This is a genomic window from Candidatus Nitrospira nitrificans (assembly GCF_001458775.1).
Classification (GTDB): domain Bacteria; phylum Nitrospirota; class Nitrospiria; order Nitrospirales; family Nitrospiraceae; genus Nitrospira_D; species Nitrospira_D nitrificans.
Genome location: NZ_CZPZ01000036.1, coordinates 1 through 114688 on the forward strand (window position 1 = coordinate 1; position 114688 = coordinate 114688).

At 56.2% G+C, this 114688-nt stretch carries 119 protein-coding genes (1 of these 119 cut by a window edge); 97 read left to right on the forward strand and 22 right to left on the reverse strand.

All coding sequences use genetic code 11. The annotated features are described in order from the left end of the window. From urtA to COMA2_RS18900, 12 genes are all read left to right on the forward strand, one after another. Positions 1-1305: urea ABC transporter substrate-binding protein (gene urtA / locus COMA2_RS18845; RefSeq protein WP_217490830.1), on the forward strand; the 1305-nt coding region annotated here is incomplete at its 5' end. Positions 1306-1382: 77 nt separating this feature from the next. Beyond that, positions 1383-1586, forward strand: a complete 204-nt coding sequence (locus tag COMA2_RS20580; protein WP_217490831.1) for a hypothetical protein — start codon at positions 1383-1385, stop codon at positions 1584-1586. Positions 1587-1984: 398 nt separating this feature from the next. Beyond that, positions 1985-3547 carry an urea ABC transporter permease subunit UrtB gene (gene urtB, locus COMA2_RS18855; RefSeq protein ID WP_090902198.1) on the forward strand — a complete coding sequence of 521 codons (1563 nt, stop codon included), beginning with the start codon at positions 1985-1987 and terminating at the stop codon, positions 3545-3547. Then, positions 3540-4673, forward strand: a complete 1134-nt coding sequence (urtC, locus tag COMA2_RS18860) for an urea ABC transporter permease subunit UrtC (protein ID WP_217490832.1) — start codon at positions 3540-3542, stop codon at positions 4671-4673. The genes urtB and urtC overlap by 8 nt, the downstream gene beginning before the upstream one ends. Further along, positions 4670-5434, forward strand: coding sequence for an urea ABC transporter ATP-binding protein UrtD (gene urtD / locus COMA2_RS18865; RefSeq protein WP_217490833.1), 765 nt, complete (start codon positions 4670-4672; stop codon positions 5432-5434). Before urtC ends, urtD begins: the two co-directional genes overlap by 4 nt. Before the next feature lie 24 nt (positions 5435-5458). Next, entirely contained in the window at positions 5459-6193 is a 735-nt protein-coding gene (urtE, locus tag COMA2_RS18870; protein ID WP_090902200.1) for an urea ABC transporter ATP-binding subunit UrtE, read from the forward strand. 372 nt (positions 6194-6565) lie between these two features. Beyond that, positions 6566-6868: an urease subunit gamma gene (locus COMA2_RS18875; protein ID WP_090902203.1), complete on the forward strand. Its 303-nt coding sequence runs from the start codon at positions 6566-6568 to the stop codon at positions 6866-6868. A gap of 194 nt (positions 6869-7062) precedes the next feature. Then, a complete protein-coding gene (locus COMA2_RS20965; RefSeq protein WP_281176471.1) occupies positions 7063-7734 on the forward strand; it encodes an urease subunit beta in 672 nt (223 codons plus the stop codon). Further along, entirely contained in the window at positions 7731-9455 is a 1725-nt protein-coding gene (ureC, locus tag COMA2_RS18885; RefSeq protein WP_090902206.1) for an urease subunit alpha, read from the forward strand. Before COMA2_RS20965 ends, ureC begins: the two co-directional genes overlap by 4 nt. Positions 9456-9539: 84 nt before the next feature. Continuing rightward, positions 9540-10226 (forward strand): urease accessory protein UreF, encoded by a 687-nt coding sequence (locus COMA2_RS18890; protein ID WP_139077509.1) that lies wholly within the window; start codon positions 9540-9542, stop codon positions 10224-10226. Positions 10227-10326: 100 nt separating this feature from the next. Continuing rightward, entirely contained in the window at positions 10327-10998 is a 672-nt protein-coding gene (ureG, locus tag COMA2_RS18895; protein ID WP_090902612.1) for an urease accessory protein UreG, read from the forward strand. Next, entirely contained in the window at positions 10995-11960 is a 966-nt protein-coding gene (locus tag COMA2_RS18900) for an urease accessory protein UreD (RefSeq protein WP_090902212.1), read from the forward strand. Before ureG ends, COMA2_RS18900 begins: the two co-directional genes overlap by 4 nt. Before the next feature lie 52 nt (positions 11961-12012). Here COMA2_RS18900 and COMA2_RS18905 read toward each other — a convergent pair whose 3' ends face one another. Next, positions 12013-12891, reverse strand: coding sequence for an acyl-CoA desaturase (locus COMA2_RS18905; RefSeq protein WP_090902215.1), 879 nt, complete (start codon positions 12889-12891; stop codon positions 12013-12015). Between the two features lie 349 nt (positions 12892-13240). Between COMA2_RS18905 and COMA2_RS18910 the strand changes: the two genes are divergently transcribed. The 27 genes from COMA2_RS18910 (at position 13241) to COMA2_RS19035 (ending at position 44403) form a co-directional block, all read left to right on the forward strand. After that, entirely contained in the window at positions 13241-14035 is a 795-nt protein-coding gene (locus tag COMA2_RS18910) for a hypothetical protein (protein ID WP_090902218.1), read from the forward strand. 89 nt (positions 14036-14124) lie between these two features. Then, positions 14125-14877 (forward strand): septal ring lytic transglycosylase RlpA family protein, encoded by a 753-nt coding sequence (locus tag COMA2_RS20970; RefSeq protein ID WP_217490834.1) that lies wholly within the window; start codon positions 14125-14127, stop codon positions 14875-14877. Positions 14878-15043: 166 nt separating this feature from the next. Further along, positions 15044-16024 carry a methyltransferase gene (locus COMA2_RS18920; protein WP_090902221.1) on the forward strand — a complete coding sequence of 327 codons (981 nt, stop codon included), beginning with the start codon at positions 15044-15046 and terminating at the stop codon, positions 16022-16024. Between the two features lie 78 nt (positions 16025-16102). Continuing rightward, entirely contained in the window at positions 16103-16819 is a 717-nt protein-coding gene (locus tag COMA2_RS18925; protein WP_090902224.1) for a DUF420 domain-containing protein, read from the forward strand. A 42-nt stretch (positions 16820-16861) separates the two neighbouring features. Further along, positions 16862-17407 (forward strand): PCP reductase family protein, encoded by a 546-nt coding sequence (locus tag COMA2_RS18930; RefSeq protein ID WP_090902227.1) that lies wholly within the window; start codon positions 16862-16864, stop codon positions 17405-17407. Between the two features lie 48 nt (positions 17408-17455). Then, a complete protein-coding gene (locus COMA2_RS18935) occupies positions 17456-18565 on the forward strand; it encodes a hypothetical protein (RefSeq protein ID WP_139077511.1) in 1110 nt (369 codons plus the stop codon). A gap of 19 nt (positions 18566-18584) precedes the next feature. Then, a complete protein-coding gene (locus tag COMA2_RS18940; RefSeq protein WP_245631112.1) occupies positions 18585-20447 on the forward strand; it encodes a cytochrome ubiquinol oxidase subunit I in 1863 nt (620 codons plus the stop codon). A 16-nt stretch (positions 20448-20463) separates the two neighbouring features. After that, complete coding sequence (locus COMA2_RS18945; RefSeq protein WP_175304732.1) at positions 20464-21117, forward strand: DUF3047 domain-containing protein; 654 nt, start codon at positions 20464-20466, stop codon at positions 21115-21117. 34 nt (positions 21118-21151) lie between these two features. After that, on the forward strand, positions 21152-21514 hold the full coding sequence (locus COMA2_RS18950; protein WP_090902239.1) for a hypothetical protein: 363 nt from the start codon (positions 21152-21154) through the stop codon (positions 21512-21514). 24 nt (positions 21515-21538) lie between these two features. Beyond that, positions 21539-22456, forward strand: coding sequence for a formylglycine-generating enzyme family protein (locus COMA2_RS18955; protein ID WP_090902242.1), 918 nt, complete (start codon positions 21539-21541; stop codon positions 22454-22456). Between the two features lie 6 nt (positions 22457-22462). Continuing rightward, positions 22463-23362: a formylglycine-generating enzyme family protein gene (locus COMA2_RS18960; protein ID WP_090902246.1), complete on the forward strand. Its 900-nt coding sequence runs from the start codon at positions 22463-22465 to the stop codon at positions 23360-23362. Positions 23363-23673: 311 nt separating this feature from the next. Beyond that, on the forward strand, positions 23674-23928 hold the full coding sequence (locus COMA2_RS19930) for a hypothetical protein (RefSeq protein WP_139077513.1): 255 nt from the start codon (positions 23674-23676) through the stop codon (positions 23926-23928). A 72-nt stretch (positions 23929-24000) separates the two neighbouring features. After that, the gene (locus COMA2_RS18965; protein WP_090902249.1) at positions 24001-25917 is read left to right on the forward strand and encodes a cytochrome ubiquinol oxidase subunit I; all 1917 of its coding nucleotides are present in this window, start codon (positions 24001-24003) and stop codon (positions 25915-25917) included. A gap of 75 nt (positions 25918-25992) precedes the next feature. Further along, positions 25993-27297, forward strand: coding sequence for a c-type cytochrome (locus tag COMA2_RS18970; protein WP_090902251.1), 1305 nt, complete (start codon positions 25993-25995; stop codon positions 27295-27297). A gap of 43 nt (positions 27298-27340) precedes the next feature. Continuing rightward, positions 27341-28378 (forward strand): c-type cytochrome, encoded by a 1038-nt coding sequence (locus tag COMA2_RS18975; protein WP_090902254.1) that lies wholly within the window; start codon positions 27341-27343, stop codon positions 28376-28378. 55 nt (positions 28379-28433) lie between these two features. Further along, the gene (locus tag COMA2_RS18980; RefSeq protein WP_090902257.1) at positions 28434-30206 is read left to right on the forward strand and encodes a c-type cytochrome; all 1773 of its coding nucleotides are present in this window, start codon (positions 28434-28436) and stop codon (positions 30204-30206) included. Positions 30207-30293: 87 nt separating this feature from the next. Then, entirely contained in the window at positions 30294-30911 is a 618-nt protein-coding gene (mobA, locus tag COMA2_RS18985; RefSeq protein ID WP_139077515.1) for a molybdenum cofactor guanylyltransferase, read from the forward strand. Positions 30912-31219: 308 nt separating this feature from the next. After that, entirely contained in the window at positions 31220-31945 is a 726-nt protein-coding gene (locus COMA2_RS21450) for a glycosyltransferase family 9 protein (RefSeq protein ID WP_407919024.1), read from the forward strand. An 81-nt stretch (positions 31946-32026) separates the two neighbouring features. Further along, positions 32027-33751, forward strand: coding sequence for an arginine--tRNA ligase (argS, locus tag COMA2_RS18995; RefSeq protein ID WP_090902265.1), 1725 nt, complete (start codon positions 32027-32029; stop codon positions 33749-33751). A 20-nt stretch (positions 33752-33771) separates the two neighbouring features. After that, entirely contained in the window at positions 33772-34947 is a 1176-nt protein-coding gene (gene tgt / locus COMA2_RS19000) for a tRNA guanosine(34) transglycosylase Tgt (RefSeq protein ID WP_217490835.1), read from the forward strand. 9 nt (positions 34948-34956) lie between these two features. Further along, entirely contained in the window at positions 34957-35349 is a 393-nt protein-coding gene (yajC, locus tag COMA2_RS19005; RefSeq protein ID WP_245631113.1) for a preprotein translocase subunit YajC, read from the forward strand. Between the two features lie 29 nt (positions 35350-35378). Next, entirely contained in the window at positions 35379-37016 is a 1638-nt protein-coding gene (gene secD, locus COMA2_RS19010; protein WP_090902268.1) for a protein translocase subunit SecD, read from the forward strand. A gap of 62 nt (positions 37017-37078) precedes the next feature. Further along, the gene (gene secF, locus COMA2_RS19015; RefSeq protein ID WP_090902619.1) at positions 37079-37996 is read left to right on the forward strand and encodes a protein translocase subunit SecF; all 918 of its coding nucleotides are present in this window, start codon (positions 37079-37081) and stop codon (positions 37994-37996) included. Positions 37997-38199: 203 nt separating this feature from the next. Continuing rightward, on the forward strand, positions 38200-41379 hold the full coding sequence (locus COMA2_RS19020) for a PAS domain S-box protein (RefSeq protein ID WP_090902271.1): 3180 nt from the start codon (positions 38200-38202) through the stop codon (positions 41377-41379). Continuing rightward, positions 41376-42821, forward strand: a complete 1446-nt coding sequence (locus COMA2_RS19025) for a sigma-54-dependent transcriptional regulator (RefSeq protein ID WP_090902274.1) — start codon at positions 41376-41378, stop codon at positions 42819-42821. The genes COMA2_RS19020 and COMA2_RS19025 overlap by 4 nt, the downstream gene beginning before the upstream one ends. Positions 42822-42926: 105 nt before the next feature. Next, the gene (locus COMA2_RS19030; protein WP_090902277.1) at positions 42927-43334 is read left to right on the forward strand and encodes a hypothetical protein; all 408 of its coding nucleotides are present in this window, start codon (positions 42927-42929) and stop codon (positions 43332-43334) included. Positions 43335-43431: 97 nt separating this feature from the next. Next, positions 43432-44403, forward strand: coding sequence for an aldo/keto reductase (locus COMA2_RS19035; RefSeq protein ID WP_090902280.1), 972 nt, complete (start codon positions 43432-43434; stop codon positions 44401-44403). Between the two features lie 183 nt (positions 44404-44586). Here the strand turns inward: COMA2_RS19035 and COMA2_RS19040 are convergent, their stop codons facing one another. The 5 genes from COMA2_RS19040 to erpA form a co-directional block, all read right to left on the reverse strand. Continuing rightward, on the reverse strand, positions 44587-45003 hold the full coding sequence (locus tag COMA2_RS19040) for a hypothetical protein (RefSeq protein WP_090902283.1): 417 nt from the start codon (positions 45001-45003) through the stop codon (positions 44587-44589). A gap of 77 nt (positions 45004-45080) precedes the next feature. Continuing rightward, complete coding sequence (locus COMA2_RS19045) at positions 45081-45317, reverse strand: hypothetical protein (RefSeq protein ID WP_090902285.1); 237 nt, start codon at positions 45315-45317, stop codon at positions 45081-45083. A gap of 96 nt (positions 45318-45413) precedes the next feature. Then, positions 45414-46304, reverse strand: coding sequence for a thiamine pyrophosphate-dependent enzyme (locus COMA2_RS19050; RefSeq protein WP_090902287.1), 891 nt, complete (start codon positions 46302-46304; stop codon positions 45414-45416). A 97-nt stretch (positions 46305-46401) separates the two neighbouring features. Continuing rightward, complete coding sequence (locus COMA2_RS19055) at positions 46402-47610, reverse strand: transketolase C-terminal domain-containing protein (RefSeq protein WP_090902290.1); 1209 nt, start codon at positions 47608-47610, stop codon at positions 46402-46404. Between the two features lie 59 nt (positions 47611-47669). Further along, positions 47670-48011 carry an iron-sulfur cluster insertion protein ErpA gene (erpA, locus tag COMA2_RS19060; RefSeq protein WP_090902293.1) on the reverse strand — a complete coding sequence of 114 codons (342 nt, stop codon included), beginning with the start codon at positions 48009-48011 and terminating at the stop codon, positions 47670-47672. A gap of 86 nt (positions 48012-48097) precedes the next feature. On the opposite strand from erpA, the gene COMA2_RS20390 reads away from it, so the two are divergent. The 5 genes from COMA2_RS20390 (at position 48098) to COMA2_RS19075 (ending at position 50116) form a co-directional block, all read left to right on the forward strand. Further along, positions 48098-48256 carry a hypothetical protein gene (locus COMA2_RS20390; protein WP_175304734.1) on the forward strand — a complete coding sequence of 53 codons (159 nt, stop codon included), beginning with the start codon at positions 48098-48100 and terminating at the stop codon, positions 48254-48256. A 525-nt stretch (positions 48257-48781) separates the two neighbouring features. Then, on the forward strand, positions 48782-48952 hold the full coding sequence (locus tag COMA2_RS19935) for a DUF1328 family protein (RefSeq protein WP_139077518.1): 171 nt from the start codon (positions 48782-48784) through the stop codon (positions 48950-48952). Positions 48953-49040: 88 nt separating this feature from the next. Next, on the forward strand, positions 49041-49268 hold the full coding sequence (locus tag COMA2_RS19065; RefSeq protein ID WP_090902296.1) for a CsbD family protein: 228 nt from the start codon (positions 49041-49043) through the stop codon (positions 49266-49268). Between the two features lie 74 nt (positions 49269-49342). Next, a complete protein-coding gene (locus tag COMA2_RS19070) occupies positions 49343-49585 on the forward strand; it encodes a DUF2934 domain-containing protein (protein ID WP_090902299.1) in 243 nt (80 codons plus the stop codon). Positions 49586-49639: 54 nt separating this feature from the next. Beyond that, complete coding sequence (locus COMA2_RS19075) at positions 49640-50116, forward strand: Hsp20/alpha crystallin family protein (protein WP_245631117.1); 477 nt, start codon at positions 49640-49642, stop codon at positions 50114-50116. A gap of 941 nt (positions 50117-51057) precedes the next feature. Here COMA2_RS19075 and COMA2_RS19080 read toward each other — a convergent pair. Beyond that, a complete protein-coding gene (locus tag COMA2_RS19080; RefSeq protein WP_090902302.1) occupies positions 51058-51633 on the reverse strand; it encodes a thioredoxin family protein in 576 nt (191 codons plus the stop codon). Between the two features lie 184 nt (positions 51634-51817). On the opposite strand from COMA2_RS19080, the gene COMA2_RS19085 reads away from it, so the two are divergent. From COMA2_RS19085 to COMA2_RS19120, 8 genes are all read left to right on the forward strand, one after another. Further along, positions 51818-52546 carry an SIMPL domain-containing protein gene (locus tag COMA2_RS19085; RefSeq protein WP_175304735.1) on the forward strand — a complete coding sequence of 243 codons (729 nt, stop codon included), beginning with the start codon at positions 51818-51820 and terminating at the stop codon, positions 52544-52546. A 120-nt stretch (positions 52547-52666) separates the two neighbouring features. Then, complete coding sequence (locus COMA2_RS19090) at positions 52667-52903, forward strand: FitA-like ribbon-helix-helix domain-containing protein (protein ID WP_090902308.1); 237 nt, start codon at positions 52667-52669, stop codon at positions 52901-52903. Further along, positions 52900-53343: a type II toxin-antitoxin system VapC family toxin gene (locus COMA2_RS19095; protein WP_090902311.1), complete on the forward strand. Its 444-nt coding sequence runs from the start codon at positions 52900-52902 to the stop codon at positions 53341-53343. Before COMA2_RS19090 ends, COMA2_RS19095 begins: the two co-directional genes overlap by 4 nt. Before the next feature lie 565 nt (positions 53344-53908). Further along, positions 53909-54037: an HNH endonuclease gene (locus COMA2_RS21205; RefSeq protein ID WP_342672633.1), complete on the forward strand. Its 129-nt coding sequence runs from the start codon at positions 53909-53911 to the stop codon at positions 54035-54037. Beyond that, entirely contained in the window at positions 54027-54371 is a 345-nt protein-coding gene (locus COMA2_RS19105) for a nucleotide pyrophosphohydrolase (protein WP_090902317.1), read from the forward strand. The genes COMA2_RS21205 and COMA2_RS19105 overlap by 11 nt, the downstream gene beginning before the upstream one ends. A gap of 104 nt (positions 54372-54475) precedes the next feature. Beyond that, positions 54476-54658 carry a DUF2281 domain-containing protein gene (locus COMA2_RS21210; RefSeq protein WP_217490836.1) on the forward strand — a complete coding sequence of 61 codons (183 nt, stop codon included), beginning with the start codon at positions 54476-54478 and terminating at the stop codon, positions 54656-54658. Between the two features lie 373 nt (positions 54659-55031). After that, positions 55032-55325 carry a nucleotidyltransferase domain-containing protein gene (locus COMA2_RS19115; RefSeq protein WP_090902622.1) on the forward strand — a complete coding sequence of 98 codons (294 nt, stop codon included), beginning with the start codon at positions 55032-55034 and terminating at the stop codon, positions 55323-55325. Next, on the forward strand, positions 55309-55719 hold the full coding sequence (locus COMA2_RS19120; protein ID WP_090902318.1) for a HEPN domain-containing protein: 411 nt from the start codon (positions 55309-55311) through the stop codon (positions 55717-55719). Before COMA2_RS19115 ends, COMA2_RS19120 begins: the two co-directional genes overlap by 17 nt. Positions 55720-55781: 62 nt before the next feature. Here the strand turns inward: COMA2_RS19120 and COMA2_RS19125 are convergent, their stop codons facing one another. Next, the gene (locus COMA2_RS19125) at positions 55782-56876 is read right to left on the reverse strand and encodes a WD40 repeat domain-containing protein (RefSeq protein WP_090902320.1); all 1095 of its coding nucleotides are present in this window, start codon (positions 56874-56876) and stop codon (positions 55782-55784) included. Between the two features lie 189 nt (positions 56877-57065). Here COMA2_RS19125 and COMA2_RS19130 point away from each other — a divergent pair, with 189 nt between their 5' ends. From COMA2_RS19130 to COMA2_RS21215, 15 genes are all read left to right on the forward strand, one after another. Next, positions 57066-58064, forward strand: a complete 999-nt coding sequence (locus COMA2_RS19130; RefSeq protein ID WP_090902323.1) for an inorganic diphosphatase — start codon at positions 57066-57068, stop codon at positions 58062-58064. 188 nt (positions 58065-58252) lie between these two features. Continuing rightward, on the forward strand, positions 58253-58801 hold the full coding sequence (locus COMA2_RS19135) for a 4Fe-4S dicluster domain-containing protein (protein ID WP_175304736.1): 549 nt from the start codon (positions 58253-58255) through the stop codon (positions 58799-58801). Positions 58802-59085: 284 nt separating this feature from the next. Further along, the gene (locus tag COMA2_RS19145; RefSeq protein ID WP_090902332.1) at positions 59086-60057 is read left to right on the forward strand and encodes a TorD/DmsD family molecular chaperone; all 972 of its coding nucleotides are present in this window, start codon (positions 59086-59088) and stop codon (positions 60055-60057) included. A 66-nt stretch (positions 60058-60123) separates the two neighbouring features. After that, complete coding sequence (locus COMA2_RS19150; protein WP_090902336.1) at positions 60124-61074, forward strand: ethylbenzene dehydrogenase-related protein; 951 nt, start codon at positions 60124-60126, stop codon at positions 61072-61074. A 224-nt stretch (positions 61075-61298) separates the two neighbouring features. Further along, on the forward strand, positions 61299-63077 hold the full coding sequence (locus tag COMA2_RS19155; protein ID WP_090902340.1) for a B12-binding domain-containing radical SAM protein: 1779 nt from the start codon (positions 61299-61301) through the stop codon (positions 63075-63077). A 48-nt stretch (positions 63078-63125) separates the two neighbouring features. Further along, entirely contained in the window at positions 63126-64250 is a 1125-nt protein-coding gene (locus COMA2_RS19160) for a hypothetical protein (RefSeq protein ID WP_139077520.1), read from the forward strand. A gap of 18 nt (positions 64251-64268) precedes the next feature. Next, a complete protein-coding gene (locus COMA2_RS19165) occupies positions 64269-65075 on the forward strand; it encodes a tetratricopeptide repeat protein (protein WP_175304737.1) in 807 nt (268 codons plus the stop codon). 24 nt (positions 65076-65099) lie between these two features. Further along, entirely contained in the window at positions 65100-65375 is a 276-nt protein-coding gene (gene tatA / locus COMA2_RS20975; RefSeq protein ID WP_090902349.1) for a twin-arginine translocase TatA/TatE family subunit, read from the forward strand. A gap of 241 nt (positions 65376-65616) precedes the next feature. Further along, positions 65617-66870 carry an NHL domain-containing protein gene (locus COMA2_RS19175; RefSeq protein ID WP_090902352.1) on the forward strand — a complete coding sequence of 418 codons (1254 nt, stop codon included), beginning with the start codon at positions 65617-65619 and terminating at the stop codon, positions 66868-66870. 87 nt (positions 66871-66957) lie between these two features. Beyond that, the gene (locus COMA2_RS19180; protein ID WP_090902355.1) at positions 66958-67782 is read left to right on the forward strand and encodes an ethylbenzene dehydrogenase-related protein; all 825 of its coding nucleotides are present in this window, start codon (positions 66958-66960) and stop codon (positions 67780-67782) included. 63 nt (positions 67783-67845) lie between these two features. Beyond that, complete coding sequence (locus COMA2_RS19185; protein ID WP_090902358.1) at positions 67846-68292, forward strand: PDZ domain-containing protein; 447 nt, start codon at positions 67846-67848, stop codon at positions 68290-68292. Between the two features lie 98 nt (positions 68293-68390). Next, the gene (locus COMA2_RS19190) at positions 68391-69650 is read left to right on the forward strand and encodes a multiheme c-type cytochrome (RefSeq protein ID WP_175304738.1); all 1260 of its coding nucleotides are present in this window, start codon (positions 68391-68393) and stop codon (positions 69648-69650) included. 60 nt (positions 69651-69710) lie between these two features. Continuing rightward, positions 69711-70952 (forward strand): multiheme c-type cytochrome, encoded by a 1242-nt coding sequence (locus COMA2_RS19195; RefSeq protein WP_090902364.1) that lies wholly within the window; start codon positions 69711-69713, stop codon positions 70950-70952. Positions 70953-71046: 94 nt separating this feature from the next. Then, positions 71047-71265 carry an addiction module protein gene (locus COMA2_RS19200; RefSeq protein WP_090902367.1) on the forward strand — a complete coding sequence of 73 codons (219 nt, stop codon included), beginning with the start codon at positions 71047-71049 and terminating at the stop codon, positions 71263-71265. Positions 71266-71301: 36 nt separating this feature from the next. Further along, positions 71302-71562, forward strand: coding sequence for a hypothetical protein (locus COMA2_RS21215; RefSeq protein WP_090902370.1), 261 nt, complete (start codon positions 71302-71304; stop codon positions 71560-71562). Positions 71563-71838: 276 nt separating this feature from the next. On the opposite strand, the gene COMA2_RS19210 is transcribed toward COMA2_RS21215, so the two are convergent. Then, on the reverse strand, positions 71839-72924 hold the full coding sequence (locus COMA2_RS19210; protein WP_090902373.1) for an IS630 family transposase: 1086 nt from the start codon (positions 72922-72924) through the stop codon (positions 71839-71841). 603 nt (positions 72925-73527) lie between these two features. Here COMA2_RS19210 and COMA2_RS19220 point away from each other — a divergent pair. Beyond that, the gene (locus COMA2_RS19220; RefSeq protein WP_090902380.1) at positions 73528-74874 is read left to right on the forward strand and encodes a flavin monoamine oxidase family protein; all 1347 of its coding nucleotides are present in this window, start codon (positions 73528-73530) and stop codon (positions 74872-74874) included. A gap of 130 nt (positions 74875-75004) precedes the next feature. On the opposite strand, the gene COMA2_RS19225 is transcribed toward COMA2_RS19220, so the two are convergent. Together COMA2_RS19225 and COMA2_RS19230 are read right to left on the reverse strand one after the other, a co-directional pair. Then, positions 75005-75691: a class I SAM-dependent methyltransferase gene (locus tag COMA2_RS19225; RefSeq protein ID WP_090902382.1), complete on the reverse strand. Its 687-nt coding sequence runs from the start codon at positions 75689-75691 to the stop codon at positions 75005-75007. Between the two features lie 9 nt (positions 75692-75700). Further along, a complete protein-coding gene (locus COMA2_RS19230; protein ID WP_090902385.1) occupies positions 75701-75955 on the reverse strand; it encodes a hypothetical protein in 255 nt (84 codons plus the stop codon). A gap of 275 nt (positions 75956-76230) precedes the next feature. Between COMA2_RS19230 and COMA2_RS19235 the strand changes: the two genes are divergently transcribed. Further along, positions 76231-76863 (forward strand): hypothetical protein, encoded by a 633-nt coding sequence (locus tag COMA2_RS19235; RefSeq protein ID WP_090902389.1) that lies wholly within the window; start codon positions 76231-76233, stop codon positions 76861-76863. A 105-nt stretch (positions 76864-76968) separates the two neighbouring features. Here the strand turns inward: COMA2_RS19235 and COMA2_RS19240 are convergent, their stop codons facing one another. Beyond that, positions 76969-78138 (reverse strand): PQQ-dependent sugar dehydrogenase, encoded by a 1170-nt coding sequence (locus COMA2_RS19240; protein ID WP_090902392.1) that lies wholly within the window; start codon positions 78136-78138, stop codon positions 76969-76971. Positions 78139-78462: 324 nt separating this feature from the next. On the opposite strand from COMA2_RS19240, the gene COMA2_RS19245 reads away from it, so the two are divergent. From COMA2_RS19245 to COMA2_RS19260, 4 genes are all read left to right on the forward strand, one after another. Next, positions 78463-80517 carry a sodium-translocating pyrophosphatase gene (locus COMA2_RS19245; protein ID WP_090902395.1) on the forward strand — a complete coding sequence of 685 codons (2055 nt, stop codon included), beginning with the start codon at positions 78463-78465 and terminating at the stop codon, positions 80515-80517. A gap of 191 nt (positions 80518-80708) precedes the next feature. Continuing rightward, complete coding sequence (locus COMA2_RS19250) at positions 80709-80906, forward strand: ubiquitin-like protein Pup (protein WP_090902398.1); 198 nt, start codon at positions 80709-80711, stop codon at positions 80904-80906. Between the two features lie 143 nt (positions 80907-81049). Further along, a complete protein-coding gene (gene recJ / locus COMA2_RS19255; RefSeq protein ID WP_090902401.1) occupies positions 81050-82747 on the forward strand; it encodes a single-stranded-DNA-specific exonuclease RecJ in 1698 nt (565 codons plus the stop codon). A gap of 3 nt (positions 82748-82750) precedes the next feature. Further along, positions 82751-84931 carry a RelA/SpoT family protein gene (locus tag COMA2_RS19260; protein ID WP_090902405.1) on the forward strand — a complete coding sequence of 727 codons (2181 nt, stop codon included), beginning with the start codon at positions 82751-82753 and terminating at the stop codon, positions 84929-84931. A 24-nt stretch (positions 84932-84955) separates the two neighbouring features. On the opposite strand, the gene COMA2_RS19265 is transcribed toward COMA2_RS19260, so the two are convergent. Next, positions 84956-85432 carry a DUF192 domain-containing protein gene (locus tag COMA2_RS19265; RefSeq protein WP_175304739.1) on the reverse strand — a complete coding sequence of 159 codons (477 nt, stop codon included), beginning with the start codon at positions 85430-85432 and terminating at the stop codon, positions 84956-84958. Between the two features lie 142 nt (positions 85433-85574). On the opposite strand from COMA2_RS19265, the gene COMA2_RS19270 reads away from it, so the two are divergent. From COMA2_RS19270 to COMA2_RS19280, 3 genes are all read left to right on the forward strand, one after another. Further along, positions 85575-85760: a hypothetical protein gene (locus tag COMA2_RS19270; protein ID WP_090902410.1), complete on the forward strand. Its 186-nt coding sequence runs from the start codon at positions 85575-85577 to the stop codon at positions 85758-85760. 59 nt (positions 85761-85819) lie between these two features. After that, the gene (locus tag COMA2_RS19275; protein WP_090902413.1) at positions 85820-86446 is read left to right on the forward strand and encodes a flavodoxin family protein; all 627 of its coding nucleotides are present in this window, start codon (positions 85820-85822) and stop codon (positions 86444-86446) included. Positions 86447-86796: 350 nt separating this feature from the next. Beyond that, positions 86797-87378 carry a pseudouridine synthase gene (locus COMA2_RS19280; RefSeq protein ID WP_090902624.1) on the forward strand — a complete coding sequence of 194 codons (582 nt, stop codon included), beginning with the start codon at positions 86797-86799 and terminating at the stop codon, positions 87376-87378. A 220-nt stretch (positions 87379-87598) separates the two neighbouring features. Here COMA2_RS19280 and COMA2_RS19285 read toward each other — a convergent pair whose 3' ends face one another. Beyond that, positions 87599-89395 carry a M3 family oligoendopeptidase gene (locus tag COMA2_RS19285; protein ID WP_090902416.1) on the reverse strand — a complete coding sequence of 599 codons (1797 nt, stop codon included), beginning with the start codon at positions 89393-89395 and terminating at the stop codon, positions 87599-87601. Between the two features lie 153 nt (positions 89396-89548). Between COMA2_RS19285 and COMA2_RS19290 the strand changes: the two genes are divergently transcribed. Continuing rightward, entirely contained in the window at positions 89549-89878 is a 330-nt protein-coding gene (locus tag COMA2_RS19290) for a hypothetical protein (protein ID WP_090902419.1), read from the forward strand. Positions 89879-89881: 3 nt separating this feature from the next. After that, positions 89882-90727 carry a hypothetical protein gene (locus COMA2_RS19295; protein ID WP_139077525.1) on the forward strand — a complete coding sequence of 282 codons (846 nt, stop codon included), beginning with the start codon at positions 89882-89884 and terminating at the stop codon, positions 90725-90727. A gap of 594 nt (positions 90728-91321) precedes the next feature. Here the strand turns inward: COMA2_RS19295 and COMA2_RS19300 are convergent. Further along, the gene (locus COMA2_RS19300; RefSeq protein WP_090902626.1) at positions 91322-91813 is read right to left on the reverse strand and encodes a nucleoside deaminase; all 492 of its coding nucleotides are present in this window, start codon (positions 91811-91813) and stop codon (positions 91322-91324) included. A 98-nt stretch (positions 91814-91911) separates the two neighbouring features. Further along, on the reverse strand, positions 91912-92229 hold the full coding sequence (locus COMA2_RS19305) for a tetratricopeptide repeat protein (protein ID WP_090902425.1): 318 nt from the start codon (positions 92227-92229) through the stop codon (positions 91912-91914). Positions 92230-92457: 228 nt separating this feature from the next. Between COMA2_RS19305 and COMA2_RS19310 the strand changes: the two genes are divergently transcribed. The 6 genes from COMA2_RS19310 to COMA2_RS19335 all read left to right on the forward strand — a co-directional run bounded on the left by COMA2_RS19310 (position 92458) and on the right by COMA2_RS19335 (position 97912). Continuing rightward, positions 92458-93402, forward strand: coding sequence for a histone deacetylase family protein (locus COMA2_RS19310; protein WP_090902428.1), 945 nt, complete (start codon positions 92458-92460; stop codon positions 93400-93402). A 94-nt stretch (positions 93403-93496) separates the two neighbouring features. Beyond that, on the forward strand, positions 93497-94375 hold the full coding sequence (locus tag COMA2_RS19315; RefSeq protein ID WP_090902433.1) for a sulfurtransferase: 879 nt from the start codon (positions 93497-93499) through the stop codon (positions 94373-94375). An 82-nt stretch (positions 94376-94457) separates the two neighbouring features. Further along, positions 94458-94808 (forward strand): small metal-binding protein SmbP, encoded by a 351-nt coding sequence (smbP, locus tag COMA2_RS19320; RefSeq protein WP_245631119.1) that lies wholly within the window; start codon positions 94458-94460, stop codon positions 94806-94808. Between the two features lie 85 nt (positions 94809-94893). Continuing rightward, on the forward strand, positions 94894-95685 hold the full coding sequence (locus tag COMA2_RS19325) for a nitrilase-related carbon-nitrogen hydrolase (RefSeq protein ID WP_090902436.1): 792 nt from the start codon (positions 94894-94896) through the stop codon (positions 95683-95685). A gap of 78 nt (positions 95686-95763) precedes the next feature. Beyond that, entirely contained in the window at positions 95764-96324 is a 561-nt protein-coding gene (locus COMA2_RS19330; RefSeq protein WP_090902439.1) for a YqgE/AlgH family protein, read from the forward strand. A gap of 208 nt (positions 96325-96532) precedes the next feature. Further along, positions 96533-97912, forward strand: coding sequence for a DUF3422 family protein (locus COMA2_RS19335; protein ID WP_090902441.1), 1380 nt, complete (start codon positions 96533-96535; stop codon positions 97910-97912). A 29-nt stretch (positions 97913-97941) separates the two neighbouring features. Here COMA2_RS19335 and uvrA read toward each other — a convergent pair whose 3' ends face one another. Further along, positions 97942-100728 carry an excinuclease ABC subunit UvrA gene (gene uvrA / locus COMA2_RS19340; protein ID WP_217490837.1) on the reverse strand — a complete coding sequence of 929 codons (2787 nt, stop codon included), beginning with the start codon at positions 100726-100728 and terminating at the stop codon, positions 97942-97944. A 128-nt stretch (positions 100729-100856) separates the two neighbouring features. On the opposite strand from uvrA, the gene COMA2_RS19345 reads away from it, so the two are divergent. Next, a complete protein-coding gene (locus COMA2_RS19345) occupies positions 100857-101177 on the forward strand; it encodes a heavy metal-binding domain-containing protein (RefSeq protein WP_090902446.1) in 321 nt (106 codons plus the stop codon). Positions 101178-101186: 9 nt separating this feature from the next. Further along, complete coding sequence (locus COMA2_RS19350; protein ID WP_090902450.1) at positions 101187-101762, forward strand: hypothetical protein; 576 nt, start codon at positions 101187-101189, stop codon at positions 101760-101762. Between the two features lie 6 nt (positions 101763-101768). On the opposite strand, the gene COMA2_RS19355 is transcribed toward COMA2_RS19350, so the two are convergent. The 3 genes from COMA2_RS19355 to COMA2_RS19365 form a co-directional block, all read right to left on the reverse strand. Beyond that, the gene (locus tag COMA2_RS19355; RefSeq protein ID WP_090902453.1) at positions 101769-102107 is read right to left on the reverse strand and encodes a DUF3147 domain-containing protein; all 339 of its coding nucleotides are present in this window, start codon (positions 102105-102107) and stop codon (positions 101769-101771) included. A gap of 237 nt (positions 102108-102344) precedes the next feature. Then, entirely contained in the window at positions 102345-103073 is a 729-nt protein-coding gene (locus COMA2_RS19360; RefSeq protein ID WP_139077527.1) for a CPBP family intramembrane glutamic endopeptidase, read from the reverse strand. Continuing rightward, entirely contained in the window at positions 103060-104625 is a 1566-nt protein-coding gene (locus tag COMA2_RS19365) for a TolC family protein (protein WP_175304740.1), read from the reverse strand. Before COMA2_RS19365 ends, COMA2_RS19360 begins: the two co-directional genes overlap by 14 nt. 63 nt (positions 104626-104688) lie before the next feature. Between COMA2_RS19365 and COMA2_RS19370 the strand changes: the two genes are divergently transcribed. Continuing rightward, a complete protein-coding gene (locus tag COMA2_RS19370; RefSeq protein WP_175304741.1) occupies positions 104689-105114 on the forward strand; it encodes a hypothetical protein in 426 nt (141 codons plus the stop codon). A 58-nt stretch (positions 105115-105172) separates the two neighbouring features. Here COMA2_RS19370 and COMA2_RS19375 read toward each other — a convergent pair whose 3' ends face one another. Next, the gene (locus COMA2_RS19375) at positions 105173-106732 is read right to left on the reverse strand and encodes a M28 family peptidase (protein ID WP_090902465.1); all 1560 of its coding nucleotides are present in this window, start codon (positions 106730-106732) and stop codon (positions 105173-105175) included. A 152-nt stretch (positions 106733-106884) separates the two neighbouring features. Between COMA2_RS19375 and COMA2_RS19380 the strand changes: the two genes are divergently transcribed. The 4 genes from COMA2_RS19380 (at position 106885) to uvrB (ending at position 110642) form a co-directional block, all read left to right on the forward strand. Beyond that, positions 106885-107139: a hypothetical protein gene (locus tag COMA2_RS19380; protein WP_090902468.1), complete on the forward strand. Its 255-nt coding sequence runs from the start codon at positions 106885-106887 to the stop codon at positions 107137-107139. A gap of 104 nt (positions 107140-107243) precedes the next feature. Further along, on the forward strand, positions 107244-107948 hold the full coding sequence (locus COMA2_RS19385) for a hypothetical protein (protein WP_139077529.1): 705 nt from the start codon (positions 107244-107246) through the stop codon (positions 107946-107948). Between the two features lie 264 nt (positions 107949-108212). Further along, positions 108213-108512: an RNA recognition motif domain-containing protein gene (locus COMA2_RS19390; RefSeq protein ID WP_090902473.1), complete on the forward strand. Its 300-nt coding sequence runs from the start codon at positions 108213-108215 to the stop codon at positions 108510-108512. Between the two features lie 132 nt (positions 108513-108644). Next, the gene (gene uvrB, locus COMA2_RS19395) at positions 108645-110642 is read left to right on the forward strand and encodes an excinuclease ABC subunit UvrB (protein ID WP_090902476.1); all 1998 of its coding nucleotides are present in this window, start codon (positions 108645-108647) and stop codon (positions 110640-110642) included. Here the strand turns inward: uvrB and COMA2_RS19400 are convergent. Beyond that, the gene (locus COMA2_RS19400) at positions 110639-110899 is read right to left on the reverse strand and encodes a DUF4321 domain-containing protein (protein WP_090902479.1); all 261 of its coding nucleotides are present in this window, start codon (positions 110897-110899) and stop codon (positions 110639-110641) included. The genes uvrB and COMA2_RS19400 overlap by 4 nt on opposite strands. 229 nt (positions 110900-111128) lie before the next feature. Between COMA2_RS19400 and ffh the strand changes: the two genes are divergently transcribed. The 6 genes from ffh to COMA2_RS19430 all read left to right on the forward strand — a co-directional run. Next, the gene (gene ffh, locus COMA2_RS19405; RefSeq protein ID WP_090902482.1) at positions 111129-112475 is read left to right on the forward strand and encodes a signal recognition particle protein; all 1347 of its coding nucleotides are present in this window, start codon (positions 111129-111131) and stop codon (positions 112473-112475) included. Positions 112476-112583: 108 nt separating this feature from the next. Next, positions 112584-112877: a 30S ribosomal protein S16 gene (rpsP, locus tag COMA2_RS19410; RefSeq protein WP_090902485.1), complete on the forward strand. Its 294-nt coding sequence runs from the start codon at positions 112584-112586 to the stop codon at positions 112875-112877. Between the two features lie 7 nt (positions 112878-112884). After that, complete coding sequence (rimM, locus tag COMA2_RS19415; RefSeq protein WP_090902488.1) at positions 112885-113403, forward strand: ribosome maturation factor RimM; 519 nt, start codon at positions 112885-112887, stop codon at positions 113401-113403. Position 113404: 1 nt separating this feature from the next. After that, a complete protein-coding gene (gene trmD, locus COMA2_RS19420) occupies positions 113405-114190 on the forward strand; it encodes a tRNA (guanosine(37)-N1)-methyltransferase TrmD (RefSeq protein WP_175304742.1) in 786 nt (261 codons plus the stop codon). Between the two features lie 4 nt (positions 114191-114194). Then, positions 114195-114602 carry a 50S ribosomal protein L19 gene (gene rplS / locus COMA2_RS19425; protein ID WP_090902491.1) on the forward strand — a complete coding sequence of 136 codons (408 nt, stop codon included), beginning with the start codon at positions 114195-114197 and terminating at the stop codon, positions 114600-114602. 70 nt (positions 114603-114672) lie between these two features. After that, on the forward strand, positions 114673-114688 hold the start of the coding sequence (locus COMA2_RS19430; RefSeq protein ID WP_090902494.1) for a ribonuclease HII. 644 nt of this gene lie beyond the right edge of the window; 16 of the gene's 660 nt are visible here — the first part of the coding sequence; its start codon is at positions 114673-114675; its stop codon lies beyond the right edge, outside the window.

The following is a 114688-nucleotide window of genomic DNA, read 5'->3' on the forward strand; positions in this document are numbered from 1 at the left end:
GGGTCCTCACGGCCGCAGTCTCTTGCGCGGAGCGGGCGTGTAGCGGCAGGCGTCGGCGTGGCGGCGCTCGTGGGCAATTTGGGCCAGTACGCCCTGTCGTATGCGGCGGGCGGCCCGCCGATCAAGATCGGCGTGTTGCATTCGTTGAGCGGGACCATGGCGATCAGCGAAGTGTCGTTGCGGGATGTGGTGCTGATGGCCGTGGAGGAGATCAACAAGGCGGGCGGGGTGATGGGCCGACCGGTGGAGGCGAAAGTCGTCGATCCCGCGTCGAACTGGGACCTCTTCGCCGAAAAAGCCAAGCAGCTGCTGTTGGAAGACAAAGTGTCGGTGGTGTTCGGCTGCTGGACGTCGGTCAGCCGCAAATCCGTGTTGCCGGTGTTTGAAAAGAACAACGGGTTGCTCTTCTATCCCGTCCAGTACGAAGGCGAAGAGTGCTCGCGCAACGTGTTCTATACCGGCGCGGCGGTCAATCAGCAGGCGGCCCCGGCGGTGGAATACTTGATGAGCCCCGAGGGCGGGGGCTACAAGAAGTTTTATCTGCTCGGGACCGACTACGTTTATCCGCGCACGACCAACAAGATCTTGCGGGCCATGTTATTGGCGAAGGGCGTGCCGGCGGCCAACATCGGGGAAGAATACACGCCGTTTCATCACCAGGACTATCAAACCATTTGCGGCACGATCAAGAAGTTCGCCGCCGGGGGGGGCGCGGCCGTCATCAGCACCATCAACGGGGACAGCAACGTGCCGTTCTATAAAGAGTTCGGCAATCAAGGGTTGCGCGCCGAAGACGCGCCGATCATGGCGTTCAGCGTGGCGGAGGATGAGTTGCGCGGCATGGACACGAGCGCGCTGGTCGGGCACTTGGCGGCCTGGAATTATTACCAAAGCGTGGACACGCCGCAAAACAAGAAGTTCGTGGCGAACTTCAAGGCGTATTGCAAGAAGAACAACCTGCCCGATGGGGAGAATCGGGTCACCGACGACCCCATCGAAGCCGCGTACTTCGGCGTCTACGTGTGGAAGCAAGCCGTGGAAAAAGCGGGATCGATCGAGGTGGACAAGGTGCGCAAGGCGGTCTACGGGCAAAAGTTCCTGGCGCCGGGCGGGCAGATCATGATGGATGAGGCCAATCAGCATACGCACAAGCCGGTGCTGATCGGCGAAATTCTGAAGAACGGTCAGTTCAAGACGATTTGGCGGTCCAAGGGCTTGGTGAAACCCGAGCCCTGGAGCGAGTACACCAATCCCGAGAAGGGCTGCGATTGGATCAATCATCAAGGGACCTATCAGAAGAAATAGGCGCGGGCCGCGAGACGGTTTCACGGGCCGCGCTGACAATGGGTCCATCGTCTGTCAGGGGGGTGCTGGAATCTTTCTTGACGAAGATTCCAGCCCTCGTGTTGGGACTGTCAGTTGCCAAAGTTCATGCACGGAGGTTTGTTTGTGATGAGCTTGGCCCGCTCCCGATGCATGTGTGCACGCTTGTGTGGGATTCGCTGGTCGCTCCGATCGAACCTGCGCGTATCAAGCTCAAGAGCGAGGACGCGGCTCTCCAGAGTGCGGCGGCGCTCTTGCAGTAAACTCGACGGTTCCGCTTCCCTAGGGGATCTCCCGCCAATCTTTCAGGATTTCCCCGATAGAACTACGCCGTCTTTTATGAGATATCTAACGCCGCAACATGGATAGAATGATTACTGCATCAATTAGTGTGGATACACCACTTCAAGGGCATGCACCGGTTTTAAGGCTTGGTGAAACCTGAACCGTGGAGTGATTAGGCGAACCCAGAGAAGGAGTGCAATTGGGTGAATCATCACGAGACCTATCAGAAGTAGCGATAGGGCGGGTTCGATCACGAATGTGGACTGCGTGTCAGGCTTTGTCCGGTGGTCCATGTCCGATCCATGTATTCGATGAAGAGCGGCGCGGACGGGCCTGACCGATATTGGGCCGGACGCTATCACCAAAATGGAGATCCATGCGTAGAGGATTAGTTCCATTCTCCAAAATCGTTATTGTTCTTTTCCTCCTGATCGTTTCACAAGGAACGACAGTGGCAGGGCAACCGTTGGCTACGGAGGCTGCCGCAGTAGCCGCCTCTCCGATCGAACAAGCACTTCTCGACATCAAAAGCGAGGATGCGGCGGTTCGGAGCGCGGCGGCGGCGCTCCTCATCGAAAAGGGAGATGCCAGTCTTCTATCGGCACTCGATGCAATTCGTGCCGAGGCGGATCGGGCGACCCGGCAAGCCATCAAGCCCGTGATCGATCTACTGAAGAACCATGCCAATCTCACCAGTGACCAGTCGGATACCCGACGGTCAGCCGCCGCCGATCTGGTCGGCACCGGCCGACCGGAAGCCATTGCCTGGCTGGAGCAGGCGGCGGTGAAGGAGCCCGTCTGGTGGGTCAAGTACACGATGGAGGAATCCGCACAGCTGCTTCGGCTTCGTGCTGACAATCACGCTGTCCGAGTGGTTGCTGTCAAGAAGCTCGGAGAGCTCCGCAGTCAGAACGGTGTGCCGGTGCTCAAAGAATTCGTGGACGTCGGCGCCCAGAGCGGGGCTACGGACGAGCAGCGCGCGTTGGCGGACGCGGCCCACGCGTCGATCCGACAGATTGAGTCGTGGAGTTGGTGGGCGGGCGCCATCGAGACCTTCTTCCGGGGCATCAGTCTCAGTTCGATTCTGTTGATCATGTCCCTGGGCCTGGCGATCGTCTTCGGCTTGATGGGCGTCATCAATATGGCGCACGGCGAGTTGATGATGATCGGCGCCTATGCCACGTTCGTCACGCAACAAGCGTTTATCGCCTGGGTGTCTCCCGAGATGTTTGACTGGTACTTCCCTGTGGCGTTACCCGTCGCCTTTCTTGCGGCCGCGGCATTCGGGTGGCTGCTCGAGGCCACCGTCGTGCGCTTTCTCTACGGCCGCCTGCTGGAAACCCTGTTGGCGACGTGGGGCGTGAGTTTGATCCTCATGCAGGCGGCTCGGGTGTATTTCGGCGATCTGACGGCGGTCATTGCGCCGCAGGCGCTGCGAGGTGGGGCGCAGGTGATGGTCGGGGTCTACCTTCCGTACAATAGGATTTTCATCATCATCTTGTCGATTGCCTGTGTCCTGGGGATTTACTTTTTGCTCTTCCGATCAAATCTTGGGATTCGGGTCCGGTCGGTCACGCAAAACCGCAATATGAGCGCCTGTCTTGGGATCCCGACCCGCAAAGTGGACTCCTATACCTTTGCCTTTGCCTCCGGGTTGGCTGGAATCGCAGGTTGGGCCCTCACGATGGTGGGGAATGTCGATCCCGGACTCGGGCAGAACTATATCGTCGATGCCTTCATGGTCGTGGTGACCGGAGGCGTGGGGAAACTCGCCGGCACGATCTGGGCTTCGTTAGGGATCGGCGGGCTGAACAAACTGATTGAACCGGTCAGTGGAGCCGTCTATGGAAAGGTCTTTATCCTGGTCGGTGTGATTTTATTCTTGCAATGGCGGCCGCAGGGTTTGTTTGCCGCAAAAGGACGCAGCGCCGATGCCTGAACAAATGGTCGCTCGCCAGGACAGCCGAGAAACATTGTCCTTCTATGTGACAGGGCTCATTTTGTTGCTGGTCCTGCCGTTATTGAATGTGCTGACTCCTGAGGACTCCTGGCTCCACCTCTCAGATTTTCGCTTGAATCAATTCGGCAAGTTCTTGTGTTTTGCCATTCTCGCGCTTGGACTCGACCTGATCTGGGGTTATTGCGGTGTGCTCAGCATGGGGCAGGGGGTCTTTTTCGGGTTCGGCGCCTATTGCATGGGGATGTATCTGGCCCTGCAGATCGGGAAGGAAAGTGTGTATGGAAGCGAGCTCCCGGACTTTATGGTCTGGACGCAGGTCAAAGAATTGCCGTTCTTTTGGTATCCATTCAAGAGTTTTGCAGGTGCATTCTTGGGGGCTATTCTTGTTCCTGTGCTCTTCGCGACGATATTCGGGTTTCTGGCGTTTCGCAGCCGCATCAAGGGCGTCTATTTTGCCATTATCACCCAGGCCTTGGCCTTTGCCGCCTGGCTGGTATTCAATCGGAACGAGACGCGGCTGGGTGGCACGAATGGGTTGACGGATTTTAAGCAATTGCTCGGGTACCGTCTCTCGGACCCGTCGACCCAACGAGGATTGTATATCATCACGGTTCTCGCGCTCGGGGCGGCGTATCTCTTCTGTCGGTGGATTGTGGCCTCACGCGCGGGCAAGGTCCTCATTGCGATCCGCGACAGTGAATCCCGCGTCACGTTTTCGGGCTACACTCCCTGGATGTACAAGCTCTTTGTCTTCGTGGTCTCCGCGGGACTGGCTGGATTGGCGGGTATGCTGTATGTGCCGCAGGTGGGCATCATTACCCCTGCCCAGATTGGGGTGTTGCCGTCGCTGGAGGTGGTTATCTGGGTGGCGGTCGGCGGGCGGGGCACGTTAATCGGCGCTGTCTTGGGAGCGGTGGCTGTGAATTATGGCCGCAGCGTGTTGACCAACTACTTCCCGGAGGCCTGGCCGTTTATCCTCGGCGGACTCTTTGTGGTCGTGGTGACGATGTTCCCGGACGGACTGCTGGGGATGATTCGGAAGGTGACCGAGCGCAAGCAAGCCCAGGCGCCGATGATCAAGGCGGAAGGGAGGACCGCGGCGTGACCGACGGAGACCTGATTCTCAACTGCGAAAACGTCGTCATGGACTACGACGGATTCAAGGCGCTGAACAACTGTAACTTTAGTGTCCATTATAATGAGTTGCGTGTCGTGATCGGTCCGAACGGAGCCGGCAAGACAACGCTCTTGGATGTGATCTGTGGCAAAACCAAACCCACCTCTGGGAAGATCATGTTCGGCAAGGGGACCAATTTAGTTGGCAAGAACGCCGAAGACATCACGAAGCTCGGAGTTGGTCGGAAGTTTCAGGCGCCGTCGGTCTATGGCAACTTATCGGTCTGGCAGAACCTGGATCTGTCGGTCAAGCGCCCGAGTAAGGGCGTCTTCCCGACCTTGATAGGCCGGTCGTCGCCGGCCGAGCGCGCGCGCATTGAGGAGACGTTGGAGACCATCGGCTTATCACCCCATGCCCATGATCGTGCCGGGTCCTTGTCGCATGGCCAAAAGCAATGGTTGGAGATCGGCATGGTCATTTTGCAAGACCCCTCGCTGCTCTTGGTCGATGAGCCGGTCGCCGGCATGAGCGATAAGGAAACGGAGCAGACCGGGCGCTTACTGATGGAACTGTCTGAAAAACACGCGATCGTCGTGATCGAGCATGACATGGATTTTGTGAAGCAGATCGCGAAGATCGTCACGGTGTTGGCGGAAGGCACGGTCATTTGCGAAGGCACGGTCGAAACGGTGCAAGCGGACGATCATGTCCGCGAAATCTACCTCGGACGGGCCAAGGTCGCGCATTAGCTTCAGAACGGAAACGATCAGCGTATGGCACAAGAGACAACACGAGTCACGTTGGCACTGGAAAACATCAACGCGTACTACGGCGAAAGTCATATTCTGCGGGATGTCTCCTTCACCATTGAGCCGGGGGAGGTGGTGTGCCTGATGGGCCGAAACGGGATGGGCAAGACGACCACGTTGAAGACCCTGACGGGGTTGCTGCCGGCTCGGTCAGGCACCATTACGTTTGATGGGCGAGACATCACGCAGGATCGCACGGATCTCCGGGCCAAACGCGGGCTGGCGTATGTGCCGCAAGGGCGCGAGATTATCCCGCACCTGACGGTGCATCAGAATCTGCTGCTCGGGTACTGGAACCGCCCTGCCATCACGGGCGATGTTTCCGAAAAGGACGCCTTTAACGAGGTCTACCACCTCTTTCCGAAGTTGACGCAGATTCTCCATCGCCCGGGCGGGGTCTTGAGCGGGGGGGAGCAACAGCAGCTGGCGATCGGACGAGCCATCCTCTCCAGTCCCAAGCTCCTGCTGCTGGATGAACCGACGGAAGGCATTCAACCCTCGATCGTCGATCAGATCGAGGACGTCATTCTTGGCTTTAAGCAGTCGCGCCGGTTCGCGATCCTGTTGGTGGAACAGGGCCTCCATTTTGCCGCTCGGCTGGCGGAAAAGTACGTGGTCATGGCCAAAGGGGCCGTGATGGCTCAGGGCAAAAGCACCGAGTTGAATGCCGATATGGTCCGGCACCATTTGACGGTATAAAGGCTTGTCCGCTTTGCGATCAGCGTCGGGTTGATGTCGTCATAATCCTGACTTCGCAAACTTCCATCTATTTTCCATACCTTTCGGTAAATTTTACGAATCTCCTCAGTGATGTCCCCCTCTGTTTTCAGGGGATTCCCGATAGGCCTATGTTGTTTCTTCCAATATGCTACAGGTCAAAGTACAACATGGTGAGGCAACTCCTGATCGTATAAGGTATAAGGATGGAAACATATTCTGGACAGGCGACTCTTTTCCGTAGTAAAAGGTCTCGTTTTCCTCATGAAGATTTCAAGAACCCATATAGATAGCCTCACGACATCGGTTTGATTAAGAGAAGCAGTAGAACTACAGTCTTAGAGAGGAGGAGCTATGCGTTTAAGTCCGAGAGAGCAAGACAAGCTGATGATTTACGTGGCGGGGCAGCTCGCGACCGACCGAAAAAAACGCGGTCTCAAGCTCAATCACCCGGAGGCGGTCGCCTACCTGACCGCGGCGGTATTGGAAGGAATCCGAGATGGAAAATCTGTGGCGGAGCTCATGACCTACGGGACTCAGTTGTTGTCGCGTAAGGACGTGATGCCTGGTGTGCCGGAAATGATCCGTGAATTCCAGGTTGAGGGGACGTTCCCCGATGGAACCAAACTCGTGACGGTTCACAATCCGATCCCGTAAGCGGTAGACATCTCACGTGAACGATAGACAATGAGAGAAGCCGGTCCCTCCAAGTGTCTTTCGAGTTCAACTGGCAGCGGAGATGAGTTCAGTTTGAAGTCTGACACGAGTTGGTGCTCACACGTCCTGTCTGGAGTGGAAGCCTCAATGAAGGGTCGCACATCAATACGCGTATGAACAAGGAGAGATGGTACATGAAAACGAAAGCACCACAAGGTTCTGGAGAGGGCAATGAAGGGCAAACGGCTTCCGAACAAACAGGAACTTCGCGGCGGCAGTTTCTTGCGCGGAGCGGGCGTGTAGCGGCAGGGGTCGGTGCCGCCTCGCTCTTGAGCAACCCCGGTCAAGCCGGACTGTCGTTTGCTGCGACTGAATCACTGATCACAAAGGTCAGCGGAACAGGAGGAGTCAAGATGAAAAAAGTGGACGCGCCGCAGAGATCGAAGGAGGCGTTAGCCGCAGCGGTCAGGGCTGAGTTGAACGCCCCGATCATCCCTGGTGAGATCATGACGGTGGCGGGCGATATCGAGATGTTGAAAGGACGCGAGACCAAGGAAGTAACGGTCAAGAACTTAGGTGATCGTCCGATTCAGGTCGGTTCGCACTGTCATTTCTTCGAGTCCAATCGTGCGCTCAAGTTCGATCGTGAGCAGGCGTTCGGCTTTCGGCTGGCTGTTCCGGCCGGCACGGCAGTCCGCTTTGAGCCGGGTGAAGAAAAGAAAGTGACGCTCGTGGCACTGGCTGGGAATCGACTGATGCAGGGTGTCAACGGATTGACTGAAGGGCTGTTGGATGATCCGAAAGTCAAAGCCAAGGCCGTGGGACTCGCCGCTGATCGCGGATTTGGAAAAGGAGGCGCACGGTGAAAATTTCACGCAAGCAATATGCATCTCTGTATGGACCTACGACCGGCGATCGTGTCCGACTGGCCGACACGGACTTGATCATCGAAGTCGAGGAAGATCGGACTGTCCCCGGTGAAGAAGCCGTCTTCGGCGGCGGGAAAACCATTCGTGACGGCATGGGGCAGTCCGCGCGCGCGACCAGCACCAGCGGGCAGCTCGACTGCGTGATCACGAACGCGCTCATCCTTGACTACACCGGTGTCATCAAGGCCGACATCGGCATCAAGGACGGCCGGATCGTCGGGATCGGCAAGGCGGGCAACTCTGATCTCATGGCGGGTGTGACGCCAGGCATGGAAATCGGCCCAGGGACGGAAGCGATTTCCGGCGAAGGCAAGATCGTCACGGCCGGTGGCATTGATACGCACATTCACTTCATTTGCCCGCAGCAATGTTGGGAGGCGTTGTCGGCCGGGTTGACCACGATGATCGGTGGTGGGACTGGTCCTTCAAGCGGAACCAGTGCGACCACCTGTACGCCTGGTCCATGGAACATCCATCGGATGTTGGAAGCGTCGGAAGGTATCCCGATCAATCTCGGTTTCATGGGGAAGGGAAATGCGTCAAGACCTGAAGGGTTAAATGAGCAAATCGAAGCGGGGGCTCTTGGCTTGAAGCTGCATGAAGATTGGGGCACCACACCGAAGGCCATCGATACTTGCTTGAGCGTGGCTGATCGGTATGATGTGCAGGTGGCCATCCACACCGATACGCTCAATGAAGCCGGTTATATCGAGGATACGATCAAGGCGATCAAGGGAAGAACCATCCATAGCTTCCATACGGAAGGTGCAGGCGGTGGTCACGCACCGGACATCATCAAGATTTGTGGTGAGCCGAACGTGTTGCCGTCTTCAACCAACCCCACGATGCCTTTTACGGTCAATACGATGGATGAGCATCTGGACATGTTGATCGTGTGTCACAATTTGAATCCACGGATTCCCGAAGACGTTGCGTTTGCAGAGTCCCGTATCCGACGTGAAACCATTGCGGCAGAAGATATCTTGCATGATTTGGGCGCAATCAGCATCATGTCTTCAGACTCACAGGCCATGGGTCGAATCGGAGAGGTCATCACCAGGACCTGGCAAACGGCTCATAAAATGAAGGCCCAGCGGGGACACCTCACACCGGTCGGTGGGAGGGACTCCGGCCAGAACGACAACTTTCGGGCCAGGCGTTACATTGCCAAGTACACGATCAATCCAGCGATCACGCATGGCATCGCCCATGAGGTCGGGTCTATTGAGGTTGGAAAGATCGCTGACTTGGTCGTCTGGAAGCCGGAGTTTTTCGGTGTAAAGCCGGAAATGGTATTAAAAAGCGGCTTTATCGCTCAAGCGCAGATGGGCGATCCCAATGCCTCGATCCCGACACCGGAGCCAACCATCAGCCGGCCGATGTTCGGCGCATTTGGGCGTGCGTTGTCCAGCACCAGCTTTACCTTCATATCGCAGGCGGCCATGGATCATGAGATTCCCAAACGCCTTGGTCTGCAGCGGAGGGTGGCGGCAGTCAAGAACTGTCGGAATATCGGGAAGCGCGATCTCAAGCTGAATGATGCGCTTCCAAAAGTAGAAGTTCATCCGGAGACCTATATTGTGACCGCGGACGGTGTGCCGCTCACGTGTGAGCCGGCCATTGTGTTGCCGTTGGCACAACGGTATCAATTGTTCTAACCAACAAGACAGTCGGCTCGACTATCCATGTGGAGTCATCGGCCACGGTAGTCGGCCGGCTGTTGTTGTTTGTCTATTCGTAACATGAATACCCCCGCATTACTCGAAGGGTTACGGTTCGTCGATACGTTTTTCCCCTCCGGAGGCTACGCCTTTTCATCAGGGTTGGAAGCAGCGGTACAGGCCGGAGCTGTGAAGACGTCCGATCAGCTGGCCAAGTACGTCGAAGATTTGTTGCGTGGGGGTATGAGTCGCCGGGAGGTGCTTGCCGTCAAGCAGGCAAATCACGCGGCCTCGAAAGGATTGCTGGAGCTAGCGGTCCAGATCGATCGAGTGCTCGAAGCAACCAAGCTTGGGCGAGAATCGCGCATGGCCAGCCGCCAGATGGGGCGACAAGTGATCAGGGTCGCGGCGGATCAGATTCGAGCCAAGTCGATCCTGAATGAATATCGTGATGAAATGGAGGCTGATCGTGCACCGGGACATCTTGCAGTGACGTTCGGACTGACTATGGGTAGCTGCGGTTGGAGTCCAGAGGAAACTGCCGGCGCCTTCTTGTATCAAACGGCCGTGGGGTTTATCTCATCGGCGATGCGGCTGAGTCCCATCGGTCAACATGAGGGACAGCGCATCCTGGGCGAATGGCTTCCATTGATTGAACGGATCAGTCGGGAGGTTGATCTCGATACGGCCATGAGCTCATGGTCACCTATCCAAGATATTTATGCGATGCGTCATGGCTCCCTGGAATGGAGACTGTTTCGATCGTAAGGAGAAAAGAGCAGATAGCTGATGGCATATAGCGTATAACGGGAGGAAGGAGAAGAGGCTCGTGGCTATCAGCCATTGGCCATTCGCTCCTTGTATTATCATGCATGATCTTAATCGTGAGCATAGCCACAATTGGACTCCGACTCAGGCCAGAAAACAAGGCATTCCGGTCCTCGGTATCGGAGGTCCCGTCGGTTCGGGGAAGACCGCGCTGGTGGAAGCGCTGTGTCAGCGGTTGCGCGATCGCTTCAGCCTCGCTGCCGTGACCAACGATATTTTCACGAAAATCGACGCCGAAATTCTGACCAAACGTGCCGCACTTCCGGTCGATCGGATTCTTGGCGTGGAAACCGGAGGCTGTCCCCATACGGCGATCCGTGAGGACGCGTCACATAACCAGGAAGCCATTGATGATCTGCTGCGCCGGCATCCGGATGTGGAGTTGATCTTCTTGGAAAGCGGCGGGGATAACCTTGCGGCCACGTTCAGCCCGGAACTGGTGGACCATGTCATCTATGTGATTGATGTGTCGGGCGGTGACAAGATTCCACGGAAGGGTGGACCGGGGATCACGCGATCTGATTTCCTCGTCATCAACAAGATGGATTTGGCTCCGCATGTGCGTGCCGATCTCTCCGTCATGGATCGAGATACCCGCAAGATGCGCGGTGAACTTCCCTTTGTCTTCACCAATATCCTGTCCGGGGAAGGAATGGATGCGGTCGTGGCGTGGGTTGAACAGCGTATCCCGCAACGAGTCAAGCGTCCATGACCACGCCGACGCGGCAGGGACAACGGAAGAGCACGGCTCGGAAAACGGGCACGTCTCAACCAAGGACATCATCTCGGGCAAGCTCATCCACCAGGACGAAAAAATCTCCTGGACGGTTTGCGACAGAGTTAGTCGGGCGGGTCGGAGAACTGACGCTCGACTACGCGAAACGCGATCACCGAACCATTATTTCGCACTCCTATTTCACAACGCCGTGGAAATTGCTTCCTCCCATCTATCTTGATGACACGGGAGCCGCCTACACGCTGCTGGTCAATCCCTCCGGCGGTCTTGTCGGCGGTGATCATCTGTCCATCGACATGAACGTGGGGCAGGACGCGCATGTCCTGATTTCTGCCCCTTCTGCCAACCGTGTCTATAGGACAGAAGGAAAGGTGTCCGAACAGCACGTCACTATCACGGTCGGGTCCGGCGCGGTGCTCGAGTGGTTCCCTGAACATACGATCCCTTTTGCCGGTTCTCGATTTCGACAGGTACTCCAAGCCACTCTGGCGCCTGGCGCAACACTCTTATTATGGGATGCTGTCGCCTCCGGCCGTATCGCCAGAGGGGAGCGGTGGGCATTTACGGACCTGGGAAACGACATCCGAATCACGACGGCGTCCGGCAGTACGCTGCTTGAGCGCTATCTTCTTGATCCATCCACGGACTTAGGCCGTGTCGGGTTGGCGGAAGAATGGAACTATGTGGCGTCGCTCTATGTGGTGAACGACGCGACGCCCCCGGAGGTATGGACCGCACTGGAATCGACAATCGCCACGATCTTGGACACTCGTCCAGGAGAAGTCTTGGGAGGTGTGTCTGCCGGCCCTGTCCCGGGGCTTGCCGTCAAGATACTGGCTCGAGCGGCCCCTGACCTTACTGCCATCCTTGATGCGCTATGGGCAGCCGTGCGTGAAGGGTTGTGGAATCTCCCGCCGGTGTCTCTACGGAAATACTAAGCACGCCGCTCGTTTGTCTGCCGCGAATTGTAGTGCTGAGGATTGGTAACGGTTAGGAGTTTGAAGCTTTGCTCTCGGCGGAGGAGGCGGTGCGGAGCGACCAGGCCAATCCGAACAGTGACAGCGTGAAAATCAGCCATTTCGATGGGTCGAAATTATACCAGCGGGGACCGTTTCGGTAATCGCTTTGGTAGGTGTGGTGGTAATTGTGATATCCCTCGCCGAACGTCAGAAGCGAGACCAACCAGCTGTCGCGGCTTGAATCCGCTTGGCCATGGGGTTGGCTCCCCCACAGATGGCACACTGAATTGATACAAAAGGTCGAATTCAGCACGGCAAATGTCCGGCCGACGCCGGCGAGCATGAAACAGCCGAAGCCGCCGACCCAACCGCCATAGAGAAAGCCCACCACGAACGGGAGTGCCAATCCTGAGAGAAAGATAAGCCCATAATGCCGGTGTTGCCACATGACAATCGGATCTTGCTTGAGCCGTGTGGCATATTTTTCATCCGAGTATCGCCCGTCGGAGAAGAGCCATCCGCAATGGCTATGCCAGAATCCTCGTTGAGCATTGTAAGGATCGGCATCTTGGTCACAGGCGGCATGGTGGCGGATGTGATCAGCTCCCCACTTCAAGGCTGAGTTTTGCAGTGCCCATCCGCCCGCGATGAGTAATCCGGCCTTGACCCAATCGGGACACAGGAAACTTCTGTGCGAAATCAGCCGATGGTAGCCAACCGTAATGCCGAGCCCGGTAATCATGTACAGGAGCCCAAACATGGTCCAGTCCAACCAGGTATACCCATAGATGAAGGCGAAGGCGGGCACCCCGATGAGCGCGCTCCCCACCACAAGAGTGAACAGTAACACTGTCACGTAGATTGGATAGGTACGCCTGAGCGTGACGGCGGATTGTTCGGGTGTTACCATAAACGCACTACTGAGGGAAGGCGCATATCTTCATATGGAGCAGAGCTGTTGTAGATAGTCAGGCCTGAGGAGTCAGGCAACCACTCTTGCAACTTTACCAGGAGTAAGGGCAAAAAATCTACTGGAGCAAGGCAGAGAATAGCCTTTACCAGCCCCTTGTTTCACGTTGACAGCAGGCTGTAAGATTTCATATACATACTCAGTCTGAGTCAAGCTCGCCAGCGATGGTGTGGATGTGTCCACTGTAACGGACGTTGGTTTCGGAACTTTCTTCGCGACCGATGTGAAAATAGAGTGGAGTGAGAAGGTTAGGAACAGGCAGGTTGGTCTATCACAAGGAGGCAGTCCAATGAAGAGTGCGTTATCAATGATGTTTGGTGTGGCAGCCGTCGCGATAGTCGCGGCGCCTCTCACCTCGTATGCGGGCGGAACGATCAGCGGGAAGGTCACGTATGCCGGGAAGGCAGAGCAGAAGGAATTTCTCTTTTCAAAGTTCCCGAATCCAAAGTTTTGTCCTCAGATTCCCGACAAGAGCAAGGTGGACGGCGACAAGCGGTTCTTGAAGCAGATCGAAGTCGCGAAGGATGGTGGTCTCAAAGGCGCGGTCGTTGCGGTTGCGGATATTGAAGATAAGGCGTGGATGGATGGCTATGCCGGCACGGAAGTCGTGGCGGCGTTTTGTGACTTCCAGCCGTTCAGCGGCATCGTCGTCAATACCCGGCCCTTCAAGGTCGAAAACACCGATGCAGATCCTGATGATCCCAAGTCGGTGGCCGGTGTGCTCCACAATCCCCACAGCTTCACCGTGAAGGGCGTATCTTCAGCAACCGGTTTCAATATTGGTCTTGCGAAGAAGGGCGACAAGTTGGATAAGCCCGTGACCTTCCGAGGCGGCGCGGAGAAGGAAGGATACTTCCGTTTACAGTGCGACCAGCATGAGTTCATGCAGTCGTTCTTCCTTCCGGTGTCGAGCCCGCATTTCGCGGTTGTGAAGGATGACGGATCGTTCGAGCTCAAGGACGTTCCTGCCGGGAAGCATAAAGTCATTGCGTGGCATCCGTTCGCCGGCAAAGCCAAGAAGATCGAGTTCGAGGTAGATGTGGCCGATGGCGGCACCGCCAACCTCAAGGCTGAAATCAAGTAAGCCTCGTTTTGTCGATGTGATGTTGAAGGGCAGCGGAGTACCCGCTGCCCTTCGTGTTTTGGTCCTGTTGTTACGATAAGTTCGTCGCCGTGCCTTTATATTTCCGCCGCAAGAAATCAAAGATCAGCCCCCTGCTTCTACTTCCCCTCCTGCTGACGCTTGCATCCTGTTCGGTGATCGAAGGGACCTTCTCAGCGATCAAGAGCACCTTCTCGGTCCTCAAGACCGGCTATCGTGTCGCCAAAAAGACGGTCAAAGGCACGATCTGGGTCGTGCGTGGGACTTATGAATTGACAAAGGAGACCACCACTCTGGTCTATCATATCGGGAAGTTTACCTTTGAGGTGGTCCGGGCTCCCTTGGCGTATCCCTTGATCCGAGACGATATTCAGACCATGGATGGGCTTCCGGTCAAAGAGGCGATCCGGCTTGGACGAGTCAAAGCTGCTCCCTACACCGTCAAGGGTCGGCATTATGCGCCGATGAGTCTGGTCAGCGCACAGACGTATGAGGAGACGGGCTTGGCCTCGTGGTATGGCGAGGAAACCAGACGCCTGCCGGGAGGCCACATGACGGCCAACGGCGAACTGTTCAATCCCAGCGCGTTGACGGCGGCGCACAAGTATCTGCCGCTGCCGATCCATGTCCAGGTGACGAATCTCGAAAATGGAAAGTCGATCATTGTTCGTGTGAATGACCGCGGCCCCTTCCCCAGCCGGCACAACGCCGAGTCAGGGAACCGGATTATCGACCTCAGCCGGGGGGCAGCCGAGCAACTGGGATTTGTCGAACAGGGCGTTGCCAGGGTCCATGTGGAAACCATCCAGTTGGAAGAAGCCTGAACGGAAATCTGACCTCGTCGCATAAGAAATACGAAGTAAGAGTCAGTTCCTCGGCACCTTCAAGGCGGTCTTCGTTGTCCCTCAAGAGGGCATTCCCTGCCTTGTCTTTTCGTTTCCGATCTAGGTAAGATCTGATGTTTGTGGACTATTTGTAGAAGGGCGTGGTGTGTCACGAGAGCTCTCACTCGCGGAAGTTTTCCAGCTGGGCTACTACTGGGAGACTAAGATCCTCTTGACGGCCGTGAAGCTGGACGTCTTTTCCGCCGTCGGTGAGCAACCGAAGGCCGCTCAGGACATTGCCGGTCGACTTCAAGCTGATCCCAACACCTTGAGCCTCCTCTTGAACGCTCTCGTCGCCATGAAGTTGTTGACGAAGGAAGGCGACTGGTATGGCAACTCGTCGACGTCGCTGAAGCACCTTGCCCGGCATTCGGCCCAGTACGTCGGCCATCTGCTGCTCCTGCACGATGCGGAATGGAACAACTGGGGCAAGTTAGAAGAGACGATTCGAACGGGGCGACGGGCGGTGGATCGACATGTCTTCGAGACCGATCCTGAATCGGGAAGCAACGTGCTTGCGGTGCTCAATCGGATCGGCCGGCAAAGCGGCCCCGATTTGGCTAAACGGCTGAAGCTGAGCGGCCGCGAGCGGCTGCTGGATCTGGGCGGCGGCGCCGGGACCAACGCGATTGCCTTCTGCCAGGTGTATCCGGAATTGCCCGCGACGGTCTTTGATCTTCCGGCGACGCTGAAATTAACGGAAAAAACGGTGAAGGACGCGGGGCTTGAGTCACGAATCACCTTGCACGCCGGGGATTTCAATCGAGATCCACTCGGGGGGCCGTACGATGTGGTCTTGATGTCGGATATCCTGCACTATCAAACGTTCCAGATGAATCAGGATTTGGTCAAGAAAGTCTTTGCCTCGCTGGCCCCTGGCGGGCGGTTGGTGATTAAAGATCGGTTCTTGGATGCAGCCGGGACCGGCCCGGCGTGGACGACCGCGTTTGCGGTCCACATCCTTGTTAACACTCAGAAAGGCAGCTGTTTCCAAGCCGGTGAAGCCATGCAATGGCTGAGCGCGGCCGGGTTTGGCTCTGTCATGGAGTTGGAGAAAACCGCTGTTGTGCAAGGGCTGAAGCCATGATGGTCATCAGTCGTTTGGGTCATTGGTCATTAAGAGAGGCCAATGGCGAATGACGATTGACCAGTGACATGTACCGAGATGATGGATTGGTTGCGGGAACCAGGGTTCTTTGGAACGCATGCGACGACGGGAGCGGATCTCAGTCAGTTGATGGCGACGCTTTTCACCGGGCTCTTCATCGTGGGATGGTTCCAAGCTCGTCGGCGAAAGGCCGATGCGCATCATTGGTTGATGTTGGGCGGCATGATCGCCATGCTCAGCTTCTTTATCGCCTATTATCTGTTCCGTCAGCTGGGGGTCCTGGCGTTTGAGGGCAAGGAAGGGTTCGGCGGCTCGCAGTCGCTCTATGATTATGTCTTCATCCCCGTCCTGACGCTCCATATCATTCTCGTCATCATCGGGCTGATTATGGCGGTGTATATGATCGTGTTGGGCTTTCGCTCTCAGCAGTTCCTCGACGGAGTCCGATCCTTACGGGAATCGCGGCTGCTGACGACCTGGAAAAAGATCGGCCTCATCTTTGGTGGAATTGCCGTGGTCGTGCTCGGGCTGTTTTTCTCGCGTGTCGCCACCGCCGGGTTTTCGATGCGGAAGCTGGAAGTGTATGTGATCTTTCTCGCCATCGTGGCCTGTGTGTTTGCGATCGAGATGACGATTCAGCGGATCTGGCCAGACGGCGCGCGGCGGCATCGCGCGCTCGGCCGATTTACGATGGTCATTTACTGTGTCCTCTTCGTGACCGGCAGCTTCACCTACACGATGCTCTATATCCTGTATCCGGGAAAGATTGGTTAGGACGATGCGAAGGCATTCCGAAACGTTTCACGGTGCGTTGTCATGCTGACCTGCGGTTGCGGTCGCTGGATGCATGCGGAAGGAATTGAAGAACGTGCCGTCGAAAGCGGTGTTCCGCAGTGGTTCATTCGTTCAGAATGCAGAGGCTGTGGTCTGAAAGTCGGTGTCGATGTGCCGGAGGAACAGGACCAGGGCCTCGTCGATCGATTGCTCTGGACCGATGAGGCGCTGCACCGATTGGATCGCATGCTGCCGTTTGTGGCAGGGCTTGTGCGGGAGGAAGTGGAGCAGACTATTCGTCGCCAAGGCCGGCGCGTGGTGACGTACGAGACGCTGCTCCGTCCCCGCACCGGGGAGCGCATCGAATGGGACCCGGAGGCGGAACAGCGGTTGGGTCGAGTGCCCGCGCCGGTTCGTGCCATGGCCAAGATCGAGCTCGAGCGCACCGCGGCAGATCGTGGATTGGCTCGTATCACCGTGTCGCTGATGGAAGAGATTAAAGCCAAGTATTTTGGGATGGGTAGCGGGAAGCCCGCTTCCCCCGCTCAGCCCGCGTCGACAAGTCTGCGAGGCGAGCGTGAAGCGTGAAGCGTCAAAAAGACGCCGGGCTTTTCATGCGAAGCGGCGTGACCGGGCATGGCGCTTCAGGCACGGCGTTTTACGAGCGACGGGGTACTGATGCTGCATCGAATGGCCTTGCGCGTGATTCCCAGCTTGAGCCTGGCGGTGACGGAAGATGCCGTCCGCCGAAAGAAGCGGATCGTCATGTTTGTGCCGGGATTGATCGCGTTCGGGGTGTATCGTCTCGCGAAGCATGTCGTTCCGATTGCAGATCCCCTGGTGCTGTTGATGGTCAGTAGTCTGGTGGCGATGGTCACTTCGCTGGTGGCCTATCGAGTTGGTCGGTCGGCCTCGTGGCCTGTCATCGTCCGACAAGATGGAGCTCGCCTTCTCAGCTGGCTGGCCGGGTGGATCGGTGCCGTCTATGGCATTCAGCTTTCGTTGTTGGTCCTGACCCTGTTATGGATCATGAATTATGATTATCTCCAACATCCCGAGGGGCCGGCCATGATGGCGATCATCATCTCCTGCACGGCCGTCGCGCGCGATGCGTTTGAAATCGGTCATGTGCGCAAACTCTCGGTGCTGGGGCGGCCGTTTCTCACGTTTCCCGATGGCGCACAGTTTCGTGTACTGGTGCAGCGCAGAGGGTGGCAATTGGGACCCTGGGCCGCGGTGGGCCTTGGTATGGGTGCGCTGGCGTCCTTATCGGGGGTGGCCATCACGGATGCTCAAGGATCCGCGTTGGCGCAATTGTTGAGCGTGACGGTTCTGGGCGGCGGGCTGGCCCTATGTGCCTATTTCGGCGGACTCTATCCTACTGTGCCATGGGTTCGGACGCTCCGTCAGACCGCTCCAGGAGAGTTGCTGAAGTATTGGTGGTGGCCGGGGATGGCATTTGCCTCGACCTATTATCTGGTGGCGATGGGGCTGCTCTTGTTTGTGGCGAGACAGCCGACGATGACGCCGGGCGCGGCGGCCCTAATGGGAGCGCTGGTCACGGCGATGATGGCGGTGTACGGATATTATCTCGGTGATCGCCGCCATGTCGAAGATGAGCAGGCGCCGCAACTGTCCAGTGGCATGTTACGGTGCCCGTTTGTGATGGGAATTCTCGGGAAGCCGGTCGGTCCTGACGGGGCAGTCGGGGAGTTGACGCTCGGCAAGACCGAAACGAAGGGGTAGAAGCATGGGCCGAGGATGCATGATGATGACACGTTCTGCGATCAGCGTTATAGCCTGCGTGGTGATGGTAGCCGTCGCCATCGGATGCGCGTGGAATGGACCCGATCTGTCGTTTGCGGAATCATCGACGGATGTGTACTTCGGCACGGAAGGGACTCCGCAGGGTCCGGCGGCTCCCGCTCCTCACGAAACGGTCTATCCGCGAGTCGGTTCGTTAGACAGTCGGTTGCTGGTGTGGTTCGTGACACAGCAACATACCTATTTCGGAGGATTCGTTCTCGCCCTGCCCTTGTTTTGCGCGTTGCTCGAGTTCCTTGGGTTGATCACCAAGAAGCCGGCCCTCGCCCTTCGCTATGATGGTCTGGCGCGGGATCTCGCCAAGGTGGCGGTTTTGGCTCTGTCGGTGACGTCGCTCATCGGCAGCCTGATGCTGACGATGTTCATCACGCTCTATCCCAGTTTCATGAAGTATATGGGCGGCACGTTCAAAGGGTTCATGCCCGCCTACGCGGCTGTGTTTGTGGGAGAATCGCTGCTCCTGATCGTCTATTACTATGGGTGGAATCGGATGACGGATCGGGGCATGAAGTGGATCCACGCCGCGATCGGGATTCTGACCAACATCGTGGGAACCGTCTTATTGATGATGGCGAATGCCTGGTCTGCCTTCATGATGTCACCCGCCGGGGTGGATGCACAGGGGCGGTTCTTGGGAAATGCCTGGCATCTGCTTCATTCCGCGCTCTGGAACCCTCTGAATGTCCATCGCTTTCTGGCGGACATCATGTCCGGTGGAGCGGTGGTATTGGCCTATGCCTGTTACCGGTTCTTTACCAGCAAGACCGACGAAGAGCGAGCCTATTTCGATTGGGTCGGTTATGTTTTCCTGTTTGTCACAGTCTGTGCGCTGATCCCCATGCCGATTGCCGGCTATTGGCTGATGAAATCGGTGTTCGTATTTCGCCAGACCATGGGTGTCACCATGATGGGTGGATTGCTGACATGGTTGTTTGTGGTTCAGGCGCTCTTGATCGGCGTCCTGTTTCTAGGGATCAACTATTATCTGTGGCAGAGCATGGCACGGATCAAAGGGGGCGAGCGCTATCAGCCCTATTACCAGCTCTTGCTGGGCGTGTTGATGCTGGCGCTCTTCGTCTGGCTGACCCCTCACACGTTGCTCACATCTGCCAGTGAAGTCAAGGCGATGGGCGGCGCTCAGCATCCCGTGATCGGCAACTACGGAGTCATGTCGGCCAAGAACGGAGCGGTCAACATCCTGATCCTCGTCACCGCTCTCAGTTTTCTGTACTACCGTCGAGCGAATCGAACCATGACGATCTCGTGGGTCAAGACCGGGAATATGATTCTCGCCATTCTCTATATCATCGGGGCGCTGAATATCGCCTGGTTATCGATCTATGGGTTTTATTTGCCGGCGAAGGTTCGTGTCGGCCTTTCTGCGCCCCAGGCCTTCACGACGTTCACGGTGATCGTCATCAGTGTGGTGGTGAACCGGCTCATGCTTCGAGGGGCGGTGGTGCATGGCCCGATTCAGTGGGGGAAAATTCCGTTGCGCGGCATGGTGGGATTGTTTGGGTTGGCGGCGTCCTTCAGCTGGGTGATGGGGTTGATGGGGTACATTCGTTCATCGGGACGGTTGTCATGGCACATCAGTGAATTGATGGCCGACGTCTCGCCCTGGGCCTTCACCCCAGACCTTCAATATGCGACGAAAATGGTGACGCTGAACATGGTGGTATTTTGGGCAGCCGTCCTCGTATTGTTCTGGATGTGTGAGCGGGGGCAGCAGCCCGTGATGGGAGAGGAATTTCCGGAGGAACAGGTGCCGTTGCTTTCGCCGGTTCCGTCGCAAGAAACCTAAAAAGGGAATGATGCCTATGGAGTGCCGATCGCCCAAGTATATGACGGTGGTTCTCTGCCTTTTGATCGGCGTTTGTATGTGGCGGACTCCTCCGACGGCTCAAGGCCAGACACTGGTGCTGGAAGATTTTCAAGCGAAGGAAGCGGACGGGTTCCCTTCTCTGTGGGATCACGAAAATCAGCGGAGTCAATCGAAAGGCCGTGACGCCTATAAAGTGCGATCAGAGAATGGCGCGAATTTTCTGTCGGCGAAAGATGCCGGACAGCGCATCAAGAAAAAGAAAATTGATTGGGATCCCAAGGCCTATCCTATTCTGACCTGGCGGTGGCGTCTCAATAAGGCAACGACTGGAAACGAGCCACTGGCCGCAGTCTATGCGTCACTCGATACCGATCTCCTCTTTATTCCGGTGTTCACGAAATATGTGTGGAGCGAGTCGAAACCGGACGGCACCGTGACGGAAGGGGGCATGTTCAGCGGCTCCGAGATCGTCGTCCAGACTGGAACAAAAGAGATTGGGCAATGGTTTGAGGAGCGGGTGAACGTGTACGAGGATTTCAAGCGGATTCATAAACATGAGCCGGCGGAGAAGGCCTGGGGGATCTCCATCATCGCGGCGCCGGGAGTTGAAATCGATTTCGGCCCGTTGATTGCCGCTCCGGCTAAGTAAGGGGCTGCTTCTCGATCTATGAAAGACCGGGGTGATGGCGAAAAGGAAAGTATTTGATATTGCGCTTGGGGTAGTCGTGATGGGTACCGTCGGGACTCTGATCGGTATGACCATGGGCGGCGGGCTGATGCCGGTCGCCATCGCTATTGGAATTGTCCTTGGTGCCGTGATCGGCTTTCTCGGCGGCCGCCGATTTCTCGTCAGTATCCTTATCGGGACGGTGTTGGGCGGAGTCTTGGCCTGGGTGATGGCCGGTGTCGAGCGGATCTGGGTCGGCGCCGGAGCAGGAGCTGCGATGGGTGGATTTCTCGGTGTCCAGATTTCAATGCTGCTCGACATGCGTGCCGCGAAGAAGGCGGCGTCGGAACAAGCTGAAACTTCGCCATCCTATCGGTAGATATTTTCGATTAAAGAGGTGCTCGTGGAAAACAAGGGTGTCTTAGTCGGGTCCATCATCTTTGTGTTTGCATCGTTCTTTCTCATGATCGGCCTGCTGACCTATGAGTCTTACAAGGCAAAGCAGATGAAACAGCTTGCCGCATCCGTGAGGTCGGAAGTCCGACCGACGGTGAGCAGCCTACCGGCTCAGGATTACTCGATGTACAAGACAAAAATCGGAGATGAAGGTCGGGAAATGGTGCAGATTCCCGAGGGGCCTTTTACCATGGGAAGCAATGAAGGGGATCCGGATGAGGCTCCTGAGCATCAGGTCTATCTAAAGGGATTCTACCTCGACCGAAAAGAAGTCACGCAGGAAGAATATATGCGGTTCGCGAAAATGACTAAGCGAGCGATGCCGAGAATCGAGGTGTTCGACGACGATCAGTCGAAGATTTTAAAACCTGAATTTGCGGCCATGAGTGTCTCTTGGGACGAAGCGGCAGCCTACTGTAAGTGGGCCGGGAAGCGCCTTCCAACGGAAGCGGAGTGGGAAAAGGCCGGTCGTGGCGAGAGCAAGAGGAAATATCCGTGGGGAAATAAATTTGTCACGAACGCCGCCAATGTCGACGGCAATGAGGACGGGTATAAATATCTGGCGCCGCCTGGATCGTTTGAGGCGGGACGAAGTCCCTATGGCCTCTATGACATGACGGGCAACGTGGCGGAATGGGTTGAGGACTCCTACAGCGAGCACTATTACAAGAAATCTCCATTTCGCGACCCTAAGGGACCGGAGAGCGCCGATCTCAAAGTCGTGCGCGGCGGCTCATGGCGGGAAACCGAACATCATGCGAGGCTGTCCAAGCGATTTGCGGCCAAGCATTGGCGGACAGACGTGACGATCGGCATTCGCTGTGCAAATGACCTGGATCAAGCCGGTAGTGCTCCTGAGTCTTAGGTCGATATGCTGGAAACCAAGTTCAAAGTTGTTTTCTTGCTCGTCTTGCTGGCTTGTGCTGCGATGCCGATTATCGCGATTTTACGAGGAACCACCGTAACGCCGTACGAAAAGCCTGTGCCTGGAACCGGCGCCGAAGTTGAGGCGGTGGCAGATCGCGATCCTGGAGAGGAACCTATTCCGGATGAGATGGTGACGATTCCGGCGGGGCCATTCGTTCGTGGCACAGAGAGCGGGGGATTCGACGAGCGGCCGCAGCGAACCATCCACTTGGATACGTTTTCTATCGATCGGTACGAAGTGACGAATCATCACTATCAGCAGTTTGTCCTGGCAACAGGCCATCGGAAGCCCGGGCTGCCCGCGCGTTACGCCAAGAGCGGTGGAAAGCTGAAAGGAACAAATCAGCCGGTCGTATATGTATCGTGGGATGATGCGAAGGAGTACTGCCGCTGGAAGGGGAAGCGACTTCCGACGGAAGCGGAATGGGAAAAGGCGATGCGGGGCAACGACGGAAGACTCTGGCCGTGGGGGAACAAAGAGCAGACCAATGGCGCCAACTGGGCCCGAGTACAGGACGGGTATGAGGTATCTGCGCCGGTGGGAAGTTTCCAGGAGGATATGAGTCCTTACGGAGTGATGGATGGAGCGGGTAACGCCATTGAGTGGGTGGACGATTGGTATGATGAAACATACTACAATCGCTCGCCGGAACAGAACCCACCAAGTCCTGAGTATGGCACCTATCGGGTGCTCCGCGGTGGAGGTTATACGACGACCGGAGGTGATGTTCGAATTACCAGTCGAAGCAAGATGATGCCGGATTTTCGAGATGAGATGATCGGGTTTCGCTGCGCAGTGTCGAAGGCAGAAATGAAACAAGAGAGGGAGAAAAAAGCAGGATGAATTTACAGGAAATCAAAGTAGTAGAGGATCAAAAACACGGCCAAAATGATGTTGACAACCATTCCGACCAAAACTATAATGTCAAACACTTTTGAGTTTTTCGTCACGGTTTCTCCTGTTTTTTTGTACGCGAGCGACGAAATTTTGATAACACAGGGTCTTGTGCCTGTCAAGTAATGCGCCAATTCTGATTTTCCATCAAAAACTATCTTAATCGGGAGTACGGTAACAATGGCAACGGCGACCCCTGACAGCGAAATTAAAGTAAAAATCGGGAAGATGATTTTCTACATCACCTGTGCTGTTGGACTATGGTTTTTCTACTGGTTTGCCGGTATCCAGTGCCCCTGTTGAGTGAAGGCCTTCGTGGTTCAGGGGCTTGTCAGCACAGTTTCATCAACGGCTGGACTTGGTCGGCAGAGGAGAAAGAAAAAATGAGTGCGCTGAATAATCCTGTTGTCGCGGTAATTGTCTCTCTTATTATCACGGTTGGCTACTTTGTCTTTGTCGATCACTACCTTATGGATATGCAGGGGCTGGATTTCTGGTACCTCTTCCGGAATTAGGCCCGCAAAAAGTGGTCTGACATTATCAAGTCATTTGTAAATTTTAACGTGAGTGTATCAAGGAGGTAATCCATGGGCCTTTTAGCCGGCAAGCGCGTCTTATCCATTATGGCGCTCTGCATGATGGTGGGCCTCCTTCTGCTTCCGATCGTCGTAGCTCTGCCTTCACTGGCAATCGGTGAAGATGCTCCTGCCGGCGATGCGGCCAAGAAGGATGGCGACAAAGTTGAAAAGGGTCGAGATGTCTATTACAAGACCGAAGGCATTGTCGTGGGTGCTCCCGCCCCTAAAACGGTGGATGGTCCCAGGGACTATCCGCGATACAACTTCGAAAGCCGTGTATTACTCTGGTTTGCCAACCAGCAGCATCTTTATTACGGCAGCTTCGTGTTGGCTGTGCCGATCTTCTGCATGATTATTGAGTTCATGGGTGTCGTGACGAAGGATAAGGCGCTCGCCAAGCGTTACGATCAGTTGGCCTATGACTTTATTAAGATCAGCCTGACGGCCTACTCTCTCACCGCTATTCTCGGCGGTATTCTGATCTTTACCTTTCTAACCTTGTACCCGGCATTTTTCTCCTATCTGTCAGGTATTTTCCGTCCTGTCATGCACATCTACGCATTGATGTTTGTGGCTGAGAGCGGGACTCTCTACATCTACTATTACGGCTGGGACAAGATGAGAGAGGGGTTCTTAAAATGGATTCATTTGAGCATGTCGGTGATCCTAAACATCATTGGGACGCTGCTCATGTTCCTCGCAAATTCCTGGATCGGTTTCATGATGTCACCGGCCGGCGTTGATGAGCAGGGTAGATACCTGGGAAACATCTGGCACGTGATCCACACTGCTTTATGGAACCCTCTCAACCTGCATCGAATCCTTGGCAATATGGCCTTCGGAGGTGGCGTTGTTGCCGCCTACGCCGCCTACAAGTTTTTGGCGGCAAAAACAGAAGAAGATCGCGCTCATTACGATTGGATGGGCTACATCGCTATGGCGCTCGGTGTGGCATTCTTGATCCCGCTGCCATTTGCAGGATATTGGCTCATGCGGGAAGTGTATGCCTATCGTCAGCAGATGGGGATCACGCTGATGGGTGGACTCCTTGCTTGGCTGTTTATCATCCAGGCCACGATGATCGGCATTCTTTTCTTAAGCACCAACTATTATCTCTGGCAGGCGATGGGTCGCATGCGCGGCGCTGAAAAGTATCAACGATACATCAAGTATCTTGTATTTCTGCTCGCTTGCGGCTTCCTGGTTTTTATCACCCCCCACACGATGGTCATGTCACCGGCTGAACTGAAGGCCATGGGAGGTCAGCAGCACCCGGTCTTGGGTAACTACGGAGTCATGTCAGCGAAAAACGGTGGGATCAACGTCATTATTACGACCACCGTGTTGAGTTTCGTTTGGTACATGAGGGGGAATAAAGTCTCAACCGTATCGTGGGCGAAGTTCGGTAATATATTTATGGGTGTATTTTTCGCCTGCGCCTACTTTAATATTATTTTCCTTGCCGTATATGGGTATTACATTCCGGCAAACGTCCGCGTCGGTTTGTCTGTTCCTCAGGTCGCGACAACCTTATCATGCCTATTCTTCATGTTTGCCCTCAATAGCGTCATGATGAAGGGGGCCAAACAATTAGGACCGATTGAGTGGGGAAAGATTTCAGCCCGCTCTCAGTATGCGCTCATTATGTTGGCAACTGCATTTACCTGGATGATGGGTTTGATGGGCTATATTCGCTCCTCGGTCCGTCTATTCTGGCATGTGAACGAAATCATGCGCGATAATTCACCCTGGGCCTACACGCATACGGTTGGATTTGCGGCCAACATGATTTCATTCAACGTATTGTTTTTCTGGATCACGATTCTGTTTGTTTTCTGGCTTGGCAGCTTGACTGCGAAGAAGGTACCAGTGGAATCCAAAGCGGGAGTCCCTGGTAGCGTCCCGCAACCGGCTGTCAGTCATTAATTGACGTTGGTTATTGTTGGTCGGCTCAATGGTGGAGGCTCAGTCCACACGTTGTAGCTGTAGGAGGTCAAGACCTTGAGTAATTTAATTGCAGAGGCACTCTCCATGGGCTGGATGGCGTTGGCTATCCTGGTCGGGCTATTAGTTTATTTTCAGGTATCTATCAGCGACCCTGCAGCAAAGAAGCGCGCGGTTTTCAAAACATTCATCGGTATTGTTGCGACGTTTTTGCTGTTTGTGGCCATCGCGAACTATGCAAATAATTTCTACGGGGAAAATCGGCTTTTGCCGGTGTCTCTGGTGATGATCACTGTAACCACGTTTATGATGGCACTGTACTTCACCAATCTTAGCGCGCTGCTGAAGATAGGTGGGATGATGTTCTTTGTCGCCGCGTTTCTGTCTGGCTATGGAAACTGGCTTCCGCAAGTCGAAGGTGGCTTCCCGCCTGTAGAGGAAAAGAAGACCTGGGATTCGATGACCCCGCAGCAACTGGCTGATGAAGGTGAGAAGATTATCTTTGGAGGCGTCGGAAAAAATAAGGAGCAAGGTGCGATCGGTAAGGGGCAATGTCCCCTCTGTCATGCGTTTCATGCCGGCATGCTGGGCGAACGAGCACCAAACCTCGCAGGACTTCCAGGACGAGGGAATGAGCGATTGGGGGACCCTAAGTATTCTAAGGGTAATCCATCCAAGCGTGAATATGAAGTCAAGGAAGCCTTTCCAGGTTCAGGGACAGCAGAAAATGCGCAAGAGTACATTGCGGAATCGCACGCTTGTCCTAGTTGCTATGTCGTGAGTGGGTATGGGGTGAAGGGAACGAATGACAAGCAGAGCCCGATGCCGGCGATTCATAAGCCACCCATCTCGCTTAGCCTTCCAGAGCTTGCAGCTGTGGATACTTGGATGTATCTACGCGAGGGAATAGACGCTCCCTCGTTCGAAGAGATCGTGAAGTCGTACGAGAAGTTTATCCCGGAAGCTGATCGTCCCAAGCAGGCTGACGAAAAGCCTGCGGGGGCCACATCTCTAATGGCTGATGGATCGGAGCCGGTGGATCAAATTTTCGCTAAGGGTCAATGTATTTCCTGTCATACGATCCCCGGGATCCCGGGAGCTGTGGGAACTATTGGACCGAAGTTGGAAGAGGGAACAACGGCAGCGCAGCGTATCAAGGATCCGACCTACAAGGGAACAGCCAAATCACCCACTGAATACATTATGGAGTCTATCGTGGACCCCAGTGCTTTTGTGGTGAAGCCGTTCCCTGATAACACCATGCCCAAAGTCTTTGGACAAAAGCTAAGTGCTGGTGCGTTAAAAAAGATTGTCGATTATTTGTCGCAGGTGAAAACGGGAGCGCCGCCGCCTAAAATTTAATCGACCCGTTGCCTGTCATACGGAGAGTAAAGGGAGTTTGCCGATGAAAGCATTGATGTCACTCGGTGCCTTGATTGGAGTAGCGGGGCTTCTCCTTCTGGGAGGGATGATTTTCGACATTGTTCCGTCAACAACCGTACGCTTGGTCGAAGGCTATATGCCTATGCAAATGCTTTTTGAGATTGCCTGCTTCGTCGCCGGATTTGCAGGACTGAGCTACATGATGAGCGCTATAGGTGCGCCATTTCCTCGTTTTTGGCAGGGAATCGGGTTTTGGGTATTCGTCCTGCTTTATCTGAAATACCGTGTCTATCCACCGATTCCCTTCAGCGTCCGCGCAATGTATGGCACTGTGTCGCTCGTCGCAGTGTTCATGTGGGTTTCTGCCAATGAAGAAGATTGGCAGAAATTCAAACAGCCCATCATGAACGTGCTTGATGCGAAGACGGGTGGGAATAGGCTCCTACGGTATCTTTATCTCGTGCTCCTGCCGATCCTCATCGGTGGATTTTCCTTTAACGCCATGATGCCGAAATCCGAAGAGCCGATCGAGTTACGAACGGTTCATCCGGCACCACCGGCAAGTACAAAAGTCCATGGTAAAACCTATACCTTGCAGACTTCGCAGAATCCTTATCGCGTGAATCCTGAAGGGAAATACGATCAGGAGTTCACGAACGCCAATATCGTTGAGCAGGGTATGGGGCGGTTGATGAAGCCCAATGCCAACCCCTGGGACGATAAAAATCAGGGCTACCTCAAGTACGTGCGAGAGGGTGGTGAGATATTCTTTCAGAACTGTCATTTCTGCCATGGCGATAATTTGAATGGTCGAGGGCTCCACGCCTTTGCCTTTAATCCAATCCCGGCCAATTTTACCGATCCAGGCACAATTGCCCAGCTACAAGAAACCTTTATCTTCTGGCGGGTTGCGAAGGGCGGAATTGGGCTACCTAACGAAGGGTTCCCCTGGGCATCAGTCATGCCCCCCTGGGAGCAACACCTGACGGTGGATGAAATTTGGAAAGTCGTTTTGTTTGAATATTGGCACACCGGCTACTATCCACGAACGTGGGATTAGTCGCCCTATTTCTTAGAATGCCAAACCAGACATAATGAAGATTATGAGGCCAAACATGATGGACAGTATGACTCAGAAGGCCGGGATCATCGCGGCTGCTGCCTTCGGAGTGGTTTTAGTGCTTAGCGCGGGGTATTCGTCTGTTTCAGCTCAAGGGCTTCCCGAAGGCTTTAAAAAGGGCGATCTCGCGCCTGAGCCGTCGGCAGAAATGATTGAAGCAGGGAAACGAGTCTATTTTACCAAGTGCGTGTGGTGTCATGGAGTGGATGGCGCCGGTGATGGGCCGGGAGCCGATCGTCTATGGCCACGCCCTCGGAACTTCAATCAAGGGACGTTTAAAATTCGCCATACTGCAAGCGGCGAGCTCCCGCTCTTCGATGCCAAGAAGCCCATCCCTGGACAAAACGATCTCTTCGAAACGGTAACGCATGGGCTCCCCGGTTCTGCGATGCCTCCGTGGGAAGGTATCCTGAGTGAAGAACAGCGCCAACAAGTCCTCTCTTTTGTTACTACTCAACTGGTCAAGGATCGAAAATTTACCGACAAGCAGTCCGAGACGCAGACGATTTTACAGCTGGCGGATCTTAAACCTAAACCCGCAACTGACGAGAGTAAGAAGCGGGGCGGTGAATTGATCGTAGAGAAAAAGTGTGTCGAATGTCATGGGATGGAAGGGCGTGGCGATGGAAACGCCTTTAATCTAAAGGATGACTGGGGTTTCTCAATCCAGCCGGCCAATTGGCACAAGTGCTGGAACTTCCGCGGTAGCCGGCAGGACCCCTATAACGTCAGCAACATCTTTAGAACTTTTTCGACGGGTGTGAACGGCACTCCAATGCCTTCGTTCGCAGATAACACGAGCGTCGATGAACGGTGGGATATCGCCAACTTTGTCAGTTCGCTGTGTGAACGAGATACGCTGGGGAATCCACTGCCCATTGATCCATTAACGGATAAGCCGAAAATCAACTTTGTCGTCCCCTCTGACCTCGTTGAGGGGGAAATTCCGGCTGACATCGAACATGAAGCCTGGCAAAAGGCTTCAAAACGGTATGTGGCAATGGGTGGGCAGATCACCCATAAGCCAAGAAACTTTGTGAATCGAATCGACGATATCTGGGTTCGATCGCTCTACAATGATAAGTACATTGTCTATCTTTTGGAATGGGATGACCGAACGAAAAGTATAGCTGAAGGCAAGCTTCCGTGGGCTCCCACTCAGGTGAATATCGATGTTAAAGAGCAGGACCCCAAGACCGGCGAGGAGGGGTCGATCGCCGCGAAGCAAAATAATTACACGGTCTACAACGATGCAATTGCCATTGAGACAGCGGTGAAGTGGAAAGAGTTACCGGCTCCGATCAAGCCGCGCTATTTATTCGGGACGAATGAGCAATTCCCCGTTGATATCGTCAAGTGGGAAGCAGACGGTTCCCTCCGTGCGTTCAAAGGCACGGGATGGGATAAGGATTTCGAAGAACGGGATAACTACGAAGAGGCCATGAAGCTCTTAAAGAGCGAATGGAAGAATGGTCGTTGGTATGTCATGATTCAGCGACCCGTAGGAAATAAGAAAGACCAGGATTACGACGAGGATACGTTTTTTGAAGTGGGTCAATATATTCCCACTGTCTTCTTTGCATGGGATGGGCACAATGGAGATGCAGGCCGAAAGATGGCTGTCTCCGCGTTTTTCTACACATTCATGAACCCGCCTGTTCCTCAGGAAACATACATCTATCCGGTTGTTATCGCTGTCGGTGTCGTACTGCTGGAGGGTTGGATTCTGACCCGTCGCGCAAACAGGAAAAAGGGAAAGACACTGTAGTCCTCATACGACGCGCTTCAGCGCAGTAGGAAGATAGAGGGGGTGGGGAAACCTACCCCCTCTTTTTTTTAAACTGGGTAGGTGCTTATGATCACCGATGTGACGGGTGTCCTGTTGGCTGGCGGAAAAAGTAAGAGGATGGGAGAAGACAAGCGATTCGTCCTTGTCGGCCAGCAGACTCTCTTTGACCGGAGCTGTGCGGTTCTCCGTGAACTGTTTTCTCAGGTATGCGTCGTCATCGCTCAAGATAGTCCGTCTCTGCAAGCGGACGTGTCGGTGGTCCGTGATCTTATACCGGACTATGGAAGCCTTGGTGGTTTGTATACGGGGCTTCGACTGGCCAAGACTCAGCATATCTTCCTTGCGGCCTGTGACATGCCGTTTCTCAATTCGGATGTCATACGGCATATGGTTCAACTGAAAGATCCGGCTGATATTGTCATCAGCCGGTGGGCGACTCGTCTCCAGCCGACCCATGCGGTCTACAGCCGAAACTGCCTTCCGGTTATCGAAGAAATGATGACCCTCCATAATCGGAAGATTCACAGTATGGTTGAGCACCCTGCCCTTCGCGTATGGCTGGTGCCTGAAGCGGAGATCAGACAAATCGACCAGGATGGGCATTCCCTGTTCAACATCAATACGCCGCCCGATTTAGAACAGGCTCGATCAGTGTGTGATGCTGATACGCGGCCTGGGTCGTAGTGTGTAAGGATGACAGGTTGAAGCGGACCGTCCTTATCATCCATCCCGGTGCACTTGGGGATGTTCTACTGGCTGTCCCGGCGATAAAGAATCTGAGTGTGAAGTTCCCCCAGCATGAAATTGTGCTCATAGCTTCTACTGCCGTGAGTCGGCTCCTCTTGGAGTGTGGGGTGATTAGCGATAGCCTTCCATTGGAAGGGCAAGTATGCCTAAGGCTGTTTTCAGGGACCGTAGCGATCTCCAGGGAACTGTATTCCTGCGTGAGCCGTTGTGATTTCGCTGTGGCCTGGATGGAAGATAAAGAAGATATGCTTGGTTCTTTCTTCCAGGAGTTTGGTGTGGCGAGGGTTCAGATTCAGTCGCCATTCTCCACGGGATTACGTGCAAGGCACCAGAGTGACCGTTTTCTTGAAACGGTGGGTGAGGCGGAGGGAGACCTTGTGTCGGAAAGAACGATAGAGGTTCCCCCGCATCTTTTGGAACGAGGGAAGGGCTATCTTGACGCCCTGAGGATTCCCTTCGAGCAATCGTTGGTCCTTGTGCACCCAGGGAGTGGAAGCGTTCATAAGCGACTTGAGCCCAGAAGGATGGCCTCGCTGATTGAACGGTTGTGGGAGACGGGGATATATCCCCTCATCTTGGAGGGTCCGGCTGATCAGGATGCCGTAGCCCATACTCTGCACTTTCTCAGCAGGCCACCCCTTGTGCTCAGAGATCTTGATCTGTCTCAGTTGGCAGGAGTATTTCCACAGGTCGCCTTATATATCGGTCATGATTCGGGTGTGACTCACTTGTCTGCTCTATTGGGTGTGCCGACAATCGCCTTATTTGGTCCCACGGACCACGATCGCTGGGCACCTCATGGTCATCATGTGACGACCCTTCGAGGTTCTCCCTGTATCTGTGAATCCTGGACTACCGTTAAAATGTGTGAGGAGAAGCCCTGCCTTCAAGTGCCGATCGAAAAGATTCTAATAGTATCGGGACTTGCGATACGGAGAGTGTGTCGCGCAAACCCTCGTTATTCCACGTGAACCGCCTTGTCTCTTTCTGATCCCATGTGATAGATTAGCGAGCTAATTTCCTTTTTTTGGTAATGACTTAGAGGAATTATTGTGTCTCAAGGATTTGTGCAAGAGAGGGTGACAACGGCCCTCCTTGGCGCCCTCAACGGCGCGAGGGAAAAGGGGCAGTTGAAGACGACGGCTTGGCCCACGCTGAGTCTTGATGCCCCCAAACGGCCGGAGTGGGGCGACCTTGCTTCCACGGTCGCTATGTCATTAGCCTCCTCTGAGCACAAGGCGCCTCATGATATAGCCCAGATCATTGTAGAAAATATTCCTCAGCGAGAGCAGCTGTTTGAGCGTGTCGAAATCGTTCGTCCCGGTTTCTTGAATTTGACGGTTAAACCGGCTCTCTGGCAGGAGGTGCTTCGTGAAATCGAGTCGCACGGGGCTCATTATGGCCGGACAGCGGTCGGAGCCGGCCGTCGCGTGTTGGTTGAATATGTGAGCGCGAATCCGACCGGGCCGTTGCATGTCGGCCATGGCAGGGGGGCGGCGGTCGGGCAGGCAGTCGTCCGGCTACTCGATGCGATCGGATACGATGCCGTGGGCGAGTACTATATCAACGACGCAGGCCGACAGATGAAATTATTGGGCGCGTCCGTATATGCGCGCTACCAAGAGTTGTCAGGCCACACGGTTGAGTTTCCCGAGGATGGCTATCATGGGTCGTATATCACCTCTGTGGCGCGGCAGCTCAAGGAGCAACTCGATCCCATAGCTGGCGAACTGACTCCCGCCGATCTTGAGACTCGCTGCCGATCCTTTGCCTATCAGAAACTGCTGGGACTTATCCGTGCCGATCTTATGTCTTTTGGGATCGAGATCCAATCCTGGTTCAGCGAAACGTCGCTTCTAGAGTCCAAAGCTATCGAGGTGGCTCTGGAGGAATTGAAAACCCGCGATCTCCTGTTCCAACAGGACGGGGCATGGTGGTTTCGGGCGTCCATGTATGGCGACGAAAAAGACCGTGTCGTCAAGAAACAGGACGGTGAGTATACGTACTTGGCTTCCGATATCGCCTACCATCACGACAAGCTGAGGCGTGGCTACGATCTGCTGGTCGATGTCTTCGGTGCCGACCACCATGGGTATATCCCGCGCATGCAAGCCGTCATGCAGGCCTATGGGCATCCCAAAGATCGTCTCCATGTCGTGCTGGTCCAGTTGGTGAAGTTATTGCGGGACGGAGTCGAAGTGAAGATGTCCAAGCGGACCGGGGAATTCATCACGATGCGGGAAGTCCTCGATGAGGTCGGAGCGGACGCCGCGAAGTTCTATTTTCTCATGCGCGACTCCAACACGCATTTGGAGTTCGATCTGGAGTTGGCAAAGCAACGGTCCGCCGACAATCCGGTGTACTACGTTCAATATGCCCACGCGAGAATCTGCAGCCTGTGGCGTGTCGCGTCCGCCAGAGGGATTGCCCGTCCATCTGCGGAGGGGACGGACCTGACGGTGTTGGCGGATCCCGATGAATTGGGGTTGATGAAGAAACTGTCCTCGTACCCTGAGGTCGTTCAGGCGAGCGCGCTGGCTTTTGAACCGCACCGTGTGACCTATTACCTTCAACAGTTGGCGGCGCTTCTCCATACGTTTTATAACAAACATCGGGTGTTGCCTCCGGAGCCGGATCACGAGAACAAGGAGTCAGTCCCTGCTGAAGCGCTCATGCCCAACCGGACTGCCGCGCGACTGGTTTTGATGAGCGCGGTCCAACAGGTTCTTCGAAATGGGCTCAATGTGCTCGGTATCTCCGCTCCGGAGCACATGTAACGGGTCAGACCCCGCAGAAGATGATGCAGTACCACGTTCAACAATCCGATCAGCACTCCAAGGGCCGCATCGGTCTGCTCACGACCGGTCATGCAGAGGTTCGAACGCCGGCGTTCATGCCGGTCGGCTCGTTGGGCCCTGTCAAGGGGCTCGAACCGGAGGACCTGCAACGCCTCGGATTTGGACTCATCCTCAACAATGCATATCACCTGTACCTGCGTCCTGGTCACAAGATCGTGGCCGACATGGGGGGGCTTCATGCCTTCACCGGCTGGCCGGGAGCGATCCTCACCGACAGCGGGGGATTTCAGATTTTCAGTTTAGCCAAGTTGTGCGAGATCACCGACGAGGGCGTCACGTTTCAATCGCACATCGATGGGTCGACGCATTTCCTGACGCCGGAAAAGGCGATGGAAATCGAAGAGGCGTTGGGCGCCGATATCATCATGGCGCTCGATCAGTGTGTGGCCTTGCCTGCCGATCGAGAGACCATCCAGGATGGTGTGCGCCGAACGAAGCTGTGGGCTGAGCGCTGTCAGGCCAGCAGGCGACGAACGGACCAGGCCTTGTTCGGCATTGTTCAGGGTGGATTGGAACCGGACTTGCGCGTAGCCTCGGCAAGGGAGCTTGTGCGATTGGGGTTCGAGGGCTACGCCATCGGCGGGTTGTCGGTCGGAGAAGGTAAATCCGACATGTATGCGATGCTCGATGTGACGGTTCCTGAGTTGCCGGAAAACAAGCCCCGGTATCTTATGGGGGTCGGACATCCGGAAGATCTGCTTGAAGGGGTGGCTCGGGGTGTCGATCTTTTCGATTGCGTCGTCCCCTCGCGCCATGGCAGAACAGGCTCTCTCTTTACCTCCGCCGGTCGGGTCGTCATCAAACAAGCACGGTATGCCGAGGACGAACGACCGATCGATCCTGATTGCGCGTGTCCGGTATGCCGGCGATACTCACGGGCTTATTTGCACCACTTGTTTATGGTCAAGGAAATGCTGGGAGCGCGGCTCAACACGATTCATAACTTATGGTATTTCTCTGAATTGATGCGCCGAATACGAGAGGCGTTGACAGAGGGAACCTTTCCCGAATTTCGGGAAACATTTTATCGGAACTCCAACCGCCAGGCGGTGATGGCCGGTCTAGCGGCGTGTGAAGAACCGTGTGGAGATTTGCATGGGAACGGTCATATATAGAAGAAGGGGATGAGCTCGATGTTGATGGAATCGATTGCCTGGGCTGAGGGGACGAGCGGCGGCGCATCCGCCAGTGGAGGGGCGAGCGGGATATTATCGTTGCTCCCCTTCCTCTTGATCTTTGTCATTTTTTATTTTCTTCTGATCCGGCCTCAACAGAAGAAGCAAAAGCAGCAGCAGGCCCTGTTGGATGCCTTGAAGAAGGGCGACAAAGTGATCACGACGTCAGGAATCTGGGGCACCATCACCAACATCGGGAAAGAAACGGTGACGTTGCAGATCGCCGATAATACCAAGGTCAAAATGCAGCGCGAGAATGTTGCGCGCGTGCGCGGCGAAGAGGAAGATAAGGACAAAGACAAGGATAAAGATAAGGATAAAGATAAGGACAAGGACGCATAGTTCAAACGGGATAAGGGGTCACGGACGACATGAAAAAGGTAAGTGGGCGGCTCTGGTTATTAACCCTGGTCATCTTGGTATCGGTGGTGGCCTTTCTCCCGTCCTATCAGCCGGTGTATCAAGCCTTGCCTGGCTGGGTGAAGGGAGTTCTCCCCAACAAGGGAATTACGTTGGGGCTGGATTTGCAGGGCGGCATCCATATGGTCCTGGAGGTGGACGAGGACCGTGCCGTGGAGATCGCGGTCGATCGTTCCGTCACCGCGCTGCAGGATCTCTTGACCGAGAAGAAGCTCGCGGTCGACTCGGTCAAGCGAACCGGGCATGATCAGATCGCGGTCCAGCTGCAGAATGCCGAGACGAAGGCCTCCGCCCAGAAACTGATCGATAATTTTCCGATTTTCGTCGAGAAGGAATCGGCGGGGTCGGCGAACGGCATGGTGTGGGAGCTTCGTGAGCCGGAAACCAAGCGCATCAAGGATTCCGCCATCAACCAGGCGTTGGAAACCATCCGGAACCGCATCGATCAGTTCGGCGTCGCGGAGCCGATCGTTCAGCGCCAAGGGTTGAAGCAAATCGTCGTGCAGCTGCCTGGTGTCAAGGATCCGAAACGCGCCAAGGATCTGATCAAGGAGACGGCGCTGCTCGAATTCAAAATGTTGGACGAAGACATCCACCTTGACCTGCCTGCGCGCGTGACGAAAGACAAAGAAGCCGAGGTGGTCCAGCAGTTTGCCGGAAAACTCCCGGAGAGCGACCAGATTTTATTCGAGCGAATGGTCGACAAGGACACGGGTGTCGAGTTTCGCATGCCCTATGTCGTCAAGAAGCGGGTCATGTTGACCGGTGATGTGCTGAGTGATGCCCGTGTCGCCATCGGTCAATTCAACGATTCGTATGTGTCCATCACGTTCGACTCCAAGGGAGGGCAGGAATTCGAGCGGATTACGGGGGAGAACGTCAAGAAACGCATGGCCGTGGTCCTCGATAACACCATCTACTCGGCGCCGGTCATTCAGGAACGTATTTCAGGGGGGCGCGCGCAGATTACGGGGACGTTCACCACGCAGGAAGCCAATGATTTGGCGATTGTTCTACGGGCCGGCGCGCTCCCGGCGCCGTTGAAGATCGTGCAGGATCTGACGGTCGGCCCGTCTCTCGGTCAAGATTCTATTGATAAGGGGATCAGGGCGACGCTCATCGCCGGGGCGATGGTGGTGATCTTCATGATCGTCTATTACCGTCTGTCCGGACTGATCGCGGATTTTGCCTTAGTGCTGAATTTGGTGTGTCTGATGGGCGCGCTGTCCGCCGTGACCGCCACGTTGACCCTGCCGGGAATCGCCGGCATTGTGCTGACGATCGGAATGGGCGTCGACTCGAATGTCTTGATCTTTGAGCGGATTCGCGAAGAGCTGCGTGGCGGAAAGGCGCCACGATCCGCCATCGATGCGGGTTACGACAAAGCGCTGTTGACGATTATCGATTCGCACGTGACGACGCTGATCACCGGAGTCGCCCTGTTTCTCTTTGGGACCGGGCCTATCAAGGGCTTTGCCGTGACGCTGTGCCTGGGGATCGCCATCAACCTCTTCACGGCATTGGTCGGGACAAAAGTCATTTTTGATCTGTTGTATCATCGACGAAAAGTCGAGGCGTTGAGCATCTGACCATGAAGCCATCAGCGATGACTCTTCAGGAAGAGGCTCAGGGTTATCACAAGGGAGTGCGCATGTTAGAGATTCTTGGGAAGACCAACATTGACTTCATGGGCAAGCGCACGTTCGCGTTTCTCTTTTCCGGCGTGATGGTTTTGCTCGGGCTCATCGCCCTGGTCCAGATTGCGCGCGGCGCCGCCAATCTCGGCATCGACTTTGCCGGGGGAACGGCCGTCCAGCTCAAGTTCGAGCAGCCGGTCCGGATTGATGAGGCCCGCAAGGCGTTGGAGGCCAACGGCATGAGCAATGTGGAGCTGCAGGAGTTCGGACAAGATAACAAGCTCCTCATTCGGGTGAAGGCGTCCACGACGATCGAAGAGAAGGTCGCGGAACGTGTGGTGGGAATCTTCGCCAAAGATTTTCCCGCCAACAAGTTCGTCATCGACTCCACCACCGAGATCGGGCCGACTATCGGGAAGAAGCTTCAAGAAGATGCGCTCGTCGCGATCGTCGTCTCATTTGTGGGCATTATCTTGTACATTGCGGCCCGATTTGAGCTTCGGTTCGGCGTAGCCGCCGCATTGGCGACATTTCACGACGTCTTGGCCGTGGTCGGGGCCTTCTATATCCTCGACAAGGAAATTACCCTGCTGATCGTCACCGCGCTCTTGACGTTGGCCGGCTATTCCTTGACCGACACGGTGGTGGTGTTCGATCGGATCAGAGAGAATCTCAAGTCGCGCCGTCGGGAAAGCGAAGAAGGGACGATCAACACCGCCGTCAATCAGGTGTTGAGCCGCACGATCGTCACCAGTTTGACGGTCGTCATTGTCCTCATTCCCCTGGCCGCGGCCGGTGGAGAAGTTCTGCACGATTTCTCACTGGCCCTGCTCTGGGGCGTGATTTTCGGCACCTATTCCTCGATCTTCGTGGCCAGCCCACTACTGCTCTTGTGGCCGGGAGCGTCGGGTCGCCTCTTGAAACGCAGCTGAGCGAATGATGGGATAGAACGGCGTCGCTCGTGAAGCGCGACGGCCAACTGTTTCGAGTTTCATGTTTGAGGTTTCAAGTTTTGGTTTCCGTACGACTGGAAACTTGGAACTCATGATCGAAAAGACGAGATACGCTCGCCTCGCAGACTTGTCGACGCGGGCTTCACCCTTCACAGGATCCGCATTCTTGGCAGAGCATCCTTATGGCACTCTGGAGCCGGTCTTCTAGTCTCCAGCAGAAGATCATCGCAGCGATTGTGATGGTCGGTCTCCTGCCGCTGACCCTTCTGCTCGCCCTCATCTATATCGAAGAGCGACGCGCCTTGCGGGAGTCGACGGGGGCGAATTTCAAGGAAGTGGCTGTCGAAGCCGCCCGTCGGATCGAAATGCAGGTCACTCGAGGCATAAACGAAGCCCAACAACTTGCGACCGCCCCCTTCCTGCGCACTGCCGTCTCGGAAGCCAACCGAACGTACGAGGGCAAAGACGCTCAGCGCATTTCGGAAATCATCAAGGATTGGCAACAACGGTGGAGGCAGCGCGACAAGCGAAGCGAATTTCCCCTCTTCGTCAACCGGATCGTGACCAACTACTTGATTCGATGGCATGAGATTCGAAAGTCGGACTATGTCGGCATTTTAGTCACCGACGCACAGGGAGCCCTGGTCGTCAGTTCGATTCCCCAAGTGGAGTATTCCTATGCCAAGACCGCTTGGTGGCAGGCTGTGGTACAAGGCGGCAGTCACCAGCCTTACGTGAGCGAAATTGCCTTCGATCCGGCATTCGGAACCCACGTCGTCGTCGTGGCCGCGCCGATCCTGGACGATCAACGTCGGACCGTGATCGGAACCGTGACGATTCTGCTTCGGCGTGACACGTTATTTCAGTCCATCGCCGAGGGTTCGTTCGGCATGACGGGCCATGCCATGCTGTTCGCCTCGGACGGGACCGTCGTGATTTGCCCTGTCCTTGCGCCCGAAGCCCACTCGATCGATGCCGAATTGGTCGGCACGCTGGGGGCGTTGAAACCAGGATGGGCGGAGGCCGCCGACGATTCGCACGGAAATAAGGGCGCGCTGATCGGATTTGCGCCGGTGCGGTTTGCCGATCAGCTCGCGGCGGGCAGTATCGGCGGGAAACGCTGGATTACGGTGGCGCGCCAAGATCCATCGGAAATCTTTGCCCCGCTGGGTGAGTTGATGGCCAAAGTCTTGTTATTCGGCATGATCGTGCTGGTCGTGCTTTCAGGAATCGGCATGATCGTAGCCCGCCGAATCGCCCGGCCGATTCAGGTATTGCATGACGGCGTGCAACAGATCGGGAGTGGGCGATTGGAGCAGCGGTTGGAGATCGCGACGGGGGACGAAATCGAAGGGCTGGCTCAGGCCTTCAATCAGATGGCGAGCAATCTGCAACGTTCATTCGGGCAGATTGAACAGCGAATGGCGGATGTGCGGCGGGTGGAGGAGAAATATCGGGATCTGATCGAACATGCTCCGGAAATGATCTGTCAACTCGATCGGGGAGGTCGGCTTGTTCACGTCAATAAGACCGGCCTCGACAAACTGGGGTATACCCCCGACGAGATGTTGGGCATGAAACTCTGGGATTGTGTCCATGGCGGGCAGGAATCGCACGTATTGCACTTTCTGGAACGGCTCGTGTCGCACGGGCAAAGCTCGATGGAAACCGTGCTGGTGGCCAAAGACGGCCGGTTGATGGATGTGGAGGTTCATGGGACGGCCCTGTTCGATCAAGAGCGAGGCGGACTGATTCACTCGCGCGCCTTCGTCCGAGATGTGACGGCACAGCGTCGGTTGGAGCAGGAGATTCAGCGGTACACCGTTGGATTGGAGCAGGTGGTGTCGGAGCGGACGCAGCAGCTGACGATATCGCAAGCCCGCTACAAGGCGTTGTTCGATTTCGTGGCTGACTCTGTGTTCATGGTGAGCGCGACGGGGTTCGTCGTGGCCGTCAATGAACGGGAACAACAAGTACTGGGCTATGCCGAATCGGAGATCGTGGGGAAGAACGTTCTCGATATCGTGCCGGACGCCCACCACCGAGCCTTCACCGGCTGGTTGCGTGATGTCAGCACGGAACAACGGCAGGTCGCCACTCAGGAAATGACCGTGTACCATGCCGATCGCCATGAGATCCCGGTGGAAATGGACTTGATTCGAGTGAGCGGGACCGAGCAATTGCTGGTCATGGTGCAGCTTCGTGATATTACCGATCGGAAAAAGCTCGAGCGCCAACTGCACTCATACCGAGAAGATCTCGAGTTGAAAGTCAAAGAGCGCACGAGAGAAATCGAAGAGACCAAGCAGTACTTGGAAAATTTGCTCGAGAATGCCAACGACGTCATTTATACGCTCGATCTGGATCAGCAGTTCACCTATGTCAACAGCAAGATCAATGCCTGGGGATATCGCAAAGATGATTTGATCGGCCGGCCCTACCTCTCGCTTCTGTCACGGCGCCATCGGGGACGGCGACTCAAGAACACGTTGGATATCGGCGCGAAGCAGGTGTACGAGGTTGAAGTCGTGACTCGGTCGGGTGAAGTGCGCGCCGTCATGGTCAGTGTTTCTCCCCTTCAAGGGGCCGACGGGGAGATCCTTGGGGTGCTCGGCATCGCGCGCGATATGACGGAGACCAAGAAGCTGGAGCGCCAGATTCGTCATGCGGAAAAACTGGCCTCCATCGGTCAACTGGCGGCGGGCGTGGCGCATGAAATCAACAATCCTCTCGGAGGGATTCTCAATTGTCTCTACAACCTTCGAAAGGGGACCCCCTCGCCGGCGCGTCAAGAGGAATATTGGGCCTCGATGGAACATGGCGTCCGACGTGTTCAGAAGATCGTTCGGCAATTGCTCGATTTTTCACAGCAGCACGAACCGGCATTCAGTCCGGCCGATATCAATCGCATCGTCGACCAGGTGTTGGGGCTGACCACCCATCTCTTTATGCCCAATCGGATTCGTTTGGAAACATTCCCGACCTATGACGTGCCTCCTGTGATGGTCGATCGGCATATGATCGAACAAGTCTTGATGAATTTGATCTTGAACGCCGTGCAGGCCATGAAAAACGGCGGCGTGCTGACGATCAGGACTTCCGTGGCGGAGGGTATCTGCCGGGTCGACGTGACGGATACGGGGTCCGGCATCCCCGCATCAGTCCTCCCACGGGTCTTTGATCCCTTCTTCACGACCAAAGGGGAAGGGGAGGGAACGGGACTGGGTCTCTCGGTCAACCTGGGCATCGTGGAACGTCATGGCGGAAAAATTTTGGTCGAGAGTGAAGTCGGAAAAGGAACGACGTTCACCCTGTGCCTGCCCGTCTCACGAGAACGTTCTTTTGCGGAGAAGGAAGCATGAAAGGGTTGACGGTTCTGTTGGTGGACGATGAGCCCTTGATGCGTCTTTCCATGATGGATGCATTGGAGGCCGTCGGTTGCGAGGTGCAGGCGGCGGCGACCGGCACGGAAGGGATCGAAGCGATTCGAGCGAAGACCTATGATGTGGTGATCACCGACCTTCGGTTGCCGGGTATCGATGGACTGACCGTGCTTCAGGCGGCCAAAAGCAAGGAGTCCCAGACCGAGGTGCTGATGATTACGGCACATGGATCGGTCGAAACGGCTGTTGAAGCCATGAAACTGGGGGCGTTCGATTATATTACGAAGCCATTCCAGATGGATGAGTTGCTGCTGATCATCGAGCGAGTCAGCGGCATGATCGCGCTCCGGCGGGAGAATCAGGATCTCAAACACCAGCTCGAAGATAAGTTCTGCTTCAACGGCATTTTGGGGGCGAACAGTCAGATGCGCGCCGTGCTGGACAAGATCAAGCTCGTGGCTGAGACCGATTCCACCGTTCTGATCGTCGGAGAGAGCGGAACAGGCAAGGAACTTGTCGCCAACGCGCTGCATCAGAATAGCCCGCGGAAAGGATATCCGTTGATCAAAGTCAGTTGCGCCGCGTTGCCGGAGCTGCTGCTGGAAGCGGAACTCTTCGGCCACGAGAAAGGCGCGTTTACGGGTGCCTTGCGCCAGCGCCTGGGGCGATTCGAAATGGCGCATCGAGGGACGTTGTTCCTCGATGAAATCGGCGAAATTTCGCCCGTCGTGCAGGTGAAACTCTTGCGCGTCCTGCAGGAGCGTACCTTCGAGCGGGTCGGGAGCAATGAGCCGATCGAAACGGATGTTCGACTCGTCTGCGCCACACAGAAAGACTTGCGCAAAGAGGTGGCGCAGGGCCGGTTCCGCGAAGACCTCTTCTACCGGCTCAACGTCGTCCCGATCGTTGTTCCGCCGCTTCGACAACGCCAAGAAGACATCATGGTCATCGCCGAACATGTGCTGGACCGATGTGCGTGTAAACTGAACAAACAGCTGAGGGGATTTTCTCAACACGCGCGTGAATTGTTGCTCCGCTATTCGTATCCGGGGAACGTGCGGGAGTTGGAAAACATGGTCGAGCGGGCGGTGGCGCTCGGGCGGGATCGGGACGCGGTCCAACCGGCCGATCTGTGCGGATTTCAATCCTGCCCCTATCTGGGGGGCGTTCCACAGGAATCCTGCGGTTTCTGCAGTGAAGGTTTGACCGGAGGGAAAAAGAAGAAAGATACGACCCTGACCTCGCTGGCTGCTGCGCGGGAAGGCTTTGAGAAAGACTATATCGTCTCCGTGTTGGAGCGTGTCGAGGGAAGTCGCACGACCGCATCGAAGATCTTGGGATTGTCCCGAAAGGCTCTTTGGGAAAAGTGCAAACGCTACGGTATTCCGTCCGCGCAGAGCAACAGCGACGATGAAGGCTGATGCGTCGTTCTCTACCAGTCAGAGTCCGAGTCATTGTAAGATCCGGAGGGGACGCATCGTCGGAGGATGTGTTACGGGTAACTTACGAGGGAAGGAATCTAGACCATGAATCTTGGGTGCCGGGCCATCACTATCTTGTTGGGCCTGTTGTTATTCGCGGGAATGGCGTGTGCCGCAGAGCCGGCTGAAGTGGAAAAGTTCGTCAATGCCCGAATCGAGATCGGGGAGATGATGACGAACTACTTCAAAGGTGGTGCGGGCTATGGTGAAGGACAGCGCCCCTCACAAGAACACATGCAAAAAATGGGTGCGGATATCAATGCCAAGCTCACGGCGCTCCTGGCGAAACACGATCTGACCCTCGACGAATATCGCGCACGCAGCTCTGACGTGTTTGCGGATGACGCGGCGGTCAAGCGCTATCTCGGCGAGCATCCGGACCTCAAGCAACGGTACGAGGCTCTCCCGCTCGATCGGATGGGGCGTGGTGGGAGCACGGGGCGGGGGTATTAGATCCCCGGTTAGAGATTGCGGAAACTCGCTTGATACCGACAGCATCGCTGACAGTGGCAAGACCAGAATAACTTCAGTTTCCTGAAGAAGACCCCATATGGAATACAGACATCTTGGCCGGTCAGGAGTGAAAGTCAGTCGGCTCTGTCTCGGGACGATGAACTTCGGCCCGCAGACAAGCGAACAGGATAGCTTCGCTCTGATGGATCGAGCCGTGGAGCTCGGCATCAATTTTTTTGATACGGCGAATGTGTACGGCTGGAAGCTCGGTGAGGGCTGGACAGAGCAGATCATCGGCCGTTGGTTCGCGCAAGGCGGAGGCCGTCGGGATAAGGTGGTGCTGGCTACGAAGGTGTACGGTCGCATGGGGGACGGGCCGAATCAGTCGCGGCTCTCGGCCGTCCATATCAAGCGAGCGTGCGAGGACAGTCTTCGACGGTTGCAGACAGACCGGATCGATGTGTATCAAATGCACCATGTCGATCGGGAAACACCGTGGGAAGAAATCTGGCAAGCGATGGAGCAGTTGGTCAGAGAGGGGAAAGTCGTCTACGTGGGCAGCAGCAATTTCGCCGGGTGGCACTTGGCTCAGGCTCAAGAAACCGCGCGCAGCCGAAAGTTCTTGGGGCTTATATCGGAGCAGAGCCTCTATCATCTCAATGCGCGTACGATCGAACTGGAAGTCATCCCCGCCTGCGAGGCCTACGGCATCGGGCTGATCCCCTGGAGTCCGTTGGGACGTGGGCTCTTGGCCGGGGCTCTGAAATCGGCCAGCGTGGGGCGTCGAGCGGACGCGGAGTTGAAAAAGCAGGTGGACGACGCTCGTCCGAGGCTGGAGGCGTATGAGGCGTTGTGCGGACGAATCGGCGAACGACCGGCGGATGTCGCGCTGGCCTGGTTGTTACACCACAAGGCCGTCACGGCGCCGATTATTGGGCCACGCACCATGGAACAGCTGGAGGGGGCGATGCGGGCGCTCGATCTTGTCCTTAATCAGGAAACCCTGAAGCAGCTGGACGACATTTTCCCCGGCCCGGGCGGCGCCGCACCGGAAGCCTACGCGTGGTAACAGCGGATCAACCGACGTCCTGTCGCAAGCATATACACCTCGAAACTACATCCCTTCACGTGGCCGTCTGGTGAAAGCTTCGCGCGGCAGCCGCACTGAAGCCGCTCCAACGATGTACCCACCATGTTGCCCCATGCAGTCGAGTTGCGAGACGACGCGAGAGATTGGGCAAGTCGCAGGCTATCAGCGCGGGAGAGGGTCGGCTACAGGACCGCTGTCGGTTCCCTCGGGCCGCTGAGGATACAGTTGCGCGATTCGTTCGATCAGGGGTTTGGCTGCTGGGGTGCTGGTGTGTGTCGGTTCGCTGGGAGCATGTTCCCAGGCTAAGATTTGAATCCCTGCCTCCATGAGCGCCACGCGTATGGTCTCTACCATCGCCTCGACGGTGAGCTCAGTCCAGGGTCTGAGGTCCAGGACCCGTTCCTCCGGTCTGCCGGGAGGAGGGCTTTCATGAATGAGCGTCCAGCACCGGTTGAAAATCGTGGCACGGAGGGGATAGGGAATATTGATTGCGGTGAGATGAGACGTGCAGAGTGCCGCCACGAACAGGACGAACTGTAGATTTGGCATCTCTGGGCGATGGATATCGAGTGTTTGCATGAGCGATGGCCTCCCCCTAAGGCGTCGAAAAGGCTTTTGGCGATGATGACGCCTCGGTTGCGGATGGTTGAGAAGACTTACGCGTCGGTGTAAATGTCGAAGAACGCGTCGATGCTGTCGAGTAGCTGCGACTTGATTTCATCCGCTGTGCCGTTCATGACGTGCAGGGTCATGGTGCCGACCGAGCCATCCGGTAGGAAAATGGGCACATGCGGGTGGGTGAGCTCGGTTGCCGTGCCTTGATCCAGCCGCAAGCCGTAGCTCAGTGCATAGCGGGGCTTCGCGTTGATATCAGTTGGCTGCATGTCCGTCATGATTCCCCTCCTGTTCGATCGTCGACAGGGCTTTTCAGCTGACGGGTGGAAGATTCGAGCGGTCGTATGGGCCTCTGGAATCTTCCACCCATGTGATTACACTGTTGTGACTGCCGCCACCGGCTTCTGCATGAACTCCTTGTAGCCATAGCGCTCGGCCAGATAGGCCTTGGCGTCCTCGCTGACGTACTCGGCAAACTTGTACCGGTCATCCTCGACGGTCTTGGCGTCTGCCATCACCTGGTCGGTCGGGATCGCGTACTCGATATTGCAGGACGTATAGGCCTGAATATAGGTCGGACCGACCTCGCGAGCGATCAGCACGGCCTTCTTGATGCAGCTTTCCACCCGACGCGGATTATTCGGCACGACGGTGGCGATGTAGGCGCAGCCGGCGATCTTCGCCATGGCGACCATGTCCATTTTCTCGAACTTCTTGCCGAGGGGCGCCATCTTCAGCACCGCCCCTCTCGTCGTCATCCCGCTCTCTTGTCCGCCCGTATTCCCGTACACTTCATTGTCCAGCATGATCGTCGTGAACCGTTCCTTTCTGAACCAGGAATGGAGGACTTGCTGGAATCCGATGTCGGCGGTGCCGCCGTCACCGGCTATCACGACGACATCCTTATGTTTGTCGCCGAAACGAATCCGCAATCCGCGCGATAGTCCACTGGCGACGCCGTTCTGGTCCCCATAGTTGCCGTAGACGAACGGAATCGCCGCCTGTGAAATCGCCAGCCGGCCGCAGCCTGCCGTTCCGACGGTAATCGTGTCTTCGGGATTTGGGAAGGCGATGATCGCGAGCCGGATGAACAGGGTCATCGCACAGCCGGCGCACATGGGATGCTCTTCGAGGATTTCTTTGAAGCTGCCCATCTGCGACACGGTCGTTTTCTTCCCGAATGGCCCGTGCTCCACCATGTCCCGATATTCTTTCGGCATGAATGTGTCGAATCCCGGGGTGAACTTCACATAATCAAGACTCATCGGATACCTCGCTCTTTCTGTTGTCCGCAAATGCGGTAGTGTGTACATCTGGGCCCGCAACCAACTGCTGTGCCGCCGTTCCGCACCTGTGGCCGGTTCATCCGCCGCGTCCCGCCAGCACGCCGGATCTCATGCCGATCGCCTTCTTGACTTCCTCCACAATCACTTCTGGTGGCAAGGTCATGCCGCCGCAGACGCGCGGTCCGGCGACGACTCGCTTGCTGTTCGGGATCGTGGCTTTGATTTCTTTGGCCATCCATCCGATGACATTGAACTCGGGCACGATGATATGTGAGGCATGTTTGGTCGCCTCGAGAAGTTCTTCCTCCGGCCATGGTCGTAGGGTTTTGATTTTTACCAGTCCGACGCGAATCCCTTCATCGGCCAGCAGGCGGATGGCTTCTCGCCCCTGGGAGACGGCGGTTCCTGAGGAGATGATAAGGATGTCGGCATCGCCGTCTTCGACATCGATCAAGCCATCCAACCACGCGATGGTGTGCTTGCGCGAGCGTTCCGCGGCAGCCCAGACTTCCTGTTGCCAGCTCGCGTGCGTGGCGTAGCTGATGTAGTTGCTCTTCATCACGAAGGGATCGCGCATCATCCGAACCGGGGGACATTCCATATCCATGCAGGGGACGGGTGAGCGATAGGGATCATAGGGTGGCAGGCACATGTCGACGGGCGTCAAGTCGACGACGTCTTTCGTATGGGTCACGAAGAAGCCATCGCAACAGAGGGCCAACGGCAAATGCACGTCCGGCTCTTCCGACACCATGTAGCCCTTGAGAATCCAGTCGTAAAAATCCTGTGCGGTTTCCGCATGCCAGACGAGCATGCCCGTATTCATGAGGTAGGCGATCTCGATCGTGTCCGGTTGGATCGACAAGGGGGAATTGATGCCCCGGCAGGTGACGATACATTGGATCGGCAATCGGGATCCGGCCCACATCGGAAAGTTTTCCATGGCCCGCATGGTGCCAGGTCCGGCGGTCGTCGTGAAGACACGGGCCCCGCCGAAGGCGGCGCCGGCGCACTGCGACATGACCGCAAATTCGCTTTCCCCGCGGAAATAGTCGCCGATATAGCCCTCGGCAAAGAGCTCGCCGCACAGGGCGGCTGCCTCGCTCTGAGGTGTGATGGGATAGGCCACCATCACATCGACGTTCGCGCGCCTGACGGCCTCCTTAATGACCTCGCTGCCGGTAAAAAACGACGGCGTGCGAGGCGCGTCGTTCATCATCACGCGTGGATCGGTGATGACTTGCCCCTTCTTATTCGTGGTTCCGATGATGGCTGTGCTGTCCATGGCTAGTCCCTTTCTATCGAACGGGGGTGGCCGGCGATCCGGCGCACCCTGTGATGACGTTATGCGCTGAATGAACTGCCGCACCCACAGGTCGTTTTGGCTTGTGGGTTCTTGATCTCAAAGCCGGAGCCTTGCACCGTGTCTCGAAAATCGACTTCGCAGCCGGCCAGCAACGGGGCGCTCTGGGAGTCCATGATGACCTTGACGTCGCCTTTCTCGATGACGGTGTCGTCTTCGCTCATGACGGACTCGAAGGCCATGCCGTACTGATAGCCATGGCACCCACCGCCCTTCACGTAGACGCGCAGGCCGACCGTGTCTTTCTCTTCCTGCATCAGTTCTCGGATCTTTCCTTCTGCCGTCGGTGTGATCGTTATCATGGCGTTGCTCCTTTTCTGCATTGACTGATGTGGTCGATAGACCTCAGCTCAACTCCCGTGCGGAGGCACCTCTGCCACCCTAAGCGACGATGGCGCTTGGACAAAGGATGTCCACACAGGTATTTCGAGGAACATTCGGCGCAAAAGCGGCGGAGACCAGGGAATCGGTCGCGCAAACAAGGGAGGGAGAGAAAGTGACGCGCGAGGATGGGACGGTCGGCGTGGCTCAATACGTCATAGTTTCACCCTGGGCGCATTGGGCATGAGAGTCAAGCGCTATTAAGGGGAAGGAGCAGAAAACACGGTGCCGGCGACAGTCACCCTTCTACCATCCATCTTGCCATCGCAGCATGCAGAATCGTTGAACTATTCCGGCCTGTATTACTCATACTCCGCTCCGCCATGACGCGAGACGGACGGACAACGTCAGGGGGTATAGTCCAATGCACCTCAATCAAATTTCTGCTATGGGTCAGGGCTTTCCGGTCGCTTCCGACAGAATTTGTCCGATCAAGTCTAAGTTTCCACACAATTTATATTGCTTGACTCCTGTCCTCATTGCGCCCAGGGTGATGGTGTCAGGTGTGAAGCCCCGCTGGCTGTCCTATCTCTCGCGCTTCCTGACCATTCTCAGCGTGACCGATTCCCCAGTCTCCGCCGCGTTTACATCACAGTCTCTCTGACTCTTTGCTGGTTTGGCGTGATGGCCTGCTGATGGAGGCGGCCAGTGCGCTGGCCATGCCGCAGAGGACTATCAACTCACATCCGCATTCCATCAGAGAGGAGCAACCATGCTCTATTACGCACTGATGTTCCTGGTCGTCGGCTTGATCGCCGGCGCGCTGAACCTCGCCGGGATCTCGACCGTCGTGGTTCAAATTTCATGGATTCTGGTCTTAGCCGGGATCCTGGTGATGGGGGCGATTCATTTAATCATGGGACGCACCAGCCGAACGGGGTGACCGAGGGGTGTCGGGTTGTCTGATGGTTTCCTGCATGACGACCCGACCCTCATGTCACTCTCAATTAATAAGTAAGGAGGGCAATGCCATGAATGCTGCGCAACTCAAAGGAAAATGGATGCAGTTCAAAGGTGAACTGAAAGAGAAGTGGGTCAAGTTTACGGACAATGATCTCCAGGAGATCGGGGGGAACTACGACAGATTTGTCGGCAAAGCCCAGGAACGGTACGGCGATAAAAAGCGTGAGCTGATGAAGTGGGCGGATCAGTGGTACCACAAGGCTCCGCCGGACAAGGCGGGGAAAAAGGTCCAGTGATCGGAGTCGATCGATGGGAGACGTCTTACTCAACAACTCACAGTTATGAACGCGGCAATGAGAGGAGGTGTGCGATGAGCAAGGAAAGAGGTTCACAGCAAGCAACGTCGACCATGTCGGTAGGCACGCCAATGAGCAGTCCAATTGGTGAGAAGGCTGATCTTCCCAGGCAGACATTGGAGGGAGCTTTGACGCACGACCGCATTGCGCAGCTGGCCTACGACTTATATGAACAACGGGGCCGGCAAGAAGGCTTGGCCTTGGAGGACTGGCTGAATGCGGAGCTGCAACTGGTTGGCGTATTAGGTCAATCATGACAGATACCCGTGAGCATGAAACGTTCACTGCTATGACGACAAGGAGATGAGGCCATGAATACAATCTTACGCTGGGATCCGATGAGCAGAACTCGATGGAATCCTTTCAAGGATCGGGATGAACTGGAAAGCCGTTTGGCGACGCTGTTTACCGGTCGGGAGGCAACGAGCAACGGCGGGAAGGAAGCCCTGACGGTGACCCAATGGTCGCCGCTGGTGGACATTACGGAGGATGAGAAGGAATACCTCATCAAGGCCGAATTGTCGGACATGAAGAAGGAGGACGTGCGCCTCACGGTAGAGGATAATGTCCTGACGATTTCAGGCGAGCGGAAATTCGAGAAAGAAGAAAAGAGCAAAAAATATCACCGAGTCGAACGCGCCTACGGGAGTTTCGTGCGCAGTTTCTCACTTCCGGAGGATGCGGATGGGAGCAAGGTGACCGCGGACTTCAAGGACGGGATGCTGCACGTGCATCTTCCGAAATCCGTACAGGCGAAGCCGAAAGCCATCGAGATCCAGGTTGGCTAGGATTGCGTTGATCAAAAGGTGGAGCATCAGGGAAGGCGTTCTTTACGCCTGCGCGATGATGGAGCCTTCCTGATGCTCCGCCTACGCCTTGTCCTCCCGTGTTCATGACCAGCCTCTCCCGCCGTCGTATACTGTTGGGTCGCGTCTATCCTCGACTGCCCCTGTGAATCCGTTTGGACTCTCGTCCATGGGTGTTCTCAGCGGATACGAGCGTTGTCCTGACTTCTCAATTGTCGAGCTGTTGCTCGAACGGCTAGGAAACGACACAATCATGAACAATATCGAGATACTCGTCGAGGACACGTTGTCGATGATCACAATGGATCTCAGGCGATGATTTCGAATCACGTGATTCGGCCTTCCGTTTGGCCCTGATCTTGTGAGTTTGGTCCCTAGATTTTTCCCCTCTCGATGGAGCCATCTTTTCTGCGTCGCCCCCTTGACAGATACGAAACCTCGCTTCTGTTGCTGAGAGCGGTCATCCCCAGAAATGTGTTGAACCTGTGGATAGCCATGGGATTAGTGAGAAGAGTGCCGGCCTCGGTAAGAACTGATTGGCTCCTGTCAAGACAAGTTCCTACGAATATGCAAGAAAGTAAGGAACATAGACTTGGACCACTATTAGTTGTGGTTCGGGCGCGATGGGGCGGATGCCTAAAATATAGGCGATTTGCTGAATACACACGCCATTTGTACCGTCTTTTGCGGAATACCGTGACTTATTCACAGGGTTATCAACAGAAGATGGGGAATGAAAATTCTTATGCCACGCTCATGCTGGAAGGCATGGTTTTTGGGCGATGTGCCGACCGTACTCGAGCGAGCGTTTTTGATGGCTGGATGTCTGATGGATAGATGCGTTCTAGATGGGGTAGGCCACTGCGAGATCGAACGGATTGTCTGGATTTGACACGACGCGGGTGGGTGCCTGCAATGGCTTTTCAAGCGTAGGGTGGGGCATTGCCCTGCTTCCACTTGATGCTGCAACCGATACTGGGTCGTTGATTACTGTCAACCGGTTTCCCGGCGAGCACTGCCCGGATGGCGGAGCGGAGATCGCGGCCGGTTATCGGTTTGTTGTTGCCGGGCCGGCTCTCATCGAGTTGTCCATGGTAGGCCAGTCGACGATCGCCATCAAAAAGATAGAATTCTGGAGTGCAGGCAGCGCGATAGGCCTTCGCGACCTCCTGTGTCTCATCGTGACAGAATGGAAAGGTAAAGCCCAGGCGTACGGCCATTTTTTTGAGCTGCGGCGGTGCATCATCGGGATAGCTGATGGGATCATTGCTGCTGATGGCAATGATCCCTAAGCTCGTGTCGCGATAGTCACGTCCGAGTCGGGCAAGCTCCTGCTCGACATGTACGACATAGGGACAGTGCTTGCAGATAAACATGACGAGCAGCCCTGTTTGGGTGGCGAACGAGTCGAGCGAATAATGTTGCCCGCTCACCAGATCGTGCAAGGCGAACGGCGGCGCTGTGGTTCCAAGCTGGAGCATGGTCGACGTCATAGCCATGAGGCCCTGTCTCATCAAGCCTGTCAGAGACAAGATGCCGCATGCCGTTGGCTGGGTCAAGTAGCGGGGAGGCGGTCGCGGTTTCTTGCGTCATCGTTGCAGGGCCGCTATGCTGCCACCCACCTCGTGGGTGTGTGGGCCATGACCGAGGCGAGATATTCCTTTTGATGCAAGGAGGATGAGCATGCGGATTGTCTGGTTGTTGGTGCTGCTGCTGGGGATTCCGCTTGCGGCGCCGGCGCATGATGAGACGAAGCCCGAGACGCCGACCCTCACGGTCAGCGAAACCGGGATGACGACGCACGCGCCGGATACGGCTTATGTGACGTTCGGCCTGGACACGCCCGGCAAATCACTCGTCGAGACGCAGAGGCGGAACAGTGCCGTCATGAGCAAAGTCTTGGACCGACTGCGCGATTTACAGATCGACAAGGAGCTGATCCAAACCTCGTCTTTTACGGTCTCCCCGCAATATCGACCGCCGTCTAACCGTCCCGCCGATGCGCCGCCTGCTTCTCCGGAAATCGTCGGCTATATCGTCGGCAATATGGTGACCGTGGAAATCCGTGCCCTCGACAGAGTGGGCACGGTGATCGAAGAAGTCTTGAAGGCCGGCGCGAATAGCTTTCAGGGGTTGCACTGGGGGTTGCGCGATGAGCAATCGGTGCGTCTGAGCGCATTGAAACAGGCGGCGGTCAAGGCGCGCGAAAAAGCGGCGGCGCTGAGCGAGTCGCTGCAGGTAAAACTCGTGCGGGTCGTATCAGTCCATGAAGGGGGCCGCCCTATGATCAGGCCCGCTGCTTCCATGGCGCGCATGGCGATGGACGCGGGCACCGGCGAGGTGCCGATCTCGCCCGGGGAGCTAAAGGTCGAGGCAACGGTGACGCTCGTTTATGAGATTGCCCCGAACTGAAAGGCGGCTCTTTTTTGCGTCAGTCAAGTTGTGGGAGATGCCGGAATAGTCATTGCAGTACAGGGGGAGTGGTGCTAGCATTATGCTAGCTCAACCTATAGGACCGAAGGAGGTTTGCACATGGCACAGGTTCTTGTTCGAAACCTCCAAGATAAAGTCGTCGCACGGCTCAAAAAAAGAGCCAAGACTCGAGGACGGTCACTTCAAGCTGAAGTAAAGACAATTCTTGAAGAGGCGGCCAAAGAAGAGTCGGGCGATTTCTGGAAGGAAGCCGAGCGCATCCGTGAACGGCTCAAACGGTCAGGAAAGAAATTTAGTGACAGCGCCGAGCTGATCCGCGAGGACCGCGATCGGTGAGGGCGTACATCATTGATGCGAGTGTCGTTCTCAAATGGTTCATTCCGGAGGAGCACTGCGAGCAGGCGTTGCGCCTCAAAGATTCCGACGCGCGCCTTCATGCTCCCGCCTTTCTCACGCTGGAAGTCGGGAATGTTCTCTCCAAAAAACGCCGCCGTGACGAACTGACCGCGCAAGATACTGAAGACATTTGGCGGGCATTTCGACGAGCTCCTATCCGTCGCCACGCCGATGAGACGCTGGTACTAGCCGCCTTCGACCTCGCCCGCCATACGAAGCAGAGTTTGTACGATTGCTTGTACTTGGCCCTGGCCATGCAACTGAACATGTCATTTTTGACGTCCGATCGAAAATTCTACCAAGCGCTACAGCATGACGAGTACCGCAGCCGGGTGCTCTGGATCGAGGACCTGCCATGCACGTTGGGGCGTGGAGCATGAAGCGCTACAAAGAGGAACGATGGCTATACGGTTTTGACCGCACCACGCCTCCTAAGGATGCCGGCATGATGATTTCTGCTCAGTAAAAGAGTATCCTGCGGCGCAGTTTCGTTAGTGTTCCCCAGGGAAGATGCATGGGCAAGAAAGCCAAGTCTTCAGCAAAATCCAATCAAACCGCTCCGTACAAGCATCCTGAGGCGAAGAGCCTCATGCGGCCTCTAGAGTAATTATGTTTGAGGATCGAAAAATTTAGAGCCAAGAAGCCGCGAGAGCATGACCCGGTCATTGGCTGTACCATCTTGGCGAATCCGTTTTTCCTTGAGAGAAAAGACTGGATTCCTTCTCCTCCTGATTGGTCGTCAAACATCGTTCAAGGCAAGACGTATGACACCAATGAAGAAGTTGGGAAACACGTATGGATTCAGGTCCAGGAGCGACTTCGGGTCCAGCATCTGCTGCAGATGACTGCGACGAGCGCCATGCCCGTTGCAGCTGAGGATGTCACAAGGTATGGAGCTGAATTTTTGACAAGGGCAAGATTAGGTCAAGGTGCCTTTCGGGTGTGGTGACCGAGGCTTACGGACGGCGATGTGCGGTAACAGGAGAGCGAACCCTGCCAGCATTGGAGGCAGCGCACATCAAGCCATTCGCAAAGTCTGGTCCCAATCAAGGAGAAAAGGCTCATGATTGGTAACGACTTGCTTGTTGAACTTCTTGAGTTTAGGCAGAAACGCAACTGGGAACAGTTTCATAAGCCAAAGGACTTGGCAGTTTCTCTCTCGGTAGAAGCAGCCGAATTGCTCGAGATATTTCAGTGGAAAAGTGACGTGGAAGTTACAGGCCTGATTGCTAGCGAGTCGAAGCAGCGGATTGAAGAGGAAGTGGCAGTGGCAATTGTGCTTACACATCTATGCCATGATCTCGGTATGGACCTGCATGCGGCGGTCCGTTCGAAGCTCAACAAGAACGAAGCCAAGTATCCCGTAAGAAAAGCCTACGGAAGTTCGAAAAAATATAGCGAATTATAGGTTGTCGATAAAAAGTTGCTATCTCAGATCAACGATCGGAGCAACGAATTGCTGGTGGTGAAAAAGCTGTCGTAATAAGATGTACCAGAGAGGAGAATCTGCCGATGTTGTCTTTTGAGGACCGGATCAAAGGGTTGTCCCCCGATCTCCGACGTGAAGTGGAGGATTTTGTCGATTGTTTGATCGATCGGCGTGCTCCCCATTCCAAAGGCAAAATGAAGTTTGCTTGGGAAGGGGGCGCTCGCCGACCTTCGAGAGCAGCACACCTCCGTCGATTTACAGCATAAGTTTCTCGAATGGTGGGGTGACGATGTATTCCGTGAACACTAACCTCATCCTGGAAGTCCAGCTTCGACAGGCCAAAGCCTAGAAAGTGAAGCAATTTCTTGAACATGCTTCTTCGGAGCAGCTCTTTTTCATGGAATTCTCGCGCTGGCGGGGCGTCTGCTATCGGAGGAAAATCCAGACCCCCTACTCCCCACTGCGACCCTTGAGAGTCCGGAAGTTTCGCCTCGTGACCTTTATCAGAGTGGGAGATGAATAGCCTCCTTACAGATGATTTCTAAGGTCTATAAGGAGTATCCTCCAGCTCAGGAGTTCAAAGATAAGATGGTCCAATCAGCAAGGAGCACAAGCGCGGTTCAGGATGCTATTACCGAAATGGTACGGCGTATTGTCGAGCGGTTCCATCCTGAGCGCATCATTCTCTTTGGATCACATGCCCGCGGGACGGCCGGTCCGCATAGCGATGTCGATTTGCTTGTCGTGATGCAGCCGCACGGTTCGAAACGAAGGCGAGCGGTCGAGATCTATGGATTGTTAGCCGGCATGGGGGTTCCTAAAGATGTCATTGTCGTGAGTCCTGAAGAATTCGAAGCATACCGAGACGCGCCAGGGACTGTTATAAAAACAGCGTGGCAAGAGGGAAAGATCCTGCATGACCGTGCGGCCTAAGGACGAAGACCTTGTCCGAGCCAGGGTTCTAAAGGCCGAACACGACTTGCTCAATATCGAGAACAATCTTGCCGCGCCGGAGGTCCCAGGGGATACCGTTTGTTTTCATGCGCAGCAATGTGCAGAGAAATACCTTAAAGCTCTCCTTGTTTCTCGGCAAATCGACCCTCCGAAGATTCATGATCTGACCGAACTCTATGCGCTATTGCCAGGCGGTCTGCTGGTAGATTTCGACACGAGCTTGCTCGAAGAATTGAATCCCTACTCGATTGAAGGGCGATATCCTGGAGTTTGGGAGCCGGTTGAACAACCAGAGGCACTTCGGGCTGTTGAGGCTGCGAGAACGATTCGTCAGACGATCCGCCGGGTCCTCCCTTCAACCTGCATTGTCTGACTCTACAGAGTAGAAGAGATATTCTCGTGGCAGCCGGTTTTGCTGCGATCCGTTTTCTCCGGCTACTCTTCCGCTTTTGCTCCCCCTTCCCACAGCTTGACGGTCCGATCCCAGGAGGCGCTGGCGAGGCGTTTGCCGTCCGGAGAAAAGGTGAGACAACGCACACCGCTACTATGGCCTTTGAGTGTCCGGAAGTTGCGGCCGGTGGCCAGATCCCAAAACTTGATGGTCTCGTCGTCGCTTGCGCTGACTAAGACTTTCCCATCCGGCGATACAGCGAGACTGCGGACCCAGCCCTTATGGCCGGTGAGGGATTTCTTCTCAACGACGCTCGGCATCTCGAACAGCTTGATGGTGGCATCCCGGCTGCCGGTGATCAGGAGTTTCGCGTCCGGTGTGAAGGTCATGGCCCCGATCCAGTAATCCATCGGTTTTTGGAACCCGCCGTCGTCTTCAATATAATAGCCGCGGGTTTCGGTGGAATCTTCCTGGTTTTTTCGCCAGTGGCCGTCGTGGAGGACCTTTTCCTCGCCGCTTGGAAGGACTTCCCACACCTTGATCTTGCCGATGTCGGTTCCGCTGGCGAGATGAATGCCGTCCGGGGAGAAGACCACACAGACCGACCAGTGATGGTCGTACTCATCCTTCCCGAGCAACGTCATCAGCTCGGTGCCGGTGGTGACTTCCCAAATCTTGATGTCTTTGTTATGGCTGCCACGCGCGAGCATGAGGCCGTCGGGCGAGAGCGAAAGGCTGCAGACGTTATGATCGTACCTGGTGAACAGGAGCTTCATCGGCTCGCCGGTTCGACCGTTCCATAACCGGATCGTCCGGTCCTCGCTGCCGGTGGCCAGGGTTTGCCCGTCCGGCGTGAAGACAATGGCGCGAATATCGTGAGTGTGGCCGCGTAGAGAACGCAATAACCGACCGGTTTCGATGTCCCACATGCGCACGAGGCGTTCGGCGCCGCCGCTGGCGAGCGTCGATCCGTCAGGTGAAAACGCGACCGCCCAGACTCCGTGCGAATGGCCACGGAACGTTTTTACTTCCCGACAATCGGCTCCCCAGTAGTCCAAGAAATCGATCGGAGGCGGTGATGCAGCGGCTGTCTCTGAGGAGACACTCGGGAGCGGAGGAGTCATTGTCGGTTCCGGCATGTGCAGCGTGTTTTCTTGGCCGTCTGGTCCTTGATTGGTCGACAGGCCAGCCAGTATAATTCTGTCGGTCGTTCGGATCGTAAGAGATGCCTCGCGGCCAAGTCAAGCCGGCTCCCATGAGTGATGTCGCCCATGGGGCGTCGTGCACAATGTTTTTTACTGTTCCCCCAAGCCGCTGAGGATTGTTTCATGGAAATCAGATTCCAACCAGCTTTGCTCCAGGAAGTCATCGATTCGTTCGTTGAAAAGACGGAACGAGAGGGAGATCCCACCTACTATAAGGAATTCCACGAGTATGCCGACCCGATTTACGAGAAATTCATGCTCGATGATCGGGAAGCGGAGTTTAAGAAGCTGTATCAATATCTTTTCGGCATCTGGGGATTTTCTGATATCGTCCGCGACTCATTCAACGAGTATACGCTATTGAAGGAGAAGGTGGGCATTGTCCTGGTCAAAGGTGTGTTGAAGGAAGATCAGGAAGGCGTCGATATTCTCCGCAAATGGGGGTCCGTCGAAAAGGACTTGGCGAAACAGTTTGAGGAAAAAGGTCTGAAGGGCGTGGGGATCAAGCTGATTCCCCGCCGCTTTTATGATCCGGCATTGACACGCTATTGCCGCCATGAGCTGATGCACATTTCCGACATGATCGACCCGCTGTTCGGTTACGATCCGGACACCAAGCTTGGGCAGAACCCCGGCGAAGAAACGCTGATCTTGCAGCGCTATCGTGTGCTCTGGAGTTTGAGCGTGGATAGTCGATTGGTCGCGGCAGGCAAGGAGCCGATGCTGAGCAAGGAGGATCGTTTCAAGGAATTCCGGTCCTGGTACCGAAAAATTCCGCCTCCTCAACTGAAGTCGGTGTTCGAGGGGCTCTGGCAGACCTCCTACTTCACCCATTCCGAGCTGATTGAAATGGCCGCCGACACGCTTCGCGTCATGGATCGGGCCGTGGATGTGGAAGGCGGGGAAGTCCCGGAGACCGAAAACAAAATCATGCTCATGCCGGGTTTCCCGTGCCCGCTGTGCCGGTTCCCGACGTATTCCTGGGTCGAGGATATGGGGACGAAGGTGGAATCCTACGTGCTCGACTTCATTCGCGAGAATCATCCGGGATGGGACGTGGAATTCGGGGCCTGCGATCGCTGTGTGGAAGTGTACAAGCTGCGTGCCGACGGAGTGATGTAGTGCGGATGGTGAAAATAGCCGCCAGCTTTGTTCTCGCTTCGCTTAAGGCCTCAACGTACCTACAACGTACGCCTCGGCCTTTCGCTCGCTGCGGCCTCGCTGGACAGCTATTTTGACCATCCGCCAGTCTAGTTGTTTGAATGCCAACCAACCCTTCATACGGTCGGCGTGACTTTCTGAAAGATTCCGTGCTCTCCACCGTTAAAGCCGCGCGCGAACTTGTCAAACAGGCGGATGGGGTTCCGGTAGAGCCGTCTTCTCCGCCGACTCGCACTGACTGGCTGCGTCCCCCTGGCGCGGTGGGAGAACCGCTCTTCCTTGAACGTTGTACGAAGTGCAATGATTGCATCACGGCCTGTCCTCCAGGCGCGATCGTGGCCCATCCTCAGGACGGGACACCCGTTCTCTTTGCCGATCAGTCTCCCTGCCTGTTATGTGAGGATCTTCCCTGCATTACAGCCTGTGGAACGGACGCGCTCCTTCCGGTCGAGGGGATCAACAACGTTCGAATGGGAAGCGCGACGGTGTCGCATCGACTCTGCACGGCCGGCCAAGGTTGCCATGCCTGTGTCTCGAAGTGTCCGACGGATGCTCTTGCGATGGACGTTGCGTCCTTGTATCTTTCCGTGGAGAAGGACGCCTGTGTCGGCTGCGGAATGTGTGAAATGGTCTGTCAGACCGTCAATGACCATGTCGCGATCCGTGTCGTACCGTCGAGGCTGCTGGCAGGATATTGAAAAAGGCCGCCGGCTGCGTTCCCCGCCTTGCCGAAGCGGCTTCGCGAGGCAGGTCGCCTCGCTCGGAGGCTCAACGTACGGGTCGGCAAACGCCTGTTCATACAGGCGATGGGTGGGCCGGGTGATGATTACGCCACCCCTGGGCTGGTCGCTGGGCTGGAAACTATCATTCAGGAGATCAATCAGTTCGCCCTTGACTTCGTATCGCCCATTTCATATACATACGAGGTCCTGCGACCCTGCCTTTGGGGTAGGGTGAACGAGGTGGTCGGGAGACGATTTGTATGACGAGTCAACAGCCGATGCAAGGCGTATCTGCATCCGCCACCGCCACACTGCCGAGTCCGTTGCCCATCAAGGACTCCCCTGCCGTCGAACGTGCGCTCAATCGCAGTAAAATCTATTTATTGGTCTCCTGGAGCCTCCTGTACCCGGAAGATGAGGAATTTCTTGATTATCTCCGGAGCGGAGAATTTGTGGAGGATGGCCGGGTCGCCATCGACGCGTTGGATGTCGCCCTAGGCGCAGTGGGTGGCGAGCGAGCCAAAGGGAAATTGATCTCGCTGAAGAAACAGTTGGGCCTGGTTGAGAATCTGATCGCTTCCGAATGTGTCAACTGGCAGCTCAGCGATCTCCAGTCGGAACATCGCCGCGTGTTCAGTAATGTAATTACGCTCGATTGCCCTCCCTATGAAACCCTGTTCGGGAATGACCATGTGTTCGCGCAATCCCATGTGATGGGGGATATCTCCGGCTTCTATAAAGCCTTCGGAGTCGAATTGTCGAAAGATATCCATGAACGGCTCGACCATCTCAGTGTCGAGTTCGAGTTCATGCACTTTCTTGCCTACAAGGAATCCTACTCGCTCTGTCACGACGGGCCGGAGAAGACGCAGATCGTGGTCGATGCGCAGAAGAAGTTCGTCAAGAATCATATCGGTCGATGGGTGCCGCTGTTCTGTCGCATGTTGACCAAGAAGGCGGATTCCGGTCTCTTCAAATTGGTGGCGGATATGACCGCCGATTGGATGGATTTCGAGACGGCCTTCCTGGGCGTGACTCCGCAGCCCTACACGGAAACCGACTATCGTCCGGCGACGTTCAGCTCTCCCGAAGGCCAGACGTATGAATGTGGCGCGCAAGACCAGGGCAATGAATTGACCATGTTGTTGAACGAAGTCGGTGCGCAGTCGTTTATGGATGTGAAAGAGAAAGACAAGGAAAATGAGGAAGGCCGGCCTTCCGGAACGGCGTGAGTGCGTGCGGTAACGGGTTAAGGGCGAACGCGGTCTTTACAATAATTCAGAGGAGGGAGTAGCACTATGAGGGTAGCGCAGACGACCAACAAGAAATTGGTGTTTGCAATTCTTCTCTCCGCCCTCACTGTCGGCCTGATGCTGACGTTGGGGCGAGTACCACTGGCCGTCAGTCAACCGGTGACGATACCGGCGAAGGCGGTGAAGGGCCAGATTCCCATGGATGGCGCCAACCCTATATGGGAGAGTGTTCCGGGCGTCATTATTCCGTTGAGCGGTCAGTTGATTACGACACCGATGCATCCGAATATCTCGGTGAAGTCGGTATTCGTCAAGGCCATGACCAACGGGAAAGAGGTTGGGCTGCGATTGGAGTGGATCGATCAGACGAAGAATGACACAGCGATCGGCCCGCAAGATTTCCGCGACCAGGTTGCGGTGATGTTTCCGGTGAACACGGCCGGGGCTCCGCCGTTCCAGTGCATGGGACAATCCGGCGGGACGACCAACATCTGGCGGTGGAATGCCGAATGGCAGAAGGATCTCGGCAAGGACAGCGCGGGCATCTGGGATGTCGACGATCAATATCCCGGCATTTTCTGGGATTATTACTTTGAAGAGCCGGCGGGGGGCGTCACCTATCCGGACCGTATCGGCCGGAGCCTGGGACCGTTCAACTCTGGTATCTGGTCGGGGAATATCATGTCTGATCCGACACTTCGCGTAAGTTCCGTTGAGGATTTGAGCGCGAACGGCTTCAGCACCCTCACGACGCAAGCTCATCAGGATGTGATCGGGAACGGCGTCTGGGAGCCATCGGGGTCCGTCAAGGGCGGTGGGTACACCGGTCCGACCTGGCGGGTCGTCGTGAAGCGGACCTTGGAAAACGGCGATGCAAACGATGTCCAGTTCAAGGCAGGTATGTCGGTGCCGATCGCATTTGCGGTGTGGGACGGCGCCAACATCGAGCGGAACGGCATGAAGTCGCTGTCGACCTGGTTCACGTTGAAGTTGTAACGACCGGAGCGGCAAGCAAGAGCCGCTGGTGGCGTCATTCTCAAATGGCCTCGGATCGGGATCCCGGTAAGTGAGGGAACGATTCGAGGCCTTTTTTTCTTGAAGATTTCGGCACTGGTTTCAGTCCTCCATACATGCAGAATTGCATTTGACGAAGTGCGGGGGGTATAAGAGGAAGGCGTCTCAAACTCGCTGATTTTCAATCGTAAAAGGCCGGCACTACCATGAAAGTCTCACTGCTTTTCCCTCCAACTTGGCATCCGTCTCAACCCTATCTCAGTTTGCCGTCTCTCACCGGGTTTCTGCGCCAGGGTGGGGTCTCCGACGTCTCGCAGCGCGACCTTGGTATCGAATTGTTGGATGCGGTGCTGACCAAGGAGTATGCAGCCGAAGTCTACCAGCAGTTGATCGCCAAGCAGCGCGAGCTTGAGCGGACTCAGACCGGTGAGACGGGCCCTGGAAGTCGCGAGCATTACGGAAAGGTGACTGACTCGCTCGATCGGTTCTCCTATCTCATCGATCGTATCGAACTTGCCAAGGACACCTTGCGCAGCGAAGGATTTTACGATCCTGATGCCTATCGAGCGAGTTTGTTCATGATCGATAAGTGGTTGGAAGTCGTGTCTTCAGTGTATTTTCCGACCCGACTTACCGTCGTGGATAATCAGTTCGGGAACTATTCCATCTATTCTTCGAAGGATCTGATGAAGGTCGTTCATGATGAAGCACAGAATCCTTACCTGAGCCTCTTCAGGGATAGGTTCATTCCTTCGATCGTGAAGAATCGGCCTGATCTCATCGGGGTCTCGATTACGGCCACGTCGCAGATCATCCCCGGGCTCACGCTCTGCAGGCTGATCAAGGAGGCCGCCCCGGACCTTCACCTGACCATCGGGGGCAGCATCTTCACCCGTCTCGTGGACAACATTCGTCGCTGCCCGAGCCTCTTCGAATTGGCCGACGATATCGTCGTATTTGAGGGCGAAACGGCCTTGTTGGAATTGGTCAATCAGCTGGCGGGCAAGAAGGACTACAGCAAGGTTCCCAACCTGATTTATCGGCAGAATGGGAAGATTACGGTCAACCAACCGTTCTATTCGGAAAATGTCAATCAACTCCCGGCGCCGAACTATGACGGGTTCCCCCTGGATCGCTATTTATCGCCGGAGCCGGTCTTGCCGGTCCAGTTTTCGCGGGGCTGTTACTACAAAGATTGTGCGTTCTGCGCCCTGACCCTCGACCACCAGAATTTCAGGCAGAAGGATCCCGGGCGGACGGTCGAGGAGCTGCAATGGCTGACGCAACGCTATGGCGCCCGCCATTTCTTTTTTACCGACGAATGTTTTGCGCTGTCACCGACAAAACGGTTGTGCCAACAGCTGATTGAGAAACAGCTTGATATCAAATGGACCTGCGAGATGCGGTTCGAGAAAAACCTCTCACGCGAACTGTTGGCGTCCATGCGGGATGCCGGGTGTTTGAAGATCGTTTTCGGGTTGGAATCCTTCAATCAACGCATCATGGATTTCATGAAGAAGGGGATCAAGCAGGAATGGGTTCGGCGCATCGCGGACGACTGTGTCGATCTCGGCATTGCGGTGCATTGTTACATTATCGTGGGGTTCCCCACGGAAAAAGAAGAAGAAGCGCTTGAAACGATGAACTTTGTCGTTGAAAACAAGAGACTTCACCAGTCTTATGGATTTTCTTGCCAGCCCTGCCTGTTCGACTTGGAAAAGGAAGCTCCCATCATGAGCGATCCCGGCGGGTATGGGATTCGACGAATTATGCGGCCGTCGGCGGAGGACCTGAGTCTCGGATTTTTTTATGAAGTGCAAGAGGGCATGACTCCCGACGAAGCGGAGCGCCTGTATCAGTATGTCTATGAGCGGATCAGTGAAGTCGTGTGCGAGCTTCCCTTCAATTACGCGATGGCCGATGGATTGCTGTATATCTCGCGGGCGAAGGAAGGAGCCGGACAGGCGCCGCTGGCGGCACATTGACCGCATTTTTTTGCGACAGCTATAATGTCAGCCCTTATGGGTGTGGTGATGAAGGCAGCAACGCTCAGCGAGCGGGTGACGGGGAGAGTGTCGGACTTCGGTCCGCTGTTTGAATATACCGTCAAACTCGTTCTCCTGACGTCCTTTCTCGAGCTGGTTCTCTATCGTTTAGTCTCCCGTCTTGGGATGCATCTCAGCAAGCTGGCGGCAGACCACCCGTGGATCACACCCACCTTTACCGCCCTGACCGAGGTGGGGACGTGGCTGCTTAATATCGTCGCCGTGTTGTTGTTCCTGGCGCTTACTTTGGCCCTGCTCAATCGCTGGAGAGGGCCTGAAATAAGTCGGCTCAGCAAGCTCGGCAGTGTAGGGGCGGCGCTCTTGGTGCTCTTGACCGTCGCGTTTCTCGTGGTGCAGCCAGGCATGCTGGGGGCGGTCGTTTACAATGGGTTGACGCTTCTGGTGCTGACGGTGTTTGCGTCGGAATATGTGATGACCCATCGTGAGCCGGCGCAACGTGTGCTTGCCGTCACGTATTACTTGGGCGTTTCCGGGTGGCTCTACTATCAGATCGTGTCGACGATTTACAGCTTGGCAGGAACAATAGCGGCGCCGCCCCTGGTCTACGAGTCGCATCGGGTGGGTGAGGCATTGATGATTCTGGCCAGCTTCTTCGTGTTTGTGGCCTACGGCAAGAGCAAGAGTCTCTCCCTGCGGACGAGGAACCGACGGCAGCGGAACCGGGCCATGTGGTTTTGGTCGACGACGGGTGTCGTTTTTGCCGCGCTCATCGTGGCCGACTATCTTCTCGAATTCTTTAGTCCGGCCTTCGCCTCGGCCTTTCGGCAGGCCTCGCAAGGCATCGGCTGGATCTTTCAATTCGGGATGGGGTACACCTTCTATCTCCCGTTTGCGCTGTATGTCGGGGGATTGCTCTGCTGGTCCTACACCGTGATGAAGTTGCTGATGATCGGGCGACTGGCCGGCTACGGAATCGGCCTGATGTTTATCGCCGGCTATGCCTTACTGTTCTCCAACTTGACGTTGATGGTTGTTCTCGGAGTCATGTTACTTACCCTTGATCGAGTGAAGCCAACCGTTGCTGAATCGCTGCCGGCCGCCGGCGGCCCTGTGGTGCCGGCGACGGACGGTCTCGCCCACGGTCAGGCCTAGCCTGAGAGCGAGATGAGCATGGAAAATGTAGGACCGACGCCAGTGCAGTCAGAAACCGTTCTTGATCCCGGCGATCAGCCGCTCACATCGGATGAAGAGATCGCCGGGATCGAAAAATTGTTGGTCGACGAACCTGATGACTTTCAGGCTCGTTGTCGACTCGGTGAATTGTACTTCAGCAAGGGGCGGCTCGACGACGCGTTGGCGGAGGTCAAGAAAGCCATTGAGATGGCGGAATCTCTTCGCACGGAAATGAATCGCTCACTGGCCATGTATTACGCGAATCTGGGAACGATCTATGCGACGAAGAACATGGCCGATGAAGCCGAGGCGGAATTCCGGCATGCGTTGGACATCTTCCCGCACGATGTGTTGGCGTTATTCAACCTTGGCAGACTCTACGCAGACAAGAAGAAGTACATGGAGGCCAAAGGGTACTATGAACGCCTCGTCGAGATCACGCCGGATGACCCGATCGCTTGGTATAATCTTGCAGGCGTCTATATCGAGCTGGATAATCCCCAAGTATCCGATTACAACACGATCGACATGGGAATTCAGTGCTATCTTCGTACCTTGGAACTGGATCCGAAGCATTTGGAGTCGAGCTTCAAGCTGATGGAAATCGCGCTCAGTCATAAGAAGACCGATTTGGCGGTCAGAGTTATGGAAAGTGCGGTGGAGCACAATCCGGATGAGCCGCTCGCCTATTACAACCTCATCAGCGTGTATGACAAGTGCAAGATGTTTGATCAGGCGGAAGAGGCCCGTAAACGGTTGAAAGAGCGATTTTCCAAGAAACCGAAGGATGGTCCGAAGTCCTAACTTACTTGTAGGAAGAGGTGCACTATGTTTGGCAGTCTAGGGTTCACCGAGCTGATTCTTATCCTCATGATCGTGCTGATCATCTTCGGCGCGGGGAAATTACCGCAGTTGGGCGAGGGACTCGGCAAGGCGATCAAGGGGTTCAAGAAGTCCGTTCATGAGGCGGACGCAATCGAGGCCGAAGCGCAAGCCGCGGCGCAACAGGCGACCGCGCCCCAAGCCGTGACGGCGGCGTCCACCCAGAATGCCACATTGACTCAGCCTGCTGGGGCCACTGTGCAGCCCGCTCCACGCTCTTAGCAGGAGTTGAACAAGTCCTCCAGCGGCGTTCTCGCCCCGCTCGGAGGCTCGATATACCGAAGCTACGTTCACCTCTTCGCTCGCAGCGGCCTTGGGCGGTGAAATCGATATCGGCTCGCCGCGAAGCGGGCGCGTAGGGGTGGGGGTGAGAGCGACGGTCTTGTGAACATCCCGCGCCGGAAGTCGAAAGTGCGCGAGCCGCAACATAATCCTTTAACAGCCCCTAGCGAGCGTCATACTTATGGATACCGAACTCAGCTTAGTCTCAGGCTACATTGAAACGTTTGCCGGGAACGGCAAGGCCCGAAGCACGGGTGACGGCAAGCGCGCGGTGAAAGCAGGAATTCCGCTCCCCCATCACGTTGCACTGGATCGGGACGAGAAGTGGCTGTATTTTGCCGAGTCAGGGTCTGATCGCATCCGCCGCATTGACCTGCAGCAGGGTACGCTCCACAATTTCGCCGGCATCGGAGAGACCTGCTACAGCGGAGACGAAGGTCTCTGTGGCGAAGCAGGACTCTATCTGCCTTTGGGCGTCGCATTTGATTCCCACAATAATTTGTATATCTGTGATTCGGGGAGCAACCGGATTCGAAAGGTCGATCATGAGACCGGCATCATTACGACGGTGGTCGGTACTGGCCAGCATGGGTTCAATGGGGACGGTCCCGCGCTGGATGTCAATCTGACCTGGCCCGCGGCGATCGCCTTTGATCGCGAGGATGTCCTCTTTATCGCTGATACCCAAGCCCATAAGATCAGGCGGTATGATCCAAAGACAGGATCGGTCACGACCATAGCAGGGGCGTGGACGGCCGAAGATGAAGCGCGAGAGCAGCCCTTGGTGGCGAGGAATTTGGTCGTTCTGTCAGGAGACGCGATCGGAATCGATTTCAGCGATGATCAGGGATGGCTCATGCCGGTGTGTTCCGATGGGCTGGATATGTCGATGTATCTGGACGATGGGAGGCCCGCGATGGAGGCGCGTCTCTACGACATCGTCGGCCTGGCGGTCGGCGCCCTGGGCGACTTGTATGTGGTCGACAAAGGCAGCAATCGCGTCCGAAAGATCGATTCCCGGACGGGAATTATTTCGACGGTCGCCGGTGTCTGCCGCTATGGGTACGACGGCGACGATAAGCCGGCCGTCAGAGCCATGCTGCACGCCCCGGAGGCCGTGGTCTTTGATCACGAGGGCAATCTGTACATTTCCGACACCATGAATCATCGGGTTCGCAAGGTGGATGGTGCGACCGGCGTCATCACCACGGTGGCGGGGAACGGCGACAGTGGGTATGAGGATAAGAATATCGGCGGCTGCGGCGCCGCTCGATTTGTCGCCAAGGAATCGGCAGGGATGTTGAAACATGGTGACGGCTTGCTGGCGATCGAGGCGGTGGTGAATTCTCCTGTTGGTTTGGCCGTGGATTCCCAAGGCCACCTTTATATCTGCGAACGCGGAGAAAACAAGATCCGCCGCCTGAAGCTTGTCTAACCCCTGACCTCGATCCTTCACGTTTGTCCCGCACGGGTTTTGTGGTATTCTGAGTTTGGTTTTTTCTCGGAGTCCTGTGCGGTGCGAATGACGTACATCGACAGTTCCCGCTCTCACCTCCTTGTGTTTTTTTCAGGCCTTATTGTCGTCGCCGGTGTGCTCGGGGCCTTTGGGATTCCGCTGGTCAGTTCCGAGGGGATGACCATCAGATCGTATTTGGTCCGAGGTGATGTGCCGACTGCCGCAGACGATGTGGCGTGGCAGCAGGTCTCGCCGATCACGATTCCCTTGAGCGGGCAGGTGATCACCAGGCCGGTGTGGCCGGAACCCACTGTGCGCGCCTTGACGGTGCGCTCGATTCACAATGGGACCGAGATCGCCTTTCTGCTGGAATGGCAGGACAACACGAAGAATGATCGGCTCACTCCAGGGACCTTCCGGGACGGCGTCGCGATCGGTCTTCCGCTCGGCGATGCGCCGGCATTTTTCTGCATGGGGCAGCTGGACCATTACATCAACATCTGGCATTGGAAGGCGGACTGGCAAAGCGATATCGATCGACGGGCGGCTCGGACCTCGGAAAAAAAAGAGGGCGGCGTTCGGACATTCGAAGTCATCCCGAGGCGGGTGTCGTCGGTCGAGGATTTGATCGGTGGGGGATTCAGCACGTTGACCACAAAAGATAAGCAAGGGCGGGTGCAGGGACAGGCGTTCTGGAAGGACGGGGTGTGGCATGTCGTGATGCGCCGTCCGCTGGTAAGCGAGGAACAAGAGAATGAAGCCACGCTCATTCCTGGTCGTATTCAGACCGTGTCATTCGCCGTGTGGAACGGAGAAAACAAAGAGCGCAACGGCCAGAAGGCCGTGGCGCCATGGTTTCAACTCGCGATCGATCCTGTCGCCAAGCTCTAATGCGGCGCGTGAAACGTGAAGTGTGAAGCGCATCTCGGTGGAGGAAGGAGAGGATCGATTCCGTTGTTCGCATGCAGAACCCTTGTTTACGGGTGGCTGGTGGTTCTGCTGGGAGACCCTATCTTCGTCGATGTAGCCGTGTCGCAGGCTGCGGCGCAATCCGATGCCATGACCGAGGATGAAGCGTCAAAACTCGGTGAAGAGTTTGGGATCGTGGTCGGCGCTGTCGATGAGGACATTCAGAAAGAACTGAAGTTGCAACAGCCGCAAGGAGTTGCCGTGTTCGAGGTGATCGGGAATTCACGAGCGGACTACGCAGGGATCAAGGTTCGTTCCGTCATCAAGGAAGTCGATAAGCAAGAGATCCGAAACATGGCCGATTTCGGACGAGCCATCAGGAAAGCCATGAAGGAATGTAATTTCACCGTCGGCACCTATGAGCCGGCAGATCCAGGTGATCCGGTCGGCTGGGGGGTCAATTTTCACTTTGTCGGCTGTAAGCGGGATTAATGTGCGCGGTGAAGCGTGAGGGGTGAGGCGTGAGAAGTGAAGCGCACGGACAAGGTGGTAGATGGGGGGCAAGTTGGCGGAGAGCCTCGATTTACCTCGTGGCTCTCGCCGTTTTGAGTGGGCTCTGTCAAAGCTGGGCGATCGCTCAAGAATCGACTGGTCAGTCTACGCCTGATTGGGTGGCGGAAATCGAGAAAGTGTTCATCCGTTCGGAAGACTGCAAACAGTGCCATGAGCGTCATTATGAAGAGTGGAAGGGCGCCAGAGAGCAGACGCCGGACTTGAAAACCTTCGGCCGAGTGGATGCGGCCCTTTTGCATGGCACGGCGTTGGAGTCACTTGTCTTTCGAACCGTGTTGGGTCTTTGGAAACAGACGAATCCGACCGCGGAGGAACAAGGACGATGTCTCTCCTGTCATGCGCCTGCCGTCACCCTGTTTCCCCAGCATGCCGAAACGATGGTGGAGCACGTGCTTGCCCGCAAACCAAGCATTGAAGGGATCGGCTGTGCCGCTTGCCATTTGATGAATGGAATGGAAAAGAACCCGCATGTACCACCGACCTTCAAATTGCAGCCAGGCAACACGCTCTATGGGCCCTATTCCAATCCCGAGGAAAATCTTGTCCATCCTGCCGCGCAGTCCGAGCACTTTCGAGGAGCCAATTATTGTGCCGCGTGCCATTTCGACAAAGTAAAGGACGTTGCCCAGAAGAATCTGCCCGGCGAAATTCTTGAGGGAACGATCTGTCAGGATTGCCACATGGAGCCATCGACCGGTAGTTCCACATCCAGACGCGGGGCCATGACGAGGGCCATCGGGCGTCACTGGTTTCGAGGTGTCGTGGTCGCCGGCACGATGCTCAAGAATCGGAATCTGCAGGCGGAATGGATGCCTCGTATCGATGTGGATGTGACGAAGACCGGCATGGTGGTGGAGGGAACCGGGATCGTGAAGGTCGGCAGTCTCCCGCACAGTTTCCCCGACGGCGATCCGGTGCTGAAACAGTTCTTTTTGACCGTCACGGCGAAGGACGCGGCAGGCAAAACCTTGGCGGAAGAGACCAAACAATTTGGGTTGCCGTACGACAAAATTCTTCGCGGTCCGATTCCCGATCCCTTCATCAAGGGCGGCAACACGAGGAAGGTTCCATTTACGCTGACGCTTCCGGCCGGCACGGCCGCTTCGTCGATCGAAGCGGTGTTGACCTATGCGCTCATTCCGACGCCCCAGCCTATGCTGACGGACAAGTATCTTGCTTCCTTGCAGACCGAGAAAGAACGCGAAGAGGCGAAGCAAATCATCCAAGAATATACCCAGCGGCACTTTCTAACCTATCGTGTCAAATCACTCTCCTAACACGATGTTGGTGAGAATGAAGGCCTTTGCGAACATCTTGCGGGACTACCGGGAATCGTGATGCCGCTGCCTGCCATGATGACGGTCGGGTTCAGTTGTTTTGTAATGGTTTGTGTCGCTGCGTTGTCTGATGGCGCGTGCACATCCGCTTTTGCTCAGAACGTACCCAGTCAGTCGTTGATCGAGAAAACTTTCCCCCATTCCACCAAATGCAAACGGTGTCATGAACGGGTGTATGAAGAGTGGGAAACCTCGCCCCTGGCGAAGTCCATCCATTCTCCCGCGTTTCGTGCCTCGCTCGATGCGTATCTCAAATCATCACTGGGTGGGAAAGATAAGACTCTGTGTTTCCGCTGCCATGCCCCGCATGTGCGGGAGTTCCAGGATCATGCGCAGCTTTTTGTGGATCAAGCGAAAGCGGGCGACCCCTCCTTGGATGGTGTCGCCTGTAGCCAGTGCCATTTGATCAAGCAGGTCGATCGAGCCAAGCATCCTCCGGAGCCCAAGTATGAGATCGGTGGGAAGACGCTGTATGGGCCATACAAGGACTTTGTCCAGAACCTCGCGCACCAGTCGATGGAACTGAGCCTGTTTCAGAAGTCTGATCTCTGCCTGAATTGTCATCAGTCGGTGCCCTCAGCGACGAACCTGGGCAAGGCCAACGACTTGCTTGGAAATTGGGACCAAAGCCGCGCGGTGAAATCCGGCAAAGAATGCCAGACCTGCCACATGCCGCAGCAAGTAGGGGAATCAGCCAACGGGGAAAAGAAGCGCACGATCGCCAACCATAGTTTCCCAGGGCGCATTGGGAAGTTGCGCCAGGAAGCGGCGAAGTTGGACGTGCAGACCAGGATCGACGGAGACAAAACGACTGTGGAGGTCAAGGTTCAAAGTCTCGTGCCGCATAATCTGCCTGCTACCCATCCAGCCTGGGCAACCGTGGTCCTCAATCTGGAAGTCAAAGGGAAAAACCTGAAAACCGTGTTCGCTGACAAGCGGGTCTATGGTCGGACGTATCTTGATGCCCAGGGACAACCCACCATCTTTGACTTCGAAGCGGCGAAAGTGGCTGAAGACACGGTCTTGAAACCGGAAGAGACGAGAGAGGAAACCTTTGCCTTCCCGACCCCGAAAGATACCAAGACATTCGACATCGAAGTCGGGCTCAATTACGCTCCCTTGAGTGGTCCCACCTTGTTCATCCAGCTGGTCGAAGCTGAATCATCGCAAGGCTCACAAGATCCGGTCTTCCAGCCGATCGAGATCGTGAAACGCACGGAGAACGTGCCGGTCAGCAAGTAGCTGAGCGGGCGCGAAGGTAAAAGGTGAAACGTAAATGGTAAGAGGTGAATCTTGCTAGATTTGAATCTGTTCGGCGCTGAGGTATACTGAGCCCATGTCCTTCAACCTTCCTCTCAAAGATATGAGCCTCCATGAGAAGCTTGCTGCGATGGAATCTCTGTGGGAAGACATTGCCCGTACTCCGGAAGCCATCGAGTCCCCCGCCTGGCACAAAGACATCCTTGATGAGCGCCGCCAACGACTTGCCGATGGTCAATCTCAATTCGTCGATTGGGAGACCGCCAAAGCGGATATCCGAAACAAGGTCTTGTGAAAATCAAGATCCTGGACCAAACCCCAGGATGATTTAATCCAGGGCTTCCGCTTCTATGAAGGTCGGGAAGCCGGTCTTGGGGCGTACTTCCTCGACTGCTTGTTCTCAGATATTGATTCACTTCTTCTGTACGGCGGGATCCATCAAGCCGTATATGGCCATCACCGGTGCCTCTCCAAGCGCTTCCCGTTCGCCATTTACTACAGCGTGGCGGAAAACATCGTTCATGTGCATGCCGTATTAGATTGTCGAAGAAATCCATTGTGGATCAGAAAACGATTAAAGGGAGAGGGCTGATCAGGTGCTCCAACCCGGAACAGAAACGTGCCGAGACTGAAGAAAAAACTGTGACTGAAAAAAAGTTCTAGGAACCATTGATTGCTCTTCGGACGGGCTGGCATCACTATTTGCGATGCTTTGCAGTCTTGTGTGTTGAGGAGTTATCCCACTAACAAGGCTGCCTATTGACTGGCCCTATCGCGGTTGTGAATGTATGACTGTTAATGTGCAGTCACAACATGGCATTCAAGAAATGGAAATTGCCGCACTTCCTGAAGGAACTAGTGTAGTGATTCATGCTGTTCTTGTCTTATCCAGGGCGATCCTGGCCCGGTTCACTTTTGCCAGGATCTCCTGTGCCGTCTTGGTCCACACAAACGGTTGAGGCGTGGCATTGCGCTGGGTCATGTACGCGTCAATGGCCGCAATTAGCTCCGGAACGCTCCGGAACACGCCGCGACGAATCTGTTTGGCCGTCAGATCGCCAAAGACGCGTTCCACCAGATTGAGCCACGAACTACTCGTCGGGGTGAAGGGCATGTGGATGCGCGGGTGGCGCGTGAGCCACCGCTGAACCGTGGGGTGTTTGTGTGTCGCGTAGTTGTCGGCGATCAGATGCAGGGTCTTGCCCTGGGGGATCTGGCGATCAAGCAGACGCAGGAACGTCAGCCATTCCTGGTGCCGATGCCGCGGCAAGCAGGTGGAGAGGATGGAGCCCTCCGCGACATTGAGGGCGGCGAAGAGCGTGGTGGTCCCATGGCGCTTGTAGTCGTGTGTCATCGTGCCACACCGGCCCTTCTTCATGGGTAAGCCGGGCTGGGTGCGATCCAGCGCTTGGATCTGGCTTTTCTCATCCACGCTGAGGACCACGGCATGCTCGGGCGGGTGCAGATACAGGCCCACCACATCCTCCAGCTTGTCCTGGAAGTGCGGATCCTGGCTGAGCTTGAAGGCCCGGACTCGGTGGGGTTGCAAACCATGGGCAGTCCAGACCCGCTGCACGAACGTCGAATTCGTCCGCAGGTGCCGCGCCAAGGTGCGGGTCGACCAGTGGGTGGCACCGGGCGGTGTCGTCTGGGTCGTCGTCTTCAGAATGCGCGCGATGAGCGCCTGGCGCGCCTTGGGGGGACGCCCGCCGCGGGGCGCATCCTGGACGAGCCCAGGCAGGCGCTGAGTGACGACGCGGTGCCGCCAAAGGCCCACCGTTTGCCGACTTGTGTCCAGGGCGGCAGCAATGTGCTGATTGTCGTGGCCCTCGGCCGCCAACAAGGCAATCTTGGCGCGGAGCACGAGCCGTGCGGGAGTCCGCCGGCCCCGCGCCCACTGCGTCAGTTGCTGGCGTTCGGGCGCTGTCAGCTGAAGGGAAGGGGCGATGCGCATGGTCAGATCCTCCGCTGAAGGAGGAGTATACCCGTACGGCATAATAAGTACAGCTATTTATGCATCACTACACTAGGCTGGAGTATTATGCGGCAAAGCAGTTCTTCGAAATCTATAATAATGACCGAGAGATATCCTATGAGATCGCTCTCATGCAAGACTCGCCGGACGTTGCTTGTAAACCAAAACCTTGATTTCATCTGCACTTTACCCTGACGAGTGCCTCGTGGCTGAACCTCATTGAGCGGTGGTTCGGGGAGATCACGCGCAAGCACCTTCGGCGAGGCATCTTCACAAGCGTGCCGGAGTTGGTGGCGCGATCGACGAGTTCATTCGGCTCAATAACCAGAATCCGAAGCCGTTCATATGGAGCAAAACCGTCGACGACATTCTGAAGAAGGTCACGCATTGTAAAGCCGTGATTGAGACACCACACTAGCAAGACACAGCGCCACGGCAATAAATCCGCGACTCAAGCCTGATAGGCCGTCTAGCCAGCGTCTGGTCTTTCAATCTCGCCTAGGGAACCCAACTGTGGAATCCCTCTACATACCGGCGCTAGACTGGGACTGAAGCCTTCAAGCAAACATTCCAACGAAATTTATGACGCAACGGCTACTCCGAGGCACGAACGTCATCGTCGCCGGCGCAGGTCTGGCAGGTCTGACCGCCGCAATGACGCTCAAGCGGATGGGCGCGAAGGTCTCGGTGATCGAAGCGCGCGATCGTGTCGGAGGGCGTGTGCTTACAATCCGAGGTGCGTTCACTCAGGAGCAACATGCCGAAGCCGGAGGCGACTTTATCGACGAAGGCCAACATGAAATTAAACGATTAGCGGAAGAACAAGGACTGACTTTACGCCCCATCCTGCAACAAGGCTTCGCTTTCGTTCGACATCCAGGTCCCAACCGGCGTCGGCGACGCATTCTCTCGGGTGAAGAGGCGTGGGATACGTTGGCTGATATGCTCTGTCCGCTTGTGACCGCCTATCGAACGGCCGACAAACGATGGGACAGTCCGATCGCCGGACAACTGGCTCGACAATCAGTGGCCCACTGGTTGGACGAAATAAAGGCAGACAGCAACATGAGAGCCGTTGCGCGGAGCTTGCGCGGATTTTTCTTGGCTGATCCGGAAGAACTGTCGTTGCTGGCCCTCGTGGATCAGCTCGCCGGCGTTGCGCCGGGACAAGCAGCCATGTATCGAATTGAAGGGGGGAACGATCGACTCCCACTCGCTCTGTCTGAGCATGTAAGGCAGGACTTGTTGCTCAATAGTGCCGTGCGGGCCGTTTACCAAGACCGTGATTCGGTCCGGGTGAGCATTGACACACCGAACGGACAAGAAGCCTCGTTACAAGGAACGTATGTCATTCTTGCCGCGCCGGCCGCCACGTTGCGCTCCATTCACATGCTGCCCCCGTTGCCGTCCATGCAAGCGCGCGCCATCGACTGCTTGAGGTACGGGAGGACGACGAAAGCGCTCTTGCAATTCGACAAGTCATTCTGGAGACGGAAAGGAAGGCCGCGGGCATGTGGGACGGATGCGCCGACGGGCGCCTTTTGGGATGCCAACGAAGAACAAGCAGGCAAGGCCGGAATTTTGACCCTGATGGCCGGCGGACAAGCCAGCGAGGATACTCAAAAAATCATGGCGCAGCGCGGGGTGGAAGGATTGGTGGACGCATTGGACTGGATGGGCAGCCGATCGGCCACTCTGCTCCATAGTCGAGTCGTGACCTGGGAAGATGATCCATGGGCACAGGGCGGCTATGCCTATTTCGATCCAAGCTTCGATCCCCGCCTGCGCAGCTGGCTTGCCCGGCCACATGGACGAATCATCTTTGCGGGAGAACATACAAGCATGAACTGGCAGGGCTACATGAACGGAGCCGTGGAAAGCGGCTTTCGAGCGGCGGAAGAAGTTTGCGCGATGGTTCTTAAGAAGTGACGAGCATGCAGCTGGGCGTCAGTCAAACGGCCTTCGCACGGTTTCTATTTATCAAACCGATTCCTCCCGAATGAAGGCTGAGACAGCGAACAGATGCTTATGGTCGGCCGACTCCCGCCTGTTGGAAGGGTCATCCCTGGATGCTCCCGATCACGATGGCATGGGCCACAAACCGTCCGTACGGCACATCGCGACATTGCTCCCAATTTGACTCGACCCAATAATTCCGCTTTGAAATCCGCTTGAGAAAATGCTGGACCGTGAACGGACTCTTGCCGTTGTTCAGCAAATAATCGAAGTAGCGATTATAACCGATCGGGAGGCTCGCCACGAGCCGGCCGGATGGGGCCAGACATGCGGATCGCAGGTGGTCGATCGCCTGCAGCAGTTTGCCTGGTTTCTGCGGCTGTTCGTCCCAGCCGACATGCTCCAAGGTCGAGATGCTGATAATCAGATCATATTTGTCCTGCGGGACAAACTCGACGATATCCTGATTGATGACGCCTGAGCCGACCTCATATTTGTCGACGACCTCATGATGAATGGGAAAATAGTGAGAGAGGACGTTGCCCACTTCGAGCACCCGTTTGCCTTCATGGTTGAGGAGGAGCTCACGGAAGATGGGAATCTCGACGCCACGCTCGTTTTTCCAGGTCTTGTTATACGGATGGTACAGGTACTCGTGCTCCCGACCGTCGAATCGGAACGTCTTCGCCCTCACGCTGCGGGTCAGTGTCATCTTGGCCAAACGCCAATAGCGCCTAAATGCGCTTTCGTCGCCGGCGGCAGCGCTGGTGTAATCGTAGGTGTAGGGCATGAGAACTGATTACTCGAAGACGATGTGGGAACCAGGGGATTTCATTTTGAAAATCTGCAGGGCGTTATAGATGCCTTTGGCGGGATGGTTGAGGATCAGGCGAGAGTTGGTGATGTGGGTGTCGAGCAGCTCATATTGCCCGCCGCTGTAGTAGAGATCACAGTCGTCGATTTGACAGTTCTTGTAGACGTGATTGTCCAGCGAAAGCTTTGCCTTGGAGAAAGTTTGTCCATCAATAATGATGTAGTTCGGTTCGAATGCCATAGGTCCTTTGTGTAGCGCACTATAGCAAAGTCAGCAACAGTCGTAAACCGGCTGTGGAGCGGTGATCACTCAGCGTTGGCTTTGCCATGCGTCGCCCCCTGCCGCTCCATTGAATCTCTGACTGATGATGTAATCCAATTCTGACGCGCTTGGACCAGCAGCCAGTTTATGCCTGTTTTATTGCCTTACGCGCATGATGCCATACAATCGAGTCTGCAACAGCGGCGGAACTGATCCAAATAGACTGGTCTCTTTTAGAGGCCCGGAGGTTTGCCGTGGAACAGAAGAGTAAGATTCTCGTACTTCTTGCTACCGCGATGCTCTTGTTCGCCACCACGTCTTGTACGATTGCTCGCTATTCATTTACCCCTGCTGACCAGATCCAGTTCGATCGTCCGCTTACAGCAAATGCTGCTCTGTCGGTTTATCTCCCACAAGCACACTCAGACCCATCGCTTGAGCGCAGACTTGGAGAGCCAATTCAGCAGGGACTTGTTGGTGTCTGGTTATTCAATGAAGCAATTGTGGTTTTGAAGAGGCCGGACACTGGCACCTATGTATCCGTCACTATCGATTATGTTCCCACGCATATTGGTCCATCGCTGAAGGCAATTCCCATATTCATCGGAATGTTAACGTCTTATGCAATTCCATACTATGGTGTTCGGCCAGGCGGTGGGCAGCCTCCTTGGCATTGGACATCTCAGCCAGTCGCGACGTACACGTTGAATGTGGATCAGGTGGAGAAAGGGGTCTATCGCTATCCGATCGACGAGAAGATATTTCGTTGGATATTAGCGCCATCCCTGGTCTATTGGCTTCTATCAACCTTTCCGGATCAAGCTGAGGTCCTCACGAGCACGGCCCGGCAGTTTGTTCGCGATGCCCAGCGAGACGGACATTGGTAACTTGATCTTTCGTGCAACACAAATTAAGTCTGGTATGGGTGGCTCAGTGAACCTTGCACACTATTTCTCCAGAGAAAGGACTTGAGAAATACGTCAAAACTGGGCTCAGTTCGGAACGATCCGAGACACGGTGCCGTTCCGAGTCAGGATATAGAGCTCTCCCAAGCCGTCCTGGCCGAAGCTGGTGATTGAAGAGACAGTCAGCAGCGGCCACTCCGTTTGGTCGAGAGCCGAGCCGTTATTGAAGCGGAAACTACGGACAAAGCCGGCGCAGAAATCTGCATAGAAATAGGCGCCCTGAATGACCGGTATTGCGGTTCCTCGATAGACGTAGCCTCCTGTGACCGAGCAAGCGCCGTTCTCATGCGGATACTCAAAAACCGGCAACGTGAGCCCACCGTTATTACAATCGGTGGATGGGTTAAAACAGGCCGACCCTTCCATGAGTCGCCAGCCGTAATTGAGTCCGCGTCCGGCATGGGGGCCTTGTGACACAGTGATCTCCTCTCGGGCCTCTTGGCCGACATCTCCGATATACAGATCGGCTCCATCAAACGAAAAGCGCCAGGGATTCCGCAGTCCATAGCTCCACACCAGCTGGTCGCCTCCGCTGAGGACAAATGGATTGAGGGTTCCACTCGTGCAGGCTGTTCCTGGGGTCGTCGGATCGATCCGGAGAAGTTTCCCCAGCCGGCTTGCGAGATTCTGGGCGTTATTGTTCGGATCCCCTGCACTTCCCCCATCTCCAACGGCCGCATAGAGACAACCATCCGGTCCGAACGCCAACATCCCTCCGTTATGGTTCGCGAAGGTTGGATGGGGAATGGAGACTAAGATGACCTGTGAAGCTGGGTCGGCGACATTGGGGTTCGTCGACGACCGCAGAAATCGAGCGATGGTGATCGCGCCGTTGGCGTCAGTATAGTGGACGTAGAATCGACCATTGGCGGTGTAGTTTGGGTCAAAGGCCAGCCCCAACAATCCTTGCTCACCTCCGCTGGAGATGCCGGATAAGGAAAGAAAGGTGGCGAGAACAGTTCCGGCCGCTCTATCCACTACCTTAATGGTGCCACCCTGTTCGACGACGAACAAGCGGGTCTGGTCTCCAGGGGAAGTGGCAAGGAACACCGGCGAGCTCAGATTACTTGCGACAGTTTGGAGCTTGAGGCTGGTGGAAGTCGGGGCAACGTTCCCTGTGGTATTGTCGTTCCCGCATGCAGCCAGGAGGCCTGCGAAACACAGGCACAGAGTCATGCATATGATCGCCTGTCTCATGGTGGCACCTTCGCCTGCTTGAAAGAGAATCTGTATCCTATCATTTCTAGCGGCGCCTTAGGATCCCATGGACAGAGGATTGTAGAGCCCCGCCGCCCTTTCCATTCTCTAGACGGCGCCGCGGCTGTTTCTGAGCGCCGCGTATTTGGTCTTGATCCCGCCAGTCCAACTCTACTAGAATGGGCACGTTTTTCAGGTAGTTAGCTTCGAGTTCGACTCCGCACCGTCTTAGGTTTCCCCACTCATGCATGTACGTTGGATGGGTTGAAGCCACGGAGAGCCGTGTGAGACAAGGAGTGCGTTTAACCAGCAGGAGGATTTCCAGTGAGTGATTCAGCGATTATCACGTTTGCCCTCATTGCGGCCGCGGCTGGTATCGCCTATGGGCTGTACCTGGCGATGTGGGTGTTCAAGCTCGACGCCGGCAATGCGAAGATGCAGGAAATTGCGAAGGCAATCCAAGAAGGCGCCAGTGCCTACATGAATCGACAGTACAAAACCGTCGGCTATGTGGCCGCGGTGCTCTTCGTCATGCTCTGGGCCGCTGGGGCCGTTTCCGACAAGTTTGGTTTGCTGACGGCGGTCGGGTTCTTGGTCGGCGCGGGAGCTTCGTCGATTGCCGGCTATGTGGGGATGATCATTGCCGTGCGCGCCAACGTGCGGACAGCGCAAGCCGCGCACAATGGCATGAATGCCGCCTTGACCGTCGCGTTTCGAGGGGGGGCGGTGACCGGTCTGCTGCTGATCGGTCTGGGACTTTTGGCGATTACGACCTTCTATATGACCGCGCAATCGATAGCCGGCCAAGAGAAGGCGATCCACGCGCTTTTGAGTCTTGGGTTCGGAGGGAGCTTGATCTCGGTCTTCGCTCGTGTCGGCGGCGGCATCTACACCAAGGCTGCGGATGTGGGCGCAGATCTTGTCGGTAAAGTCGAAGCGGGCATTCCGGAAGACGACCCTCGCAACCCGGCGGTCATCGCCGATAACGTGGGCGACAACGTCGGTGACTGCGCCGGCATGGCGGCGGACCTGTTCGAGACCTACGCCGTGACGACGGTGGCGGCGATGGTGTTGGCGTTTACGATGTTTAAAGGAGCGACTGCTCCGATCCTGTATCCGTTGGTTTTAGGAGGCGTGACGATTTTCGCGACGATCATCGGGGTTCTCTTCGTGAAGGTGAGCCCGGGCGGGGAAGTCATGACGGCGCTCTACAAGGGGCTGTTCGTGGCCGGCGGGATCGCTGCCGTGGCATTTCTTCCGATCACCCTCATGATCATGGGGGGGGTAGGGGGCGTCAGCGGTTTCAGTTACTACATCGCAGCATTGATGGGATTGGCGGTGACGCTGGCGCTTGTATTCATTACCGATTATTACACGTCGAAGAACTATGAACCGGTGCAATATATCGCCAAAGCCAGTGAAACCGGCCATGCGACGAACATCATCGCGGGACTGGCGGTCGGCATGCAGGCGACGGCGGCGCCGGTGGTGGTGATCGCGGCGGCGATCCTGGCCAGCTTCTGGGTCTGCGGCGGCGCGGAGTCCGGCGGGTTATACGGCGTGGCGGTGGCGGCGGTCTCGATGCTGTCGATGGCGGGGATTGTCGTGGCGATCGATGCGTTCGGCCCAATCACGGACAATGCAGGCGGCATTGCCGAAATGTCGCATCTGGGCAAGGAAGTTCGGGACATCACCGATCCATTGGATGCGGTCGGCAATACGACCAAGGCGGTGACGAAAGGCTATGCGATTGGGTCAGCCGCCTTGGCGGCGGTGGTGTTGTTCGCGGAATATTCTCGTGAGGTCGCGGCGCACAATCCCGCGCTGGCGGCGTTCGACCTGTCCAACCCGAAAGTGTTGGTCGGCCTGTTTCTCGGCGGCATGTTGCCCTTCATCTTCGGCGCGCTTTGTATGAGGGCCGTGGGCGAAGCCGGCGGTTTGATCGTGGAAGAAGTGCGGCGGCAGTTCCGGACGATCAAGGGCATTATGGAAGGCACGGGGAAGCCGGAGTACGGCACCTGCGTTGACATCGTGACCCAGGCCGCGATTCAAAAGATGATGATCCCGGGCTTGATCCCGGTGGCATCGCCGATCATTGTCGGCTTGGTGCTGGGCCCGCAAGCTCTCGGCGGCGTGTTGGTCGGCAGCATTGTGACCGGCCTGTTCGTCGCGATTTCAATGACGAGCGGCGGCGGGGCCTGGGACAATGCGAAGAAGTTTATCGAAGAGCAGGGATTGAAGGGCACCGACACGCATAAGGCGGCGGTGACCGGCGATACGGTCGGGGACCCGTACAAGGATACAGCGGGACCGGCGGTGAACCCGATGATCAAGGTCATCAATATCGTCGCATTGCTCATCGTGTCGTTGATCGTCTGAACGAGTGCGGATGAGTGTCCGGTAACACAGGATCGAGTTGTATGATGAAGCGCCGTGTCCCGGCCGGGGCACGGCGCTTTTCGTTTCGCCTCGTGCCTTGACGGGTTTCGGTACCCTAGAGTATGGTGAGTTCATCAATGAGAGTTGCCGGCTGATCGCGAGAGTTTCCCTGGTCCACGGGAGGTGCTCGAATGGAAAAGCAGGAACGGAAGCAAGAGCCGCGACGAGAACCGCAGGGCAAAGATGAAGTCAAAGCCAACCCGAAGGTGGTCGAGACCGGCAAAAAGCTGAAAGAGGATATCGACAAACTGGTCGATGAGATCGATGATGTGCTTGAAAAGAACGCTGAAGAATTCGTGAAGAATTATGTTCAAAAAGGAGGGCAATAGCGCTCCCTCCAACTCTCCGTCGAGTCACCCTCCCATTTCCTTCACGTCCTTCGGTTTGACAAAGAAGAAGCTGCTTATTACAGTCTTCCTCGTTCTCCTGTAATCGAGAACATGCGTGGACCTAGACCATTAAGGAGATGGGGATGAAGTCCAAGCTCTGGGTTTTCTCTCAAGTTGATCCCATCCAACGCGGCCTCTTATCAAAGGCCTTGTCAATTTCCTCGGCGACCGCCTCGTTGTTGCTCAATCGGGGCGTGATGAGCGTGGACCAGGCGACAGCCTGGATGTCTCCTCTCCAAACTCATGATCCGTTCTTGATTCCCGACATGGAACGGGCGGTCGACCGTCTGCATCAGGCCAGGCAACGTCGCGAAGTCGTCTGTTTTTACGGCGATTACGATGTGGATGGCATGTCCGCCACAAGCATTTATCTGTCATTCTTTCGCGGGCTCGGCGCCGAAGTCCGTGCCTATGTTCCTCATCGTCTGCGTGAGGGATATGGACTGAACGAGAGTGCTGTTCGGACCTTGGCGAAGGAGGGCGTCTCTCTCTTAGTGACTTCCGATTGCGGGACCACGTCGCACCATGAAATCAGCCTCGCCAATCGACTGGGGATCGACGTGATCGTGACCGATCACCATCAAAGCGATATGGAGATGCCGGCTGCGTTGGCGGTGATGAATCCCCATCGGCCTGACGCTCGGTATCCGTTTCGCGGGCTCTGCTCCGGCGGCCTGGCGTACAAGGTGGCGCAGGCGTATGAGATGAAATACGGCTCCGGCTCGGTGCCGTTGGAGTCGCTCTTGGATTTGGTCGCGCTTGCCACGATCGCGGACGTGGTTCCGCTGCAAGACGAAAATCGACTCTTCGTTCGAGAAGGACTGGCCCATCTTTCGCGCGGCGCCCGCTGCGGCCTACGGGCTTTGAAGCAGGTTGCGGGCATTAGCCGTGAATGCACGGCGGAGACCATCGCGTTCAAACTCGGGCCTCGACTCAATGCCGCAGGGCGCTTGGATGAAGCGATCAAAGGGGTCAGACTTCTGACGACGGAGTCTGAAGGGGAAGCCCAAGAGTTGGCTGAAGAGCTTGAGCAGTTGAACCGAGCCCGCCGTGAGCTTGAGGCTGATATTTTGGAGCAAGCGGTAGCTCAGGCGGAGTCACGGGAGCTGCAGGGAGGGATCGTGTTGTACGCCCGAGGATGGCATCTCGGGGTCGTCGGTATCGTCGCGGCCCGCATCATGGAACGCTTTCATCGTCCGGCGGTCGTGATCGCCGTGAATGAAGACGGCATCGGGAAGGGATCGGCTCGGACTGTGCCGGGGTTCGACCTCTATCAAGCGTTGGCCGGTTGCCGAGATCTCCTCATGGCGTTCGGGGGCCATCCCAGCGCGGCGGGGGTCACGATCCAGGAGGGCCGGTTGCCGGAATTTGCCGAGCGCTTTTCCGCAACTGCGGAGGCGTGGATTCGGAATACCCACAGCGTTCCCATGCTGCATCTGGATTCTGAACTGCGCTTGGCCGAGGTCACGCTCCAGCTGATTCGTGAAATCGGGACGCTCCATCCGTTCGGCGCGGGGAATCCCGAGCCGACGTTCGCCGTCCGAGGGCTGAACGTTCTCAATGCGCGCGTGGTCGGAGAGAAACATTTGAAGATGACCGTCCGGCAGGGTGGATCTCTGCCGTTTGATAGTATTGGATTTGGGATGAAATCTTTGGAAGATCATGGCTTGTCTCTGAAGACGCCCATTGACGTCGCCTTCACGCCGGAACTGAATCATTGGAACGGCCAGGATCGGATTCAGTTGCGTATCCGAGACATACGAGCGGCAGGGTGCGAATAGCCGATGATGTATGAAACGGTGACGGATATCGATCAGTTGCTGGAGCGCCTGCAAGCCTATCAGCCCGACGCCGATCTCGGCATGGTGCGAAAGGCGTATGCGTTTTCAGCGAAGGCGCATGAAGGACAGACGCGTCGCTCCGGAGAACCCTATGTGAAGCATCCCGTCGCCGTGGCCGGCGTCTTGACCTCGCTGAAAACCGACGTGACGGCGATCGTGGCGGGGCTTCTGCACGATACGCTGGAAGATACGGTGGCCACGGCGGATGAGCTTCAGCGGGAATTCGGCAAAGAAGTCGTCCATCTCGTCGACGGCGTGACGAAGATCGGGAAAATCACGTTTCGCAGTTCTGAGGAAAAACAGGCGGAGAACTTCCGCAAAATGGTGCTCTCGATGGCGGATGATATTCGCGTCGTGATCATCAAACTGGCGGATCGGCTCCATAATATGCGAACGCTTGAGCACCTCAAGGAAAGCAAGCGGCTGGAAATCGCGCAAGAGACGTTGGAGATCTATGCGCCTTTGGCCAACCGTATCGGAATCGGATGGGTGAAGAACGAGCTTGAAGATTTGTGCCTGAAGCACCTCAAGCCGGATGCCTACGAAACCCTGCGCGTGTCCGTGGCGAAACGCGACGAAGATCGGCAACAGTACATCCAGGAGGTGCAAGCTCTCGTTGAGAAGGCGCTCGCGGAGAACGGGTTGGCCGGAGCCGTGTACGGCAGGCCGAAACACCTGTACGGCATCTATCAAAAGATAAAGAAGCAGTCGATCTCGTTCGGGGAGGTCTACGATCTCACCGCCTTGCGGATCATTACCGATACGAAGATGAACTGTTACGCGCTGCTGGGGGTCATCCATTCGTTGTGGCGACCGCTGCCGGGCCGTTTCAAGGATTACATCGCGATCCCGAAATCGAACCTCTATCAATCCCTCCATACGACCGTGGTCGGGCCGAAGGGCGAGCACGTCGAATTCCAGATCCGCACGGAAGAAATGCACCGCGTGGCCGAGTACGGAATCGCGGCGCATTGGAAGTATAAAGAACAAGGGAAGGTGGACGATAAAGACAGCAAGGCCTTCGGATGGCTGAGACAGTTCATCGAATGGCAGAAGGATCTGCCGGATAATCGTCAATTCATGGATTCCGTGAAACTCGAGTTGTTTCACGACGTGGTCTATGTCTTTACCCCGAAGGGAATCGTCAAAGAGCTGCCGAAAGGCGCCACGCCGGTAGATTTTGCGTATGCCATTCACACGGAAGTCGGTGATCATTGCGTCGGCGCAAAGGTCAATGGGAAGATCGTTCCGCTGAGGCATGAGGTGACGAGCGGGGACACCATCGAAATTCTGACGTCCTCCAACCAGACTCCGCACCGGGATTGGCTCAAGTTCGTGCGGACCTCACGGGCCAAAACCAAGATTAAGCATTGGATCAAGATAGAGGAACAGAAGCGGAGCCTGGAAATCGGTTGGCGCTTGCTCGAAGCCGAGATTCGTCGGCATGGGTTGCCCCCCTCGCAGGTCTTCAAGTCGGATGCGCTGCTCGATATCGCCAAACAGGAGGGCTACGCCACGGTTGACGAGTTGGCCGCGGCGGTGGGATTCGGCCACGTCGCGACAGCTCAAGTCGTCGGACGATTGGTGGCTCCGACATCGGCGGGAACTTCCGTTCAACCCGACCCGGTCAGCGTTCCCAAAGTCGTCGGTGCGAGAGGGGCGGAGCCGGGCGTTCAAGTCAAGGGTGGTCGCGATCTATTGATGCAACTGTCGCGATGCTGCAACCCCGTTCCCGGCGACAAGATCTTGGGGTACATCACGCGCGGAAGAGGCCTCACGATCCATTCAGTCGATTGTCCGAATCTCGAAGCCTTGGACTACGATCGAGAACGTCTGGTGGACGTGGAGTGGGATACCGCAACGTCCAGTCAACACGCGGTCAAAATCGCGGTCATCGCGGAGGATAAGACGGGAGTGCTGGCGAATGTGTCATCGGCTATCGCTGAATGTGAGGCGAATATCAGTCGCGCCGAGATTATCACCAGAGAAGATCGGAAGGCCGAGTTGGATTTCGTGGTCGAGATTGCCGACACGAGTCATCTCAACCGAGTGCTGAAAGCCGTTGAACGGGTGAAGGGTGTCATTACGGCCAGGCGACTGAGGTCTTGGCGCGAAAAATCATGATCGATGGTGTTGCCGAGGCAGACGTCAAGGCTGGCCGAACTGCAGTTTCGATCCTTTTTCGATCTTGTACCCATCGACCGTCCCGCCCGCAATTTCGAGGACGTACATCGCATCGTCACTGTGCGGGCGATACTGAGGACAAGAATCATCGCTCTTCGTGCAAATCGGGACATTCCGTTCGATATGCGTCACCCGTTGTTTGCCGTCGATCCAAATGAGATCGAGCGCGATCTTGGTATTCTTCATCCAAAATGACCAGGCCTGCGGTTGGCTGAAGAAAAAGAGCATTCCGTGGTCCTTCTTGAGGTGGTCCCGGTACATGAGTCCGACGGAACGTTTGAGGGGTGTGTCGGCGATTTCGGCCTTGATGGTGGCACCGGAAGGAGTTTGAATCGACGCAAATTCAGCTCCGGCGGCTCTGGCCACCCGTATATCATCGGCTAGTAATCCCCCTGTGATCACGGCGGAGAGAGCAAGCCAGGTAGAGAATCGCCGGCGCATCGGCGTATCGTAATGATCGGTTCCCTCGCAGTCAAGAAGGCTATGTGCTTGAACTGTCGGCGAAAGGGTATTTGGTTTCCGTAATCTTGCAATCTTCTCATCGCTTGTGCCATCCTCGCCTGGGGCTGACTGAGAGGAACCCATGCAAGAAAAGCGTCGAGTGCTTTATAAAAAAGGCGTGTTCGTCTGTCCTACCTGCCGGCAGTCTTACGTGCAGGAAAAGTGGATTGAGGAGTGGCGAATCCGGTGCCACCGCTGTACCTACCGTGGAACGTTGACGGAAGTGTCGGTTGAAGAGCATATGGAAGAAGAGACGTTTCGGCATTAAAGCCGCTCGCTTCTCTTCCATCCACCTCGTAACCTCGTAACATCGTGTCATCGCGCCTCATGCAGATCTCGCTCCTTGGTGAATCACGGCATTTCCTGGCCGTCGCTTTCATATTGGTCGCTCTTTGCACTGGCTGCGTGTCGCGGTCTTGGGCCGACGAAGCCTCGCTCTCGATCAAGGTTCTCGTCACCTACCACTCACTTTCGGGAAACACCGAGCGCATGGCGGAAGCCGTGGTGGCCGGAGCCAAATCCGCTCTAGGCACGCAGGTCGTCCTGAAGCGCGTCGCGCAGGTAACCGCAGAGGATCTGTTGTCCGCCGACGCAGTCGTCGTCGGGTCACCTGTCTATTGGTCGAACATGTCAGGAGAGGTAAAGACCTTCTTCGATAACTGGCAGTTCAAGTTCGGCGTCTTTCCCGAATTCAAGATGAAAAACAAGGTTGGGGCGGCCTTCGCCACGGGCGGGCAAATTTCGAGCGGGAAAGAGGTCACGATGTTGACCATCCTCGCCGCGATGCTGGGCAATCAGATGATTGTGGTGAGCGGCGGTGGAGCTTTTGGAGCGTCGGCCACAACCGAGGGTGAAAGTCCGGGAATCGATGATCAAGAGCTCGTTGATGCCAGAGCGTTAGGCCGGCGGGTAGCTGAAGTAACGAAGCTGATCAGGGTCGGGTCTTCGCGTTGAATTATTTGAGGAGCTCTTTCTGCCGCCACGGTGCGGCGGAGCGCGTCTCTTACCGGTCCACGGTGTTGGTCGATGCCCCCTGGATTGCGATCTCGACAAGTTCATGGATATTCTTCGCGCAGCGGCCGCAGCAACCGCTCTGCTTGAGGCCGAACTTCGACTTGAGCTGACAGGGCATCACACAGCCCGATCGTCCAGCCTCCCGGACATCTGACTCAGTAAGGCCTCTGCATAAGCAAACGTACATGCTATCCTCAATCAACGATTATGAGAAGCATTCTCATTGTGCCACAGGATAGGCATGCTGTCAACCTAGGATTGATACTATAAAGATGGGGTTTGAAACGGCTATGTCCACACGTGCCATCGCATTTTATAAACCCTACGGGGTGCTTCCATGCTTTACCGATTCGGAAGGGAGGCCGACGCTGGCGGACTACATCGCTATCCCTCGTGTCTATGCGGCGGGGCGTCTCGATCAGGACAGCGAAGGACTGATGATTTTGACTTCGCATGGCGCGTTGGCGCACCGGATTACCGATCCGCAACGGAAATTGCCGAAAGTCTATCTGGTGCAGGTCGAACGGATTCCAGATGAACCAGCGCTCGAACGGCTACGCGCAGGCGTGCTGCTTGGTGGAAAGCGGACAAGACCGGCCCAGGTGAGAGGGTTGGATACGGAGCCACCGCTGCCTGAACGGCCCGTGCCCGTTAGGTTTCGCAAGAACGTGCCGACGGCTTGGCTGGAGATCATCATCCAGGAAGGAATGAATCGTCAGGTTCGTCGCATGACGGCTGCGGTAGGCCATCCTACATTGCGGCTGATGCGTATCGCCATCGGCCCGGTTCGCCTGGGCGACCTCAACCCGGGGGAATGGCGAGCCTTGGAGGAGAATGAAATCAAAGCCATCAACCAACTGAGCGATCGGTGAAAGATGACCTGACGTGCTCGCAATGATACGGCTAAGGCGAGACTCCACCGCGCACGCTTTTCTGCAGCCACGCCACGCCGTATTCTGCAACGCGAATGTGAAAATGTAAGTAGTAAATGACCAACCTATTGGAGCGGTTTTCACCAGGGTGACCTCTTGGCCGCTCTGTCGTCGGTCTGCCCAGGCTTTGTGAGTCTGAGCGCCCCTCAATCCACTAGGATTACATCGTCCCTTCCAGTTGCTGTACCATGTCCTGAATGGTATCGAATCCGGATTGCCAGAATGCTGCGGATGTCATATCCACATCCAATTTACTGAGAATGTCTTGGGGCGATTGGGATCCACCAGTTGCAAGCAAGTCCAGATACTTTGGGACAAATGATGACCCTTGCTCCTTGTACATTCGGTATAAGGCCAGTACGAGCAGATTGCCGAAGCTGTAGGCGTAGCAATAGAACGGACTGGCGAAGAGATGGGGAATCATGAGCCATTCCCATTGAAACTCATCCGGCACTGTCACCGCCTTGCCGAATTGCTGCCGAAGCTCGACCAAATAAGCTTCGGCCAGATGGTCTCCCGTCGCCCCTTCCGCGACCATGCGATGAGCCGTTTGTTCGAAGTGAATGAAATAGGCCTGCCGTAGCACGGTTGCATAGATGTCATCCAGTTGACTCACGAGCAAGCCCTGTCGAACGGATTTGTTGCGCTCGTTCGACAGGAGGGTGTCGGAGAGAATGCGTTCACCGAAAACAGACGCCGTCTCCGCCAAGGGGAGGGTTGAATGGAAGGTAAAGATCGAATGGTCTTCGGCCATCATGCCATGGGCCGCATGGCCGAGCTCATGGGCCATGGTCGCGATATCTCGGGCTTCGCCGGTGAAATTCAGCATCACGTACGGTGTCAGGCCGGGCGCCACGCTGTAGCAATAGGCGCCACCGAGTTTGCCCGGACGGGTCGGCCCGTCGACGTGCCGTTCTCTCAAGACCTGTTCAGCCAGATCTGCCAGCTGGGGAGAAAAGCCGCGATAGGCGTCCAGCACCATGCGGACGGCATCGGCGTACTTGTATTTCTTAGTCTCCGCCCGATGGGGGGCATAAATATGGTACCGATTCATCGGGGAGATCTTGCAGATCTTTGCCTTCAGTTTGAAGTAGGTCTGGAAGATCTCAACATTCTTGGCGCAGGTCGCCAACAGCACATCGACCGCTCGATCCGGCACATCATTGCCGAGGTTGCGGGTGGCGATGGGAGAAGCAAATCGGCGAAGTTCCACATTCTCGGCTTTCCAGTCGTTCACGAGCGTCCGATACATCTCTCCGAGCAGGTCCCGTTGGCCTAAGAATACCCGATAAAGTTCTCTGTAGGCGGCCTGGCGGATTGAAGCTTTCGGGCTCCGCACGTGGCTCATGAGTTCTTCGCGGTTCATGGTGCGGGTTTTCCCACCGACTTTCATCGTGAAGGTCAGTCCGTTGGTCACCACGTCATAGAGCGTATTGACGGCGCTCCGGCCGGTCACGTTCTTGACATTGATGATTTTTTCTTCTGGTTCCGAGAGTGTATGCGGTGTGTAGCGCCTGATGGTTTCCAGGTAATACCGAAGGTCGCCGGCGTCTGCCATCATCCGTGCCGCATTCTTCTGATCGACTCCCTGCCACCAAAGATCGAGAAAAAGCAGGCGATTGGTGATGCCGGCGAGCCGCTCCTCCACCTGCGACTTAAATGATCGCGCGTGGGTGTTTGTGGTGTTTTCAGAAAACCAGAGGTAGGCGAACGCGCCAAGCCGGGCAGAACCTTCTGCGATCGATTCGGTGAGCTTCAGGATCGAATGGAAATCAGCGCTCGCCATTGTTGCCTGAAGTCGAGGACGAGCCGACTCAATCCGCATAACCTGCGCGTCCAGGGCCGCCAGATGCCGTTTCAAATTCTTCAGGGGGTCTTTCACGAGGTGAGTGAGGTCCCACCGGTCGGATAAAAGTGATGTGGAAGTCTTACGTGGAACCGGATGTCTGACGGCCATGCCGAGTCTCCTCTCAGGTAAGTTTTGCGCCGGGAACAGGCGGTAGTGTATCACCACGCCACGGTAAGATTGGAGAAAATTGCCGGACTAAACAGGGAAGCCGCGTTGACAGGTCGCTGCCATGGTGCAAGAATTCCTCGAGCGGGGAGAGGGATGAACGATCAGGAGCTTCATCGCGTAGTCCAGTATGTGACGGCGAGCACGTCCTATGGACGGGACACGGTGGCAGATATTCTTCGCACCGGTCTCGGTGAGTTATCGGCGCTGGCCACGCATTCAACGACAATCTTCGAACGGGACGCGTTGCTTGAATATGTGTCCCAGTGGACGATGAAACGGACCGGGCAGCCGGAGCCGTTGGTGCGTGAAGTGCTGGGCTGCGCCGGGCGATGGCTGGATGAAGTCTACGATGCATTGGCCAAACGCCAGCCGGAGGCTTTGAAGCTGAAAGCGAACGATGAGGACGATTCGGAGGTTCAGTAAACGATGGGCCGGTTTCGCCCACGAACCTCGTTCAGGTTGGCTGCGTCTCTACAACGCGGGCACCCGGGGCCGATACCCGCTTGGAAGCGGGAAGAAGAAGGGCTTTCTCAAGAACTGCACGATCGCTGGAGTACGCTTCACCGTCACTGCGCCGATCAATCGAGCCACCTGCGCCTAGGCCGTCTTGTCCGGCGGCTCACCCACCACGATTATGGGGTGAGGGAATCCGCACTCGCTGAGTTGGAGTTGGCCATCCAATTGCTTCGCGTCGGAGTCCGCGTCACGTTTTTGCCGGAGTCGAAGGCGCGAACAGCTGATTTTGAATGTGGTCTCGGTCGCGAACGCTTTTTCGTGGAAGTCACCGCGATGGTGGGGTCGGCGGCGCGTCAGCGATTGCCTTTGCGCGGTCTTGACCTTGATGAGGTGGTTGGAGAGGAGGAGGATCGGGGTGTCATCCTGATCCACAGGATTCTCGCGCGTATCCGACAAAAGGCCAAGCAATTGGCCGACTATTGTGACCCCGTCATGCTCAGTATCTCGATTCCACGAGCCGATCTTCAGGGTGAAAAGAACGCTCGTTCGGAAGCGATCTGGGTGGATCTGAAGGCGCTCGCCGGGGTGGTGACGGTCTTGCTCACCAGGGTGCCGACCCTCAGCGCCGTGTTGATTTCACTCTGGGATGTCGAGCCGCTTCTCTCACGAGGGGCGTTGAGACTTGCCAATGTCGAGATAATCGAACGGCCCAAACAGCAGCGTGCTCAACCGCGTGTGCAGATGCTGATCCGGAATCCTAGCGCTTCAGCTCCACTTTCCGAATATCATGACGCGTCGATCAGACAGATTCTTTAGGATATTTATAAAATGATTGTGCTTTGCCCTTTTCGAGGATTGTACATACCGCCTTTCATTGATTGAGAGCCCAATGGACAGTCTAAGATCCGACATTGATCCAACTCAATACTTCGGCAAGGACCACGGTGGGTGTGACACAAGGTCGTTTATCATGAGAGCGTCGCTGCCGCTCTCCTTCAGGTGGAGGGTTAAGCGGCATGCTATATTGGCTTCCATATGGATGATCGTATAAAGCCATGAAGACCAACGGCACTCTGGCTAGACGGTTTCCTTCTCACTTGCTTGCGCAGCTCCCCTAGAGGTCTACGCCGTGTCTCTATGGCGAAGCTGAAGGATGTGTTTGTGTTTCTTCGGAGACGTGGATGGTCAGAGTATCGCCATGAGGGAGGTAGCCATCGGGTGTGAGGACATCCCGACGGGCGGCAGATCACCATTGCGGTTCATCTCGGCAGGGAGATCAACCGGCCGACTCTTGCGAAGATCCTCGAACAAGCCGGGTACTTGCTACAAGATTTCTGGAATCATTGATGTGAGGTCTTCTTGTTAGAGGCCCGCTATCTGCGCATTCGCTACCAGTTTAGTTGAATATCGCTACGATCCCTTCCGGGCATTGTAAATTCGACCGCCGATTCGCTGATAACGTTGGAAGACCGCGATCGCCTCATCTCGGCAACGATCGCGGGTCACGGAAATTCCTCGGTCTTCCAGCGTCGCCACCCAGTTTTTTGGTTTCGGAGCTTCGTCAAACCCGATCGCCGTTGCATCGGACGCTCGCGCCGCGCAGACGACTTTGCGAACTCCGGACCAAAGGATTGCGCCATAACACATGGCACAGGGCTCGCAGCTTGTGATCAGTTCAAGCTTCGGCAGACCGGGTGCGCCAAGATCGAACTGCTTCAGAGTCCGGTGTGCATTGGCGAGGGCGACGACTTCAGCGTGAGCAAGAGAACAGTTGGTGGGTTCGACGATGTTGACCCCGACGGCGATGAGCCGCCCTGTTTGCGATTCAAACACGGCAGCGCCGAAAGGACCACCGGTTTTAGCGGTGACATTGGTCAGGGTCAGTTGGATGACGAATTGCATGCGATCGGTAGCCGCTACGAGAGGTTTGTGCTGGAGACGCACAAGACGGATGGCCCAAGGTGGCAGACGAAAGGGAGATGCGGATGAGAAGCGGCTCTTCACGACGGCAACGAAAGCTTCAACGCCTCAAGATTCTTCGTCACCATGGCGTCGCCGTTCTTCGTTGAGACGTCAATGCCCGTCGCGCAGACGGTTCGGCATTCGTCGAGGCGCTCCAGCTTCTGGAGGGATTGCGCGAGCCCATAATAGGCAGCCGAGTAGGTGGGCTTGACGATGACACATTGCTGCAACGCCTTCGCGGCTTCTTCAAAGTTCCCGTCGTCCATATAGGCTTTCCCCAAGCCGAACCAGGCCACGTCATCGTTCGGGTCTATGGCAAGAACTTTCTTCAGCGGCTCGATTCGTGGATTCGGCATAATGGCTCCTCTTGTTAATGGGAAACGATAACAGTGCCGGCGCACATTGTCTATGGCGTTTTCTGCATGATAATCTCACGACGGATATCGTATCTCGTTCAAGCGTTTCAAGTTGCTGGTTTCAAGTTATGAGTTCGGATTGATGAATTCCGAGGTGGAACTTGAAACCTGAAACTAGGAACGAGGAACCAGTTCTCCAGAACGAACAACGTTTCACTGGTTTTAGTTATGGGAAACACCGGTCTCGTTTATCATCCGACGTATCTTGAGCATGACATGGGAGTCGGGCATCCGGAATCTCCCGATCGGCTGCGCGCCATCATGCAGCAATTGGCGACGAGTGGAACCGCTGCTCGACTGGTCAGCATCGAACCGCGAAAGGCCGAGGATGAGTGGATCACGCAGGTCCACAATCCCAATTATCTGGCGTCGCTCAACCGACAAGCGCCTACGAGTGGCCGAGTTTCGCTCGATCCTGATACGTCCATGTCTCCAGGCACACTGCATGCCGCGTATTTCGCGGCAGGAGGGGCATTGGCGGCGGTCGATGCCATCATGGCACAGGAGGTCGATCACGTGTTCTGCGCTGTTCGGCCTCCCGGTCACCATGCCGAAGCCGGGCGGGCGATGGGGTTCTGTTTCTTCAATAATGTGGCGATTGCCGCGCGGTATATCCAGAAAAAACATGGGCTCACCAGAGTGCTGATCGTCGATTGGGACGTCCATCACGGGAATGGGACGCAGCATAGTTTCGAGGACGATCCTTCTGTCTTGTTTTTCAGCACACATCAATATCCCCATTATCCCGGCACGGGTCGAGGAACCGAGCGAGGCAAAGAGACGGGAGAGGGGTTCACGATCAATGTGCCGATGGAGGCCGGTGAGGGGGACGACGAGTATCGGGCCGTATTTCAGAAAGTGCTCGTGGCGGCAGCCGATGATTTCAAGCCGGAGTTTGTCATCATCTCAGCCGGCTTCGATGCGCATAAAGATGATCCGTTGGCCGGTATGGGATTGACGGAATCCGGCTATGCGGAGTTGACCGAGATCGTGGCGGGTATCGCGAAACGCCACGCGAACGGTCGCATTCTATCTGCGCTCGAAGGCGGCTACAATCTGAGGGCGCTCGCCGCCTCTGTTGATGTCCACATCAAGGCGCTGTTGAACGCGTGACACATGGAATGAAGATCGGCCTGGGTGTGCTGGGTATGGTTGTGAGGCCACGTCCGACAGCCGAATCACTGCGTCAGGCAGTAAGGAAGATATCATGAAGCATCCGTTATTGATCGACACCGAAACACTCCAGCAGCAATTAGGCCGTCCTGATCTTGTCGTCATCGACGTCCGAGGCAAGGCTACGTATGAGTTCGGCGGGCATATTCCCGGGGCCGTGCATTCCACATGGCATGAGTACAGCGATCCCAATGCCGTTGCGAAAGGATTACTGAATCCGGCTCTCGGTGAGATCGAGCGTATTCTCCAGCGGCTTGGGGTCAATCAGGACAGCGACGTCGTGATCTATTCCAATCCCTTCGACAATTGGGGCGATGAAGGGCGGATGTTTTGGATGTTGGAATATCTGGGACACACCCGGTTGCGTATTTTGAATGGTGGGTGGGTGAAGTGGACCGCCGAGAAGCGGCCGTTTGAGCATGGACCGGTCTCCCCGGCGAAGGGAAATTTCAAAGCTCAACCACGGCCGGATGTGATCGCGTGGAAGAACGACGTGAAAGGCCTCGTCGGTGGGCCGCATCCGCAGACGGCGATTCTCGATGCGCGGAGCGTTGAAGAGTATCTCGGCAAGGAGGTATCGGGTCTTCCCCGGCCCGGGCACATCCCTTCAGCCATACACGTGGCGTGGAATGGGTTCTTGAATAAGGATGCGACGGTTAAAGAGCTGTCCGTGATCAGGGAGATGTTGGCCGCGAAGGGGATAGACAACGGGCAGGACGTCATTTGCTATTGCACAGGCGGAGTGCGATCAGCCTGGCTCTATTTCATTCTCAAGCTGGTCGGATATTCGAAGCTCAGAAACTACCCCGGCTCGTGGTGGGAGTGGAGTCGTGACTTTGCCTGTCCGGCCGAAAAAGACCTCCATGCGCTTCAGAAAATGCTTGGATTTGATCCGGCCTCCAAGCCTTCTTGACAGTCTGAAGGAGCGCTGTGTAAGGTGATTTGAAAATTTTTCAACGTGAAACCGTGCATCTTCCACCATCAAGGAGGCAGCCATGATGAGAAGAATCCGTCGGAGTGCGATGCTCGTATTCGGACTCGGCGTGTTGGTCGGCGCGCCGGTGCTGAGTGGCTCAGCGCTGGCCGCCGCCAATCCGCATGTGAGCGAAGCCGTCGAGCATGCGCGAGGCGCCGCATCACATGGAAAGGAAGGCCATGCCGATGCCTGTGTGCAGCACGCAGAGGAGGCGCTCAAGCATGCGATGGCCGCAGGCGTGAAAAACCCGCATTTGGATGAAGGGGTCAAGCATTTGACCGAGGCGGTGAAACACGGGAAGGCCGGCCATGCGGAGGCCTGCACCGAACACGCGAACGGCGGGGCCACGCACCTGGCCGAAGTCAAGTAGCCGGTTGCGCCCCGCGAGGATGTTTTCCGGAACGGGCAGGGACCACCGTCCCTGCCCGTTCTTGTATGAGTGAAGAGGTGGTGTCATGCGCGTCGGATTTTACCAATTCGATTCACAGTTCGGTGAGGTGACCAAGAATCTGGAGATGGTCACGGCCAAGCTGGACCAGGCGGATGCGGACCTCATCGTGCTGCCGGAGTTGTTCGCGTCCGGCTATCAGTTTCTTTCGCAGCAGGAAGCGCATCAGCTCGCCGAACCGGTTCCTGATGGACCCACGGTCTGTTGTCTGGTCGACATCGCGAAACGCCGCAAGATGCATCTTGTGGCGGGACTTCCTGAGCGATCCGGTTCCCGCTGCTACAACTCCGCCGTAATCGTGGGGCCGTCCGGTTTTCTGGGATGCTATAGGAAGACGCATCTTTTTTTCGAAGAGACCCAATGCTTCACGCCCGGTGACTCAGGATTTCTTGTGTGGGACATCGGGGCTGCGAAGATCGGGATCATGATCTGTTTCGATTGGTACTATCCGGAGGCGGCGCGCACGTTGGCGATGCAGGGGGCCGAGATCATTTGTCATCCCTCCAATTTGGTGTTGCCGAACTGCCCGGATTCCATGCCGGTGCGGTGTCTCGAGAATCGGGTGTTTGCCGTGACGTGCAATCGCATCGGCAGCGAAGCACGGGGCGGAAAAGAGCGGTTGACCTACATCGGCCAGAGCGAAGTGGTCACGCCGAAGGGGGTCATTCAACATCGGGCGTCTCATGACCAAGCCGAGCTGACGATCGTTGAGATCGATCCGGCGCAAGCCCGCAACAAGAGTTTGAATCGCTACAACGATCTGCTTCGTGACCGCCGCACGTCGTTGTATAAGCTGTAATCTCCCCCTCGCCGTCATCGCCTGCCGAGAGAAGCCCGGCGCTTGCGCAAGTCGCGTGAGCAGAGTAGGATTTCGTTCATGGACACCGAACTTCGCAAAGGCATCTTTCTGATCGCGGCGCCGGGCCTGCGCGACCCGAACTTCCGCCAGACTGTCGTCTTGCTGTGCGAACACGGGCCGGAAGGAGCGCTCGGCGTCATCGTAAATCGTCCGACGGCCATGTCCATTTCTGAAGCCTTGCCTCAGGTTCCGGTGATCGAGGGATCAGGTCATGTGCTCTATGCCGGGGGCCCTGTGCAGACGAATCAAGTGATGCTGCTCTACCGAGGCGATCAGTTTCCGGACAATGCGCATCACGTGTTCGACGGGGTCTGTCTCGGCGGCGATGTCGGCATGGTCGAACGCATCCTCACCGGTGTCGGGACGAAGGAATCCTTCCGCGCCTATCTTGGATATTCCGGATGGGCGCCGGGCCAGCTGGAGAGTGAAATGAAAACCGGCTCATGGATTACGTTGCCCGCGGACCCGCAAGCCGTGTTTGAAAAAGAACCGACGCGTGTCTGGGGGGATATCCTCCTTACGCTGGGCGAGGCCTATCAGCCATACGTGGAAATGCCCTTCGATCCATCCTATAACTGAGTCCTTCGCGCGTCCCTACCGACCGCGACTCCATCATCATTGAAGCTTGCCACGCTGGATGCTAGGCTCGTTTCCGCAGTGAGGGAGAGTGGCTTGTCGCGGCGGTCGTCTTGTCCGCATGATGGCTCGGATGCAAGAGTCCTGACGCGATTGTCACGTCGACCGTGGAGTCGGATGAGCGAGCTATGCCAAGAGGGGGAACACATACGTGAATCAGTCAGATACGTCTCGGCCGGGAGCCGACGCCTTGTTGAGGAAGTTGCATGAACGTCCGCACCAGCCGATTGGGCGATGGCTGCGCGCCCCGGCCCATGTGCAGTACAAAGCCTTTCGCATGTCCGACCCGCCGACGCAGCGTCCGGCCAGTCGGTTGGAATTCGAATCGCTGTTGGGACATCTGAAGATTTCCGCCGAGACGACCTCCGTGAGGGAGAATTTCGGCTACGGCGTGAAGGAAGCGGAAAACGGCGAGCGGCTCATCCTCATCTGGCAGGCCCATACGGAATACTATAATTACCAGCTCTGGCATGTGCCGTCGCAGGTGAACGGCGCGGTGACGTTCGGGCCGTTGATGTTTCCGGAGTACACGTTTCCGGTTGAGCCGATTGGGTCGGTGGTCTGCCGATTGGATATTCTGCTGACGACGGGCATGCTCCCGCCGCGTCATGAACTGCGTGGGCTGATGCCGGGCCCGGTTCTGTACGGCAGCCGAATCTTCAATGAGCAGACCTGCGTCGCGACAAGTTTTACGCCGGACGACCACGGACGAGAACGGTACTGGATCAGTGTGGGACCGTCGCAAGGCGATCCTTCCCGCCTCAAAGACATTGTCGATGCCATCGTGCGGATCGAGACCTACTATCATTTACTGCTCATGCAGAAGCCGATGTTTTCCGCGGCCATCGATCAGGTCTATAAATTCGAACAGGTCCACCTGAGACAGCGCGAGATCATCACGAGCCACATCGGACACGCCGATTCACAGACATTGCAGCGCTGGTTGAATACCCTCACTCAGGATCTGCTGAAGACGAACCGCATGGCCGGCACACTCCACTTCGAGTTGTCCGCCTCGCTCCCCTACGACAGGATCGTGCATTCCACCCTGGCGTCGTTGGCCGAGAAACCCCTGGAGTCGTATCGTCCGACCTCGGACTATGTGCTCAGCGGCATTACGGGCGTGGCGGAAGGCTATCAGCAGCTCTTGAAGCGGATCGACACGCTGCGAAGCGGCTTCGAAGGCATTATCACCATCATTCGCACCCGCATCGACTTGATCTTGGAGGCGCAGAATCTCGCGCTGCTTCAGAGCGTCGATAAAACGACTAAGAGTCAAGTGTTGCTACAGCACACTGTCGAGGGATTGTCGGTCATCGTCATCGCCTATTATGTGGCCGGGCTTGGAGGGTATATCTTTAAGGGGCTGCAGGAAATGGGCTGGCTGAAGAGCGCCAATCTTGCCTCGGCGATTTTTGTTCCCATCGCGATCGGGCTTGCCTTCGCCGTCACGACGTTCAGCAAAAAATATCTGCATAAGAAGTTGGAAGGTGAGCAGCGCGTGACCAAAACGGACAAACCGGAACCGTAATCAGCAGGCGGGTTGTTAGTGGATCGTCTCTAGCTTGTGAGTGCCTGTGCCAGGAACCGCCCGGTATGCGACGCCGGCACGTTCGCGACCTGTTCCGGCCGTCCTTCCGCCACGATCTGTCCCCCGGCTGCGCCGCCTTCGGGGCCGAGGTCGATGATCCAGTCCGCTGATTTGATGACATCCAGATTGTGCTCGACGACGACCAGGGTGTTGCCCGCGTTCACGAGTTTGTGGAGGACGGCGAGGAGCTTCTTGATGTCTTCAAAGTGCAGGCCCGTCGTCGGCTCATCCATGACGTAGAGGACGTCCTTGGCGGAGGAGTCCTTCAGCTCGGCGGCGATCTTCAACCGCTGGGCTTCGCCGCCGGAAAGTGTGGTGGCCGATTGGCCCAGGCGTAAATATCCCAGGCCGATGGAGGTGAGAAGATGCAACCGCTCCTGTAATTTCGGCGTTCCCGTGAAGAAGGAGAGCGCCTCCTCCACGGTCATGTTGAGCACGTCGGAGATGTTCTTGCCTCGGTAACGAATCTTCAAGATCTCCGGTTTAAAGCGCTTCCCTTCGCAGATCTCACAGGGGGCGTAGATATCCTCGAAGAAATACATCTCTAACTTTTCCACACCGCTGCCCTCGCAGCGTTCGCAGCGACCGCCGAGTGCATTGAACGAAAAGTGGCCCGGCGCGAATCCCCGCTGCAGCGCTTCCCGTTCAGACGCAAACAGCCGGCGGATCTCATCGAAGGCTTTGAGGTACGTCACGGGATTGGAGCGAGGAGTGCGCCCGATCGGTTGTTGGTCGATCAACTTGATGCCTTTGAGGTGCTCGATGCCTTTGATGGCCTTGAAGCGCCCCATGGGAAGGGAGTCCACGCGAAAGGCGCGGGCCACGGCGCGGTAGAGAGTGTCTTCGACCAATGTACTTTTGCCAGAGCCGGAGACGCCGGTGACACAGACCAACATGCCGAGCGGAATGCGCACGAACAGGTCTTTGAGATTGTGCTCATCCGCTCCGGCGATGACGAGCATTGTGCCGTTGCCGGTTCGCCGCTTCGTGGGCGGGGGAATATGGTCTTCGCCGCGTAAATACCTGGCGGTGATGGCGCGCCGATCTTGTTTGAATTCAGCAGTTGATGCCGCGCAGACAATCTCGCCGCCCTTCTCGCCGGAATGAGGCCCGAGTTCAACGATGTAGTCGGCTGATTCGATCATGCGGCGATCATGTTCGACCACCACGACGGTGTTTCCGGCATCGGCAAGATCGTGGAGAATGCCGGCTAGGAGGTCGGTATCCCTCGCATGAAGTCCGATCGTGGGTTCGTCGAGGACGTAGAGTGTGCCGACGAGCCGAGATCCCAGCTGATTTGCCAGCGCGACCCGCTGTGCCTCACCACCGGACAGCGTCTTGGTCTGACGGTTGAGCGTCAGATACCCGAGGCCGACTCGCCGCAGGAAGGTCAGTTTGGCGGTGAGCTGTCGGAGAATATCGGCAGCGATCTCCCGCTCGGGTTGACGTAGGGGCAGGGAGCCGACCCAACCGGCAAGACTCTCGACCGTTCGTTCCGTCGCCTGATGGATATCGTGTCCGGCGATTTTGACGAACAGCGCATCGGGCTTCAGGCGGCTGCCATGGCAACCAGGACAATCGAAGGGGGTGCGGTAACGACTGAGAAAGACACGGACATGGAGTTTGTAGCGTTTGCCTTCCAGATATTCGAAAAAATCGTTGATCCCGTCGAAGGACTTGTCGCCCTCCCAGAGCAAGCGTTGCGTGTCCGTGGGGAGCGTTGTGAACGGAGCGGAGACGTCGACTCCATGACGTTTCATCGCGGACAACATCTGTTTCTGCCACCAGGCGGAGCTGGGTTTGCTCCAAGGTTCCACGACTCCCTCGGCAAGCGACTTGGTGGAGTCGGGCATGACCAGGTCAGGATCGTACCGCAACACATTCCCGAACCCTTTGCATTCGGGACAGGCCCCAAGGGGGTGGTTGAACGAAAACAGAATCGGCCGCAAGGGCTCGAAGGCGCGTCCGCATTGCTGGCAGAGAAATCTGGTGCTGTAGGACTGCCGGCCATGGCCGATGATGTCGATCGAGCAACGTCCGTCCCCTTCACGGAACGCGGTTTCGATCGCTTCGACGAGACGAGAACGATGGTCGTCTCTGATCACCAAGCGATCGAGGACGATGAAGAGGGTCGGGCACGTGTGGAGCGAGGGCGCTTCGACATCGTGCAGATCGATGATGTCATCGCCTGCTTTCATTCTGGTGAATCCACGGGTCAGCAGCGATGACACGAGGGCCGCTTCTTCCTTGCGTGAAGGAGTGGGGATGGGAAACAGTACCATGGCTCTGGCATCGGGCCATCGTGTGAGCAGATCGTTCGCCACCGTCTCTGGTTGAAACGAGCGGGCTTCCTGACGACAATCCGGGCAGGTCGGCTTGCCGATTTTGGCAAAGAGCAGGCGTAGGAGGTCGGCAATTTCCGTCGTCGTCCCCACCGTCGAGCGGGACGTGCGCACTTGATTCTTCTGCTCGATGGCGATGGCCGGCCGCACATTGATGAGGCGATCCACGTCCGGGCGGGCCACCTTGTCGAGAAACATGCGGGCGTAGGTCGAGAGCGACTCGACATAGCGCCATTGTCCTTCCGCAAAGATCGTGTCGAAGGCGAGCGAGGACTTACCGGACCCCGACACGCCGGTAATGGCGGTCACCTGGTCGTGGGGGATCCGCAGCGAGACGTTTTTGAGAATATTCTGCCGCGCACCTTCAATGATGAGGTGATGGGGCGACGGAGTGGGCGGTACAGGGTTCGGCACGGCGATGGATCCCACGGGTGAGTGACCGACCATCGTAACAACAGTCGAAGTGTGGTTCAATGACGCAGGAAAGGCTTGTTGATTGGTTCGCCGAATGAGAGGATGAAGACACTCAACGAGGAGGACACATGATTCTGTCGACGACCAACCATATCGAAGGCAAAAAAGCAGTGAAGTATTTGGGCTTGGTGTCCGGGGACGCGATCCTCGGCGCAAATATCTTTCGGGATTTTTTCGCGTCGATCCGCGATATCGTCGGCGGGCGTTCGGCGGGCTATGAAAAGGAGCTCCGGAAGGCCAAGGATATCGCCCTTGGAGAAATGCGTGAGCAGGCCAAGACCTTGGGCGCCAATGCGATTGTCGGCATCGATATCGACTATGAAACGATCGGCGCCAACAGCAGCATGCTGATGGTCAGCGCGAGCGGCACGGCCGTCGTGTTGGAATAACCGACTTGCATGACACTGCTCACGAATGTTGAGTACCTCGATCTAGGCCGTCGCATCGTGCCGCTGCTTGGGTCGGTCTTGGCCGGGTCCTCGGCGGAGGCGCTGCGTGAGCTCGCCCGCGCGTATGATCCTTCGGCGGATGAATCGCTCATCAGCGCCGAGGTGTTTCTCTTTCATAAGTATCTCCTGATGCAGGCCTGTGTGGGTGTCTTTCCGGACGCGCACGTGGATCATGTCGTGGGGGGCCTGTTCGCGGCGCTCAATGAACGCGCCGGTGGGCTGGAGCTCGGTCCGGAGCGGCAGCAGGCGATGGAAGCGGTGTGGCAGCGGCGGGCGAGACAATTCGACCGGCCCTTTTCTCAAGATCGTCGTCGGTTTCTTGATGAAGGGTCTGGGTCGGCTCACTGGCAGCAGACGATCGGCCGATTCTGTCTCAACGTGCGAGCCATGGAGAGTCCACCGGATCTCTGGGCCGGGAGCGATGGCCCGTCTTACTTAGCCAGCCATTCCGTCACGGCAGCGCTTGACCGGATGGTGTCAGCCTTAGAAGAGATGAATCGACTGCGGTTCGGCGAGGCCGTATAGGCGGGATCATCGCAACATCATCTTCAGCAATCCTATGCATCCCATATACAGGATGAGTGATCCAGCCATCGCCGTCCAGAAGCCAAGGCGCGGAATGCCCAGGATCATCGCGACGACGTAGACGGTCCAGGGCGGGACAAACCACAGCAAGTTCTTGGCGTAGTCGACCGTCGTGGTGCCGCCGCCGTTCGCATAGAGCAGGATGAAGGTGAGGCCGGTGATGGCGGGAAAGGTGCTGGCCATGGCGGCGAGAAACGACTTGCCTTGCGAGCCAAGATACGTGGACACGCTCACGATCGAGCCGCCTAACAGGAAATAGAGCATATATTTGCCGAGATCGGTCACGGGGTGCTTCCTGCTGACTGTCCAATGTCGTCTCAACCCTCAATATCCGTGACGGCGACAGATGTCAACATGAGTTTTTCCACAGCCTGCTCGTTCTGTGGAACGTCTCAATGGTTTTCCTCTCCGGCTCCTTCCCCGGTCCGTATCGGAGGGTAATGAGTCGACTCGGATCATTGTGGTGTAGATTGGTCGGCCATGACTTGAGGGCAAACCGGTGAGACGGCAGTCAGTCGCGTCTTACCCGATCGCCGCTCGTACCATGCTGTACATCACCATCACCTCGACGGCGTGCGCGACGATGGTAATCCAAAGGTTGCGCGTCCGCATCCAAAGCATCCCCCAGATCAATCCATCCCAGAGTGCGATCCAATGGAGGTGTTGGAAGGTATTCACCAGGAACGGGTCGAAGGCAAAGGTGAATGAGCTGATTGCGAGGGCGAGGAGCGCCGGCCGCTCGCGTGAGTCGGTCCCCCGCCACTGCGATTCGAGATCGGCCAGCCGTCCCAAGAGGAACCCGCGAAAGTTCACCTCCACGAACAGCGCGATGCAGCAGATGAGCCACGGCACCATGACGAGGACCGGAAGGCGGCCATGCGGTGTCTGCTTCAAAAAGGTGATGTCGAAACCCAACGACGGATAGACCGCCAGAATCACGAAGGTATTCAGACCGCCTAATAACAATCCCGTCGGAATTCCCCACTGCAGGCCGGTCAGTATCTTTTCTTTTTCTAACCCGAGTTGAATGGGGACCTGCGAGGCGCGGGCGGCCCAGAGGCTCAGCCCTATATAGGAGAGAAACTGCGGCGCGAATTGAACGAGGAGCTGCGCTTTGAGGGAAGTCGGCAGACCATAGTAGCCGGCGGTTCCCGCGATGGGAAGCAGCGGCAGTGCCGCTCCCACGGTAACGATGTGAGCTGAAGCCGGCCGATCCGGCCCGGAGGCCATGGGCGAGCTACGAGAGCTCAAGGTGATAGCGGTCCAACGTAGTTGCTTTATGCCGCGCGAGATTGGACAGCGACTTGTTGTAATCGACGACGGCCCGTAGTTCGTTACCCTGAGCCGTGGCCAGATCGCGTTGGAAATCGAGCACGAAACGAGTCGTGCTGAGGCCGACCTTCAGCCGTTCCTGTTCGGCTTGCAGCTGTTTTTCGGCCATGATTCGCGCCGAGCGGGTGGTCTCGATACGCTTGAAGTCGGTTTGGACTCGACGCACCGCCTCACGAATGCCGACGATGATTTGTTGACGCACGTTCGCGAGCGCGACTTCCGCATTCTTGGCCTCCAGCTGGCGCTTGCTATAGGTGCTGACAGCCGCGCGGTTGCCGAGCGGATAACTGAGCACCAGTCCCGCTCCATAGTTGTAGAAGTCGCCGCTGAAGTTTCTGGTAAAGGTTTCGCCGTAGTCGCCTCCGAGGCCGGCGAGTCCGACGGTGCCTTGAAACGACAGTGTCGGCAGCAATTGGTTGCGGGCGAATTGCTTGTTGAGTTCACCGGACTCGATCTGTTTTTTTGCCTGGGTGATTTCCGGACGTTGTTCGATCGCGATGTCGATGGCTTCCTGGAGGCTGAGGGGCTCCAGGACCGTGACGGGGGCATCGGCGGGAGTCAGGCGTACGTCTTGACGCAAGTCCTCTTCGCCCGGATTCAACAGACGCCGTAATTGATCTTCCTGGTCCTGAATGGCTTTCTCCGCCACCAATACCTGCTCTACTCGCGATGCCATCGCGGCTTCGGCTTGAAGCACATCGACGATCGACATGACGCCTGCTTTCGCCTTGGCGCGGTTCGTGGCCAAGAGTTCTTCCGCGGCCTTCAACGCCGCCTGCGCAACTTTCAAGTGTTCATTCGCAAACACCAACTCCCAGTAGGTTTGTTCCACCGTGGAGACGACGGTCATCACGCGATCTCGAAACACATGTTGCTCGACCTCGGCATTGTTCTGAGCGATCTTGATGAAGGTCTTGTTGATCGCGACTCCGGCGTTTCTGAGCAACGGCTGGGTGAAGGTGAAGGCCAGGCCGCCCGTCCAGGAAGGGTTGAACAAGAACCCCGTGGCGACATCTTGATTCACGCTGTTCCGAGCCGGGCTATAGTTGACGTCGAAATTACCGCCGGTGATGAGGTTGGTCGAAGCATCGACGGTCACGGAATGATTACGCTGGTCGAAAATTCTAATCTGGTTCAGGTTGACGCCGGTTCCTCCGAACACGGGTCGATTGAGAGGGTTCACCGTCCGGTTATATTGACCGTTGATGCTTAAGTTGGGGTCGAACTTTGATTGTTCGACGATAATGTCAGCCAACCGGCTTTCTTTGTTGTGGCGGCTGATACTGATATCGAGATTGTGCTGGAGCGCGCGGACCGCGGCATCCGCCAATGAGATGGTTTCACGCCGTTCCGCCGGAATCGGTTGCGTGGCATCCAGACCCCAGCCTTCAGACTGGGATGAGAGCCATCCCAAGCAGGCGAACAACAGGACTACCAGCGGGTGGGGGCGAGTTGAGGAGTTGCCAATCATACATCCCTCCTTGATCGACGATCTGAACCAGCGCATACTGTAATGTGTTTCATGGAGCCTGTCATGAATATTAATCTCTCTCGGCGCCTGAAGGAAGCGGGCGGTTTGCTGTGTGTGCTGGCGGTCGCGGCGCTCCATGCCGACGAATCCGTGCTGGCGCAGAGCACCTCGGGCGCATCGAGTGTCCGGTCATTTAGTGGAGGAGTCTCTCCGCTGATTAGGTTCGGCGGCGGCAGTCTGTACATCGATAACCAGGGAACGCAAGGGTTCCTCTATGCACCGGCCCCCAACTTCCAGTCCTTTAACTTTCGCAATCCGACGACTGGACAGGCATGGAGTGGCGCGGTGATGACCTTCGGACCGCAACTATCTATCGGGCTTATCCAAGGCGCGAATCAGATAGGAAGCCCCACCGTGCTTCCGGGGCCGCCACGCGATACCGCTCCATTGCCTCCGATTGAGTCCGGGTTACTCGACGAGATGCCGTAGGCGGCGGTTTGACGAATGACGATCGCCGCCGGTCTTTTGTGAAGCGATGTGCGGTCGCTCATGGCCCATAGGCCAGCTGCCAAGTCATGGCCAGCACATACCGAGCAGTGGCTGTGACGAGTCCTGGCTCGATGGTATCGGCGGTATCCGTCGGTTGGTGAAAGTGAGGATGCACCCCACCGCTCACCACGGTGACGGTCGGCACGGCTGCTTCTTTGAACGGCACATGGTCACCGCCGGGGAAGAATCCGTAGAGATCCAGTTTGTCGTGAATGCCTGCGGCTTTTCCTGCCGCGAGAGCGACTTCCTTCTCTAACCCTGTCACGCCGACGGTGAGTCGTCCGTTACCGACGCCCGCATGGTCGATGTTGATCATGGCTCTTGTGGTATCGAGGGGAATGATCGGCCGGGAGGTATAGAGACGGGAGCCGAGCAGGTCACGCTCCTCGCCGCTAAATGAGATGAACAGGATCGTTCGGGAAGGACGTGACTCAAGCTTGGCGAGGGCCCGGGCCACCTCCACGATGACTGCCGTTCCGGAAGCATTGTCATCCGCGCCGGGGAACAGTAGCCCTCCTGGACGACCGAAGTGATCACGATGGGCTCCGATAATGACGGCCTCGGTTCCGGTTCCAGGAATCATTCCCAATACATTGACGAGGAGGCCTTCTTTTGTTGCGGTCTCCCAATGGAGCGAGGCATATCGGTCCGTGCGTGTGGCCTGTGATGAGGCTGCCTGGTTCAAATGTTCCTGAAGCGTGCGAAGGCGATCGGGAGCGGTTCCATTCGACTCGGTAAGTAGTTCTTGGGCGAGCGCGGTGTTGATCCAGGCGCCGGGAATGGCTTGATCGGGCGGCAACTGTCCGTAAAAGGCGCTGGGGCTCCCGGTCACGCCCCGGCGGATCTCATAGGGGTGGAGGAGAGGGCCGGTGGCCGTCAAATAGCCGAGCGCGCCGCGATTCCGCGCGAACCTCACCTTGTCGGCGTGGGTGACGGGGCGAGGATAATGCTCCGGCTTGCCCCGCAGGAACAGGACGATGCAATTGCTCACGTCGACGCCGGCATAGTCGTCGATGCCGTGAGTCGGATCGACAATGCCATATCCCACGAACACAATTTGACCTTGGATATCCGCGGAGGGCGAATCGAAGACGGGGAAGTAATCCGAGCCAAGAGTTTTGACAGTCAGATGATCTGTCGAGCCGACTCGCAATGTCGGCTCAGGTGCCATCAGGGAAGTGAAAATTGAGGTTGCCATCGCACCAGATGAAGCACCGTTCTTTCCAGTGAAGAAAGGCACGACCAGTGAGTTATTGCCGACGAGGGGCAGCCGCAACCCGGCCGCGAGAAACTCTTGCGCTACCCACTGTGCCGATCGCAGGTCATCAGCCGTGCCGCTTTGCCTTCCATTGAATACTGGTCCGCTGAGGGTTCGGATGTCTGCGAGCATCCGATCAGCCGAGAGCGATTCGATGGCGGCTTCGAGGCTCGTCTTCGATAACTGAGCCAGACTAGGCGGAGGCTGGAGTGTCAGCGCCAGCGCGGTACAGAACAGGATCCAAGAGCGCCAGATCTGCGTGGAGGGACGGACACGTTTCGATGGTGAGCGTTTGGTCATATCAAACCATTGCGTTTATGCGGGCGATCATAGCACAGTGGACGAGGCGGCTTGCAGAGCTGCATTGAGCCCAGGTAGTATTCATGCAGCAGTGAGCGCGATCGGTTCAGCGCCGGAAAGAATGAACACGTCACTCGGTGATGGAGTGAATAATGGCAGGCGGTGAATCAGGAAAAGGCTTGTACGATCATTTGTACCGGCGATTTTTCGAGCAACGTGACAGCCATGACGGTTATTCGTTTCAGGAAGCTCCCGGCGGCAGCGCCCCGACGCCGGCGGTGACATTTGCACAGAAACTGCGGTGGTGGATCTGGAACCGGGGTCAACGGAGAAAGAAGATTTTGGCCGAGCGGGACCGGTTGCAGCGCGAGATTCTTCAAATTAAGAAGTCAGGAAGCTCACAGTAGTGCGGGTACTACGGGTACTATCGGTGTCGAAGAAATCTCGCATATATTCTGTCATCAGGCGTGCTCGGGCCGGGCTCTTCGCTTTCTTGGCGGCCGGCCTTGTCATGGGGGGCCTCCCTAGTTACGGAGTTCAGAATGAAACGCAGGAAGAAAAGGCCGTCAATCTAAAGAATCAAGCGACGGGCGGACTTTTCAAGAAGTGGACATTCGATCAGGAGCCACTCAATACGTTGCCTCGCGGGTTCGTGAAAGAAGTGACGACCGATGAGCCGCTTGGGGAATGGATCGTCCAAGGGCATGCGGCGGCGCCTTCTCCTCCGCAAGCCCTTACAGGCTCCTCGACCTGTGCTCAGAGTTGTTACCAGCTTCTATTGGTCGAGGGAATGCAGTATGAATATCCTGACTTGAGTGTTCGATTTCATACGCCGGAAAGGGGCGTTGGATCAGGCGGGGTTGTCTTGGGGGTGCGTGACGCAAGGAATTTTTATACTGCGCTCGTCGACCCCCTCTCGAGACAAGTTCGATTTGTCCGGTTCTCTGACGGACTTGCAACGGTTCTCGGTCAAGCGCCGGTCAATCTGAAACCGGTTGAGTGGCATTCTCTCAGGGTGCAGCGGAATACCATCATCAGCAAGGATTTTATCGAGGTGTTTGTGGATGGAACGCTCATCCTGTCTATTGAAGACCAGGCGTTTGGGTTGGGGCAGGTGGGGTTAGTCATTGCTGGGACATCGACGATGTGGTTCGATAGCTTTCATGCTGTTCCTCTCTTCTCTCACCGGCCACTTTCCGCCCCACCGGCCTATTAACCGTGGTTCACCGTCGTGCTGGTTTGGCCTCAAACTTGCTTTTTCTCGTCTGTCTGGAGTAACCTAGGCCCACCGGTGCGCTAAAGGCCTGGCAAGACCGGTGTTGAAAGTGACAAGGCCTGAATAGATGTTGTTATTGGGCCAGCCCGGGAATCTGATCGGAAGCCAGAGCTAAGCCGCCGCTGTGTTGACGTCTTCGGCCCATTCCTTCCTCGTTGCTTTCTCGAGTCCAAGACAACATCATTGTGTCAAAGGAGGAGTCCGATGGGTGCGAAGATTTATGTCGGTGGGTTACCGTATTCAACAACCGAGCAACAGCTGAGCGATCTGTTTGCGGCGCATGGGGCCGTTGCCTCGGCGCGGATTATTACGGATAAGTTCACCGGGCAGTCTCGAGGATTTGGGTTTGTCGAAATGTCGTCTGATGCTGAAGCGCAAGCGGCGATTACCGCTTTGAACGGCACGCCACTCGGTGGCCGTACGTTAACGGTGAACGAAGCGCGTCCTCAGGAACCCCGTTCAGGTGGAGGGGGGCGCGGTGGATTCGGAGGCGGTCGCGGGTAACGTCAAATTTGTTTTCTTGCGATAAGGGCTGCCGGGAGTTCCCGGCAGCCCTTTTTGCTTTTGATCGCGCCGACGTCAAGAGATATGCATGAGTACGAGGATGCCCGTCCGCAATGATTCAGAGGGGGGACCGTGCCGCCCTTTAAGCTAGAGGCTCCCTTTAAAGCCTGTGGGGATCAGCCGGAAGCCATCGCCAGGCTGACCGCTGGAGTGCTGTCCGGGAAGAGACACCAAGTATTGCTTGGGGTGACGGGGTCCGGCAAGACCTTCACGATGGCAAATCTCATCGAGCGTGTCCAGAAGCCGACGCTCGTGCTGGTCCACAACAAGACCTTAGCCGGCCAACTCTATCAGGAGTTCAAGCAGTTTTTCCCCCATAATGCGGTCGAGTACTTCGTGAGTTATTACGATTATTATCAACCGGAAGCCTATATCCCGCAGAGCGACACGTATATCGCGAAGGATGCCTCCATCAATGACGCCATTGATCAAATGCGCCACTCCGCCACGACCGAGCTCTTGCAACGAAACGACGTGCTGATCGTGTCCTCCGTGTCTTGTATCTATGGGCTTGGGTCGCCGGAGGTCTACCATGACATGCTGATTTATTTGGAGGAAGGCGTCGAGACGAAACGAGAAAAGATCTTATCGAAACTGGTGGAGATCCAATACGAGCGCAATGATGTGGATTTTCATCGAGGGACGTTTCGGGCGCGGGGAGACGTGATCGAGATTTTCCCTGCCTCATCCGAGGCGAAGTCGGTGCGCATCGAGCTGTTTGGAGACGTGGTGGATGCGATTCATGAAATCGATCCACTCACCGGGAAATCGCTCGGCAAGCTTCCCAAGATCGCGATCTATCCGAATACCCATTATCTCATTGCTCCGGATCGGTATGAGCGGGCCATTACCGGCATCGAGGAAGAACTCGACGAACGCGTCGCGTATTTCAGAAAAGCGGGACGTCTGATGGAAGCCCAACGCATTGAGCAGCGCACCAAGTTCGACCTGGAGATGATCCGAGCCATGGGCTATTGCCATGGAATCGAGAATTATTCACGCCATCTCAGCGGGCGGAAGTCGGGTGAGTCGCCTCCCACGTTGCTGGATTACTTTCCGAAGGATTTTCTGCTGATCATCGATGAGTCTCACGCGATGGTTCCTCAAGTCGGCGGGATGTATGAGGGAGATTACTCCAGGAAACGGACGCTGGTAGAGTATGGATTCCGACTGCCGTCGGCGGTCGACAACCGCCCATTGAAATTTTCAGAGTTCGAGCGTTGTCTCGATCAGGTGGTGTATGTGTCCGCAACACCGGGTAGCTATGAATTAGAGCATGCGGGCGGTGATGTGGTTGAACAGATCGTTCGCCCGACCGGTTTGATGGATCCGCGAATCGAAGTCGTGCCGGCCAAGGGTCAGGTGGACCATCTCCTCGGGCAAGTCCGCGCGGAGGTCGCCAAAGGCGGCAGGGTTCTCGTGACCACCTTGACGAAGCGGATGGCGGAAGATTTGACCGAGTATTACCACGACTTGAAAGTCCATGTTCGCTATTTGCACTCCGATATTAAGACACTCGAACGAACTGAGATCATCCGCGATCTCCGACGCGGAGTGTTTGACGTGCTGGTGGGGATCAATTTACTTCGCGAAGGGCTTGATCTTCCCGAAGTGAGCCTGGTCGCCATTCTTGATGCCGATAAGGAGGGGTACCTACGCTCGTATCGCGCGCTGATTCAAACAGCCGGGCGAGCCGCACGCCATCTCGAAGGACGGGTGATTTTTTACGGAGATATGGTGACGGATTCGATGAAGCAGGCGATCGAGGAAACGAACCGACGTCGCGAGATTCAAGCCGAGTATAACCGAGTGCATGGCATCACCCCGGTCGGAATTACGAAAGGTATTCCTTCTCTTGAGTATGCGGTGGCCGACATGGATTATGCCCGGTTGGACCTTGCAGCGGAGTCGATCGAACAGTACGGCAGTTCGGAATCAACGGATCAGCTCATCGAACGCCTCGAGTCAGACATGAAAGCCGCCGCCAAAGAATTGGCCTTTGAGCAGGCTGCGGAGCTACGCAACCGCATTCGATCGCTTCGGCTTCAAGCGTTGAACGCAAAATCCTAAACGTGTTTGTAGAGGTAGATGCCGATGAACATCCCAAGGATGCTCAGAATATTGACTTTAATATTGAATCCTAAGACCAGCTTGATGAGGACAAGGTCGATGGTGAGCGGGGGACTGATGCCGGGATTGAAGTTCGTTGCGAAAATGCTTTGGATGGTGCCTTGAGGTGCCATGACGTGGAGAATCTCCCCGAGTATGCCGCCAAGGAGCCCTCCGATTAACACGAAGATGATCAAAACCCAGGGTGATTTTCTCACGCGGCCACTCTTCTTTCCTTATGAGTTTCCGTACGTGGGTATTCGGTGGCTGAAGGGCACCATATCCGAAGGTTTTCGGCATGTCAATAAAACTACTGACTTGGGATCATCTTGACTTGCCTTGCTTGGTCCGATACACTCCCCGATGCTCTTTTCCAAGGATTTTCGAGGCGATCGGAGGTCTCGTGCAAGGCTTCGATGGCCTCTTTCTTTGTGGTGATACGGCGTCATGCTTGATGGGTTGAGCGATAAGTTTGAGAAAATTCTGAAGAAACTCCGAGGGCAGGGTGTGCTCACGGAGCAGAACATCACGGAAGCGTTGAAAGACGTGCGGTTTGCGCTTCTTGAAGCAGACGTCAACTTCAAGATCGTCAAAGAATTCATCGATCGCGTCCGTCAAAAGGCGGTCGGCCAGGAAGTCTTGCAGAGTCTGACTCCCGGGCATCAGGTCGTCAAAGTCGTGTGGGATGAACTCAGGGCGATGATGGGGCATGAGCGGGCGGGACTTGCCCTGAGCTCAATGCCCCCAACCATCCTGATGATGGTTGGGTTGCAAGGAGCCGGAAAGACGACGGCCAGCGGCAAGCTGGCGCGTCTGTTCAAGAATCAAGGCAAGCGAGTGCTTTTGGTTGCCGCCGACCCGCGTCGCCCTGCGGCCGGTGAACAACTGAGTGCTCTCGGTCGGGATCTTGGAGTGGAGGTTCATCGCGCGGATCACGGTCAGGCTTCTCAAGCGGATGTGGTGCGAATCTGCCGTGCGGGGGTCGAGCGGGGGCGCGATCAGGGTTTTGACCTCATTATCCTGGATACCGGAGGTCGACTGCATATCGACGACGAACTCATGGACGAGCTTGTCGCCGTGAAAACAGCGGTGTCCCCTCATGAGGTGTTGTTGGTTGCCGACGCGATGACGGGGCAAGATGCGGTGACCATGGCCGGCCAGTTTGATCAGAAGGTCGGGCTGACCGGCGTTATTCTGACCAAGGTTGAAGGGGATGCGCGCGGAGGGGCGGTCTTGTCGATTCGGGCCGCAACCGGCAAGCCCATCAAGTTTCTCGGTGTCGGGGAAAAGCTGGATGCGCTGGAGCCGTTTCATCCGGACCGGATGGCTTCCCGCATTCTTGGGATGGGCGATGTGTTGTCGCTCATTGAGAAAGCTCAGGAAAGCATCACTCGGGAGCAGGCGGAGGAAGCTCAGAAGCGGCTCACCAGCAATACTTTCACCCTGGAAGATTTTCGAGCTCAGCTCGGCCAGATGAGCCGCATGGGTTCGTTCGAGCAGATTCTTGGCATGCTCCCGGGTGGGCAAAAACTCAAGCACGCGATCGAAGGCGACAAGCCGGAGCGAGAGATCGGTCGCGTGGTAGCCGTGATCGATTCGATGACCCCGCGAGAACGCCGCGATCATACGATTATCAACGGGAGTCGGAAGAAGCGGATCGCTCGTGGCAGCGGCACGACGGTGCAGGATGTGAACCGTCTGATCAAGCAGTTTTTGTCCGCGAAGAAGCTGGCGAAGGCGATGACCGGTGCAGGAGGGCGTCGACAGCTCGCCCAGCTCATGCGCTCGATGTGAGGGAACGCCGTCGGCTGTCCGTGAATGGCTTTCAGCTACGTGGGCTGCAAGCAAAGTTTGGCATGAAGAAGCTGACAGCTGTCGGCACACTTATTTAAGGAGGACGTTGTGGCTGTACATTTGAGACTGGCTCGAACAGGACGACATAAACGACCGATGTATCGAGTGGTGGCCGCCGATTCGCGGAAAGCACGTGACGGCCGGTTTTTGGAGATCCTTGGGATTTTTGACCCGTTGAAAGAAGCCGGCATGCCGGAGTTGAAACAGGAACGTGTCCTGACCTGGCTGAGGCACGGCGCTCAACCCACGGTGACCGTGCGGACGTTGCTGCGCCGGGCAGGAGTCTGGAAGCAGTTTGAGGCTGAAAAAGCCGCGCAGAAAAAAGCCCCTGCAAAATCCTGATCTCGTGATGGCGAATCAGTTGGAAACCGTGACGGTGGGACTGATTGAACGGGCCTTTGGCGTCAGAGGAGAAGTGAAGGTTCGGCCACTGTCCGATGTCCCTGGTCGGTTTGAAGGGCTAAGAAGTGTGAGCCTCCTCGCAAGGAACGGTCAAACCTTGGAGACCAGCGTCACCCATGTGAGGCGGGTAGCGGCTGGATTCATTCTTGGATTGACTGGTGTGACCACGCCGGAGGCAGCGAGTCTCTGGCGGGGCGGATTCATACGGACGGTTCGAGGGGCCGTGCCCGAGCTTCCGGAGGGGCAATACTATGAGTGCGATCTCATCGGTCTGGCTGTCTCTACCCAGGAGGGTCGGCCGATCGGTGTGCTGGAAGAGATTTTGGATGTGCCGGGAAACCCCGTCTTTGTTGTTCGCCAAGGAGCCAAGGAAATCTTGATCCCCGCCGCGAAAGAATTGGTGAGCGCCGTCGACATGGCAGCTCGCACGATGACCGTCCGGCTGATCGACGGATTGGGTGAGTAGCATGTTGCGGTTCGATGTGCTGACATTGTTTCCTGACATGTTCGCTCCGGTCCTGTCTCACAGCATGCTCAAACGAGGGCAAGACAAGGGGCTGCTTACCGTGAAGGTGCACAATTTGCGAGACTTCACGGTGGATCGTCATAAAGTGGTCGATGATATGCCGTATGGAGGCGGGGCCGGCATGGTCATGAAGGCCCAGCCGATTCTTCTTGCGGTTGCGGCGATCCGAGAGCAAGCGCAGGCTTGCGGGGAAGACATCCGGATGATATTTCCGACTCCTCATGGGCGGCCTTTCACGCAAGACTATGCGCAGCAGTTGGCGGGTGAGCGTCGCCGAATCGTCATTCTGTGCGGGCACTATGAGGGAGTCGATGAGCGTGTCCGCACGGCGCTGGTTCCGGAGGAAGTCTCACTCGGAGATTATGTGTTGACCGGAGGTGAGTTGCCGGCGCTCGTATTGATCGATGCAGCGGCCAGACTCGTTCCCGGCGTCTTGGGCGACCCAAGTTCTGTCTTGGAAGAATCGTTTTCAGACTCGTTGCTGGAGTATCCGCAGTACACGAGGCCGGCGGAGATTGGAGGAATCAGCGTGCCCGATGTGTTGCTCTCGGGCCATCATGAGGCCATTCGGTTGTGGCGTCGAAAGCAAGCGTTGCGTAGCACATATGTACGACGTCCCGATCTTCTGCAAGGTCGGATGTTCACGAGGGAAGATCAACAGTTATTGGATGAATTGATGCGCGAAGGCCTTTTGACGGCCCCGACATCATGCCGGGAGGAGGAGTAAGTCCATGAATCAGTTGGAGCGAATTCAGCGGTCGTTGACGAAGAAATCAGCGCCAAGCTTTGAGATCGGGGATACCGTCAGGGTCCACGTCAAAGTCGTCGAGGGCGAAAAAGAGCGGATTCAGGTCTATGAAGGAACCGTGATCGCGCGCAAGGGAAGTTTAAATACCGAAATGTTTACGGTCCGCAAACTTTCATACGGCGTCGGCGTCGAACGGATTTTCCCGGTGCATTCTCCGATCGTCTCTAAGGTGGATGTGGTTCGGCAAGGGCGCGTTCGGCGCGCGAAGCTATACTATTTGCGCGGCAAGAAGGGTAAATTCGCAAAAGTCGAGGAGCGGGAGTTTGTCGGAGAGAGCAAATCTTCGGCACAACCTCCGGCGGCGGGAGGGGAGACGGTGACGGCTTCCTAGCCTTCTTCGGAGCACATGTTCCCTCACGGCAAAGGCGATCGCGTGAATCGGTGAAGGGACGTCTGATCTGATGGGACCCACCGAAG

Coding starts and splice junctions, on each gene's coding strand:
- urtB (WP_090902198.1), top strand. CDS start 1,985: ATGCGTAGAGGATTAGTTCCATTCTCCAAAATCGTTATTGTTCTTTTC.
- urtC (WP_217490832.1), top strand. CDS start 3,540: ATGCCTGAACAAATGGTCGCTCGCCAGGACAGCCGAGAAACATTGTCC.
- urtE (WP_090902200.1), top strand. CDS start 5,459: ATGGCACAAGAGACAACACGAGTCACGTTGGCACTGGAAAACATCAAC.
- COMA2_RS18875 (WP_090902203.1), top strand. CDS start 6,566: ATGCGTTTAAGTCCGAGAGAGCAAGACAAGCTGATGATTTACGTGGCG.
- COMA2_RS20965 (WP_281176471.1), top strand. CDS start 7,063: ATGAAAACGAAAGCACCACAAGGTTCTGGAGAGGGCAATGAAGGGCAA.
- COMA2_RS18890 (WP_139077509.1), top strand. CDS start 9,540: ATGAATACCCCCGCATTACTCGAAGGGTTACGGTTCGTCGATACGTTT.
- ureG (WP_090902612.1), top strand. CDS start 10,327: ATGCATGATCTTAATCGTGAGCATAGCCACAATTGGACTCCGACTCAG.
- COMA2_RS18900 (WP_090902212.1), top strand. CDS start 10,995: ATGACCACGCCGACGCGGCAGGGACAACGGAAGAGCACGGCTCGGAAA.
- COMA2_RS18905 (WP_090902215.1), bottom strand. CDS start 12,891: ATGGTAACACCCGAACAATCCGCCGTCACGCTCAGGCGTACCTATCCA.
- COMA2_RS18910 (WP_090902218.1), top strand. CDS start 13,241: ATGAAGAGTGCGTTATCAATGATGTTTGGTGTGGCAGCCGTCGCGATA.
- COMA2_RS18925 (WP_090902224.1), top strand. CDS start 16,103: ATGATGGATTGGTTGCGGGAACCAGGGTTCTTTGGAACGCATGCGACG.
- COMA2_RS18930 (WP_090902227.1), top strand. CDS start 16,862: ATGCTGACCTGCGGTTGCGGTCGCTGGATGCATGCGGAAGGAATTGAA.
- COMA2_RS18935 (WP_139077511.1), top strand. CDS start 17,456: ATGGCGCTTCAGGCACGGCGTTTTACGAGCGACGGGGTACTGATGCTG.
- COMA2_RS18940 (WP_245631112.1), top strand. CDS start 18,585: ATGATGATGACACGTTCTGCGATCAGCGTTATAGCCTGCGTGGTGATG.
- COMA2_RS18945 (WP_175304732.1), top strand. CDS start 20,464: ATGGAGTGCCGATCGCCCAAGTATATGACGGTGGTTCTCTGCCTTTTG.
- COMA2_RS18950 (WP_090902239.1), top strand. CDS start 21,152: ATGGCGAAAAGGAAAGTATTTGATATTGCGCTTGGGGTAGTCGTGATG.
- COMA2_RS18960 (WP_090902246.1), top strand. CDS start 22,463: ATGCTGGAAACCAAGTTCAAAGTTGTTTTCTTGCTCGTCTTGCTGGCT.
- COMA2_RS19930 (WP_139077513.1), top strand. CDS start 23,674: ATGGTTTTTCTACTGGTTTGCCGGTATCCAGTGCCCCTGTTGAGTGAA.
- COMA2_RS18965 (WP_090902249.1), top strand. CDS start 24,001: ATGGGCCTTTTAGCCGGCAAGCGCGTCTTATCCATTATGGCGCTCTGC.
- COMA2_RS18975 (WP_090902254.1), top strand. CDS start 27,341: ATGAAAGCATTGATGTCACTCGGTGCCTTGATTGGAGTAGCGGGGCTT.
- COMA2_RS18980 (WP_090902257.1), top strand. CDS start 28,434: ATGATGGACAGTATGACTCAGAAGGCCGGGATCATCGCGGCTGCTGCC.
- mobA (WP_139077515.1), top strand. CDS start 30,294: ATGATCACCGATGTGACGGGTGTCCTGTTGGCTGGCGGAAAAAGTAAG.
- COMA2_RS21450 (WP_407919024.1), top strand. CDS start 31,220: ATGCTTGGTTCTTTCTTCCAGGAGTTTGGTGTGGCGAGGGTTCAGATT.
- tgt (WP_217490835.1), top strand. CDS start 33,772: ATGATGCAGTACCACGTTCAACAATCCGATCAGCACTCCAAGGGCCGC.
- yajC (WP_245631113.1), top strand. CDS start 34,957: ATGAGCTCGATGTTGATGGAATCGATTGCCTGGGCTGAGGGGACGAGC.
- secD (WP_090902268.1), top strand. CDS start 35,379: ATGAAAAAGGTAAGTGGGCGGCTCTGGTTATTAACCCTGGTCATCTTG.
- secF (WP_090902619.1), top strand. CDS start 37,079: ATGTTAGAGATTCTTGGGAAGACCAACATTGACTTCATGGGCAAGCGC.
- COMA2_RS19020 (WP_090902271.1), top strand. CDS start 38,200: ATGGCACTCTGGAGCCGGTCTTCTAGTCTCCAGCAGAAGATCATCGCA.
- COMA2_RS19025 (WP_090902274.1), top strand. CDS start 41,376: ATGAAAGGGTTGACGGTTCTGTTGGTGGACGATGAGCCCTTGATGCGT.
- COMA2_RS19030 (WP_090902277.1), top strand. CDS start 42,927: ATGAATCTTGGGTGCCGGGCCATCACTATCTTGTTGGGCCTGTTGTTA.
- COMA2_RS19035 (WP_090902280.1), top strand. CDS start 43,432: ATGGAATACAGACATCTTGGCCGGTCAGGAGTGAAAGTCAGTCGGCTC.
- COMA2_RS19040 (WP_090902283.1), bottom strand. CDS start 45,003: ATGCAAACACTCGATATCCATCGCCCAGAGATGCCAAATCTACAGTTC.
- COMA2_RS19045 (WP_090902285.1), bottom strand. CDS start 45,317: ATGACGGACATGCAGCCAACTGATATCAACGCGAAGCCCCGCTATGCA.
- COMA2_RS19050 (WP_090902287.1), bottom strand. CDS start 46,304: ATGAGTCTTGATTATGTGAAGTTCACCCCGGGATTCGACACATTCATG.
- COMA2_RS19055 (WP_090902290.1), bottom strand. CDS start 47,610: ATGGACAGCACAGCCATCATCGGAACCACGAATAAGAAGGGGCAAGTC.
- erpA (WP_090902293.1), bottom strand. CDS start 48,011: ATGCAGAAAAGGAGCAACGCCATGATAACGATCACACCGACGGCAGAA.
- COMA2_RS20390 (WP_175304734.1), top strand. CDS start 48,098: ATGTCCACACAGGTATTTCGAGGAACATTCGGCGCAAAAGCGGCGGAG.
- COMA2_RS19935 (WP_139077518.1), top strand. CDS start 48,782: ATGCTCTATTACGCACTGATGTTCCTGGTCGTCGGCTTGATCGCCGGC.
- COMA2_RS19065 (WP_090902296.1), top strand. CDS start 49,041: ATGAATGCTGCGCAACTCAAAGGAAAATGGATGCAGTTCAAAGGTGAA.
- COMA2_RS19070 (WP_090902299.1), top strand. CDS start 49,343: ATGAGCAAGGAAAGAGGTTCACAGCAAGCAACGTCGACCATGTCGGTA.
- COMA2_RS19075 (WP_245631117.1), top strand. CDS start 49,640: ATGAATACAATCTTACGCTGGGATCCGATGAGCAGAACTCGATGGAAT.
- COMA2_RS19080 (WP_090902302.1), bottom strand. CDS start 51,633: ATGGCTATGACGTCGACCATGCTCCAGCTTGGAACCACAGCGCCGCCG.
- COMA2_RS19085 (WP_175304735.1), top strand. CDS start 51,818: ATGCGGATTGTCTGGTTGTTGGTGCTGCTGCTGGGGATTCCGCTTGCG.
- COMA2_RS19090 (WP_090902308.1), top strand. CDS start 52,667: ATGGCACAGGTTCTTGTTCGAAACCTCCAAGATAAAGTCGTCGCACGG.
- COMA2_RS19105 (WP_090902317.1), top strand. CDS start 54,027: ATGATTGGTAACGACTTGCTTGTTGAACTTCTTGAGTTTAGGCAGAAA.
- COMA2_RS21210 (WP_217490836.1), top strand. CDS start 54,476: ATGTTGTCTTTTGAGGACCGGATCAAAGGGTTGTCCCCCGATCTCCGA.
- COMA2_RS19115 (WP_090902622.1), top strand. CDS start 55,032: ATGGTACGGCGTATTGTCGAGCGGTTCCATCCTGAGCGCATCATTCTC.
- COMA2_RS19120 (WP_090902318.1), top strand. CDS start 55,309: ATGACCGTGCGGCCTAAGGACGAAGACCTTGTCCGAGCCAGGGTTCTA.
- COMA2_RS19125 (WP_090902320.1), bottom strand. CDS start 56,876: ATGCCGGAACCGACAATGACTCCTCCGCTCCCGAGTGTCTCCTCAGAG.
- COMA2_RS19130 (WP_090902323.1), top strand. CDS start 57,066: ATGGAAATCAGATTCCAACCAGCTTTGCTCCAGGAAGTCATCGATTCG.
- COMA2_RS19145 (WP_090902332.1), top strand. CDS start 59,086: ATGACGAGTCAACAGCCGATGCAAGGCGTATCTGCATCCGCCACCGCC.
- COMA2_RS19150 (WP_090902336.1), top strand. CDS start 60,124: ATGAGGGTAGCGCAGACGACCAACAAGAAATTGGTGTTTGCAATTCTT.
- COMA2_RS19155 (WP_090902340.1), top strand. CDS start 61,299: ATGAAAGTCTCACTGCTTTTCCCTCCAACTTGGCATCCGTCTCAACCC.
- COMA2_RS19160 (WP_139077520.1), top strand. CDS start 63,126: ATGAAGGCAGCAACGCTCAGCGAGCGGGTGACGGGGAGAGTGTCGGAC.
- COMA2_RS19165 (WP_175304737.1), top strand. CDS start 64,269: ATGGAAAATGTAGGACCGACGCCAGTGCAGTCAGAAACCGTTCTTGAT.
- tatA (WP_090902349.1), top strand. CDS start 65,100: ATGTTTGGCAGTCTAGGGTTCACCGAGCTGATTCTTATCCTCATGATC.
- COMA2_RS19175 (WP_090902352.1), top strand. CDS start 65,617: ATGGATACCGAACTCAGCTTAGTCTCAGGCTACATTGAAACGTTTGCC.
- COMA2_RS19180 (WP_090902355.1), top strand. CDS start 66,958: ATGACGTACATCGACAGTTCCCGCTCTCACCTCCTTGTGTTTTTTTCA.
- COMA2_RS19195 (WP_090902364.1), top strand. CDS start 69,711: ATGCCGCTGCCTGCCATGATGACGGTCGGGTTCAGTTGTTTTGTAATG.
- COMA2_RS19200 (WP_090902367.1), top strand. CDS start 71,047: ATGTCCTTCAACCTTCCTCTCAAAGATATGAGCCTCCATGAGAAGCTT.
- COMA2_RS19210 (WP_090902373.1), bottom strand. CDS start 72,924: ATGCGCATCGCCCCTTCCCTTCAGCTGACAGCGCCCGAACGCCAGCAA.
- COMA2_RS19220 (WP_090902380.1), top strand. CDS start 73,528: ATGACGCAACGGCTACTCCGAGGCACGAACGTCATCGTCGCCGGCGCA.
- COMA2_RS19225 (WP_090902382.1), bottom strand. CDS start 75,691: ATGCCCTACACCTACGATTACACCAGCGCTGCCGCCGGCGACGAAAGC.
- COMA2_RS19230 (WP_090902385.1), bottom strand. CDS start 75,955: ATGGCATTCGAACCGAACTACATCATTATTGATGGACAAACTTTCTCC.
- COMA2_RS19240 (WP_090902392.1), bottom strand. CDS start 78,138: ATGAGACAGGCGATCATATGCATGACTCTGTGCCTGTGTTTCGCAGGC.
- COMA2_RS19250 (WP_090902398.1), top strand. CDS start 80,709: ATGGAAAAGCAGGAACGGAAGCAAGAGCCGCGACGAGAACCGCAGGGC.
- recJ (WP_090902401.1), top strand. CDS start 81,050: ATGAAGTCCAAGCTCTGGGTTTTCTCTCAAGTTGATCCCATCCAACGC.
- COMA2_RS19260 (WP_090902405.1), top strand. CDS start 82,751: ATGATGTATGAAACGGTGACGGATATCGATCAGTTGCTGGAGCGCCTG.
- COMA2_RS19265 (WP_175304739.1), bottom strand. CDS start 85,432: ATGCGCCGGCGATTCTCTACCTGGCTTGCTCTCTCCGCCGTGATCACA.
- COMA2_RS19270 (WP_090902410.1), top strand. CDS start 85,575: ATGCAAGAAAAGCGTCGAGTGCTTTATAAAAAAGGCGTGTTCGTCTGT.
- COMA2_RS19275 (WP_090902413.1), top strand. CDS start 85,820: ATGCAGATCTCGCTCCTTGGTGAATCACGGCATTTCCTGGCCGTCGCT.
- COMA2_RS19280 (WP_090902624.1), top strand. CDS start 86,797: ATGTCCACACGTGCCATCGCATTTTATAAACCCTACGGGGTGCTTCCA.
- COMA2_RS19285 (WP_090902416.1), bottom strand. CDS start 89,395: ATGGCCGTCAGACATCCGGTTCCACGTAAGACTTCCACATCACTTTTA.
- COMA2_RS19290 (WP_090902419.1), top strand. CDS start 89,549: ATGAACGATCAGGAGCTTCATCGCGTAGTCCAGTATGTGACGGCGAGC.
- COMA2_RS19295 (WP_139077525.1), top strand. CDS start 89,882: ATGGGCCGGTTTCGCCCACGAACCTCGTTCAGGTTGGCTGCGTCTCTA.
- COMA2_RS19300 (WP_090902626.1), bottom strand. CDS start 91,813: ATGCAATTCGTCATCCAACTGACCCTGACCAATGTCACCGCTAAAACC.
- COMA2_RS19305 (WP_090902425.1), bottom strand. CDS start 92,229: ATGCCGAATCCACGAATCGAGCCGCTGAAGAAAGTTCTTGCCATAGAC.
- COMA2_RS19310 (WP_090902428.1), top strand. CDS start 92,458: ATGGGAAACACCGGTCTCGTTTATCATCCGACGTATCTTGAGCATGAC.
- COMA2_RS19315 (WP_090902433.1), top strand. CDS start 93,497: ATGAAGCATCCGTTATTGATCGACACCGAAACACTCCAGCAGCAATTA.
- smbP (WP_245631119.1), top strand. CDS start 94,458: ATGATGAGAAGAATCCGTCGGAGTGCGATGCTCGTATTCGGACTCGGC.
- COMA2_RS19325 (WP_090902436.1), top strand. CDS start 94,894: ATGCGCGTCGGATTTTACCAATTCGATTCACAGTTCGGTGAGGTGACC.
- COMA2_RS19330 (WP_090902439.1), top strand. CDS start 95,764: ATGGACACCGAACTTCGCAAAGGCATCTTTCTGATCGCGGCGCCGGGC.
- COMA2_RS19345 (WP_090902446.1), top strand. CDS start 100,857: ATGATTCTGTCGACGACCAACCATATCGAAGGCAAAAAAGCAGTGAAG.
- COMA2_RS19350 (WP_090902450.1), top strand. CDS start 101,187: ATGACACTGCTCACGAATGTTGAGTACCTCGATCTAGGCCGTCGCATC.
- COMA2_RS19365 (WP_175304740.1), bottom strand. CDS start 104,625: ATGATTGGCAACTCCTCAACTCGCCCCCACCCGCTGGTAGTCCTGTTG.
- COMA2_RS19370 (WP_175304741.1), top strand. CDS start 104,689: ATGAATATTAATCTCTCTCGGCGCCTGAAGGAAGCGGGCGGTTTGCTG.
- COMA2_RS19375 (WP_090902465.1), bottom strand. CDS start 106,732: ATGACCAAACGCTCACCATCGAAACGTGTCCGTCCCTCCACGCAGATC.
- COMA2_RS19380 (WP_090902468.1), top strand. CDS start 106,885: ATGGCAGGCGGTGAATCAGGAAAAGGCTTGTACGATCATTTGTACCGG.
- COMA2_RS19385 (WP_139077529.1), top strand. CDS start 107,244: ATGGGGGGCCTCCCTAGTTACGGAGTTCAGAATGAAACGCAGGAAGAA.
- COMA2_RS19390 (WP_090902473.1), top strand. CDS start 108,213: ATGGGTGCGAAGATTTATGTCGGTGGGTTACCGTATTCAACAACCGAG.
- ffh (WP_090902482.1), top strand. CDS start 111,129: ATGCTTGATGGGTTGAGCGATAAGTTTGAGAAAATTCTGAAGAAACTC.
- rimM (WP_090902488.1), top strand. CDS start 112,885: ATGGCGAATCAGTTGGAAACCGTGACGGTGGGACTGATTGAACGGGCC.
- trmD (WP_175304742.1), top strand. CDS start 113,405: ATGTTGCGGTTCGATGTGCTGACATTGTTTCCTGACATGTTCGCTCCG.
- rplS (WP_090902491.1), top strand. CDS start 114,195: ATGAATCAGTTGGAGCGAATTCAGCGGTCGTTGACGAAGAAATCAGCG.